Origin of the sequence: Alteraurantiacibacter aestuarii (assembly GCF_039523595.1) — a bacterium.
Taxonomy (GTDB): domain Bacteria; phylum Pseudomonadota; class Alphaproteobacteria; order Sphingomonadales; family Sphingomonadaceae; genus Alteraurantiacibacter; species Alteraurantiacibacter aestuarii.
In genome coordinates this window covers 1807682-1919605 of record NZ_BAAAFP010000002.1, presented here as the reverse complement: position 1 = coordinate 1919605, position 111924 = coordinate 1807682, and the positions used below count along the sequence as shown (strand labels likewise).

The window sequence follows — 111924 nt, the reverse complement described above, 5'->3', positions numbered from 1 at the left end:
CGAACTCCACCGCGCGGCGATATTCTTCCTGCGCTGCGGCCAGACCGCGCTGCCATTCACCCTCGGCTGCCTGCACCACCAGATTGGTGGTGCGCCCGGTGTGGAACAGCTCCTGCGTCACCACCCCGGCAGCACGGAAGGGCGGATTATCCACGCGGCCAAGGCGCTGGAGGCGGCGATTGATGATGCCATAGCCGATCTCCCGCAGCACCCGGTCCTGCCGCGATGCAACCGTATCGGGCCGGTCGATCCATTCCCCATGGCGGGCGACGGTGATCGCTTCGGACAGGGCGGGATCGATGAAAATTTCCGTTTCGCCCTGGCGGCTGGTGTCAAACGGGCCGGCGCTTGCGGGCGGATCGCTGGGCGGCGCTTCCCAGCTGGCAAAATATTGCTCCACCAGCTGCCGGGCGCGGTCGGGATCGAAGTCACCCACGATGATCAGCGCGACATTGTCGGGCCGGTAATGCGCCTCGTAATAATCGCGCAGGCGCTGTGCGGTGGCGGCGTCAATCGTTTCATCGGTGCCGCCCACCCAGCGATCGGCCAGCCGTGATCCGGGGAAGTTGAAGGCGATATCGGCCAGCTGGTTGCGCAGCTGATACGTGTCACGCACGCGCCTCTCTGCCTGGATAACGCCAATCTCGCGCGCCACGGCGGCGGGGTCGAAAGTCAGCTCGCTGGCGGTTTCGCGCATCAGCATGATCGCCGTATCGAGCAGGTCTTCGTCATTGCGCGGCAGGTTGAGCATATAGACCGTGCGGTCAAAACTGGTGGAGGCGTTGGTGTCCGCGCCAAAGGCCAGGCCCTCGCGTTCCAGCAGGCGCAGCATCTCCCCCTCGGGCACGTTGGCCGAACCGTTGAAGGCCATGTGCTCGACAAAATGGGCATAGCCGAGCTGGTCGTCATCTTCGCCCAGAGAGCCGGCGTTGACCCACAGATAGACCATGCCTTGCGCGGCGGGGGTGGCATTGGGGCGGATGACATAGCGCATGCCATTTTCCAGCACGCCAAAGCGGTATTCGGGATCAACCGGCAGGTCGCTGGCGGCAAATGGCCACACGTCGTCAGCCGGGGCCTGAACCGCGGCCGGAGCCTCCACCAGATGCACGCGGCTTTCCAGGTCCTGATATTCAGGAGCCTGAGCCAGTGCGGAAAAGGGCAGGGCGACGGCCGCCAGCAGGGCGGCAAAATTGCGTAGGATCATCCAGACTATCTGGCGCAAGTTTCATTAACGGGCAATTGATTATGCCCGTGAGTACGCCCGCCCTTGCCGCAGAGGCCTTACTTCTTGGGCTTGGGCGGGCTGGTGCGCAGGCGTGATCGGTGGGCGCTCATGTCCAGCACTTCGCCGGGGCCGCCATCGTCATTCTGCAGCAGGCCAAGGCGGCGCGCCACTTCCTGATAGGCTTCTTCCTCACCGCCCATGTCACGGCGGAAGCGGTCCTTGTCCAGCTTTTCGCCGCTGGTCATGTCCCACAGGCGGCAATTGTCCGGGCTGATCTCGTCCGCCAGAATCACGCGGCTGTAGTCGCCATCGAAAATGCGCCCGAATTCCAGCTTGAAATCCACCAGGCGGATATCGATGGCCGAGAACAGGCCACACATGAAATCATTGATGCGGATAGCCATGGCGGAAATGTCCTGCATTTCCTCATGATTGGCCCAGCCGAAACAGGCGATGTGCTCTTCGGCCACCATCGGATCGTTCAGCTCATCCGACTTCAGGTAATATTCGATCAGCGTGTGCGGCAGCGGCTCACCCTCATCGATGCCCAGCTTCTTGGAGATGGAGCCGGCTGCGACATTGCGCACCACCACTTCCAGCGGAATGATCTCCACCTGACGCACCAGCTGCTCACGCATGTTCAGGCGGCGGATGAAATGGGTGGGGATGCCGATGTGCGAAAGGCGCGTGAACACATGCTCGCTGATGCGGTTGTTGATCACGCCCTTGCCGTTGATCGTGCCCTTCTTGGCCGCGTTGAAGGCGGTGGCGTCATCCTTGAAATACTGGATGATCGTGCCGGGTTCAGGACCCTCATAGAGGATCTTGGCCTTGCCTTCGTAGATCTGGCGGCGGCGGGACATGGGCGAAACCTTCACTCTGGGCACCGGACCGGCACGGAACCGGACAAGCGCGAAAAACGAGAGCGCCCCGGCTTACGAAGCATGCTGCTTCGCAGGTGCCGGGGCGCGTGCAATTGTGCCTATACACCTGCCGTGCGCTGCTGGCAATTGCGCGGGAGCAGGCAGATTGTCAGCCTTCCATTGTATCGAGCGCGAAGAGGTAGCCCTGTTTGAAGAACACGCACATCAGGGTCAGATCTTCCAGATCGCCCGGCTCGTTCCAGCCGTTCGCCCGCAGCTGGGAGATCAGAAATTGCTCTTCCTCCTGATCGCTGGCGCCGTCCAGGATGAGGTTGGCCGCCCCGCGACAGATACTGATCTGCTGTTGGAACGCCTCGGTCGTGCGGGGCAGGGCCATCGCCGCCGTGGGAACGGTGATCAGGGCAAGGGCGGACAGGACTGCGGGTAGTCGGATCATGCGTGCCTCCGTGTTGATGGGCGAGGATGCACCACATTATCTGCAAGGTAAATCCGGAGTTGCCGTTTGAGTTGCCATTTGACCTGTTCCGGTCTCTCCGACTACGGGCGATCAAAATCGGGGATCACCATGTACCGCTACGCTTCCGCTTCTTTGATAGCTCTTGCTTTCGCATCGCCGGCCCTCGCTCAGGAGGCGCCAGGCGAATCGGACACGATCGTCGTCACCGGCACGCTGATCCGCGGCAGCGCAGAAGATGCGCCCGCCCCGGTGGCGGTGATCACGGCACAGGATCTGGCGCGGCAGGGCAATCCATCGATCATGGACCTGACCCGCCGCCTGCCCGTTTCCAACGGCGTGATCGGCGATGCCAGCCAGTTTGATCCGCGCAGCCAGTTCAACCAGGGATCGGCCAGCGTGAACCTGCGCGGCCTTGGTCCGCAGCGCACGCTGGTGCTGCTCAACGGCAATCGCATGGTCGCCACCGGTGCAGGCCAGTTGCCGCTGGTGGATGTGAACCTGTTTCCGGTCGATGCCATTGGCCGGATCGAGATCTTGAAGGATGGCGCGGCAGCCACTTATGGATCGGACGCCATTGGCGGGGTGGTCAACTTCATCACCCGCACCGATCAGGACGGTTTCCTGGTCGGCGGCGATTACCGCTATATCGACGGGTCAAGCGGCGACTGGACCGCCTCTGCCAGCTATGGCCGCGATTATGGCGCGGTGCGGGTGTTCCTGTCCGCCGGATATCAGGAGCGTAATGAGCTGCGCGTGACTGATCGCGCGGCTACCTGGCGTCCCTTTGCGGAAAACCCCCAGGGCGGGTTCTCGGGCGGCGGCAATCCGGGCAATTTCGACTTCAACGCCTCTGTCGGCGGTATCAGCTTTGACGCAGATGAGGGGTGTGAGGCGCTGGGCGGTTTCCGCTCGCTTCCCGGTTCCAGTTCGGACCTGTGCAGCGCGTCCTATCTCGGCTTCACCAATCTGGTGGAGCCGGAGGAGCGCTACCAGCTGTTCGCCGATATCGAGGCGGACCTTGGCGATGATATGACCCTGCGCGTGACGGGCCTGTATGGCCGCACGGTCACAGTGCTCAACACCTCGCCCAGCTTTCTGCCCACCATCGCCCCATCGGCGAATGCGGCCTTTGGCGGCACCGGCCTGTTCACCATTCCCGCCTATGCTCCGGCGCTGGCCGATTACTGCGCGCGCTTTGGCGATGATGCGGGCTGCGCTGTCGATGGCAATGGCGTTCCGCAAGCGCCCGCGCTGGCCTATCCGGTGCGCTTCCGCCCCTTGCTGGCGGGCGGCAATCCGCTGTTCGACAACGATCGCGGCACCGCGGCGCTCGACCGCAACAGCGATGCCTATCAGTTCTCAGGCGAGTTCAATGCCGGGCTGGGCAGCGGCCTCGACCTGACTCTGGGCGCGACCTATTCCGAATATGACCGCTTTTTCGAAGTTGGCGACAGCTTCGTCGATTACCTGCAAAATGCGCTGGCCGGTTTTGGCGGAGAGAATTGCGCCTATGCCTCCCCCGCATCGCGCGCGGGGCTGACCACTGACCAGCTGGCCGCCATCGCGGGCACCAGCGGGTGCAGCTACTTCAACCCCTTTTCAACGGGCGTTGAGGGCAATTCGGTGACCGGCGTGGCCAACCCCAATTTCGCCGGTAATGGCAGCCCGCTTGGCCTCAGCACCGCGCCCGGCGCGGGCCTTGTGAACGATGTCGCCACCATCGGCCATTTCTACAACGTGTGGGACCGCACGGCCAACACGCGCCAGTTCGTGGTCGATGCGGTGCTGGCGGGGGAGAGCGGCATCTCGCTCCCTGGCGGCGAGGTGGAATTCGCGCTTGGCGCGCAGTTCCGCCGTGACCGTTATGCGCGCACCTTTGGCGGCGGCGGCAATCTGGACCAGTTCCCTTGCCCCGGATCGGTGCTCAACCCGGAAGAAACCTGCAACCCTGAACCCGGCGCGCTGGGCTTTATCGGCGCGGGCAGCGATTTCGCCGTGTCGAGCGAGATCTGGGCCTTGTTCGGCGAATTGCAGCTGCCGCTGACCGATCGCCTGACCGCCCAGCTTTCCGCCCGCTATGAAGATTATGCCGCAACGGCCGCCTCCAGCTTCGATCCACAATTGCGGCTGCGCTATGAGGCGGCGGACTGGCTGACCCTGCGCGGCGGGGTGGGCACCACATTCCGCGGGCCGCCGCCCAACCAGACCAATGCCGATCTGGTGATCCTGACCTTTATCGGCGGCGCTTTTCGCGCGGTGGACCTGCTGGCCAATCCGCAGCTGAAATCCGAAAGCGCCACCACGTGGAATGCAGGCGCGATTGTCGATAGCGGCGGCTTCCGTGCCAGCGTCGATTATTTCCGCTATGACTTCAAAGGCGCGATAGAGAATGAGCCGGTGGGCGGCATGGTTGCGGCGCTGTTCGGTGCCAGCGGCAGTGCCAATTGCGGCGATCCGGCTTTTGCCGGGCTGGAGGCGCGCTTCACCTTCAGCGGCGGCGTGTGCAAATCCGCCAATGTGCAGCGCCTCGCCAGCTATGCCTCCAACTCATCGGACGTGACCACCAGCGGGATCGACGCGCAGGCCAGCTATGACTGGGATACGGGCGCTGCCATCCTGCAGGCGGGCGCAGGCGGCACCTATGTGTTCGAATATCAGGTGAGCGACGTGGTGGTGGAAGGCGTGCTGGTGCAGCCTGCCTTCGATGCCGTGGGCAAGCTCAACTACCAGACCACCGCCTATCCCATTCCGCGCTGGAAGGGGCAGGCCTGGGTCCAGGCCGAGCTGGGCAACCATATGCTGCGCCTGCAGGTGAACAACGTGGCCGGCTATACCGACCAGCGCGGTGCAGCCATCTTCGGCCCCAACAACGGCTCCCTGGCCGGAGCTTCGGTGACCGGCGGTGAGAATATCGGCGCCTTCACCACAGTGGATGCGGTGTGGAACTGGACGCTGGATACCGGCACCACAGTATCGCTGGTGCTCGACAACATATTCGACGAGGACCCGCCCTTCGCGCGGCTGGACCAGAACTTCGATCCCTTCACCGCCAACGCACTGGGCTTCACCGCCAAGATCGGGGTACGGCAGGCGTTCTGAGTGCTGGTCCTGGCTGGAGCCCTAATCCGCGCGCAGATACACCAGCCAATAGACCAGCCCTACCAGAACGCCGCCGCCGACCACATTGCCTGCGGTTACCACGGCGAGGTTTTGCAGCGCCGGACCCATGTCGATCACGCCTGCGTGCAACATGGCGACGGGGATCATGTACATATTGGCGACCGAGTGTTCGAAGCCCAGCGCCACGAAGGCGGTGATGGGGAACAGGATCACCAGCACCTTGCCTGAAACGCTGTGCGCGGCGAAGCACATCCACACCGCCAGACACACCAGCACGTTGCACAATATGGCTCTGGCGAAGGCTTGCAGCGGATCGAGCGCCAGCTTGGCATCGGATATGGCCACCGCGGTAACGCCCACAGCGCCGCCGCTCATATCGAGAATGCCGGACAGGTGGACCAGTATCGCCGTGGCCACGCCGCCGATCAGATTGCCCAGATAGACGATCCCCCAGTTTCGCAGCAATTGCGCCAGCGACACGCGACCGTCTGCAAGGCCGAGCACGATCAGGCTGTTGCCGGTGAACAGCTCTGCCCCGCCGATGATCACCAGCACCAGCCCGAGCGAGAAGGCCATGCCGCCCAGCAGCCTCGTGGGGCCAAAGCCCAGCTCGCTGCCGGTGATGACAAGGGTGAAGAACATCGCCCCAAAGGCAATGAAGGCCCCGGCCAGAACGCCCAGTGTCAGCGTCTGCACGAAGGGCAGCTGAACCTTGCGCAGCGCCACGTCCTCCACCAGCCGGGCAATTTGCGCCGGTGCCACCACGTCGAGCGGATGGGGTTCGCTGCTCATGTCATTGCAAGCTTTCCGGCGCGCCGTCGCCGTGCGGAACCTTGCCGCGTTCAATCAGCCTGCCCAGCGTGGAGCGTTGCACCAGCACGCTGAACAGCACGGCGGCGAAGGTGGCGGCCAGCAGCAGTTCACGGGTCGGGCCGGGGGGCAGGGACAGCGCCAGCGCGATGGAGATTCCGCCGCGAAGTCCGCCCCACCACAGCACGCCCCATGCGCCCTCCGCCTTGGGCCGTGCGGCAGGCACCACGCGGGTGGAGACTGTGACCGCGATTGCGCGCGCTGCCAGCGTGATGACAATGGCGGCCAGCGCCAGTTCCAGATGCGGCAGGCCGGGAACCAGCACGATCATTTCCAGCCCGATCAGCAGGAACAGCACCGAATTGAGCAGTTCATCCACCACTTCCCAGAACTTGATCACATAATCGCGGGTGATGTCGCTCATCGCATAGGTCACGCCGTGATTGCCGATCAGCAGCCCGGCCACCGCCATCGCCAGCGGGCCGGACACATGCAGGAAGCTGCACAGGGCATATCCGCCCATCACTACGGCCAGCGTGATCGTCACCTCCAGCGCATATTCGTCCATCGATCGCATGGCGCGATAGCCCATGTAGCCCGCGATCAGGCCGATCAGTATGCCGCCGCCCGCTTCCATCACGAACAGCCGCGCGCCCTCTGCCAGGCTGAAGTCTTCACCCGTCAGCGCCGCACCCAGCAGGATCACGAAGATCACGATGCCCACGCCGTCATTGAACAGGCTTTCACCCGCAACGGTGGCCTGCAGGCTCTCCTCGACGTTCTCCTCCTTCAGCACGCCCAGGACCGACACCGGATCGGTGGGGGCGATCAGCGCGCCGAACACGAAATACCAGATCGGCACGATCGGCAGGCTCATCAGCGTGCCTACGCCCCACATCGCCAGACCCACCAGCACGGTGGAGACGATCACGCCCACGGTGGAGAGCAGCAGCACCGGCACCCAGTCCGCCCGCAGCCGGTCCAGATCGACATGCAGCGCGCCGGCAAACAGCAGGAAGCTGAGCATCCCGTCGAGCAGCGTCTGGGTGAAGTTCATCTCCTCCAGCAGCCGCGCCACGCTGTTGTCCAGCGTCACGCCGGGGATGAATTCATTGGCCATCAGCAGGCCGATCGCGGCCACCGCGCCCATCACCGTCAGGCCGATGACATGCGGCAGCTTGAAGAAATGGTGGTTTATCGTGCCCAGCAGCGCAGATGCCACGATAAGCATGGCCGCAAGATCGAATGGGGAAAGACCGCCTGTTGTTTCGTGCATGGTTGAGGGGATAGCGGCTGGCTGGGTATCGGCCTAGCCCTTTGCTGCCTGAAGCCCCGCATCGAATTTTCTGCGGGCACTTTCAATGCGGGTCATGTTCGCTTCCGCCCATAGCCAGACGCCGCAAAAGGCTGCTCCCAGGCTCTTGCCCAGATCGGTCAGTTCATAATCAACATGCGGCGGCACGACAGGGTGGACGGTGCGGGTGAGCAAGCCCTCGCGTTCCATCCGGCGCAACGTCTGGGTCAGCATCTTCTGACTGATTTCGGGAATGTGCCGGGCGATCTGGGTGAAACGCTGGCAGCCATTGTCCTCCAGCACCTCCAGCACCAGCATGGTCCACTTGTCCGCGACATGGCCGATCAGTTCGGTGACCAGTTGCTCCAGCCCGGGATCGACTGCGTCTTTGGGTGGCGAGGTTGTTTCATTGGCGATGGGGTTCGCCTCTTTAACCTCGTGCAAATCAAAAGGTAACTGTTCCATCTATCTGAAAACCCTACGCTCTCTTTTTGGTAAGTATAATTCTTTGAAGTGCCTTCTATCATAAAGAGAGCGAAATTGCGATCTTGTGTCCACAGGCAAGGGAGACTCCCGTGAGACTTACTGAAAACACTATTCTGGTCACTGGCGGCGGCTCGGGCATCGGGCAGGCATTGGCCCGGCAATTCGCCGATCGCGGCAACATTGTGATTGTCGCAGGCCGCACGCAGGAGAGCCTGAGCCAGACCATCGCAGGGCGCAGCAAAATGCATGCAATTATGCTGGATGTGGCGGACAATGGATCGGTTGAAGCCTGCGCGGCAAAGCTCTCTGCCGATTTTCCAGCGCTCAACATGCTGATCCATTCGGCGGGCATCATGCTGCGTCAGGAGCTGGGCAGCGGCGGATCAATCGAAACGGCGGAGCGGATCGTGAATATCAACCTGCTCGGCACGATGCGCGTGGTCGAGGCGCTGATCCCGCAGCTCTCGGGCCAGAACCACGCGGCAATCTGCACTGTTTCCAGCGGGCTGGCTTTCGTCCCTCTGCCCGGTGCGCCAGCCTATAGCGCCAGCAAGGCGGGGGTGCATTCCTACACGACGGAACTTCGCCACCGGTTGCAGGGCATGATCGAGGTGATCGAAATTGCCCCGCCTGCGGTGCAGACGGGGCTTACGCCAGGGCAGGAAACGCGCGCCGGTTATCTGCCGCTGGACGATTACATCGCCCAGACAATGGCCAATTTCGAGCTTGAACCCACGCCAGAGGAGAATCTGGTGAAGATGGTCCTGCCACTGCGCAATGCAGAGAAAGACGGCAGGGTGAAGCCCATGCTCGAAATGCTTGCTCAGCTATAAGCGCGGGGACGGCGGCGGAGCTTAGGCAGCCAGTTTGGCTGCCGTTTCTGCCACGCGCTTGCCCAGGTAACGTGCGCCGTCCAGATCGGCTTCGCTGGGCTGTCGGCTGCCGTCGCTGTCGGCCAGGGTGGTGGCGCCATAGGGTGCGCCGCCCTTGACCACGTCCACGCCCATCTGGCCCTGGAAGCCATAGTCCAGCCCCACGATGGTGCAGCCCATGTGCAGCATGTTGGTGATGAGGCTGAACAGCGTCGTCTCCTGCCCGCCGTGCTGGCTGGCGGTGGAGGTGAACACGGCGGCGACCTTGCCGTTCAGCGCGCCGCGCATCCACAATCCGCCGGTGGTATCCCAGAAGGCCGCCATCTGGCTGCACATGCGGCCATAGCGGGTGGGCGAGCCGACAATGATGCCGTCATAGGCTTCCAGCGCATCGGGCCCTTCGATCTGGCTGTGATCCTCACGCTGCGAGAAGCCTGCCGCCTTGGCCACTTCGGGCGGGGCGGTTTCGGCCACATAGCGGATTTCGCATTCATGGCCGGCGCCGGTTACGCCTTCTGCAATGGCATCAGCCATCACTGCGGTGTGACCATAGGACGAATAATAGAGGACGAGAATGCGGGCCATGAAATTTCCTTACTTTGCAGCTTGTCGGACACCACGCCTTCGCTACACTCGCCGCAAAATACAAGGGGGAGGGATGGGAAGCGTGGCCGTCCGGGATGGTGCCTGTAACGTTGGCAGGCCATTCAGGTTCCGCGCAAGACCTTTGCTGACATCATGAGCGATACACCAATCGAAACGCCCGAAGACGGCGAAAGCGCAGCGGTCTCTGACAATGAGACTGCCGACAGCAGTGCCTACTGGACAGCCAATCTGAAGCTGCTGGGCATATTGATGGCGATCTGGTTCGCCGTGTCCTTTGGCGCAGGCATATTGTTCCGCGGCTGGCTCGATCAGTTCAGCATCGGCGGATATCCGCTGGGCTTCTGGTTCGCGCAGCAGGGCAGCATCTATGTCTTCATCGCGCTGATCTTCTACTACACCTTCGCCATGCGCCGGCTCGAGCGCAAATATCACCTCGAAGATTGAATGGGGAGGATTGAGCTCGGGCCATGGAAACGCAAACACTGATCTACCTGTTCGTTGCCGGATCATTCGCGCTGTATATCGGCATCGCCATATGGGCGCGCGCCGGCTCCACATCGGAATTCTATGTTGCTGGCGGCGGCGTGCATCCGGTCGTCAACGGCATGGCCACGGCGGCCGACTGGATGAGCGCGGCCAGCTTCATTTCCATGGCCGGAATCATCGCCTTTTCGGGATATGACGGCAGCGTATACCTGATGGGCTGGACCGGTGGATATGTGATGCTGGCGTTGCTGCTGGCGCCTTACCTGCGCAAGTTCGGTGAGTTCACCGTGCCCGATTTCATCGGCGCGCGATATTACTCCAAAGCCGCGCGCGTGGTGGCGGTGGTGTGCCTGATCTTCATCAGCTTTACCTATATCGCCGGGCAGATGCGCGGTGTGGGGATCGTGTTCAGCCGCTTCCTCGATGTGTCGGTGACGCTGGGCGTGATCATCGGCATGGCGATCGTCTTCGTTTATGCCGTGCTGGGCGGCATGAAGGGCGTTACCTATACGCAGGTGGCGCAATATTGCGTGCTGATCTTCGCCTATCTGGTGCCCGCGATCTACATCAGCTTCATGGTCACCGGCAATGTGGTGCCGCAGATCGGGCTGGGCAGCAGAGTGGAGGATGGATCGGGCCTGTTCGTGCTGCAAAAGCTCGACCTGGTGCTGCAGGATCTGGGCTTCGGGGCCTATACCGATGGATCCAAGTCGATGATCGACGTGTTCTGCATCACCGCCGCGCTGATGATCGGCACGGCGGGCCTGCCGCATGTGATCGTACGCTTCTTCACCGTTCCCAAGGCATCGGATGCGCGCATTTCTGCGGGCTGGGCGCTGATCTTTATCGCGCTGCTGTATACCACCGCGCCCGCTGTGGGGGCTTTCGCGCGGCTCAACTTCATCGATACGGTGAATGAGCAATCCTATGTCGATGCGCCCGAATGGTTCACCAACTGGGAAGACAATGACCTGATCGCCTTTCGGGATCGCAACTTCGATGGCGTGATGCAGTACCGCAGCGGCGATGCCTTCAACGGGGCGCCCGAATATACCGGCGCGCGCGGCTTATCGGGCGAACGGATCACCTCCAACCAGACGGTTGTGGGTGAGAACGAGATTTACGTCGACCGCGACATCATGGTGCTCGCCAATCCGGAAATCGCGCGCCTGCCCGGATGGGTGATCGCGCTGGTGGCGGCGGGTGGCCTTGCTGCGGCGCTATCGACTGCGGCGGGATTGCTGCTGGTCATATCCAGCTCTGTCAGCCACGATCTGCTGAAGAAGACCTTCCGGCCGAAAATCACGGAAAAGGGAGAGCTTCTGTCTGCCCGCATCGCTGCCACTGCGGCGATCGTGGTGGCGGGCTATCTGGGGGTCTATCCGCCCGGCTGGGTGGCGCAGGTGGTGGCTTTTGCGTTCGGGTTGGCGGCAGCATCGCTGTTCCCGGCGATCTTCCTGGGCATCTTCACCAAATGGATGAACCGCGAGGGCGCGATTGCGGGCATGGTCAGCGGGCTGGCCTTCACCTTCCTGTACATCGCATGGTTCAAGCTGTGGTCGCCAGAGAGCAATATCGAGGCCAACTGGCTGCTTGGCATCTCGCCGGAGGGGATTGGCGTTATCGGCATGGTCATCAACTTCGCCGTGGCGATCACCGTGGCCAAGCTGACCGCTCCGGTTCCGCAGGATGTCCGCCGACTGGTTGCCAGCATCCGCGTGCCCAAGGGTGCCGAAACCCCGCATATGCACTGATTGCAGACCCGTCCGAACGGGCTGCCGCCCGTCCCGCCTTGCGTCAGAATTTGATGCCGCCGGACACCAACGGGAGGGGGGTCGGGGTATCCGGCGGCATCGATCTACCCGGATTCAGCCAGGGACTGCTGAATGCCGGGATTCTGGCCGCTATTCGGGGAACTCGATGGTCGGTCCCAGATTGCTCATCACCTCGCGGGCAACGAAGGCCCTGATCTCGTCTGCGGGCGGCGTTCCGTGATGCATCACGATCTCCGCGTGGGCTTCAAAGCGTTCCACCGTGCGCACATTTACCCGCCGCGCCCAGAACGGATCGCCATATTCCGGGTGCCAGATCGTCCAGCCCATGACCGGATCGTAATAGCTCCAGTGCGGCCGCCAATAGGGATAGGCTGAACCGTACCAAGGCCGATAGAGCGGATCGGGTTGCACATATGTGCGCACGTCATGCTCTGTATCGCGGTCGATGATGATGAAATAATCATAGCCGTTCTGCACCGTCAGTTCGGCCGCGCGATAGAGCAGATATCCCTCCACACGGTCCCGTGACGTCAGGCTGTTGCCGGAGAAGGTGACGCGGAAGCGGTTTTCGGTAATCCGCTGCTCTGAATAGCCACCCGTTACCGCCTGTCCGCGCACATCTGGCTGGTAGGGGGTGGGCGTCATGCAGCCGGTGACCGTTGTCGCCAGCAGGAGGGCGGCCAGGCCCAGTTTTGCATGCTTCAAGGAAAGTCTCATCGTAATCGTCCTTGTCTGTCATGCGGCACACATGGCCGCCCTCGTCTGGATACCGGATCAGTCAATCTGGCGGTTGCCCATCACAGCTGTTCAACCGGCACTTCATATTCGTGGATGTATTCGATCACGGCGCGCGCATCTTCGGCAGCCTGGGCGAAGGCTTCCAGCGTGCCGCTGTTGCTGAAGTCGGTGCTGTTGAAGAGCACTTCGTAGACGTTGACCACTGTCGGCACCCAATTGTTGCCCTGCTGGACCAGCACCGTGACCGTCACATTCTCATATGTGTCCGAGCGGTCGTAAACGAACTCGGAGAAGTCCATGTCGGTCCACGTGACATTGCCTGCCGAGGTGGTGTTGATGCCGAGGAAGGCGTTGATATAGGCCACCTCATCCGTCGTCAGCTCACCAGCCTTGTCGCTTGCAGCGGCCAGGAAGGATGCGGCGGAAGCCAGATCCTCGACGGTGAATACGCCATCGATCAGATGGTCGAAATCCTCACCGGGAAGGTCAGCCACGTCGGGGATGGTGCCCTGCGTCATCAGAGCGACATAGATCGCCAGATTCTCCAGCGGGGAATCGATCGTCTTGGCGACGCCATCGATGGTAATCACCAGACGGCCTGCCGCATCGAGGCTCAAGGCGTCGGCATCGTTGAGCATGTCGATCACTTCCTGCGCCCGGTTATCGAGCACGGAATTGGGTGAACGGCCCACGTTGAGGCGGCCCAGTTCAACTTCCATCGCCAGCGAGGGATCGATCGGTGCGCCTTCCTCATCCAGCGGGATGGGGTTGCCGTCCGCATCGATCGGCTGAACGAAGCCTTCATCGGTCAGGATTGGCACGCCGTTGTCATCGCGCAGGATGACGTAGAGGTCGCCATAGAGATCACCGCGTGCGCTGCCTGCGGTGGAGGGCTTGCCGCCGCGATCGTTCGGGCCACCACCGCCGCCGGCCCATGCCGGGCGATCGGAATCCTCGTCTTCGTCGCTGGTGGAGATATCGCGCAGGATATCATCAAGCCCGCGCGGCGGCTGGCTCGCGCCGGAACCGGCGTTGCCGCTGCGACCGCTCTGGCCGGACTGACTGCCCTGGCCTGAAGAACCCTGCCCCTGCGAACCCTGTCCCGAAGAACCCTGTCCGGGCGAACTCTGGCCGCTGTCGCTGCCGGCCTGGTCCGATTGACTGCCACCAGCACCAGATCCGCCTTGACCCTGTGCGCCCTGACCCTGTGCGCCCTGACCCTGACCGCCCTGGCCACCCTGACCTTGGCTGCCCTGGCCACCCTGGCCCTGACCACCCTGTCCGCTGCCGCCCTGTCCTTGCTGCTGCTGCGCCGCAGAGGCACTGGCCTCGAATGCGGTGAGCGGCAGTCCGGCGCCCAGGACAAACAGCGCTGCAGCCGAAGTGGCGAGTTTCAGTGTGGCGATCTTCGAGAAATTCATGGGACTCTCCATTTTGTTTTTTTAACCCGATTCTGAATATCTAGGCGGTGACGGGACGGGACGAATTACGTAGATTCCCAAATGCGGGAATTCCCTTATTCGTCTGGGGATTTACGCGCCGCTTCCCGCTCAAAGATGCCACAGCAGGCCGATCCGGAATTGCGTTTCGGCATGGTCGAAACTGTCGGCCTGCAGGTCGTACTGGACATCGTAGCGCCGGTACTGCGTGGCCGAATAATCGAGGCGCAGGCGGGTGTTCGCGCCAAGGCCGGTTTCCACGCCAATGCCCAGCCGCAGGCCGGTTTGCGTGCGGGTTGACCGTACCGAGGCGGTTGCGGTGTTGAAGGGCAGGTCGAAACGGGTCCTGACCACACCGCCCTGCGCGAAGATCATGCTGGTCTTGCCCAGCAGCTGACCCACGCGTGCGCTCGCGCCAAAGGAATAATCGTGCTCGGCAGAATAGATCAGGCCTGCCTGATCGCGGTCCACATTCCAGTCGATATTGGACACATCGCCTGCCACCTCCAACCCGAGGTAGGTGCGGCCGAAGACCTCGCCAAAGCCCGCCATCAGGCCCAGCAACGGCCCGTGGCTGCTGCGCGGGACATCGATGGCTGTGCTGCCAAGGCGGATACCGGCATTGTCGCTGGTCAGCGCGCCGTGGCCGATCTGAACGCCGACATAGGGGCCGGAGAAGTCGACCTGGGCGATGTCCTTCGTATCCACCGACGCTCCGCCAAAACGCACGCCGCCGCCAAGCCGGAACTGGCTTTCCGATGAGGAGAAATTGTCGATATTGCCGCCGCCGGCCGGGACATCGTAATCGCCGTAAGACGACATGACATATTCGAACCGCACGAAGCCACGCTCGCCCGCGCTGGCATCCATGCCCAGGCCGAAGCCAAGCCCGGTCTTGCGGTCACTGTCCCGATAGCTGTCGGGCGCAAAGTCATAGCGGGTCCGTAAACTGGCCGCATTCATGCCTAGCCGGACATAGAGGAGGTCGCTTTCCCCAGTCACCAGGCCCAGCCTGGCAGCGATGCCGAAGCTGTCCTTCTTCTCCACCGCAAACATCCTGTCGGAGGCATGGACCCAGTCCGGCCCGCCGAGCATGGCTTCGCCTTCGAGACCGAAATAGACGATCCCGGTGGTGACGCCGTAGCCGATTGCCGCGCCATAACTTTCACCCGTGCCGCCGAAATCGGCGGTATTGCTGCCGATCAGCCGGGGACCGTCGATTGCGGTTGCCAGCGTTCCATGACCCAGCAGGACCGCCGCATAGGCGCCGCCCGGTGCGGCGCCGCCAAGGCGCAAGGGGCTGACGGCGGAGGAATAGCGCGGCTGCACCTGCCCGCCGATGCTGATCATGAAGCGGTTTTCGTCATAATCGAACCCGGCGGCATTCGATGAACGCTGCGCCAGATTATAGTCGAGGCCAAGATAGAGGTGGCTGTTCAGGTAATAGCGGGTCCACACATTGGCGCCGGTGACAAATTCGGACCGGGGCGCGCCGCGATAATCATAGTGCGATCCCCAGATCGTGAGGCCGGTATTCAGCCGGGGATGGGGAAGTGCGCGCAAGGCGAAGCTGCTGGTGGTGAGCACATAGGCAGAGGCACCGGGCAGGGTGGTCTCCTCCACGGTCCTGTCGGTGCGCAGCGAAGCGGAGAGTCCGGCGGGCCCGGACCAGTCGATCACTGCGCCAAAATCCACGGTCGAGATATTGGGCAGGCGCGGATCGTCATATCGCTGCTGGAGGTAGCCGACATGGGCCTCCGCGCTCAGGCGGCGGGAGAGCTGGTGCCTGACGCCGGCCCCGATAGAGAACCCTTCGGAGTTGCGCTGATAGCCAAAATCGTCGGCGGCAGTGTCATATTCGCGATAATCGAACGCGCCCTGCACGAAGATCTGCATGCCCGATGGCAGTTCGTGACCGACGCGCAGCCCCAGATCCACCATTGTCCGGTCACGGTCATCATTGTTGATGATCCCGCCCAGCGTGGCGACGTCATCATAGTTGTAGTCGGTCATCGTGCCGGCCACCCGCACGAAGATCGGATCACTGTTTATCAGCATGCCGAGGTAGGAATAGAGCCGGTCATATTCGGTCGGGGAAATGCCGTTTGTGGCTTCAGGCGAAGACCGCCCTTCATGCTCGCGCCGCAGATCACCGCCAGCAAGCAGTGTCGCCGCGCCAGAAAGACCCAGGCGGCCATCGATGCCGATCAGCCAGTCGTCATAGTTCTCGCTGTCGTTCTGGTCATAGCGGCCGAACTCGCCCTGCGCACGGACGGCAATGCTGTCTGCCCCGTCACGGTGGGCAATATTGAGGCGCGGGCGGGCCACCAGCAGCAGATCGTCAACCTCGCGCTGGCGGGTGGCGAAGATGTTGTCGCTGTAAACGGCCCCAAGATCGAGCGATGCATCAATGGTGGTGCGGCCCGAGGATGCCGGGGGCGTATCCTGCGCCGTGGCGGCCTGATCACCTGCGAATGCGGATGCAGACGGTTCCTCGGCATTCTGCGCAAATGCCGTGTGTGGAAAGATTGCTGCGGCCAGCAGCAGAGTGGTTCTGAACCTGCGCAATTTCGCCGACCCCTGTTCTTGAAACTGGTTGAACTGAAGGACCAGCGTCTAGAGATCAGGGATTTTCAGCCACTTCGTAAATGACCCTAAGTGGAAGTACGTAAAGCCGGATGGCGCGCCCGCAAGCGGCCCACAATCCGCCCCGAGGCAGGCGCAGGCGATAGGGCAAAGAACCCGCCCTCAGGTAGCCAAAGGCGATAGGGCAAAGAACCCGCCCTCAAGTAGCCGAAGGCGATAGGGCAACGAACCCGCCCTCAAGTAGCCGAAGGCGATAGGGCAACGAAAAGGAGTGGTGCCCAGGGGCGGAGTCGAACCACCGACACGACGATTTTCAGTCGTCTGCTCTACCACTGAGCTACCCGGGCATCGCCGCGGCGGCGATCCTTCAAACAAGGACCGGCGAGCGAATGGAAGCGGCGCTATGGCGAAGCCTTTCGCGCTTGGCAAGGGGGGTTTTCAATCCTCCCGCCCAATATCCTCGGCAAAATCTTCCGGGTTCACTGCCGGGCCGGGCACGGCATATCCATCGCCGAACCATTTTGCCAGATCGCGGTCCTTGCAACGTGCCGAGCAGAAGGGGCGGAAGTCTGCGTTGCGGGGCTTGCCGCAGATGGGGCATTTCTTCGAATTTGCAGTCATAATGGCACTGCCTGCGCGAAACCGCTTTGCGGTGCAAGTGCCGGGTCCGGCGCCATGCGCAGCTCGCGCCCGGTGCGCCGCGCCAGCTCCGCCAGCCACTCGGGCGTCAGGCGGGCGATCACGGCGGGATGGGCGGTGAGCAGGATCGCGCCGGGATCGGTCACTTCCTCTGCCTGACGCAGCAGCAGGCGCGCGGCGGAACCGGCGGGATCGTGCTGGATGCGGTGGAGAATGGACGGGCGCACCAGCCGGGCGACGATCTGCACGAAGCCAAAGCCGTTCATGGCCGTTCGCTCATGATCGAAATCGGCCAGAGCGCCAGCCAGATGGACATCCACGGCCTTGCGCTCATCCTTGGCCTGCAAGGTGGGGAAATCCACCCCGATCACGCCGCCAAGGCCAAAGCGGGCGATGGCGCGGGCCAGCGGATCGATCGCCTCCAGCGCCAGGTCGCGCGGAGGCAGCGTGCCGTCCACGTCGACCAGCGTCATCGCCGGCGTGGGCGAGAAATGCAGCGAACCGCGCGGGAATTCGCAAATGCCGGACTGCGCCTCGGTGCAAATCTCCTCCCAGCATCCGCGCGGGAAGCGGCGCACCACGCGCGCGCCCAGTTGCTCGGCCAGAGTGGGCGCGGGGCAGGGCGGGGCCTGCGTGGGCCGGGCATGGGCCAGCTTCACGCGGCTCCCCTCGCCAATGCGGGACCGGGTCACTTCCAGACGGATCGCAGACCCTTCGCTGGCATCCTTTGGCAGGCGGTCCACCAGCGCTTCCTCGCCGCTGGCAAAGCGCGCGCGGCCGCGTTTGGCGCCTTTTGCGCGCGAAACCAGTATGGCGTCTTCGATCTGGCCCACAGCCAGTTCGCCCGGCCAGGCGACATGCGCGGCAAGCGCCTCGCCATCTTCCACCAGAATGGCGCGTTCCTCGCCAATACCCTGTTCAACAAGCCAGTCAGCCAATGGGAAACCCCGCAGATTTGAGTACGCTGCGCGTTTCGAACAGCGGTAGGCCGACAACGCCCGAATGGCTGCCGGAAATCCATGCGATCAAGCCTTCGGCGGCGCCCTGAATGGCATAGCCGCCAGCCTTGCCGTGCCACTCGCCGCTGGCGATATAGGCGTCGATCTCCTGCGCGGTCAGGCGCTTGAAGCGCACCTTGGTCTCGCTCAGACGTTCCTGCATGCTGCCGTCGGGCGCACGCAGGGCAATGGCGGAAAGCACCACGTGGCGGCGGCCTGAAAGCAGTTCGAGGCAGGCGCGTGCAGTCGCTTCATCCTCGGCCTTGGGCAGGATGCGGCGACCCAGCGCCACGACCGTATCGCCCGCCAGCACATGCGCGGCATCCTCTGCCGCCGCTTCGGCCTTTTCGCGGGCCATGCGCGTGGCATAGTCGCGCGCGCGCTCCGCCTTGTGCGGCGTTTCGTCAATATCGGCAGGGTTGATGTGGTCAGGCGCTATGCCCAGCCGCGCGATCAATTCGCGCCGGCGCGGGCTGGCAGAGGCGAGGACGAGCTGGGGCGTGCTCACGCCCGGCCGGTCTATTGCGGCCCCGGACCGCTGCGTCCCGGCATGAAGCGATAGGTGATGCGGGCCTTGGTCAGATCATAGGGGGTGAGTTCGCACAGAACCTCGTCACCCACCAGCACACGGATACGGTTCTTGCGCATGCGGCCAGCGGTGTGGCCCAGCACTTCGTGGCCATTTTCAAGCTCTACCCGGAACATCGCGTTTGGCAGCAGCTCCACCACCTTGCCGCGCATTTCGAGGAGTTCTTCCTTAGCCATTTAAATCAGTTTTCCGTGTGCAAATTTCGCCATGGCGGCGCGCCATAGCGGCGAGCGGGCAAAAAGGGAAGTCTCCCCGTGATTTGCCGGTAAATTTGCCTCGGAAACCAGCCGGGAAATGATCGGCCAAGACAGCTTGGATACATTTGCGACATTTTATTACCCCATGCCGTATTGTGCGATTGTGCAGTGCCGCACATATGCCTCGCCGGGGCCTGGAATTGGATCATGTCCGGAGTAATAATTTGCGCCTGAAACACTCGGCCAGTCTGACTGCTATCGCCATAAGTCTGTCGCTTGCGCCATATTCGGCTGCACGGGCGCAGAGCGGCGCGCCTATCATCGGACAGGATGACGGGGACACCACAGAGGCCAGTCCCAATCCCCGCGCGGACTATGACGAGGATACGATCGTTGTCCTTGGCGCGCGTCTGCTGGGCCAGATCGAGGCGCCGCAGCCGCCGATCCTGGAGCTGACGCAGGAAGACATCGCCGCCTATGGTGCTGGCTCCATTGCCGAACTGATCCAGGCGCTGGGCCCGCAGGTGTCCAGTTCGCGCGGACGTGGCGGCGGCGGCTTTCCGGTCATTCTGGTCAATGGTGTGCGCATCGCCTCATTCCGCGAATTGCGCAGCTATCCGCCCGAAGCGATCGAGAAATTCGAGGTTTTCCCTGAGGAAGTTGCGCTGCAATATGGCTATGCGCCGGATCAGCGCGTGGTCAATGTCATCCTCAAGGACAATTTCTCCAGCCGCGAACTGGAGGGCCAATACGGTCAGCCATTCGACGGCGGCTACTCAACGCAGGAAGTTGAAGCGACCTATCTGCGGATTGACGGGCCTTCGCGGCTGAACGTCAATCTTGGGTGGGACAATTCCAGCCTGCTGACAGAGGCAGAACGCTCCATCGTGCAATCGGGCGGCGTGCCTGATCTGGCCACCGATCCCGATCCGGCTGACTATCGCAGCCTGGTGAGCGATTCTGCCGGGGTGGAAGCCACGGTGAACTGGAGCACCACTATCGGCGCAGGCAATTCGCTCAGCCTCAACGCCACGTTCGAGCGCGATGACAGCCAGCGCCTGCAGGGCCTGGACACGGTGTTGCTGACCGACGCGGGCGGCAACAGCCTGCTGCGCAGCTTCAACGAAACCGATCCGCTGGCAGTCGATCGTCGCAGTGACACCTATGCAGGCGGCGCCTCCATCAATCTGGGCGTGGGCGACTGGCAGGTCACCGGCACGCTGGATGGCAGCCATGCCAGCACCCGCAACCTGACGCAGCGCAGGCTCGATACCACCGCCCTGGTGGCTGCCGCCGCTGCGGGCACGCTGGCCATCGATGCCGATCTTGGCACTTTTCCCGATGCCGGATTTGAAGAGGCGCTGACCAAGACGGACACCGCCAGCGCCCTTGCCACCGCGCGCGGCACGCCGTTCTACCTGCCTGCCGGTGATGTGAACGTCACATTCAATGCCGGCTATGACTGGAACCGCATTGAAAGCCAGGACACGCGCAATCCCGGCCTGCTGACATCGCTCAAGCGCGGTGATCTGACGGCGGGTTTCAACATCGGCATCCCGCTGACCAGCCGCCGCGATGATGTGCTGGCCGCGCTGGGCGATATCAGTGTGAATGCCAGCGCCGGCATCGATCACCTCTCCGATTTCGGCACTTTGTATGATTGGAACCTGGGCCTGACCTGGGGTGTCACCGAAACGCTGACTTTCAACGTCAGCTATATCAACCGCGATACCGCGCCTTCGCTGGGCCAGCTGGGCAATCCTGAAATTGCCACGCCCAACGTGCCGATTTTTGATCTTTCCACTAATCAGACCGTGCTGGTCACGGTCATTACCGGCGGCAATCCCCTGCTGCCCGCACAGAGCCAGAAGGACTGGAAGCTGGGCGTGCAATGGGAACTGCCGTTCCTTGAAGGCGCCAATTTCTCGCTCGATTATGTCCGCAACGCCTCCACCGACGTGGCAGCCGGCTTCCCGGTCCTGACCCCGGCGATAGAGGCGGCCTTCCCGGATCGCTTCGTGCGTGATGGCGGCGGCACTCTGGTCCAGATTGACCAGCGACCGGTGACCTTTGCCAGGCAGGATGAAGAGCGCCTGCAATTCGGCATCAACCTGTCCGGCCAGATCGGCGGCGACGGAGCCAGTGGCGGCGGCGGCGGCGGTGGTGGTCGCGGCGGCTTCGGCGGTGGCGGTGGCCCTCCCGGCGGCTTTGGCGGTTTTGGCGGCGGTGGCCCTCCCGGTGGCGGCGCGCCTGCTGGCGGACCGCCTCCCGGTGGTTTTGGCGGTTTTGGCGGCGGCGGCGGGCAAGGTGGCCCTCCCGCAGGCTTCCAGGCCGATCCCGCCCGCTTTGCGCAGATGCGCGCGACATTCTGCGATGCCGATCCCGATGTGGTGCGCGGCCAGCTTAACGATGCGCTTGCCGCCTCGCGATCGGGCCAGGAAATGCCCGTCGGGGCAGATGGCCAGGCGATGGCTATCCCGCCGCAGATGCTGGAGCGGCTCGCGGGTGAGGACGGACAGATCGATCCGGAGCGCTTCAACGCCATTCGTACACGCATTTGCAGCACCGATGGCCCGCCGCAATTCGCCGGTGGCCAAGGTGCTCCCGGCGCACCCGGTGCGGCTGGCGGCCCGCCGCAGGCTGGTGCCGCGCAGGGCGGTCCGCCGTCAGCTGGCGGCGGCGGTGGCGCTGGTGGCCTGCCATTTGGCCCCGGACGCGGCGGCTCCGGCGGTCGCTGGTTCGTGAACCTGCAATATAATCTGGAACTTCAGAACAAGGTGCTGATCGCGCCGGGAATTCCGGTTCTGGACCTGCTCGATGGCGATGCGCTGGCGGGCGGCGGACAGGCGCGCCACTCGGCAAATCTGCGTGTGGGCACATTCTACAACGGTTTCGGCCTGATCTGGGATGGGCGCTATACCGGCTCCTCCACCATCAATGGCACCGGATTGCCGGGCAGCACGGATCTGGCATTCGGCGATTACTTCACCCTCAACGTGCGCGCCTTTGCCGATCTGGGCCAGCGGGCCAAGCTGGTGGAGGCGGTGCCACTGCTCGCCGGATCACGGGTTGGCATCGGAATCGACAATATCTTCGACGCCCGCCAGCGCGTGACGGATGATGCCGGACTGGTTCCGCTGCGTTACCAGCCGTTCCTGATTGATCCGATCGGGCGCAGCTTCGAGATCGAGTTCCGCAAGCTGTTCTGATCTATCAAAGGGCCTGTCTATCAGAGGGCCTGTCTATCAAAGGGCCTGGGCGGCGGCGAAGGCTGACGACCAGGCCCATTGGAAATTATAGCCGCCCAGCCAGCCGGTCACGTCCACTGCCTCGCCAATGGCGTACAGGCCGGGGACTTTGCTGGATTCCATCGTCTTGGATGAAAGCTCTGCGGTGGAAATGCCGCCCGTGGTGACTTCGGCCTTGGCGAAACCCTCGCTGCCATTGGGGTGGAATTCCCAGCGCGCCAGCCGCGCTTCGGCTGCATGCAGCGCCTTGTCGGTCTTGTTGCCCAGGTCGCCTTCCAGCCCGAGTTGATCGGCCAGCACATCGGCCAGCCTTGCCGGCAGATGTTCGCGCAGGATTGCGCGCAATGTGGCTGATGGCCGCTCTCGCTTGGCATCGACCAGCCAGCCCGCAGTTGCATCGGGCAGGAAGTTGATCGCCAGCGGATCGCCCGGCTTCCAGTAGCTGGAGATTTGCAGGATCACCGGACCGGACAGGCCCTTGTGAGTGAACAGGGCGGCTTCACGAAAGCTGGTCTTGCCCGCCTTCGCCTCCACCGGGGCGGCGACGCCTGACAATTCGCGGAACAGCACTTCATCGCCGCCCAATGTGAGCGGGACGAGGGCCGGGCGCGGTTCGACCACTTTCAGGCCGAATTGCCGCGCCAGATCATAGGCAAAGCCGGTCGCGCCCATTGCCGGAATAGACGGCCCGCCCGTGGCGATCACCAGTGCCGGCGCGGTGAAGCTGCCATATTGGGTCCGCACGGTGAACTGGTCGCCTGCATGGGTGACATCGGAGATTTCCTCATTGCAGCGGATCGTCACCTCACCGGGGCCTGCCGCGCATTCGGCCAGCAGCATGTCGACAATCTGCCGCGCGCTGCCATCGCAAAACAGCTGGCCCAGCGTCTTTTCGTGCCAGGCGATGCCGTGCCGATCGACCAGATCAATGAAGTCGCGCGGCCTGTACCGGCTGAGCGCAGACTTGCAGAAGTGCGGATTGGCGGAGATGTAATTGGCCGCGCTGGCATTCACATTGGTGAAATTGCACCGCCCGCCGCCGGAGATGAGGATCTTCTTGCCCACCTTCTCGCTGCGTTCCAGCACCAGCACATTGCGCCCGCGCTGGCCGGCCATGGCGGCGCACAGCAGGCCCGCAGCTCCGCCGCCAAGGATGATGACATCATATGTGGACATGGCAGCGCGCTTAGCCCTCCAGAAGGACAAGTGCCAAGTGATAAGGGATAATTGAAGCCCGCGCTTTGCCAATTGGCGGCGGCGATCCTATCTCCATGCCCATGTCGCGCACACCCGCCGGAACTCCAGACACGCCGACCGGCTCCGACCGCTTCAATGAGGGGCGGGCGACCTATGTGATGAAGGGCGGGTCTTCCAAGCCCGACATTGAGGCCGGGGTGCAGGCCATTCGCAATGTGGTGAAGACGCTCAAGCCCAAGCCCGGCGTCTACCGCATGCTCGATGCCCGGGGCGACGTTCTGTATGTCGGCAAGGCGCGTGCGCTGAAGAACCGCGTGGCCAACTATACGCAGGTGGCCAACCTCACCAACCGTCTGCAGCGGATGGTCAGCCAGACGCGCAGCATGGAAATCGTCACCACCAATTCAGAGGCCGAGGCGCTGCTGCTGGAAGCGCAGTTCATCAAGAAATTCCGCCCACCTTACAATGTGTTATTGCGTGACGATAAGAGTTTTCCTTTTATCTTGCTGCGCGAGGGCCATGACTTCCCCCGGATCATGAAGCACCGCGGCGCGCGCAAGGCCAAGGGTGCCTATTACGGCCCCTTCGCCAGCGCCGGTTCGGTCAACACCACAATTAACGCGCTTCAGAAGCTGTTCCTTATAAGGTCCTGTACAGACAGCTTTTTCTCTCGCCGGGATCGGCCGTGCCTGCTCTATCAGATAAAGCGCTGCTCGGCCCCGTGCGTGGGGCGGATCGACAAGGTGGGCTATGATGAATTGCTGCATCAGGCCAAGCAGTTCCTCGGCGGCAAATCGGGCGCCGTGCAGGCCAAGATCGAAGCGCAGATGCAGGAGGCGGCAGAGGCGCTCGATTTCGAAAGCGCGGCCATTCTGCGTGATCGTCTGCGTGCGGCCACCTTCATCCAGGGCTCGCAGGCGGTGAACGCAGAAGGCGTGGGCGATGCCGATGTGTTTGCGCTGGCGGCCAAGGGCGGACAGATCGGAATTCAGGCCTTCTTCGTGCGCGGCGGGCAGAACTGGGGCCACCGGGCCTTCTTCCCCACCCACACGCAGGATGTGGAGAAGGAGGAGGTGCTGGCCCGCGTGCTGGGGCAATTCTATGAAGAAGTGCCGCCGCCGCGTACCATATTGGTCGATCGCGAACTGCCCGAGCAGGGCTTGCTGGAGGAAGCTTTCAGCGCATTGGTCGGGCGCAAGGTGGAGATTTCCATTCCCCAGCGCGGAGACCGGCGCAAGCTGATGGAGCAGGCCAGCCGCAACGCCACAGAAGCGCTCGACCGCCGCCTTGCCGAAAGCGGCACACAGGCAAAAACCATGCGCGAGATGGCCGAATTCCTTGAACTGGCGGACGTTCCTGCGCGTATCGAGATCTACGACAACAGTCATATCCAGGGCACTAATGCCGTGGGCGCGATGGTGGTGGCTGGGCCGGAGGGTTTCCTCAATAACCAGTATCGCAAGTTCAACATCAAGAGCGCGCAGACCAATGATGATTTCGGCATGATGCGCGAAGTCATGCATCGCCGTTTCAGCCGTGCGATGAAGGAAGACCCGGACCGGGCCAGAACTGGGGAGGGCGGAATGTGGCCCGATCTGGTGCTGATCGATGGCGGCAAGGGCCAGATGTCCAGCGTGCGCGATACGCTGGAGGAGCTGGGGATTGAAGACGTGCCGCTGATCGCGATTGCCAAAGGCCCGCATCACGGGCGCGAGGGGCGCGAAGTGTTCCACTTCCCCGATGGCCGCGAGAAGACCCTGCCGACCAATTCACCGGTCTTGTTCTATCTCCAGCGCCTGCGCGATGAGGTGCACCGCTTTGCCATTGGCGCCCACCGCGCCAAGCGCAGCCGGGCGATCACGGCCAGCCCGCTGGACGAGATTCCCGGTATCGGTCCTGCCCGCAAACGCGCGCTGCTCCTCCATTTCGGCACGGCGGGCAAGATCCGCGCGGCCTCTCTGGAAGACCTCCAGCGCGCTCCGGGTGTGAGCGAAAGCGTGGCGCAGATGATTTACGACTTTTACCATTCGCGGGGGTGAGAAGCATTTGACCGCGAGGCTTATGCGCTACAAGCCCGCGTAATTGGGGCGAGGGAGAGGGCAGGTCTTGAATTATTTCCGCATTTTGACGGGCGCGGCGCTGGCTGTGGCCTGCGGGTTTGCGCAGATCGCATCGGCGCAAACCTCCGGTTCGGCTGAAATCTGGGCAACGCAGGGCGAAGGCTGTTCTGCCCGGGCGGACGAGTCCGAGCCGTGGACCAACACCTCCTACACGCCTGAATGCCGGGCGTCTTTCGTGCTCGACCGGTTCACCACGCTGGATGAAAAACTGCTGTTCCTGGGCCGCGTGCCGGTGGGGATCAGCCCCGATGGCAAAGCGGCCGTGCGCGATGTGGTGGCCGAGCTGGGATTGCCGCAAATCGGCGCATCCGATGGGCCCGCAGGCCTAACCGCTGCGGGCAGCGGAGCCACCGCGCTGCCGTCTCCCATCACCGTAGCGGCCAGTTTCGACCGCGCCATCGCCGCGCGATATGGCGCCTTGCTGGCAGACGAATTCCGCGCTTCGGGCCGCGGCGTGATTCTCGGCCCGGCCTATGACATTGCCCGTAACTGGCGCTTTGGCCGCCTGTCGGAAAGCATGGGAGAGGACCCGTTCCTGACTGCGGAAGTGGCCGCATCTCAGGTGGGTGCGCTGACCGAAGGCGGCGTCCTGGCGATGATGAAGCATTATGCCGTCTATGCGCAGGATGCCGGGCGCGTGGGGGACCAGCCTTCCGGTTCCGGCGCGGCGGGCAATAATATCGTCAGCGAACGGGCCATGCGGGAGATTTACCTGCCCGGTTTCCGCGCCGGTGTGCAGCGCGGCGGAGCGGGCGCGGTGATGTGTTCCTTCCCGCGCATCAACGGCGTCTATGCCTGCGAGAACGCCCATCTGTTCGACATATTGAAGCGCGAATGGGGCTTTGATGGCTATGCCGCGCCCGATTTCCCTTCGGCACAGCGCAGCATCACCCGTGCGGTGCTGGCGGGTCTGGACGCGGGATCGATCGGCCCCAGTCCAGTCAATGCCGCGCTGGCAGAGGAAAAGCCCCTGCGGCAGGCGGTGCCGGACGGCGAAGTGCCGATGGCGCGGATTGATGACATGATCCTGCGCCGACTGGTCCCGGCCTTCCGCATCGGCCTGATGGACAATCCGCCAGAGCGCACGCGTGACGTGATCTCCACGCCGCAAAACCGCGCTGCTGCCGCCGATATTCTGGCTTCGGGCAGTGTGCTGCTGCGCAATCAGGGCGGCATATTGCCGTTTGGACCCGATGTTACGTCGATTGCCGTGATCGGCCTGCAGGCAAGCGATCTGGCCGTGGTGGTGGAGCAAGGTTCTCCCTTCGTTGCGCCGGCGCATTTCCAGCCGGCATTTCCTGCCATTGCGGAGCGCGCGGGGGAGGACATTGCCGTTACCTACTCCGCTGGGACGCTGGGCCTTCGCGCCCTGCCTGCGCCCGATCCGGAGCAATTTGCTACGCCCGATGGTGAGCCGGGTTTCCTGGCGCAATATTATTCGAGCGCTGACCTGGAGTTCCCGCAGTCCGCGCGGGCGGAGGAAGTGGTGGAAGACCCGTCGCTTGCCGCAGCGCCTGCCATTCCGGGCCTGCCGCGCAACAATCGCTGGTCGGTGCGCTATGACAGCGTGTTTACGCCCGACCAGAGCGGGCTGCACCGCTTCAGCCTGCACGGATCGGGCAGCGCGCGGCTGTGGATCGGCGGAGAGCTGATGGGTGAGTTCGCCCACGCCGATTTCGGCAATGCTCTATTCGCCAATGTGGAACTGCCGTCGCTGGAACCGGTGGCGATCCGCATCGAATATACGCCGCGCAGCGCGCTTCGGGCAGAGCGGATGGAAATGTTCGGCATGGAGATGGGGCTGACGCTGCGCTTTGGCCATGCAGGACCGGACAATCTGATCCGCGATGCCGCTGCCGCCGCACGGGAGGCCGATGTGGCCGTGGTGTTCGTGGGAGAGCTGGTGGGTGAGGGGATGGACCGCACCTCGCTGGAATTGCAGGCGGATCAGGACCGGCTGATCGACGCCGTGGCGCGCGCCAATCCCAATACGGTGGTCATCCTCAACACCGGTGGTCCGGTGGCGATGCCGTGGCTGGACGATGTGGCGGCGGTGATGGAAATGTGGCTTCCCGGCGATGCATTCGGTCCCGCTGTCGCCGCACTGCTGTTCGGCGATAGCGAACCGCGCGGGCGATTGCCGGTAACTTTTCCTGCCGATGCATCGCAGGGTGCGGCCACGCTGGCGCACCAGATGCCCGGCCTGATCGATCCGCCAACAGGATCGCTGGGCGATGCCCATTTCGATGAGGGGGTCTTCGTTGGCTATCGCTATTTCGACCGCTTCGGACAGCAGCCGCTGTTCCCCTTCGGCCACGGGCTTTCCTATGGCGCGATGGAGATGGAATTGCTCGACGCTGAAATGCGCGAGGACGGCTCGCTGCTGGCGCAGGTAATCGTGCGCAATTCCGGAGACCGTGTGGGAACGGCAGTGCCGCAGCTCTATCTGGCATTTCCGCCCGAAACCGGCTCCGCGCCCTGGCAGCTCAAGGGCTTTGCCAGTGTCACCGTGGCAGCGGGCGAGGAGGAAATGGTGGAGATTGCCGTGCCTGCCGACGCTTTCCAGTATTGGGATTCGGCGCGGGCGGACTGGCAGATTGCCGGGGGAACCTATGCGCTGCGGCTTGGTGCATCATCGCGCGATGTGATCAGCGAAATGGCCTTCGAGATCAGTCCCTAGGCCGGATCAGTCTTTGGGGGTGACGGCGCGCAGCATGCCTTCCTGCGCCACGCTGGCCACCAAACGGCCATCGCGGGTGAATATCTGGCCACGGCCAAATCCGCGCGCCATGCCCGACCAGGGGCTGTCTGTTACGTAGAGCATCCAGTCATCGGCGCGGAAATCGCCGTGGAACCAGATCGCATGATCCAGGCTGGCAGCCTTGACCTCACCCTTCTGGAAGCTGAGCCCGTGCGGTTGCAGCGCGGTGGAAAGCAGCTGGAAATCGCTGGTATAGGCCAGCACGGCGCGGTGGATGGGGCGGTAATCGGGCAGGTTGGCGACGGTGCGGAACCAGCAATGGGCGCGTGGTTCGCGTTTTTCCGGGTTCAGCCAGTCACGCGGTTCGACAGAGCGAAAATCGATCGGGCGCGGACGCAACATCAGCTGCTTCATCAGTCCATCGGGCAATTGCTCGGCCACTTCGCGGCGAACTTCCGAATCGGGCCGTAGTTCTTCGGGCGGGGGAACATCGGGCATCTGCGCCAGCTGGTGGTGCATGCCTTCTTCCACCTTCTGGAAGCTGACGATCAGGTTCAGGATCGGCTCGCCATTCTGGCTGGCGACAACCCGGCGATTGGAAAAGCTGCGCCCGTCCAGATCGCGCTTCACGCGAAATTCGATAGGGAACTTGTCATCGCCGCCGCGCAGGAAATAGGCATGCAGTGAATGTGTGTGGCGATCATCGGGTACGGTGCGCCGCGCCGCGCCCAGCGCCTGGGCAATGGCTTGCCCGCCAAAAACGCGGCCCATGCCTTCGGGATGGCGCGGTCCGATGAAACGATCACCGCCACGCGGCTCCAGATCGAGCAGCAGCATAAGCTCTGCCACGAGCTGCTCCGGGGTGGGGTGGTTCTGAATCAACGAGGCCATCGCTTACGGCAATGGGCGGCCAGAACGCGTCAGTCAATCTATGCCGGGAATACGCCGTGCCGCGCGCCACGCCAGCGCCTTGATATTGTTGGAGCCGGGCCAGCGCCTCGGCGGTTTGGGATTGAGCCCGAAATTGCGCAGAATGGAGTTGAATGCCCGTGCATCCGCCTCGGCAAAGCTCCATTCGCTGCGCCAGGTAATCGACAGGGAAACAGACACTTCATTGCCATTCTTGACAAAATGTGGAGCCATGACCGGGATGAACAATGCGTCACCCGGTTGCAGGGAAACGCGCGTCCCATGCGTGGCCATTTCATCGTTCCAGGGCAATTCGGCCCCGCCGCCGCGGTGATAGGCTTCATGCTTTTCGTGGGGCGCAAAACGTTCATCGCCAGCCGGAAAGACCGTCAGCACCTTGGAGCCGCGCAGCTGCATCAGGATATTGTGCTCAGGGTCGAAGTGAAACGGTGTGACCCCGCCGGCGGAAGTGATGAAGATGAAGCACTGCAGGTTCATCATCGCACCGGTGCGCGGTTCCACCTGCGGTCGCAGTTCGTCCAGAAGATCGCTCAGCAATTGCCGATAGGCGGGATGCTGTTCCGCCCGCTTGAGCATTACCCAGCTGTGGGCGCTCTCGATCGCGCGGATGGTCTCCCCGCCAGACAGGCCGGTCTCCTGCGGCTTGCCGTCAACCCCGATGGGGAGGTCCGCCGGATTGCATTCCACCGAATCGTCAGGGAGGAAATCCGCCAGCGCGGCGAGCGATTCCAGGCTCATCAGCCTGTGCGTTCCCAGCGCGTGCACAAGCTTGCACGGCGCTTCGGGATAATGCGCGGCGAACTCCTGGTGTGAATTTGGGGGAAACACAGTCATGACCGGGCCGCCTCTCCTTGCCTCGCCATTTCGAGCGAGAGAATCTGTTCGAAAGCTGTCCTGCGCAACCTTCCGCCAATGCCGATGGAAATGCGGCCGATCGGGCGCCGTGCTGCCCACAGATCGGACATCACCGGATGGTCCGGGGCGGCACAGCTGTCACACCAGGCAATATCCTTGCGATCGAGGGTGGCGAGATATTCGCGTTCCAGCAGCACGCCGGGTGAGAAGGCTGAGAACTCTTCGTCAAAGGCGGTCTTGAAGCCGAATGAACCGGGCCGGTCGATGAGATTGGCCAGCATGGCAATCGGCCTGCCACGGTGCATCAGGCTGAGGCGGACAAGCTTGCCCTTCCTGGCCGCACCCAGCATGGACTGGCGGAAGAACTGCGAGGTATCCGGGGTGCTGGCGAGAGCGGATCCGGATTTTCCTTTCCAGCCGGATGCTTCCAGCAGCAGGAAATCCTCGCACCAGCGAACGATATCGTCCTCATCCCATTGCCACGCGAATTCAGTCGGGCCAGCTTCGCACAGGCGGTTGAACTGCCTGCGCATTTCCTTGCGGCGCTTTTTGGAGGTCACGGTTTCGAGATAGTCTTCGGCTGAATGCGGCGATGCCAGCATCGGGCGTTCCTGGCGCATGACGATGCCCGACAGGCGCGATTGATCGGCCAGCACATCCTCCAGCGCTTCATGCAGGGGACCGGACAGCGGAAGGTGGATCAGATGCATGAACATGGATGCTTGCGCATGGCTATCGGCCCAGCGCAGCATTTCCTGCCAGAACACCCGCTCACAGCCCAGGGCCACCAGCGGTGTTCCCAGGAAGCAGTTGGAATGTGCCCAATTGGCCAGATGCGGAAAGGGATAGCGATAATAACGCGGGCTGCGCGTGATCGGCATCAGCCCGGCCAACTGACCTTCCACGCTAAGGCAGAGGAATTTGACATGGCGGGATGCATCGAGCGCGCGCAGGGCGGGAAGCAGGAACCAGCTTTCGAAGAAGGGATTGGGCTCGCTGGCCCATTGCGCCAGCGCGTCCCAATGGCCGATCCTGTCTGCCCGGTCGAATTCCGACCACGGGCAGGAGCGCATGACGATTTTTGGAGAGGCAAAGGGCGCACGTACAGGATCATCGCTCTGACAAGATGCGCGCAAATCCGGAAATGGCACATTCCTGGCCACGTGCTTGGTTAACCTCCTTGCAGGGTTCCCCAAGAAGCCTGCGCCTTTTGCCTAGCAGCGCAGGGCGAAGGAAGGTTTAACCTTCAGGGTAAAGAAAACCCTGCCAACCGGTCCCCCGCATCAAGCGGGAAACTGGCGGGCAGGGTCCTTTCGTTGCCTGATTCCAAGCAAGGAGCTGTTGTTATGCGACCAGGGCCGCGAGCAGTAACAGGGCAACGATATTGGTGATCTTGATCATCGGGTTGACGGCAGGGCCAGCAGTATCCTTGTAGGGATCGCCAACCGTGTCGCCCGTCACCGCGGCCTTGTGGGCTTCTGAACCCTTGCCGCCGTGATTGCCGTCTTCGATGTACTTCTTGGCATTGTCCCACGCACCGCCACCGGCAGTCATGGAAAGGGCCACGAAGATGCCCGAAACGATCACACCCAGCAGCAATGCGCCAAGAGCGGCAAAGCCATTGTCCTGACCTGCAATCGCGGTGATCACGAAATAGACCACGATGGGAGCAAGCACCGGCAGCAGCGAGGGAATGATCATTTCCCGGATCGCCGCCTTGGTCACCAGATCGACCGTGCGGGCATAGTTGGGACGGCTGGTGCCGGCCATGATGCCCGGATCATTGGCGAACTGTTCACGCACGTCCTTGACCACGTCACCCGCAGCGCGGCCAACGGCGGTCATGCCCATCGCACCAAACAGGTACGGAAGCAGCGCGCCGAGCAGCAGGCCAACGATCACATAGGGGTTTTCAAGGCTGAAGCTGACCTCGCCATTGGCAAGATTTCCGTCCGAAAATGCCGGGAAGAATTCTTTCAGGTCAGCGGTGTAGGCCGAGAACAGCACCAGTGCGGCAAGTCCGGCGGAACCGATGGCATAGCCCTTGGTCACAGCCTTGGTGGTGTTGCCCACCGCGTCCAGTGCATCGGTCTTTTCCCGAACGCTTTCGTCCAGCTCGGCCATTTCGGCGATGCCGCCGGCGTTGTCCGTGACAGGACCGTATGCATCCAGAGCCACCACCATGCCAGCCAGCGCCAGCATAGAGGTTGCGGCAAAGGCAATGCCCATCAGGCCGGCCAGCTGGTAGGTCACGATGATACCGATCACGATCACCAGCGTGGGCAATGCAGTCGATTCAAGGCTGATCGCCAGACCCTGGATGACATTGGTGCCGTGGCCGGTTTCAGACGATTTCGCGATCGAACGGACCGGACGATATTGCGTGCCGGTGTAATATTCGGTGATCCAGATGATCAGGCCGGTAACAGCCAGACCCACCATCATCGACCAGAACAGCGACATGCCGGTGAAGGTGAGTTCACCCACGGTGTAGCTCTGGCCCATGCCGATGGCATATTCGGTGGCCCACCAGATCGCCGGGATAGACAGCACCGCAGTGGTGATGAAGCCCTTGTACAGCGCGCCCATGATGTTGTTCGATTTGCCCAGGCGGACCATGTAGGTTCCGATGATCGAAGTGACGATGCAGACACCGCCAACCAGCAGCGGCAGGCTCATCAGCGCCTTCAGCTCTTCACTGGCGAGGCCAGTGAACAGCAGTGCGGTCAGCACCATGGTGGCGCCAACGGTCACGACATAGGTTTCGAAAAGGTCGGCGGCCATGCCGGCGCAATCGCCCACATTGTCACCCACATTGTCGGCAATGGTGGCCGGGTTGCGGGGGTCATCTTCCGGGATGCCAGCTTCAACCTTGCCCACCAGATCGGCGCCAACGTCTGCGGCCTTGGTAAAGATACCGCCGCCCAGACGCGCAAAGATCGAAATCAGCGAAGCGCCGAAGGCCAGGCCAACCAGCGCGTCGATAATCTCGCGCTTTTCACCCAGAACGGTGAGGTCGAGCGCCATCGGCCCGGTCAGCACATAGAAGAACACGGCAATGGCCAGCAGGGCCAGGCCCGCCACCAGCATGCCGGTGACAGCGCCAGCGCGGAACGCCACGGTCAGGCCTTGCTGAAGGCCGGTCTGCGCAGCTGCCGCGGTACGCACGTTGGCGCGCACGGAAATGTTCATGCCGATGAAGCCGGCAAGGCCCGAAAGCAGTGCGCCGACAACGAAGCCGACGGCGCTGATCTTGCCAAGGAAAGCGAACACCAGCACGGCTACGACAATGCCGACCATGCCAATGGTGCGATACTGACGGCCCAGATAGGCTTGTGCGCCTTCCTGAATCGCTCCGGCGATTTCCTGCATTTTTGCGTTGCCGGCGTCTGCGCCGAGCACCTGGCGGCTGGTGACGATGCCGTAAACGACAGCCAGCAGGCCCAGTATGATTGATATGACGACTAGGTCCATGACCCGTTATTCCCCCTCACCAAAATTAAAACGGCCCGGTTTTCCCGGGTCCGACAGAGGGCAATATGGCTAGATGCAGAGGGGCCATCAGGCAAGCGCAAAGGGCCATTTTCCCCCGTGAAGGCCCTAATTATGGCTGTATCCAAGCCCGTCCGCATTGATCAGCGCTTCGCCATCGAGGAATAGCGGGGCAAATCCGCGAATCTCCGCCATGCCGATCCGGGTGGCGGGGACAGGCGGCGCGGTTCCACCGGGCAGGGTGAACAGCAGTTCGTAATCATCGCCCCAGACCAGCGCATCGCTGCGCCTTTCCTGCGGGGCATCTATCGGAACCAGCCGGCTCTCTATCGAAAGCGAGACATGGCTTGCCTCGGCCATGCGGAACGCATCGAGCAGCAGGCCGTCGGAGATGTCCATCATGGCGGTTACCTCGCCTGCCAGCAGCTGACCTTCCGCCAGCCGCGCCATCGGGCGCAGATAGGCGGAGGCATCCGCGCCAGAACCTGCCCGCAAGGCCTCAAACCCCATCATCGCCGCCCCCAGCGCGCCGGTGACATACAGCGCATCGCCGGGCCGCGCGCCCGATCTGGAGGGGACAGGCACATGGGTGGCGCGGCCAATGGCTGTCAGCCCGTGAGAGCGCGGGCCCGATCCCGAAACGCTGTCTCCGCCCAGCAGCGGGACGTTGTAATGCGCCAGCACGTCTTTCAGGCCGGAGATGAAATCGGCATCGTCATCGCCCAGCATATGGCCGATCAGCACACCCAGCGGTTCCGCGCCCTTGGCGGCAAGGTCGGACAGGTTGCAGGCCACCAGCTTCCACGCCACATCGGCCATGTCCGCGCCGCGCAGGTAATGCGTGCCTTCCACCATCATGTCATGCGTCAGCACCAGCGTTTCGCCGCCCACTTCCAGCACCGCGCAATCATCCAGCAGGCCGCGCGCGGCGGGGTGGGTCGCGATGGCGCGCAGGGCTTTGATGAATTCCAGCTCGCTTGTCATGGCAGTTTCATGTGCCGGGGACAGGAGGTTGCCATGGAAAGAATTGCCAAAATCGCCGTCCTTGTCGTTGCCGTCCATGTCTTCGCCGTTTCGCTCGCGGCTCCGGCCGCTGCATGGGGGCCGACAGGTCACCGGGTAAGCGCCGATATCGCACAGCGCAACATCAGCGGCCATACCCGCGCGCACGTGACCATGATCCTGGGGCATGAAGGACTGCCCGAAGCATCGACGGCGCCCGATGAGGAACGATCCAACCCTGCGCCGTTCTGGCAGGAAACGGCATCGCCTTTTCACTATGTCACCCTGCCATCGGGGCGGACAATCGATATGCTGGAACATCCGCCCGAAGGCGATGCCGTCACCGCGCTGGAGATGTTCACCGCCACCCTGCGCGATCCCTCTGCCAGCCGGGATGACAAGGCGCTGGCGCTGCACTTCGTGGTCCATCTGGTGGCGGACCTGCACATGCCGCTGCATGTGGGCAATGGCACGGACCGGGGCGGGAATGACTTCTTCGTGCGCTGGTTTGATATTGCCGAGCCGACCAATCTGCACTGGGTGTGGGATGAAGGAATGATCCAGCGCCAGCAGCTGACCTATTCGGAATATGCAGACCGGCTGGTCGCGCGCACTGATCCGGCTGACGTGATCAGCTGGTGGCAGGCCGATCCCGCCGTGTGGATGCAGGAAAGCGCCGATCTGCGTGACCGCATCTATCCCGCAACCGGAGGCGAGGTAGGCGAAAGCACGCGGGAAAGCCCGGTGCGCCTGTCATGGGATTATGACTACCGGTGGCGGCCGCAGATGGAACTGCGCCTTCAGCAATCGGGCTATCGCCTTGCGGCCTATCTCGACTGGGTTTTTGCCGAGGTGGAAACGCCGCAATAACGCCGCAATAAGGCTTAGCCGCGCACTTGTTTTGACACGGCATCGAGCACGCCATTGACGAATTTCGCCTCGCGCTCATCGAAAAAGGCGTGGGCGACATCGACATATTCGCTGATCGCGGTGGCCTTGGGCACATCTGCGCGGGCGAGCAGTTCATAGGCGCCGCAGCGCAGGATCTGCAGCATGGTCTTGTCCAGCCGCGCCAGAGTCCAGCCTTCGGCCAGCTTGGCGGTAATCAGCGCGTCCACTTCCTCTGCACGGGCGATATAGCCGCGCACCACGTCATCGAAGAATTCAACCTCGGCATCGACATATTGATCGTCTTCGATTTCCTTACCCAGCCGGTGCTGGTGGAATTCGTCGAGCAGACGCGCGAGCGCGGTCTTCTCCATATGCCATTGATAAAGGGCCTGTACGGCGGCGAGGCGCGCGGCGGAGCGCGCGGTTGATCTGGCTGGCTTGTTCATTTGAGGCGCACTTGCACCGATTTGGCGTGCGCGGGAAGCCCTTCCACATTGGCAAGCGCCACTGCGGCAGGTCCAATCGCCTGCATGGAGGCCTGATCCATCGCGATAAAGCTGGTGCGTTTCATGAAGTCGAGCACCGACAGGCCGCTGGCAAAACGCGCGCGGCGGCCGGTGGGCAGCACGTGATTTGGGCCGGCGACATAATCGCCCACAGCCTCTGGCGTATGGCGGCCCAGGAACACGCTGCCGGCATGGCGGATCTGCGCAAACAGCGCTTCGGGATCGTCCACTGCCAGTTCGACGTGTTCGGCGGCAAGGCGATTGGCCAGCGCCGGGGCCTGCGCCATGTCTTCCACCACGATCAGCACGCCGTAATCGTCCCAGCTGGCGCGGGCGACCTTGTGCGTGGAAAGCTGGGCGCACAGCACGTCCACCGCATCTTCCACCTGTTCGGCGAAGATCGCATCATCGGTGATCAGGATCGATTGCGAGGTCGGATCATGCTCGGCCTGGCTCAGCAGGTCGGCGGCGATCCAGTCCGGGTCAGACTTGTTGTCCGAAATCACCAGAATCTCGCTCGGCCCGGCCACCATGTCTATGCCGACCACGCCGAACAGCTGGCGCTTGGCTTCTGCCACAAAGGCATTGCCGGGGCCGGTGATCACATCGACGCGGTCTATCGTGTCTGTGCCAAACGCCAGCGCGGCAATTGCCTGCGCGCCGCCGATCCGCCAGATTTCGTCCACGCCGGCCAGATGCGCGGCGGCCAGCACCAGATGGTTCACTTCGCCGCCGGGCGTGGGCGTGGCCACCACCAGCCGCTCAACCCCTGCCACGCGGGCGGGAATGGCGTTCATCAGCAGGCTGGAGGGATAGGCGGCGCGGCCACCGGGCACATACAGCCCCGCTGCGTCCACCGCATTCCAGCGCGCACCAAGGCGCACTCCGGCATCGTCTGTATAATCGCGGTCCTGCGGCAATTGCGCTTCGTGATAGGCGCGGATGCGTGCTGCGGCGAGTTCCAGCGCGCCGCGCAAGTCACCGTCCAGCGCATCGAAAGCGGCCTTGCAGGCATCAGGCCCGATCTTCCAGCCGCCTTCCGCATTGAGGTTATGCTTGTCGTAGCGCATCGTCAGTTCGAGCAGCGCATTGTCGCCTTCCTGGCGCACCTTGAGCAATATATCGCGCACCACGCGGCTGACATCGTCGTCGCTTTCACGCCGATCATCCACCAGCCGGGCGAAGCGCCGCTCAAAATCGGCATCCTTGGTGTTGAGCCGCTGCATCAGGCTGCGTCCGCGCCGGATGCGGCGCTGGCGCCTGCGCGAAAACGCTCAACCAGCGCGGCTACGCGCGGATCGGTTTTCAGCGCGACACGGTTGACGATCAGACGCGCGCTGATCTGCATGATCACGTCTTTCTCAACCAGTCCGTTCTGCTTCAGCGTGGCACCGGTGGAGACAAGGTCCACGATCCGCCCGGACAGGCCCAGCGAAGGCGCCAGTTCCATCGCGCCGTTCAGCTTGACGCACTCGGCCTGCACGCCCTTCTTCTCGAACCAGCGGCTGGTGATGTTGGGATATTTGGTGGCGATGCGCAGGTGGCTGGCGGTGCCGGGCGTGTAATCGGCGCTGCTGGCAGGCTCTGCCACCGACAGGCGGCAGTGGCCGATGGCCAGGTCAACGGGGGCATACAGCTCCGAATAGTTGAACTCCTCGATCACATCCGATCCCACGATCCCCGCCTGCGCCGCGCCAAAGGCGACGAAGGTGGCGACATCGAAGGCGCGCACGCGGATGATCCGCGCGTCTCCGTCCTGCGTGGCAAAGCTGAGCGAGCGGTCGGCCTTGTCGTGAAAGGCCATTTCCGGCACGAGTCCCGCACGCGCCATCACGGGCAGCGCTTCATCGAGAATGCGCCCCTTGGGAACGGCGAAGGTCAAAGGCCGGGTTGATGCTTGGGTCATGGGCGCGCGATGTAGGGTGAGAGAGACAAAAGGGCAATGTCATTGGCGGCGAAAGATAGCGATCAGGGCAATCGCAAAGTCATGGAAATCGCCGATGTGGGCGAGGCGATCGAATGGCAGGCACAGCATAGCGAACGGGCAGGCGCGCCGATCACCGCGCGGATCATTCGCGGCGAACTGGCGATACTGGACACAGACACCGCCACCGGACGGCGCATGTCCACATGGGCCGGGCTGAGCCTGGAGGATGCCATGCCACTGCGCGTGGCCGGCGCTTTGCACCACCTCTATCTGTCAGGGGCGGATGACCGGCTCGCCCCTGTCTATCAGGGCCTGATAACTGACCAGAGCAGCGTGGACCGGCTGGTTCGCGAATGTGCCGAAACTTTTGACCACCTCCTGCTGCCGTGGCTCGACAGTCCGCCGCAGACCAATGAGGCGGGCCGCTCTGCCAGCGTGATGGCCGGGCTGCTGTGGCTTTCCGGCAGGCTAGGGCCGAAGTTCGAGCTGATCGAAATTGGCGCGAGCGCGGGTATCAACACCATGATGGCCCGCTATTTCTATGATCTGGGAGGCACCACCGCCGGGCCGCGCATGTCCAGCATGGTGATCAGGCCGGAGTGGAAAGGCGCAGCGCCGCCGCAAAACCCGGTGGAGATTGTCGATGTGCACGGCTGCGACATCGCGCCGGTCGACCTGACCGATCCGGTGCAGGCGCTGCGGCTCAAGGCCTATATCTGGGCCGATGCGAAAGACCGCATGACGCGCATGGACGCCGCCATCGCGCTGGCAAGCAAAATGCCGCCCAACCTGGTAAAGATGGATGCAGCCGACTTCGTGGCCCAGCGGCTGGCCGCTCCGCACGAAGCAGGCGTCACCCGCGTATTGTTCCACACCGTCATGTGGCAATATCTGCCGGTCCACACGCGTGAGGCGATCACCGACATGATGGAGGAGGCAGGACGGGCCGCAACATCGGAAAGGCCGCTCGCCTGGATTCGCGTGGAAACCAACCGTGCCACCTTCCGCCACGAACTGACGGTCAAATACTGGCCCAGTGACGGGATGGGCGGCGAAGATGTGGTGCACCTCGCCGAAGCGCACCCGCACGGCGCTTGGGTGGAGTGGCTGGACGGATAGCCGGATATTCTGCAGGTGTCCCCGCCGCAAAAATGCAGTATTCTGATTATCGGACCACAATTTTGGGGAATCGCGCCATGTCATTTGCTTCACGCTTTACTCTCGCCGCATCCACGCTTGCGCTTGCCGCCTGTTCCACGGCTCCGGCAGAGGAAGCGCCGCTGGCGGGCGACTGGGCGCTTTCACCGCAGGAATCGCATCTGTCCTTCGTGACGGTGAAGGCGGGCGAGATTGCGGAGGCGCATTCCTTCACCGGCCTTTCGGGCGCGGTCTCGGCTGCGGGCGCGGCAAACCTGTCGATCGATCTGACCAGCGTCGAGACGAACGTGGACGTTCGCAATGAACGTATGCGCGATTTCCTGTTCAACGTGGCCGAGTTTCCCTCTGCCACCGCCACCGTCCAGCTAGACCCGGCCGCCTTCGCTACATTGGGCACTGGCGATACGCTGACACAGGACGTGACCGGCCAGCTGGACCTGCACGGCGTCACAGCCGACATTGCCAGCCAGCTTTCGGTCACGCGCATTGCGCCGGACAAGGTGCGTGTCGAGACAGTCAGCCCGATCATCGTCAGCGCGGCCAGCTTCGGCCTTGATGGCGGCGTGGAAGAACTGCGCAATCTGGCAAATCTGGATGCGATAACCGGTCAGGTGCCGGTGACCTTCTCGCTGACATTCCAGCAGCAATAGGCCAACCGGCAACAGACCCCGGAATCAATTTAGCAGGATAGACCTGATCAGGTTCCCGGCGGGACCATCACGTCCATCAGCTCGATGGTGAAAAACAGCGTCGCGCCGCCGGGAATGGGGCCTGCACCGCGCGGGCCATAACCCATCTCTGCCGGGACGGCGATTTCTGCCGTGTCACCCACGCCCATGTAAGGGATGGCCACCTGCCATGCGGGAACCAGCCGGTTGAGCGGGAAAGTCGCCGGATCGCGGCCCTCGGTGGAATCGAACACCGTGCCATCGGTCAGGCTGCCGGAGTAATGAACCGACACGATATCGCGCACTGTCGGCGCCGGGCCGGTGCCATCGCCAGCTGTGCGGCGAAATTTCACGCCGCCTTCCAGCGTGGCCCAGCCATCATCTTCGCTGAGTTCGTGGAGTGCGGATTGTTGCTGGTTGAACCAGGCGGAGCTTTGCATGCGGGATTCCTGTGCGAATGCGGGAATGGTGAGTGCGGCGGCGGTGGCGGCCAGTGCCGCTGCGATGGCGAGTTTGTTCATGGTGCGCCGTGTCTAATCTGCGCTGCGGGCCGCGTCACCCCTGTTGCAGGGCGAATTTCCCCAGCCGCGTTCATCGGGCAGGCAGGGTCTTGCCCAATTGTCTCAGATGTAACGGAATTTGCAGGTGCGGTTCGAGCAATATCGTGCGTTATCAACGCCCTGATGACTACAGGCGCGGCCGCCACGCGTGCAACTTCGTACAATTCGCGCCATCCGGGACAAATGGGTGCGACAAAGGAGGGTTAGAGAAAGCTCATCCCCTGAAAAGGGTGGAACCAAAGGAACAGTCCCATGAAGAGCTTTGTCACAGACGTCATCATCATCACTTCGCTGATCGCAATCATCCTGGCACCGGCAATCGCCTGATCTGCAAGCAGTAGCCTCAGGGGTAGCTCACCGTCTTGGGCTTGTCCGGCAGGGGGATGAATTCCTCCGCATCGCCCGGAACCTTGGGGAAGCGGCCCATCTTCCAGTCGTCCTTCGCCTGGTTGATGCGTTCGCGATCAGAGCTGACGAAATTCCACCACACGTGGCGGTGGGTGGTGAAGGCTTCTCCGCCCAGCAGCATGACCTTGCCGCCATGTTCGGAGCCGAGCATCATCACATCGCCCGGCGCCAGCACCATCAGCGTGTACAGCAGCAGCTTGTCACCGCCCAGTGTGGCGTCTCCGCCCACCAGCATCACCGCGCGCTCATCGGCGCTGGCTTCGACCGGGATCATGCCGCCGGGCTCCAGGTTGATCTCGGCATAGATGGTGTGCGCATAGGTGGTGGTGCGGGCCTTTTCGCCCCACAGCTCACCCATGATGACGCGGGCACTGGCCCCGGCATCCTGCACCAGCGGCAGATCGCTCACCGCCTCGAATGCCGGATCGATTTCCTCCTTGCCATCGGGCAGGGCGAGCCAGGTCTGCATGCCATACATGGCCGGCCCCGCATCGCGCTCCGACCGGGGCGAGCGTTCAGAATGGACGATGCCCTTTCCGGCAGTCATCAGATTGACCGTACCGGGACGGATGGTGCTGAAAGTGCCGATAGAATCGCGGTGATCGATCGCGCCTTCGAACAGCCATGTCACCGTGGCCAGGTTGATGTGCGGATGAGGGCGCACATCCATGCCTTCGCCCTGTTCCAGACGCGCGGGGCCGAACTGATCGACGAACACGAATGGCCCGACCATGCGGCATTCCGGGCTGGGCACCGCGCGGCGCACCTGAAACCCGCCAAGGTCATGGGTGACCGGCGTCACCGTCTTGATGATGCTCACAGCTGGTCCAGCTCCTCATAATGGCGGAAAATGCCATCCTGATTGAATTCGATCCGCCGCTCCGATGCCAGATAGGCGGCCACGCCTTCGATATCGGGAACGGTCGCCTGCAACGCCTCCAGATTGGGGAAGGTGCCCTGCAAATGCGCCATCAGCCGGGGGAAGGCATAGTCGAGCCCTTCCATCACCTGGAACAGCGACGTGTCGACATGGCTCCACTGGTCGCCCAGCATGAACGGGCCGCCATTGCCTGCCAGAGCATTATCGAAGTGAATCAGATATTTGGGCAGGCGATTTTCACGGAAATCATGCGCCTTCTCAAAGGCTGCATCCATCTGGTCGGCATAATATAGGCCGGGCGCGATGGGGTGGTGGGTGGCGTGGATTTCCTCCACCAGGTCGGAAATATCCATCTGCATCTGGATCAGCTGAAGGTCGCTTTCCAGATCGCCCGAGCCCAGCCCCTCCTTGTCCTGCAGATAGGTCAGGATCAGCGCGGTCTGGCCGATGCACACCCCATCGTCGATCAGATAGGGCGGGGCGAACGGGCGCATGCCCTGCCGCGCGTGCAGATCCTCCACCAGCGCATCGGCGCCCTGTTCGCGCGCCACGTCCTCGTAATCCAGCTCTGCCGCTTCAAGGTAAAGCCGCACGAATTCGCCGCGACCGGGAATGTCGGGCCAGTACCACAGCTGGTAACTCACTTGTGATCGTCCGGAGCGAGCGCCTGGATCGACATGGCGTGAACGCGCTGGCCGGGAATATCGCCCAGCGCGGCATTGACCATGCGCTGGCGTTGCAGCCTGCTCTTGCCGGAAAAGGCGCCGCTTTCGATCACGATGGTGAAATGCGATTCGCCGCTACCGTCATCGCCCGAATGGCCATGATGCTGCGCGCTGTCATTGATCACATTGAGCAGGATGGGCTTGAACGCCGCCTCCAGCAGCTCGGTGATTTCCTTTTCGATCGGTCCGGGCAATTTTTGACTCCTTTGGGGTTTTCAATTGGGCCGCCGTGCCCCATTTTCAAGCGAATGCGCTCCCAGAGAATTCCCAAGAACCTTCACGGCAGGTATGACAGCAACGGACGCAATTGCGAAGCGCCCGGTTGCGAAGAGGAGGGCGAATTTCGCGCCCCCGGCTCGCGCGGTCCCGGTTTTGACGGGCCGGGAGACTGGCGGTATTTCTGTCTCGATCATGTGCGTGAATTCAACGCGGGCTATGATTTCTTCGAGAACATGAGCGCGGAGGAAATCCTGGCGGCGCAGTCTCCCGTCTCCGGCTGGCAGACCGAAACGCGCGCATTCCGGGCGGACGCGGGGGCGGACGGCCTGCCGCGCTGGGCCGATTTCACCGATCCCCTTGATGCCATTGGCGGCCATATCCGTCGCCGTGCAGGTACGCGGCAGGGAGCAAGGCAGGAAACCAGTCGCTTCACCCTAAAGGAGCATGAGGCGCTGAGCGTGATGGGGTTGTCGCCAGGCTCGGACCGGACCAGGCTGCGGCAGCGCTATTCGGAACTGGTGCGGCGTTACCACCCTGATCGCAATGGCGGGGACCGCAGCCATGAACGGCGCTTGCAGCGGGTGGTGGAAGCCTATCAACTGCTGCGCCGGGCAGACGCTTTTTCCTGATTACTTGGTGTTTTCCTGACTATTTCGGGCGAAAGGCCCAGCGCAACGTGCCGCCCAGCGCACTGGTGGTCAGCCGCGCCGGAATCATCGCCAGCCCCGGATGCTCCAGCGCCAGCATGGTGCGCGCAAATGGCGGCAGCAGGTCCACCGCAGCCGCAGCCAGCGCCGGCTGGATCGCCCGTGCCGCGCCGGTGGTACGCCCATCGGTGATCAGCCGCGCCACCTCGCGCGCTTCGGTGCTGGCGTGGAGCTGGCTGCGCATGGTGCGAAACATCGCCAGCGCCTGCGCCTTGCTTTCCGGCACCGGATCACAGCCCAGCTTGCGGGCAATGATCGCGAACTGGCGGAAATATTCGTCCTGCTCGGCCAGCGGCATTTCGGGCCGCACATATCTGCAATAGGCATCGAGGAAACACACCGCTTCGGTCAGGTGCACCCAGGCCAGCGTGGCCGGATCGCGCGCCGAATATGGCGTGCCGTCGGGCAATGTGCCTTTCACTTGCGCGTGAATGGCGTTGACGCGCTCTATGGCCGCTTCTGCATCGTTTCTGTCACCATAGGTCGTCACCGCGATAAAGCGCGCGGTGCGGCGCAGTCGGCCATGCATGTCCTCGCGGAAATTGGAGAATTCCAGCACCCCGCGCAGCGCATGCGGGTGGAGCATCTGCAACAGCAGCGCCGCCATTCCGCCCACCATCATGCTCACCACATCGGCATGAACCATGCGGATCGGCGTATCGCGAATGAACAGGGCGTTGTCCGATGGCAGGACCGATTGCTCGCCGCTCTCCACGTCGTTGAACACGGCGCGAACCTGCCTGACCAGACGCTGGCGGACATAATCGGCGGCAGCGGCAAGGGGCGGGGAGCCTGCCATTGCGCCGTTCAGCCGCTCCTGTGCGCGCCGGAGATTCGTGCGCCTTCGATCATGTCACGCTCCAGCTCGGCCACAGCGCGCCATGCCGGGCGTGCCTCCATGCGGCCCAGCCATGCGGCGGTCCTGGGACGCGCCTTGACGTCCAGCCCATAGGACAGGGTCTTGAGGCATGACGCCACGGCGATATCGGCCAGCGAATATTCGCCCACCAGCCAGCCATCTTCGGGCATCTGGTCTTCCAGATAATCGAGCGCGGGATGGGCGGTGGCCTCTGCGGCGGCGGCTGCCTCTTCATTCTCTGGCAGGCCCAGCAGGGCCGGGCCGATATACCGGTTGAAGGCCACGCCGCGCGCGGAACTGGACAGGATCGTATCGGCAAATTCATCCAGCCACATAACCCGCCCGCGCGCTTGCGGATCGGCGGGCAGCAGTGGCGGCTGCGGATATTTGGCATCGAGATAGAAGGCGATGGCGGTCGAATCGGGCAGGGTAAAATCGCCGTCCTGCATGGCGGGCATCATCCGAAACGGGCTGGCCGCAAGGAATTCCGGCGTGGGCTTGTGCGGTGTGGCTTCGACCAGCTCTGCATCAGCGCCCTTTTCCGCCGCGATGACCATGGCCTTCCTGACATAGGGACTGGTTGGAAATCCGAATATCTGCATGACCTGCCTCTCTTGCTACCTGCTTTGGTCACATGCTTGTTGCAGCCAAACAAAGGCGCGTCTAGGCAACCTTCGCAATGAACGAAATGACGAGCAAAAGCGACGATAGCACGGTCATGGCCGTGCCTGACCTTGAACTGGATGTGCGAGAGACCTTTGGTGTCGATATCGACATGAAGGTTCCTGCCTTTTCCAAGGCGGATGAACGCGTGCCCGATGTGGATCCGGACTATGTCTTCGATCCCGATACCACGCTGGCGATTCTGGCGGGCTTTGCCTTCAATCGCCGGGTGATGGTGCAGGGTTATCACGGCACGGGCAAATCCACGCATATCGAACAGGTGGCCGCGCGCCTGAAATGGCCGTGTATCCGCATCAACCTGGATGCGCATATCAGCCGTATCGACCTGATCGGCCGCGATGCCATCGTGCTGCGCGACGGTTTGCAGGTAACCGAATTTCGCGAAGGCCTGCTACCGTGGGCGCTCCAGCATCCCGTGGCGCTGGTGTTTGACGAATATGACGCTGGCCGCCCTGACGTGATGTTCGTGATCCAGCGCGTGCTGGAACAGGCGGGCAAGCTGACGCTGCTGGACCAGAACCGGGTGATCCGCCCGAATCCGTGGTTCCGTCTGTTCGCCACAGCCAACACCATCGGCCTGGGTGACACTTCCGGCCTCTATCACGGCGCGCAGGCGATCAACCAGGCGCAGATGGACCGCTGGAACATCGTCGCCACTCTCAACTACCTGCCCGAAGAGGTCGAGCGCGAGATCGTGCAGACCAAGACCAAGCTTGATCCCAAGCTGGTGGCGGACATGGTTCGCGTTGCCGATCTGACGCGGCAGGGCTTCATCAATGGCGATATCTCCACGGTGATGAGCCCGCGCACGGTGATCAGCTGGTCCGAGAACACGGAGATTTTCGGCGATCCCGGCTTTGCCTTCCGCCTGACCTTCCTCAACAAATGCGATGAGGCGGAGCGGATGCTGGTGGCGGAATATTACCAGCGCGTTTTTGGCACCGAGTTGCCTGAAAGTGTCGTTGGCAAGGCCTGATTGACTGCTCGTCTATTGAAGGCTTGCAACCGCATCCGGTTTCGCTAGCAACGAATTGTCGTTCCTAGCGGAGTCCCTGCATGCATTCCCTGCTTCGTGCCAGCATCGGTCTGGCACTTGTCTTCACGTCTGGTGCACCAGCACTTGCCCATAATGCCACCGTCGATGCCGAGTCGCTGGAGCGCGACGTGCGCGTTCTGGCGGATGACAGCATGGAAGGTCGTGAGGCCGGCACGCGCGGCCATGCCATGGCAGCGGGCTATGTGGCCGGGCGCTTCGCCGCGCTGGGGCTGGAACCGGGCGGGGACAATCAGACCTATTTCCAGAATGTCCCGCTGCGCAGCTATTCGCTTGCGGAGCACGGCAATGCAGTTGTCCTGAGCGACGCCGAAGGCGCCAGGCCGCTGACCATGTGGCAGGATTTTTACATGAGCGGATCGGCCATGAAGGAAAGCGGTTCGGTCGAGGGCGAACTGGTCTTTATCGGATATGGCCTTGATCTGCCCGGCCGCGACGATTTCGAAGGCGTGGACCTGCGCGGCAAGATTGCGGTGCGGCTTTCCGGCGGCCCGTCCGATCTGAACTCCGAGGAGCTCGCGCATTACCGCTCCACCCAGCGCGCCCGCCTGTCTGAACGCGGAGCGGTGGGCGTGGTGCTGTTGTGGACTCCCAGTCTGGAGGAAGCATACGGCTGGGAATCGACGATTGAAGAATCCAGGCACGACACTTCGATGACCTGGGTCGGCACCGATGGAACAGCCTATTCGAGTGCTCCCAACATACTCGCTTCCGCCGTCCTCTCGCCTGAAATGTCGCGGCAGCTGCTGGAAGGGCAGGACTTCGATTTTGACGATGTGATCGCCGCTGAAGCGAGTTACGATGGCGTGATGCCAAGCTTTGCTCTGGGCAAGACCATGGCAATTCAGTTTGCCAGCGAGTTCGCCGAGACATCATCGCCCAACGTCATCGGCATGCTGCCCGGCAGCGATCCCGAACTGGCGGACGAATATGTGGTGCTGACCGCCCATCTCGACCATCTCGGCATTCAGCCGACCGAAGAGGAAGGCGATGACGAGATTTTCAATGGCGCAATGGACAATGCCACCGGCATTGCCAGCATGATCGAAGTGGCCCGCCTGCTGGCCGATCACCCGCCGCGCCGCCCGGTGCTGTTCGTGGCGCTGACGGCAGAGGAAAAGGGGCTGATCGGATCATCCTACAACGCTGCCAATCCCACCGTTCCGGCGGATCAGGTGGCGGTGAACATCAATCTCGACATGCCGATCGTCACCTATGAATTTTCCGATCTGGTGGCGTTCGGGGCCGAACGGAACACGGCCTTTCCCAATGTGCAGGCCGCAGTTGAGGAATATGGGGTTGCGCTCAGCCCCGATCCGCAGCCGGAACAGGGCTTCTTCACCCGTTCAGACCAGTATTCCTATGTCGAGAATGGCGTCCCCGCGATCTATCTGGATATCGGCTATGGCAATGGCGGGGAGGAGAAGCAGGACGAATTTCTCTCCAACCATTACCACAAGGCATCGGACGAAGCGGACCTGGTGGACTTTCAAGTGCTCGCGCGCTTTGCAGCGATCAATTACGAAGTCGCCCGGCGTGTCGCCAATATGGATGAGCGCCCGCTGTGGAAAGCGGGTGATTTCTTCGGTGAGACCTTCGGCGGCCTGATGGCTGCCGAGTAACAGGTCACCGAGTAACAGGTCGCCGAGTAACTGGCCGACAAGGCTATCGCGGCTGCGCTCAGCGCATGCCGCGTGGCTCAGCGCATTCCGCGTGCCAGGGTCGGAACGCGGTAGATGGTCATCGCCACATTGCGCACGCCATCGGGCGTGGCCCACAATTTGCCGTCCGGCCCCACCGCGCCCATCGTGCCGATATACAGCATGTCGCGCTCCGGCCCGGCAAAGGCCAGCGTGATGGACCGGCGCGGAGTGGGCATGATGCCCAGTTCACGGCCATCGGCAGCGAATACATAGACCCCGGCATCGCCAGTGACATACAGGCGGCCCTGCGCATCGACCGTCATCCCGTCACCGCCAAAACCGGCAGTATCGCTGGAAAGCGTGGCAAAGGTCCGGCGGTTGGAGGTGGCGCCATTGGCACCAACATCAAAGGCCAGGATTTCGGTGCGGTTGGTGACATACAGCGTCTTGCCATCGGGGCTGAGCGTCACGCCATTGGTAAAGGCATCGACCTGCGCCACCGTGGTCACCGTGCCATCAGCCGTGGTGTGATACAGCGCGCCTTGCGTGAACCATGCACCGCCATGTCCGTCTGCCTGAAGATCGTTGAGCCGCCCCAGCGATGTTCCATCGGCAAAGGCATTGGCGATCAGGCGGCGCGTGGGTGCAATCTGCACCACGCGGGTGAGCTCGGGGCAGCTGGGGAAATTGAGACCGGGATCGGTGCAGGTCCGCTCCACCGCATAGACATTGCCTTCGCCATCAACGGAGACCGCGCCGGCACCGGCAATATCGCCAAGATAGATATGCTGCGTTCCGTCAGGCAGGATCTTCTTCACCGTATTGCTCTGTTCCTGGGCGAACAGCAGGCCGCCATCGGGCAGGGTGGCCATGCCATCGGCGATCAGGAAATCGGCAATCACCAGTTCCCATTCCGCATCGCCCGAAACGACACCGGCGATGGCGGGGATATCGGTCGCGCTCTCACCCGCCAGAAGGTCATGGGCGGCAAGCGGGGCGGCAAGCGCCAGGCTGGCAGCGAGAAAGGCACCGAATCGAAGCATCATCAATTCTCCACAGTCGTCGGCTCAATAGTGTTGAATTCACCGTCATTGCCGGTCCGGTCATTATCCCAGTCGATAGAGATCATGCGGTCCCAGCCGGATTCGCGAATCCAGCTGACCGATACGTTCCATGGCTCCGTCAGTGTGACGGGGTCTTCGATCGTCATGTCCGAAATCAGCCGGTCACCATCCATGTGGATGCGCTCAATATAGCGGGCCTCTTCGGAAAAGGGCGGTGCGCCGTGGAAGTAATTGGACGGCGAATCGACCATCACCGTTTCCACCACCAGTGTATCGCCCTCCCAGTGGCCGATCGATGTGCCCCAGGTCGTGGGCCACATGTCCAGCTCATCGGGCATGGGACGGCCATCGGTGTAGATGTAGCGCGCCTCATTATAGGCGTTGATGATCAGCACGTGTTCGGGAGTGATGAGGAACAGCAGCGGCGTGGCTGAATTCATCATCATCGGATAGCCCCAGCCGGTGGCTTTCCTGCCGCCGGAGATTTCCCGCACATGCTGCAGGCGGCGGCGGCCTTCGTCATTCCACGGGGCCTGATCGCCGCGCAGCGACATGATATTGGCAAATGTGGTTCCGGCGCCCTCAGGATTGGTGAATGCGGGGGCAAGGCCGGTAATCGTGGTTCCGGCCTGATATTCAGATACCCAATAGCCGGGCCAGTATGGCAGCTGGGCAAAGGTTTCCACCCGGGCCTGCTGCTCTTCATGGTGATCGGCAAGGGCGGGGGTGGCAAAGCCGGTCAGCGCAAGCGATGCCGCCAGTGCGGCCAGCGCGATTTTCACAGGCTTGCCGCTCACTGAATGGCCCCTCACTGATTGGTTCCGATCGAATTGCCCCGTGCGTCGCTGACTTCCAGCACGACGCCGCCATTGTCACCATTGCGCAGGGGATTGAGTTTTACGCTCACCTGCGATCCGGGGCGTAGCGTGCGCGGACGCCAGCCGCGCGCATACAGATACATGGGAGAGCCCATTTCCAGGCTCCATTCCACGTCATTGCCGCGTGCATCCTTGGCCACCAGCTGGATATAGGCATGCGGATTGGACCATTGGAATTCCCGCACGGTGCCGCTCACCGTGACTTCCCGCGTACGGTCAAACATCGCGAAAGAATGGTGGGCCATCGTTGGCGGTGCTACCATCGCCAGGCCAAGCACGCCCGCAAGGGCAATCAGTTTCTTCATAGTCCTCTCCAAGCCTTTAGGCCCTGTTCATGTGGATCATGGCAGCTAACGCGCCGCTCGTCATCACCCCAATTTGATAATATCCAAAAGCGATGAACACAGCCGAAACCGGAAAGCCTCTCGCCATAACTGTGTTAAACGGTTAATACAGCAATGATGAACTGGCTACGCAGCAAGAAGCAGAGCAAGGATGGCCACTGGCGTCCGGGTGAGGTTACCTCTGTGCTCGAATCCGCGCCGTGGTCTGCCCTGTATGGCGGGGCGGACGATGACGACGACGATTTTGGCGATGATAATTATGATCGCGATGATTTCGGAACAAAGCCGGCTGATTCCGATGTGAATGCGAAATCACCAACCGGCGCCGATCTCACGCCGCCGGGTGGAGACACTCCGAAGAAGCGCACGCGCTGGTGGTGGGTCAGCCGGGGCATAGCTGCGGTCCTGTTCGTATTCATCCTGATGGTGGCGTGGCTGGCGGTTACCGCGCCGCTGTCCAAGTCGCTTGAGCCGATCGCCGCGCCGCAGGTTACCTTGCTGGCCGCAGATGGCACACCGATCGCGCGCAATGGCGCCGTGGTGGATGAACCGGTTGCCGTTGCCGATCTGCCCGAACATGTGATCCAGCCCTTCCTGGCGATTGAGGACCGGCGCTTTTACGATCACTGGGGCGTCGATCCGCGCGGGGTTGCGCGGGCGGCATGGGCCAATGTCAGCGGCGGCATGGCGCAGGGCGGTTCCACCATCACCCAGCAGCTGGCCAAATTCACCTTCCTGACGGCCGAGCGCAGCATGACGCGCAAGGCGCGCGAGGCGCTGATCGCTTTCTGGCTGGAGGCATGGCTGACCAAGGACGAAATCCTCGAGCGCTATCTCTCCAACGCCTATTTCGGCGACAATATGTACGGCCTGCGCGCCGCCAGCCTGCACTATTTCTATCGCCAGCCAGAGAAATTGCGACCTGAACAGGCAGCCATGCTGGCAGGATTGTTGCAGGCGCCTAGCCGCCTTGCCCCCACGCGCAACCCCGATCTTGCGGCGCAGCGCATGGCACTGGTCAAGAACGCGATGGTCGCGGCGGGATATATCACGCAGGCTCAGGCCGATGCCATGCGCGTACCCACGCTGGACGTGCGCGAGACGAATGACCTGCCCACAGGCACCTATTTCGCCGATTGGGCGCTGCCCGAGGCGCGGCGGATGACGGGGCCGGGATATGCCCGGCAAACGCTCACCACCACGCTCGATTCACGGTTGCAAAACATCGCCCGGCAGGCGGTGCAGCGCGCGCCATTGGGCAATGCGCAGGTGGCGCTGGTGGCCATGCGCCCGTCAGGTGAAGTGGTGGCGATGATCGGTGGGCGCGACTACGCCGCATCCCCCTTCAACCGGGCCACGCAGGCCCGGCGGCAGGTGGGTTCGACCTTCAAGCTGTTCGTCTATCTGGCCGCGCTCAGGTCCGGCTGGGACCCCGACGACACGATTCCCAATACCGAGATTACGCAGGGCTCGTACCAGCCGCGCAATGCCAATGGCCGCTATTCCGAATTTCTCACCCTGGCCGATGCCTTCGCGCAAAGCTCCAATGTCGCGGCCGTGCGGTTGCAGGCAGAGGTGGGCGATGCCGCGGTGATTGCCGCCGCGCGCGATCTGGGCATCACCTCACCGCTGGATGAGGGCGATCCCAGCCTGGCGCTGGGCACCTCTACCATGACGTTGATGGAACTGACATCGGCCTATGCCGGGATCGCCGGCAATGAATTTCCGGTTCAGGCGCATGCCTTCGCCCAGCCGGAGCAGAGCTGGTGGGACTGGCTGTGGAACGGGCCGCAAAGCCTTTCCTCCAGCGTGCACGAGGATATGGAGAGCCTGCTGCGGCAGGCGGTCAATCGCGGTACTGGCCGCGGGGCCATGCTGCGCAGTGCCAATTTCGGCAAGACCGGCACCACTCAGGACAACCGCGATGCGCTGTTCGTCGGCTATGCCGGAGAGGGTGCGGACAGGCTGGTTGTGGGCGTGTGGATCGGCAATGACGACAACTCGCCGCTCAACGGCGTTGCCGGCGGCGGCCTGCCTGCGCGCATCTGGCGTGATTTCATGCAGGCCGCGCTGGGCGAGACACGCGCACCTGCGCCGCGACCCGACGCTTCGCCCGATCCCGGCGGACCGGTGCAGCCGCTCGACGTGGAAGGGCTGGAGAATATCCCGCTGGGCGACGGCACATCCACGCTGAGCATAGAGGAAAACGGCGCACGCGTGCGGACCGAGATTGAAGGCGTGCCGATCGATATAAGGGTCGATGAGCAGGGGCTGAGCGTGGAGCCGGCACAAGCGCCAGCGCCAGCGCCAAATTAGGCCGGTCGTTCAAGCCAAGCCAGTTCAGGCGGGATAGATCGCTTCCACGAAATACAGCCCCTCCGGCGGGGCGTTGAGGCCCAGCGCGGCCCGGTCTTTCGCGGCCAGGGCCTGCGCCACCTGCACCGGCTTCCACTGGCCGTGCCCCACCAGGGACAGCGTGCCGACCATGGAGCGCACCTGGTGATGCAGGAAGCTGCGCGCCTCTGCCCGCACGATCACGTGATCCCCCTCGCGGCTGACATCGAGCCGGTCGAGCGTCTTGACCGGATCATTGGCCTGGCAATGGGCAGACCGGAACGTGGTGAAATTGTGCAGCCCCACAAGGTGCTGTGCGGCTTCGTGCATCGCCTCTGCATCCAGCGCCCGGGTCACATGCCACGCGCGCCCGCGTTCCAGAGTCAGCGGCGCGCGGCGGTTGACGATGCGATATTCATAGCGCCGCCCGGTGCAGGAAAAGCGCGCGTGCCAGTCATCGGGTTTGATGGAGCAGGCGACGACGGCAATAGGATCGGGCCGCAATTTGGCGTTGATCGCCTGTGACAGGCGGAACGGATCGATGTCTTTCTCGATATCGACGTGGCTGACCATGCCCAGCGCATGCACGCCGCTGTCCGTGCGGCCCGCGCTGTGCATCCGCACATCTTCACCCGTTACCGCAAAGACAGCCTCCTCCACTGCCTGTTGCACGGTGGGGCCGTGGTCCTGGCGTTGCAGGCCCATGAAAGGGCCACCATCGAATTCCAGCGTGAGGGCAAAGCGGGTCACTTCAGCACTGCGCCCACCGGAGCGGGCTTGCCGCGCAGATAATCCTGCGCGCTCATCACCGGCTTGCCCGCGCGCTGGAGCTCCACCGGGCGGATGGCGGCATTGCCGCAGGCTATCGTCAGGTGCTCGTCCAGAACCGTGCCGGCCGCGCCGTTCACCCCCACCATGCGCGCGCGCAGCAGCTTGATCCGCTCTCCATCCATCTCGAACCATGCGCCGGGGAAGGGGGAGAAGGCGCGGACCTGCCGCTCGATATGCAGCGCGGGCCGGGTCCAGTCGATCGCCGCCTCGGCCTTGTCGATCTTGGCGGCATAGGTGGCATCGCGGCTGTCCTGTATTTCCGGTCGCAGCGTGTCCAGCCTGTCCAGCGCTTCCACCATCAGCCGCGCGCCCATGTGCATCAGTTCGTCATGCAGGTCGCCGGCGGTCTTCTCTTCCGTTTCGGTTTTGCCCTTCAGCAGCATGGGGCCGGTATCCAGGCCCGTTTCCATGCGCATGATGGTGATGCCGGTCAGGCTGTCGCCCGCCAGTATGGCGCGCTGGATCGGGGCGGCACCGCGCCAGCGCGGCAACAGGCTGGCATGGACGTTGAAGCAGCCCCTTGGCGGGCCGTTGATGATCGAAAGCGGCAGGATCTGCCCATAGGCGACCACCACCGCTGCCTCTGCCTCCAGCGCGTGGAAACCGGCCTGCGCTTCCAGGTCCTTCATGGTGCCGGGATGGCGCACTTCCAGCCCCAGCTCCTGAGCGGTGCGATGGACGGGTGATGGGCGCAATTGCTTGCCGCGACCGGAGCGGGCGGGCGGCTGGGTATAGACGGCGGCAATATCGTGCCCCGCTTCGTGCAATGCGCGAAGGGTCGGCACGGCAAAGTCCGGCGTTCCCATGAAGATCAGTCGCATGACGAAGAGGCCCTTTCACTCTTAGGCCAGTGGCCCTATCTCCCAGCCCATGGCATCGCAAGAGATCGAGACGCTGGCATCGGCGCTGGCCAAGCTTCCGGGCCTTGGCCCGCGCTCGGCAAGGCGCGCCGTGCTGTGGCTGGTGAAGCGCCGGGAGACTGCGCTGGTGCAGGTGGTGGAAGCGCTGGCCGCCGTGCAGGACAGGCTGGTGGAGTGCGACACCTGCGGCAATGTCGATACGCAGAACCCATGCGCGATCTGCGCCGATCACCGCCGCGATGCCAAGCAGATCTGCGTGGTCGAGGATGTGGCGGACCTGTGGGCGCTCGACCGGGCAAAGCTGTTTTCAGGCACGTACCACGTGCTGGGCGGCCGCCTGTCTGCAATGGACGGTGTACGGCCGGAGGACCTGACCATCGATGTGTTGATCGGCCGCGTGGCGCAGGGCGGGGTGGACGAGGTTGTGCTGGCCATGAATGCTACGCTGGAAGGCCAGACCACCGCGCATTACATTGCCGAAAAGCTGGAATCCTATCCCGTCCGCATCACCCAGCTGGCGCATGGCCTGCCCGTGGGCGGGGAGCTGGATTATCTGGACGAAGGCACGCTGGCGCAGGCGCTGCGGGCCAGAAGGCCGCTGAGCTAGCGCGTGGTCACTTGTCGTTCAGCGACCCAATGCTTATAATTGCGCCATGGCTATACGCGAAATTATCGAAGCGCCGGATCCCCGGCTGAAAACCGTGTCTGTTCCGGTCGAAACGTTCGACGCGGAGCTGAAGGCGCTTGTCGATGACATGTTCGAGACGATGTATGCCGCCAATGGTATCGGCCTGGCGGCGATCCAGATCGGCATCCCTCAGCGGGTTCTGGTGATCGATCTGCAGCCCGATGATCCCGACGCAGAGCCTGAACCGTGTGACCATGACGGTCACCACCACACGCATCAGCCCACCAAGCGGGAGCCGCGCGTGTTCATCAATCCGGAAATCCTCGATCCTTCGGTTGAGACCAAGGCCTATCAGGAAGGCTGCCTGTCAGTCCCCGATATCTATGCCGATGTCGATCGCCCCTCCACCTGCCGCGTGCGCTGGCAGGACCTTGAAGGCAACGCCCATGAAGAGGCGATGGATGACATGATGGCCGTGTGCATCCAGCATGAGATGGATCACCTCAACGGCATCCTCTTCATCGACCATCTCAGCCGTCTGAAGCGCAACATGGCGCTGAAGAAGCTGGACAAGATGCGCAAGGCTGCGTGATTTCTACGCAATTGCAGAAATAAGCCTATCCTCTCTCCCGGAGTGATTCGGGGGAGGAATACATGACTATCAGGATATATGTGGCCGCGCTGGCAATGGTCCCGGCGATGGCTCTTGCCGCTTGCGCTGATACGTCGGTGCTGGAGCAGCGGGTGCAATTGCTGGAGGACCAGCAGGCCATCCAGCGGGTGATCACCAATTATTCCGCCTTCCTCGATGCGCGCGATTACGATGGCTATGTCGGCCTCTTCACAGAAGACGGCGTGTGGCAGAACGGATCGACCAGGCGCGAAGGCCGCGCGGAAATCCGCGAAATGCTGACCGGCCTATTTGGGGAACCGGACCCCGATTTCGTCAACCTGTCCAGCTTCCACCAGATCTCCAATTTCGAGATCGACGTGGATGGCGATACGGCCCGCGCCAAGTCCCGCTTCGTGTTCGTGATGCGCGGCGACGGCGGAGCACCCACGCCGGAGCTTTCGGGCCAGTATCATGATGAGCTGGTGCGCGTGGATGGCGAGTGGAAGATCGCCCAGCGCGTTGATCACACGGTCATGCCCACGTCAGAGGAATGGGTGGCCGAGATCGAAGCGCGCGGGCTGGGGACGATGGATAATTGAAACAAAAAGGGCCGCCTCCTTGATGGGAAGCGGCCCTTTTCAATTCCGTTTGACCGGTAAGGCTTAGAACAGGCCTTCGATCTGGCCGTTCTCGTCCAGATAGATGTTCTCTGCCGAAGGAACCTTGGGCAGGCCCGGCATGGTCATGATGTCACCGGCGATGGCGACAACGAAGCCGGCACCGGCTGACAGGCGCACTTCGCGGATGGCGATCTCATGATCGACCGGAGCGCCCAGCTTGGTGGGATCGGTGGAGAAGCTGTACTGTGTCTTGGCCATGCAGACCGGATAGTGGCCATAGCCCATGTCTTCCCACGCCTTGAGCTGGTTGCGCACCGAAGTCGGGATCGCAACATTGCCTGCACGGTAGATTTCGGTGGCGACGGTGGTGATCTTGTCGGCCAGCTTCATTTCCGAAGGATACAGCTGGTTGAAGTCCGGCGCGCCCTTGTCGGCCTTGGCGGATACGATATGCGCCAGTTCCTCTGCGCCCGCACCGCCATCGGCCCAATGCTTGCAGATCACGGCTTCAGCGCCGTATTCGGCAGCCATTTCCTGGATCACCGCAATTTCCTCGTCAGTGTCGAGGTAGAAGTGGTTGATCGCGATGGTCGGGGTAATGCCGAACTTCTTGATGTTCTCGATATGGCGGCGAAGGTTGACGGAACCAGCGCGCACCGCATCGGGGTTGGCGCCTTCGGTCAGGTCCTTCTTGGCCACGCCGCCATTCATCTTGAGCGCGCGAACCGTGGCCACCAGCACGATGGCATCGGGCTTCAGGCCGGCCAGGCGGCACTTGATGTCCATGAACTTCTCGGCACCAAGGTCGGCGCCAAAGCCGGCTTCGGTCACCACGTAATCGGCCATGCGCAGGGCAGTCTTGGTGGCGATCACCGAGTTGCAGCCATGGGCGATGTTGGCGAACGGGCCGCCGTGCAGGAAGGCAGGGCGATTTTCCAGCGTCTGCACCAGGTTGGGCAGGATGGCATCCTTGAGCAGAACGGTCATGGCGGGGTCCGCCTTCACGTCGCGGCAGAATACCGGGGTCTTGTCACGGCGATAGCCGATGATGATGTCGCCTAGGCGCTTCTGCAGGTCTTCCAGATCGGCAGCCAGGCACAGTATGGCCATGATTTCGGAGGCAACGGTGATGTCGAAGCCGGTTTCACGCGGGAAGCCGTTGGACACGCCGCCCAGCGGGCCGACGATTTCGCGCAGGGCGCGGTCGTTCATGTCCAGAACGCGGCGCCAGGTGACGCGGCGAAGATCGATTTCCAGGCTGTTGCCCCAGTAGATGTGGTTGTCGATCATGGCAGACAGCAGGTTGTGCGCGCTGGTGATGGCGTGGAAGTCACCCGTAAAATGCAGGTTGATCTCGTCCATCGGCATGACCTGGCTCTTGCCGCCGCCAGCGCCGCCGCCCTTGACGCCAAAGCACGGGCCCAGCGAAGGTTCGCGCAGGCACAGCATGGTCTTCTTGCCGATGCGGTGCAGCGCGTCAGACAGGCCAACAGAGGTGGTGGTCTTGCCTTCGCCGGCAGGGGTGGGGTTGATCGCGGTGACCAGGATCAGCTTGCCGCTTTCACGCGGGGGCAAGGCAGAAGTGTCGACCTTGGCCTTGTACTTGCCATAAGGGATCAGCGCATCGTCAGGGATGCCGGCATTCTTCGCCACCTGAGTGATGGGGATCAGCGTAGCTTGGCGGGCAATCTCGATATCGGTGGGCATAAAGGCATCCTCTTCCCTGTGATCGGAACTGGTTATTTCACCAGCGCGAATTTTTCGCGAATCTGAATTAGTAAGCACCCCATACAATTTTGTTAGGGCGAATCTCAAGCAGGTTTTGCAAAACGACTCGCTGGAATGGCGGTGGATGATTGCTCTGTGGTGCTTGTGTGCGCGTCTCTGGCAATGTAGGTTCGCGTTTCGTTCCTCTCTACTGCATCTGGAAACTCATGGACCTTGTCATTATCGCTCTGGTTGTTGGCGCATTGCTGCTGGGCGGGGGACTGGGCTGGTTCCTCGGCAGCCGACCACTGGCGGAGTGGCAGGCGCGCCATGCCGAGCGTGATGCGGCAGCCCGGGACTTGTCCGAAAAGCTCTCCCGCATGGCGCCAGAGCTTGCCACCATGAGCGACCGGGCAGCCCGCGCAGACGGTCTGGCGGAGCTGCTGGACAAGGCCCGTGAGGAATTGACCACGCTCAAGACGCAGGCCGCCGGTTTCGAGGAGCAGAAACGCCTGCTGATGGATAGCAGGGAGGCTTTGCTCAAGGAATTCCAGAACACCGGCAGCAAGGTTCTGGGCGAAGCGCAGGAAGCTTTCCTCAAGCGCGCGGCAGAGCGGCTGGGCCATTCGGAAAAGGCTAGCGAGGAAAAACTGAAAGCCCTTCTCGATCCGGTCGACCGGCGCCTGAAGAGTTATGAGGAACAGGTGGGCGCGCTGGAAAAGCAGCGCGTCGATGCGTTCGGCCAGCTGACGGGCCTGATAGAGAGCATGCGCACCGGGCAGGAAGAAGTCCGCCGGGAAGCGCAGCGGCTGGGCAATTCGCTCACCAATGCGCCCAAGGCGCGGGGTCGCTGGGGCGAGCGGGCGTTGCAGAACGTGCTCGAACAATGCGGCCTGTCGCAGCATACCGATTTTATGCTGGAGCAATCGCTCGACACTGCTGAGGGACGGCTGCGGCCCGATGCCATCGTCCACGTGCCCGGGCAGAAGAAGCTGGTGATCGATGCCAAGGTCTCGCTCAACGCCTATCAGGCAGCATTCGAGGAGGAGGACCCGGGTGAGCGCAAGCGCCATCTGGACCTGCACGCCAAATCCATGCGCAACCATGTGCAGCAGCTGGGGGCCAAGGCCTATCAAAGCCAGTTCGAGGAAGCTCCCGATTATGTGGTGATGTTCGTCCCGGGCGAACATTTCGTGGCCGCCGCGCTCGAACATGATCCGGAGCTGTGGGACTTTGCCTTCAAGAATGGCGTGCTGCTGGCATCGCCCACCAATCTGGTGGCGATTGCGCGCACGGTGGCGCAGGTCTGGCGGCAGGACCGCATGGCATCGGAAGCCAAGGAAATCGGCCGCATGGGCGCGGAGCTTTACGATCGCCTGAAGGTCGCTGCGGACCATCTGAAGCGCGTGGGCGGCGGGCTGGAGACGGCCGTCACCAATTACAACAAATTTGTCGGCAGTTTTGAACGCAACGTACTGACATCGGGCCGCCGCATGGCCGAAAAGGGACTCGAAATCAGCAAGGAAATAGACGAAGTCCCGCTGGTCGAGGGCGCGCCGCGCTATACCGCCAAAGATGTTCAGGAACCGGCAAGCCCTCTTCTGGTTGAGACAGGCGAGGGAGAGGACACATCCGCATCATGAAACACGCCATTTACGTCTTGCCGCTGCTGGCACTTGTGCCTGCCTGCAGCCAATCCGATTCGCCTTCCACGGAGATGGAGGCAGCGGCGGAGCAATTGGTGGATGCGGTGATCGAATCGCCCGATCCCAATGCGCTGGGAACTTATGAGCCGCGCAATGAATGCAGCGATCAGGAAGGCGCGGATGCCTTCCTTTCCGCGCTCAATGCCGCGGTTGAATTGCGCGATACCGATCTGCTGGTCGCCCTGTCTGCGGACGATGTGAAGCTGGGCTTCGGCGGCGAGGATGGCGCGGCCAATCTGCGCGCAAACCTAGATTCCGATGCGCCCAACTTGTGGAGTGATCTGGAGGAGGTTCTCAAGCTGGGCTGTGCCGGTAACTCGCAAGGCGGCATCACCATGCCTTATTACTTCGCGCAGGACACCAAGGGCGATCCGTTTGAAGCGCTGATCGTCACCGGCAAGGACGTGCCCATGCATGCCCAGCCGAATGAGACATCATCGCGGCTGACGACCATTTCCTGGGATGAGGTTGAACTGATCCCCGGCGAGGGGCCTCAGGCGATCAAATCCGGCGCAGGTGACGATGGCAGCTGGAAGCATGTTCGCACCATCGGGAGCGACAAGTTCGAAGGCTATATCCGCAGCAGCGAATTGCGCAGCGTGATCGATTATCGCCTGATCGCTTCGAACAGGAATGGTCGCTGGCGGATTACCGCTTTCCTTGCCGGAGATTAATGCTCAGCCTTCCAGAGAGGCGAGCACTTCGTAGGCCAGCACAGCCGCTGCAACGGCGGCATTGAGGCTGTCTGCCCGGCCGCGCATGGGCATGGTCACGCGCAGATCGCAGGCGGTCTCATACTCCTGTGGCAGGCCGCGCGATTCGTTGCCCACGAGGATGAAACACGGCGCAGCATAGGGCGCACTGCGATAGGGCACTGCATCGCGCAATGATGCGGCCACCAGCTGGCCCGGTCCGCCGCGCAGCCAGGGCAGGAATTCCTCCCAGCTCGCCTGTCCGATGGCCTGGGTGAAAACCGCCCCCATGCTGGCGCGCACGGCCTCCACGCTGAAGGGATCGGCGCAATCGTCGATCAGGATCAGCCCGCCTGCCCCCACGGCATCGCCAGTGCGCAGCATCGTTCCCAGATTGCCGGGATCACGCAGCGCCTGCGCCACCAGCCAGATCGGCGCTGCTGTGCGATCCAGCGCGGCCAGCGAGGTATCGAATTCGGCATAGACGCCCGCCACGCTTTGCGGATTGTCCTTGCCGGTGATCTTGGAGAGGATGTCGGGCGTGGTCTCGATCACCTCCCCGCCAGCGGCAACAACCGCGCGTTCCAGATCATCCAGCAGGGGGTGGGCATCGCGCTTGGTGGCCATCACCAGCACTTCGGGCAGGCGACCGCTTTCGCGCGCATCGGTCAGCAGGCGCAGGCCCTCGGCAAGAAACTTGCCTTCACGCTTGCGGTGCTTCTTGTCGCGCAGGCTGCGCAGATATTTGACGGTGGGATTGGAAAAGCCGGTGATTTCTCGGCGCATGGGATCAGGACTTGTCTTCGCCAAAGCCGTTTTCGACCATTGCGACCAGTTCCGCCAGGCGCGCCTGACAGTCGGCGCCGGTAACGCGGATATGGACACTGTCGCCCTTGGCGGCGCCCAGCATCATCAGCCCCAGAATGGAACCGCCAGCCGCTTCATGGCCATCCTTTGACACAACTACCTTGCAGCCTTCCATCTGTGCCACGGCACCAACAAATTTGGCGCTGGCCCGCGCATGCAGCCCACGCTTGTTGACGATGAGCACTTCGCTATTTGCCTCGGACAGTGTTCCCTCCCCAAATTGCCTGCCCCCGACAGTTGGCCGGGTGGCAATTTCAGCCTCTTTTGAGGCTCTTATGCAACCTGGCCAAGAAATTCGGAAGCCAGGGTGATGTAATTGCGCCCGGCATCGCGCGCAGCGGATGCTGCACCGGGCAGGTCCAGTTCCTTGCGCGCGCCCGCCAGGCGGATGAGCATGGGCAGATTTATCCCGGCGATCACTTCCGTGCGCCCGGTCTGCAACAGAGATATCGCCAGGTTCGATGGAGTGCCGCCGAACAGGTCTGTCAGGATGATGGCGCCGTCACCGCTATCGACCTCGTCAATCGCGGTGGCGATCTCCTCACGCCTTTGTTCCATATCGTCGTTGGGACCGATGCAAATGGTAGCGACGGCATCCTGCGCGCCGACCACATGCTCCATCGCATTGACGAATTCCTCGGCCAGACGGCCGTGCGTTACCAGAATCATACCGATCATGCGTGCGTGCAACTCGCGATTGGGGGCAGGGTTCTTTCGAAAGGCTTATTGGCAATCATGGGTGCTGCGATCCTTCCACCAGTTCAGCGGCGCGCGAACCCAGATTGCGATGCAGGACAGTGGGCGAAAAGCCGGCGTCGCGCAAGGCCTGCGCCATGCGTTCGGCAGTATAGACCGAGCGGTGTCTCCCCCCGGTACAGCCAAACGCGATATTGACGTAGCTTTTGCCCTGCGCGGCATATTGCGGGAGCAGTTCAATCAGCAGATCGCGAATGCGCACGAAGGTCGATTCGAATATCGGATTGGCAGAAATATGGTCCGCCACCGGCCGGTCCAGCCCGGTCAGGTCCTTCAGGCCCGGCTGCCAGTGCGGGTTATCCAGATAACGCATGTCAAACACCAGATCGGTGGCGGGCGGCATCCCGCGCGAAAAGCCGAAGCTGGACACGGTCACCGTCATTTCACGCGGTGCGGTTTGTGAAAACTGCTCGCGGATGGTCTGCTTCAGATCATTGGTGGTGAAATCGGTGGTGTCGATCAGCACATCGGCCCAGCGCCTGAGCGGGCTAAGCAATTCGCGTTCCGCCTTGATCCCCGCAGGCACCGGCATGTCCTGCGCCAGATAGTGCCGGCGGCGCGTTTCGTCGAACCGGCGGGTCAGTTCGTGGCCCGCACAATCCAGAAACAGCGTGGTCACTTCCAGATCATCGCGATCGGATAATTCCTTGACCTGCTCGATAATGTCGGCGGGCACGAAGCCGCGCGTGCGGCAATCAAAGCCAATGGCGAGCGGGTGGTTGGTGGTATCATTGCCCAGAAGGCGGTCGAGCAGGCGGATGGGAAAATTGTCGATCGATTCCCAGCCCAGGTCCTCAAGCTCGCGCAGGGCCGTGGATTTGCCTGCGCCAAGCATACCCGTAACAAGCAGGATGCGTTGTCGGCTCTGGACGGATTGGCTGGCCATTCGCGGCCATGTGCGCCTGTCCCGCGCAAAAGTGAATACCCTATGGCCGGATGGCGTATTTTTGGACAGCCCAATGCGCCCGTAAATGCAGGGCAGGCGTATCGGGGAACAGCGCCAGGGTCGGCAGATCGACACCGCCAATGGAAATTGTTCCGGCCTGTTCGATATAGCGCGGCGCATCGCGATCGAGCCGCAGCACCAGGCTTGCAGGGCCTTCGCCCGTTGGCAATTCTACCAGCCCCAGATTGCGGATTTCCAGCAGGCCGGCGGTATGCGGGGGAGGGCTGGCCCACAATTTTCCGGCGCGCGGGGTCAGGCACACCCCGTCATCGCCCACCAATATTGCGCCGCGATCAATCAGCGCCAGCGCCAGCGACGATTTGCCCGATCCGGGCGGTCCTTCGATCAGTATGGCGCGATTTTCGATCAGCACGCAGCTGGCCTGTCGCAGCAGCGATGCGGCGTTCCCACTCACGCGGCGGGCAGTTCCAGCACCAGGCAGGCACCGCTTTCGCCATCGGGCCGGTCACAAACACGGAGCGTTCCGTCATGCGCCTCGGCAATCGTGCGGGCGATGGCCAGGCCAAGGCCTGAATGATTGCCAAAGCCTTCATCCGCAGGCCGGTCTGAATGGAAACGGCGGAAGATCTTCTCGCGCTCGCTCTGGGCAATTCCGGGTCCCTGGTCGCTGACGGTGATGGCCACGCGGCCATCCGCGCCCGATATGGCCACGCGCACCACGCCGTTTTCGGGCGAGAAGGATATGGCATTGTCCAGCAGGTTTTCGGCAATGCGTTCCAGCCGCAGGGCCACGCCCATCACCACGCTCGGCCCGCCGCCCTGCTCAAGCGCAATCGTGCAGCTGCCGTTCTCGCCGCGATCCTGCCGGGCCTTGATGATGTTGGAAAATAGGCGAACCATGTCGACGGCTTCAAACCTCGTGCGGCTGATCTCGGCATCGATGCGGCTGGCTTCGGAGATTTCGGAAACCAGACGGTCGATCCGGCGGACATCATGCGCGGCGACATCCACCAATTGGGCGCGCAGACTCTCGTCCTTCACGCTGGCGAGCGAATCGGTGGCACTGCGCAGCGATGCCAGCGGGTTCTTGATCTCATGCGCGACATCGGCGGCAAAGCTTTCCACCGCATCGATCCGGTGGCGCAGGCCTGCGGTCATGTCGGAAACGGCGCGCGCCAGCAGGCCGATTTCATCCGCGCGCTCACTCATGCGCGGCACTTCCACTTCACGCTCACGCCCCGTGCGCACCAGCACTGCGGCCCGCACCAGCCGCCGCAAGGGCTGGATGATGGTGTTAGCGAGATAGAGCGAAAGCACGATGGAAACGATCAGCGACAGCGAGATGATGGTCATCAGGCTGGAGCGTGCATCGCGCACTGCCTGGGTGATATCGGTGGCATTGCGCGTGGTCAGCAGGCTGGCGCCATTGATGCCAACGGGTGCTGCGGCATTGATTACCGGCGTTCCATCGGGCGCGGTGCGCAGTTCAATCTGGGTCAGGCCCTGTTCCTTCGCCCGCACCAGTTCGGGCCAGGCGGAAGCATCCTGCGCGCCCGGTTCAATATAGTCTGGCGGTGTCGGCGCGCGCACCGCGAAATTCAGCGCCGCGTCGGTCCAGCGGGCAACATCCTCCCAGAACGGCTCTGCCACCGGATCGTCGAAGGTGAAGCTGGGAACATCCAGATCGAAGGAATCGGCCCAGATGCGGCCCTCGGCATCATACATGCGCAGCCGCATGCGCTGTTCCTTGCCGATCTGGATCAGCAGCGCTTCCTGTCGCTCACGCGTGGCACCGGCCAGCGCCTCGGCAGTGATCTGCGCTTCGATCCGCGCCAGCTTGAACCGCTCGTCCAGCAATTGCCGGCGATAGGAATCGAGGAAGAACAGACTGCCCGCCAGCACCAGCAGCGGGATCAGGTTCACCGCCAGAATGCGGGCCGTGAGCGAGGAGCCAAGCGGGAAAGCGAGTCGCTCCAGCCGCCCGGCGTTTTCAACGTCCTCAGCCATCAGAGAAGCTGTAGCCCGCGCCATACAGCGTCTCGATCGCGCTGAATTCATTGTCCTTGGCGCGGAACTTGCGACGCAGGCGCTTGATGTGGCTGTCGACCGTGCGATCATCGACGAACACATCATCGGGATAGGCGGCGTCCATCAGCTGGTTGCGGCTCTTGATCACACCGGGCCGCAGTGCCAGCGCTTCAAGAATCAGGAACTCCGTCACGGTGAGCGAGACCGGCTTGCCATCCCACGTCACCTGATGGCGGGCCGGGTCCATCCGCAGACGCCCGCGTTCCAGCATGGCGCCATCACCGGGCAGGGAGCTGGCCAGATCGGGCTGTGTCTCATGCGCCGGACCGGCGCGGCGCAGGATTGCCCGGATGCGCGCCATCAGCAGCCGCTGGCTGAAGGGCTTGGCGATATAATCGTCCGCGCCCATTGCCAGCCCGGCCTCTTCATCCTGCTCCTCATCCTTGCTGGTCAGGAAGATCACCGGCAGGTCCGAAGTTTCCCGCAATTTCTGCAGCAATTCCATGCCGTTCATGCGCGGCATCTTGATATCGAACACGGCCAGATCGGGCGGGTTGGAGCGCAGCGCAGCCAGTGCGGCCTCGCCATCGGAATAGACTCGCGTGGCGAAGCCTTCGGCCTGCAGGGCGATGGAAAGCGTGGTCAGGATATTGCGATCATCATCGACCAGCGCGATCGAACGCTGCGCCTCTGCCGGGCCTGAATTTGCACCCGGATCGGTATGCTGGTCACCGGTCATGGGACGGCTGTAAAAATTGCACTGGTCATGCACCAATCTCCTATCGATAGACAAAGCGAGAAACAACTGGCCAGACATCGACCTGGTCTGACAGAGTCATGCCAAACCATTCAAAGAGTCGATTTATCTGTGCGAAAAAATGCTATGCTGCCCTTCGCGGCTGCAAATTGACGTAGCGGGAATGCCGATCTATGCGCTCTCTCCAAGCCGCGGGGCTCAGGAGCTGCCTCGTACAAAGCATTCCCCAACTGGGAGACTTAGTCAGTGTCTACGACGCTATCCGTTTCACTTGCCGATCAGGGCATTGCCACCAGTGCCACCATTCACGCCAATCTGGGCACCGCTGCTCTGGTTGAGCACGCCCTGAAAAAGGGCGAGGGGCATCTGGCCAAGGACGGACCGCTGCTGGTCAAGACCGGCCGGTTCACGGGGCGCAGCGTCAAGGACAAGTACATCGTTCGCGATGCCGGCACTGAAGACTCAATCTTCTGGGGTCCGATCAATCAGCCGATGAGCGAGGAGCACTTCGCCGTACTCAAGGCTGATTTCCTCGATCATCTTTCCAACCGTGACGAGCTGTATGTGGCCGACCTGTTCGGTGGATCGCAGCCGGAATACCGCGTGAACGTGCGTGTGGTGACAGAGCTGGCATGGCACAGCCTGTTCGTGCGCACCTTGCTGGTCCGTCCGACAGAAGATGAGCTTGAAGGGTTCGGGCCGGAATACACCATCCTCAACCTGCCCAGCTTCGTGGCCGATCCGGAACGTCACGGCTGCCGCAGCGGCACGGTGATCGCGGTCAATTTCACCGAGAAGCTGATCCTTATCGGCGGCACCGGATATTCGGGTGAGATGAAGAAGGGCGTTTTCGGCCTGCTCAATTACCTGCTTCCGCCGCAGGGCGTGATGCCGATGCATTGTTCGGCCAATGTCGGTGCCGACGGCAAGAGCGCGATCTTCTTTGGTCTGTCGGGTACCGGCAAAACCACTCTTTCAGCCGACGCCAGCCGCACGCTGATCGGCGATGACGAGCATGGCTGGTCGGACACCGCCGTGTTCAACTTCGAAGGCGGCTGCTACGCCAAGATGATCAACCTTTCGGCTGAGGGTGAGCCGGAAATCTACGCCACCACCAAGATGTTCGGCACGATCCTTGAAAACGTGGTGATGGACCCGCAAACGCGGGAGCTGGACTTCAACGATGCCAGCCTGGCTGAGAACAGCCGCGGTGCCTATCCGATCGATTTCATTCCGAACTCGAGCGAAAAGAACCTGGGTCCGGCGCCATCCAACGTGATCATGCTGACCGCCGATGCCTTCGGCGTGCTGCCCCCGATCGCGCGGCTGACTGCGGATCAGGCAATGTACTACTTCCTCTCGGGCTACACCGCCAAGGTTGCGGGAACCGAGATTGGCGTGACCGAGCCCGAAGCCACCTTCTCGACCTGCTTTGGTGCCGCCTTCATGCCGCGCCATCCCAGCGTCTATGGCAATCTGCTCAAGAAGCGCATTGCCGAGGGCAATGCCCAGTGCTGGCTGGTCAACACAGGCTGGACTGGCGGCAAGTACGGCACCGGCAAGCGCATGCCGATCAAGGCCACGCGCGCATTGCTGAACGCCGCGCTCGACGGATCGCTGAACGATGTCGAGTTCCGCAAGGACGAGAACTTCGGCTTTGACGTTCCGGTAGCTGTTCCCGGCGTCGATACGGCCATCCTCGATCCCCGCACCACCTGGGCGGATCCGGCCGAATACGATGCCACCGCGCAGAAGCTGGTGCAGCTGTTCGTCGACAATTTTGAGCAGTTTTCTGCCCATGTCGATGAAGGTGTGCGTCAGGCTGCCCCGCAGGCAGCCTGATCGCCCGCGATCCCGCTTCACATTGCCTTTAAGCAGGCCTAGCCTCTCTGCCTGAGGATCTTCAGCAAAGAGGAGTCGGCTCATGAGCCTTCTGGACGGAATTCTTAAGCAAATCGGCGGCGCACCCGATGACGTGGCCAATCTCGCTGAAAAGGTCGGGATTGATCCGGCGATGGCGGAAAAGGCGATTGCGGCTCTGGGCCATTCGCACCAGATGCAGGGTGATACGGTGGAGCTGGCGTCGGCGCAGACCGGCCTCGATACCTCTACGCTTTCCAGCATTGTCGATCATATCGGCGGCGAAGGATCGCTGACGCAATTTGCCAGCATGCTGAATGAGCATCCGCAGGCCAAGAACCTGCTGAAGATGCTGGACCGCGATGGCGATGGCAATCCGCTGGATGATATCGCCGGCATGGCCAAGGGCCTGTTCGGCAAGAGCTAGAACTTCGCCAGGAGAGTTTGCATGAGTTTAGGCCAGGCATTGCGTGAAAGCGGCGCAATTGATTCCATTGCCCGCGAGCTGGGGGTTGACCCCCAGATGGCGCAAACCGGCGCGGCAATTTTGTTGCCGGCGATCATGGCCGGAATGGGCCGATCGAGCGCCGGGTCTGGCGGCTCAGCTTCTGGTGGACTGGGCGACCTGATCGGTGCCTTCATCGGCGGATTTGCCTGCCGATAAGGGGCTGCGACGATGTTTGACCTGGTACTTGCGATCACCATGCTGAGCGCTGCGGCCTTGCTGGCAGGCGCTGTCTATCTGTGGCGCAAGAAGGGCAATGTGCGGCAGGCCACGCTGATGGCTGTGCTGGCGTTCGTGATGCTGGCCAATGTGGTGATCTGGACCTTGCCCGTTGCATCGGGCGAAGGCGATGCCGGCACCAGCCTTGCGGGCAGTGCCGACACCGATGCAAATCCCTGACGTCAATCCTCCGGAATGATCCAGGTCACCGTTCCGCGATAGCTGCCGGCGATCTGGGCGCCATTGCTGTCAATCGCCGGGTCAAACCGCGCGCGCCGTGACACCCAGCGACAGGTGGCATCATCCAGCACACGCTCGCCGGTGCTGGAAAGGATGCGGCAGTTGTCGACACGTCCGTCTGCTCCCACGTCCAGCGCATATTGCACCGTCCCTTCCATTCCGCGCTGCAAGGCGCGCAACGGATAGTCATTGGTGGTTACCCATCCCGCCGGACCATTGGCAGGCGCCGGTCCGCGCGGTGTAAAGGCCGGGGTGGGCGGTCCAGCCGGAATTGGCGGGAGGGGCGGCACCGGAATCCGCACGACTTCCCTGTTGCGTGGGATGATGGTGGTGAAATCGATCGGCGGCTTGGTGCCGAGGTCGACATTGGGGATCGGCGCCACTGGCGGTGTATAAAAATCGTCTGTTGGCTCCAGATCGTCTGACGGGGGGGTATCGTCTGGCGGAATGGGAACAGGCGAGGGTATGTCAAAAATCTCCAGCCTCGGACCCTCCGGTTCCTTGAAGGCGTTCACCGTCAAGCCGGCGGCCAGACCAATGGCCAGCGCGATATGGATCAGCGCCACTCCGGTGACTCCCGCCAGCCTTTTGTGGACATGCTGCGTATCGAGATAGGGCATGGTAATTCTCCTCTCTCCTGCCCGATGCTTCAGTGCATCGAGTCTATGTTATACTATAACATTACATGACGAGAGGCGCAGGTGCAAGTCCACCCGTCCGCAAGGCTGCGGACCGGGTGAACTCAGGCGATGGGAATGCGTTGTGCGATCAGGTGATCGGGCAGGAGGGATCCAGCCGGAAGTCCAGATATTTGTCGACCGATTGCATCAGTTCCACGGTCTCATTCTCGAAGAAATGGTTGGCGCGGGGGATCTCGTCGTGATGGATGGTGATGTGCTTTTGCGTGCGCAGCTTGTCCACCAGCTTTTGCACCGCAATCGGCTGCACCACGGTATCGGCCGTTCCCTGGATGAAAATGCCCGATGCGGGGCAGGGCGCCAGGAAGCTGAAATCATACATGTTTGCTGGCGGAGCAACCGAGATGAAGCCGCGGATTTCCGGACGGCGCATCAGCAATTGCATGCCGATCAGCGCACCAAAGCTGACGCCTGCAACCCAGGTGGTCTGCGCTTCGGGATGGATCGACTGCACCCAGTCGAGCGCGGCAGCGGCATCGGATAGCTCGCCAATACCATTGTCGAAGCTGCCCTGGCTGCGGCCCACGCCGCGAAAGTTGAAGCGCAATGTGGCAAATCCGCGATCGACATATGTCTTGTAGAGCATCTGCACGATGCGATCATTCATGGTACCGCCGCCCTGCGAATGCGGGTGCAGGATCATGGCAACGGGCGCACGCGGGCGCGGTCCGGGAGAGAAGCGACCTTCGAGACGGCCTTCGGGACCGGGAAAAATGACGTGTGGCATGAGTTTTGATGGCTCTGATCTGAAAAAGCGAAAAACCGCGCGGGTAGCGCAGCGCAAGTAGGTGGCTATATAGGAACAAAGTTGGATTTCGCAATTATTCCATGAGCTCCCGTATCTATCTCGATCACGCGGCCACATCGCCGCTGCGCCCCGAGGCCGCTGAGGCCATGCGGGAGGGGCTTGGCATATGGGCCAACCCCAGCAGTCCGCATGGCGAGGGCCGCAGGGCCAAGGTCGCGCTGGAAGATGCCCGCGCCAGGGTGAAGGCGGCGCTGGGCTGGACTGGAGAGCTGATCTTCACCAGCGGCGCGAGCGAGGCAGCAGCTCTGGCGCTCACCCATGCCCATGCCGGCGCACGGCTGGTAAGCGCGGTGGAGCATGACGCGCTGCTCGGCTGCGTGCCCGATGCCGAACGCCTGCCGGTCAGGCCCGATGGCGCGCTTGATATGGAAATTCTGGCCGAGGCCGTTCAGCGAGAGCGCCCGCTGGTGGCTGTCCAGCATATCAATTCCGAAACCGGCAACCGGCAGGATCTTGCGGCGATAAATGCAATTGTGCGGCAGGCAGGCGGATTGCTGCTGGCCGATTGTGCGCAGAGCGCGGGCAAGTTCGCTTTGCCGCCGTGCGATATGGCGATCATTTCCGCCCACAAGTTCGGCGGTCCGATCGGCGTGGGGGCGCTGCTGGTGCGCGATTATGCGCAGCTGAGGCCAGTGGGCGGGCACGAACGCGGCTATCGCCGGGGGACTGAGAACTTGCCAGGCATCATGGGCATGGCCGCCGCACTGGAGGTCTGCCGCGATCCCTACCTGCCCGCCGATGTCACCAATGCGCTGGAGCAATTGGCGCAGCATTGCCGGGAGGCTGGCGGCATGTGGCTGTCCGATATCCTGTCCGATCCCACGCCCTATATCCGCGCCATCGCCATGCCATCGATGTCTGCCAGCGCGCAATTGATGCGTTTTGACATGGCCGGGTTCGCCATCAGCCAGGGCAGTGCGTGCTCCTCGGGCACGATGAAAACCAGCCATGTGCTGCAGGCGATGGCACTGGATGAGGCGGTGGCCGCCCGCACGATTCGTGTCAGTCTGGGCTGGAACACGACGCGCGAGGAGGTCGAAGCCTTTGCTCAGGCGTGGAGGCAGCTGGCATGATCTATCTCGATTATCAGGCCACCACCCCGCTGGCTCCCGAAGCACGCGACGCGATGCTGCGCTGGCTGGACGGACCAGAGGGCACCGGCTTCGGCAATCCGCATTCGGCTCACCGCATGGGCCGACAGGCAGCCGCAGCGGTGGAACTGGCGCGGGACCGGGTGGCGGCCTTGTGCCCCGCTGGCGGGCAGGTGATCTTCACCGGCAGTGCGACAGAGGCGATCAACCTGGCCATGCGCGGATCGGGTTCAGGGCGCGGATCGGGTTCGGGGCGCGGATCGGGTTCGGGCGGGAGTATCGCCGTCTCCGCCATCGAACATGCCGCTGTACTCGATACCGCGCAGGCATTGGGCAATGCGCATATCATTCCGGTTGACGAGGACGGGCTGACCGATCCTGCCGCCGCGCTGCCGCCGGACACAAGGCTGATCGCGGTGATGCAGGTCAACAATGAGATCGGCACGATCCAGCCCACGCTTGAATGGTACCGCCGCGCTCGGGAAATGGGTGCGTTGTTCCTGGGTGACGGCGTGCAGGCGGCGGGCAAGATGGAGCTTGCCGCGGCAGACATGATCGCAATCTCCGCCCACAAGCTGCACGGGCCCAAGGGCATTGGGGCCCTGTGGGTTCGCGACGGGGTGGAGCTTCATCCGCAAATCACCGGCGGCGGGCAGGAAGCGAACCTGCGTTCCGGCACGCTCAGCCCGGCGCTATGTGCCGGATTTGGCGCTGCGGCCCAGCTGGCGCAGGAGCGGATGGAGCAGGACGCAGCGCATGTAGAAGCGCTGTGGAACCGGGCGCAGGAGTTGTTCGCAGGCTGGACCGTGAATGGCAGCACGCTGGCGCGCTGGCGTGGCAATCTCAACATCCGACGGCCCGGCCTTGATGTGGCGCGGCTGATGAGCGATCTGCGCGACATCGCCTTTTCTGCCGGATCGGCTTGCGCCAGCGGATCGGGCCGCCCCAGCCATGTGCTGCGCGCAATAGGCCTCGATGATGCAGATGCGAAAAGCTCCATCAGGCTGGGTTTTGGCCGCTATACGGATATTGATAATCTTGAATCCGCGGCGGAATCGATTAAGCGTGCTGCAGCGCAGCAAGGATAAATCCCATCAAGATCACTTTCATCAAGCAGGATGGCAGCCGCAACGAAGCCGATGCCAATGTGGGTGATCGGCTGCTCGAAGTGGGCCAGGCTGCGGGAATGCCGCTGGAAGGAACCTGCGAAGGGCAGATGGCCTGCTCCACCTGCCACGTGATCGTGGGCAAGGACTGGTTCGGCAAATTGCCCGCTGCCAGCGAAGATGAGGAAGACATGCTCGACCTTGCCGCCGATGTGCATGCCACCAGCCGATTGTCCTGCCAGATATTGCTGAGCGAAGATCTCGACGGCATGGAAGTCTACATCCCGCGCGAAAGCCATAATATGCAGGATGATTAGGCACGTCTTTTGCGTTAGACAGGCCTTTGGGGAGAGGCCGCGTGAAAGAAGATTTCCGGTTCTACGATAATCGTCAGAAATATCTGATGTTCGTCAACACCTGCTCTGAAAAATGGGTTGTCGCGCAAAGGCTTGCACAAGAGCTCGATGCAATCAGGCCAAAGCCACCCGCACTGCGGTTCTTTGATGCCGGGGTTGGCGATGGCACTGTGCTCTCGCGTTTCCTCAGGGTGATGCATCGTAAATTTGAGCGGATTCCCTTCTACATTGCGGCCAAGGAAATCAGCCTTGAGGACATCCGGCTGACGCTGGACAAGATGCCGGACCGGTTTTTCGAACATCCCGAAATGGTGCTGGCGGTGACCAATCTTCCCTATGCCAATGCTCCCTGGCTGGCACCTGGGGGTGATGGCCAGGTGGTGTGGAAGGAGGTTGCGCTGGAAGGGTCCACCGCAGCTGAATTCGAAAGACAGATCCTCGATCTACAACCCTTCATGGCGGAAAACTGGCGGACCCGCGTGAGCGAGAAGAGCGGCGTGCTGTTGCCTGAGACGCCCACCGTTATCGTGCTGTATCGCAAGGATTGCAGCTTTGTCCTTGATCCGGTGATTCCTCGTCAGGACGCTGCCGTCGCCGATTTTGACCTGATTCTGGCCAGCCAGCCTTTTCGACTGCGGGCAGATGTGAAGTTCAAGGCCGGACGTGTGCTGGCACCGCTGGCGCGGGCTTTGCGGGTGGGTGGGCGTCTGCTCGGCATCCATTCAGCCGGCGGCGATCCGGGCCTCGAGATTGTTCGTCAGGTCTGGCCGGATGAGGACCCCTTCACCACTTCGCGGCGCGAACTGCTCAACGCCACGCAGGACGCGCTGGGCGCGGATGCGGACAACTACACCTTCGATTGCCTGCCCGATGGGGAGGCGCTGTTTCGTTACGACATGCATACCCTGCCCGATGAGATCGACAGTCAGGAGACTCTGATCGGCACTTCTACGCTGCTCGCTGCGTGGAATGCTGCGACCTATGTTGCGCAGATCGAGGATGAGCGACTGGCCGGGGCCATGACAAGTTCCGCCTACCTTGATGCCACGCGCGCCGTGCTGGGCAAGCACGGCGCGCTGTGGTTCAATGATGAAAGCTATATCGTCACGCGCAACCGCTGATCATCCTTCGACCAATTCTGCGCCTGGGCGCAGGCGTTTATAACCATGGCGCGCGGCCCACACTGCAAGACCAAGCGGGGTGAGGATCGACAGCAATACGATCAGCGCGGCCAGAACATTGCCGATAATTCCGCCAATTGAGGCAAAGGCAGTGTTGATCGGACCAAGAAAGCTGCTCGCCACAGGGGAGGCTGATTGATAGCTCAGCTGTACCCGGCTGAAAGCCACGCGACCGCGCATTTCCTCCATCCAGCTGCGCGCCTGATCGATTTCCTCATTGATGCGGGCAACGCTGCGTTCTGCTTCCACCAGCTCTGCAACATCGCCGCGCCTGGTACGCAGGACATCCATCAACCGGTCGCGCAATTCGATCCGGCTGCGCAGGCGCGCCTCGGTATCGATCATGCTCTTGGAAAGGTCCTCCCCGGTGATATTGGCGCGCACCTGCTCTCCGCCAGCGCCTTCCAGCGTGGCGTTGATCTCCGCCACAAAGGCGCGGGCGCGGTCTGCTGCAACGGCCAGTTCCAGCCTGCCGCTGGCAAAATCGTCTTCGCCGCCGGAATGGGTCATGGCCACGATCTGGCAGCTATAGGGACCCATCGCCTCGCACATGTCGGCATGGCGCAATTGCAGGCCGGCAATCCGGGCGCCGGGCATGCTGAAGCCATAGTCGAACACATAGGCCATGCGCGGCATTGTTACAGGAATGTCCGGTCGGCCGGAGAGCGATGCCAGTTCGCCCGAAGCATTTTCCTCCGTGACAGCATAATCGGCGCTGTCGCCCGGGGATTCCTCCATCGCGCTTTCTGTCTGGGAGTACTCGTCGCCCTCCTGGCTGCACGCGGAAAGGGCCAGTGCCCCCCAATCACGACTGCGAATATTGAAATGTGCCTCATTATCGCCTCCTTTTCGCCATAATTTAGCCACAATTGCGCCATGATCGCCACATTGGCAAGAGTGAACACGAAAAAGGCCCCGCCACATGGGTGACGGAGCCTTTTCCAAAATGGGCTTCCAGTTGGCCCTAAGTTACTGACATCACGCGGCCCTGGATACATCCACCTGCTTCTCCAGTGCTTCGATAATTGCCTTGGAGAAGGCAGGGATGTCGCCCGGCTTGCGGCTGGTGATCAGATTGTTGTCCACCACCACTTCCTGGTCCAGCACAGTGGCACCGGCGTTGATGAGATCGGTGTGGACAGACGGCCATGCGGTCATGTTCTTGCCGTTCGCCAATCCGGCTTCCACCAGGAGCCACGGCGCATGGCAGATTGCCGCCACCGGCTTTCCGGCCTCGCAGAAATCGCGCACCATCTGCACAGCCTTGTCATTCATGCGCAGGATATCGGGGTTCATCTGACCGCCCGGCAGGACCAGCGCATCGAAATCGGCTGCGTCGGCATCGTCCAGTGCCATGTCCACCTTGACGGATTGACCCCAGTCCTTCTCATCCCAGCCCTTGATAGCACCGGCCTCCGGACTGACGACGACAGTTTCATATCCCGCTTCATCCAGATTCTTCCTGGGTTCCATAAGTTCCGATTGTTCAAACCCGTTGGTGGCGAGGATCATGATACGTTGAGCCATGTGAAATCTCCTTTGATTTGCATTTGACCCCTTAACGCTTGGGGAAAGTGCGCCGTTCCGCGCTGTCCCACGAGCCGTGCCGGTGATAGGGCGAACGGCATGGCAACAATTGAAGATGAGAAGGAACCGGTCGACTCCATCGTCGATGCGCCTTTCGACAGCGCACTGTCGCAGCGGTATCTGGTCTATGCACTGTCCACGATCACCGCGCGCTCGCTGCCCGATCTGCGCGACGGGCTGAAGCCGGTCCACCGGCGCTTGCTGTGGGCGATGCGGCAGTTGAAGCTGACGCCAGACAGCGTGTTCAAGAAATCGGCCCGCGTCGTGGGCGATGTGATCGGCAAGTATCACCCGCATGGCGACGTGGCCGTCTATGATGCGATGGTCCGCCTGGCGCAGCCGTTTACGCTGCGATATCCGCTGGTCGAAGGGCAGGGCAACTTCGGCAATGTCGATGGCGATAACGCCGCCGCCTATCGCTACACCGAATGCCGCCTGACCAAGACCGCCATGACCCTGATGGAGGGTCTGGACGAAGGCACGGTCGACTTCATCCCGACCTATAATAATGAGGATGAGGAGCCGGAGATTTTCCCCGGCATCTTCCCCAACCTGCTGGCCAACGGGTCCAGCGGCATTGCCGTGGGCATGGCCACATCCATCCCCAGCCACAATGTGGCCGAGATTATCGATGCCACGCTGGAGCTGATCGACAATCCCCATGTCGAACATGCGCGGCTGATGGAACTGATGCAGGGACCGGATTTTGCCACTGGCGGGCTGATCGTGGATTCGCCGCAGAGCATCCACAACGCCTATGAAACCGGACGCGGCAGTTTCCGCGTGCGGGGCCGCTTTCATGCTGGCGAGGCCGAGAATGAGGACGATCGCAACGCCGGGATAGAGCGCCAGAAGGGCGGGGGCTACCAGCTGGTGATTTCCGAAATCCCCTATCAGGTGCCCAAGGGCAAATTGATCGAACAGATCGCGGCAGCGATTGGTGACAAGAAGCTGCCGATCCTGGAGGACGTTCGCGACGAGAGCGACGAGCAGATCCGCATCGTGCTGATCCCCAAGAGCCGCAATGTCGATCCTGAACTGCTCAAGGAATCGCTCTACAAGCTGACCGATCTGGAAACGCGCTTCGGCCTCAACCTGAATGTGCTCGATGCGCAGCCGGGGCTTGGCCGCACGCCCATGGTGATGGGGCTGAAGGAACTGCTGGAACACTGGGTCCGCGCGCAGATTGATATTCTCCAGCGCCGCACCCAGCACCGGCTGGACAAGATCGCCGCGCGGCTGGAGCTGGTCGAGGGCTATATCATCGCCTTCCTCAACCTTGACCGGGTGATCCAGATCATCCGCACGGAGGATGAGCCTAAGCCGATCATGATGGCCGAATTCGGCCTGACCGACAGGCAGGCGGAGGCTATCCTCAACATGCGGCTGCGGTCCCTGCGCAAGCTGGAGGAAATGCAGCTGCGGCAGGAAAAGGACGAATTGCTGAAGGAGCAGGAGGATCTGGAGAAGTTGCTGGCATCGCCCGCACGCCAGCGCACCCGCCTGAAACGCGACCTCACCAATCTGCGCAAGGATTATGCCGAGGATACCGCAATCGGCGCGCGCCGCACCACCATTGCCGAAGCTGCACCGGCGGTGGAATTCAGCATGGACGCGATGATCGAGAAGGAGCCGGTGACGGTGATCCTCTCGCAGAAAGGCTGGATACGCGCGGCCAAGGGCCACTTGCCGCTCGATTCAGACTTCAAATACAAGGAAGGTGACGAGGCTGGTTTCGTCATCCACGCCCAGACCACGGACAAGTTGCTGCTGGCGGGCGATGATGGGCGCTTCTTCACCGTCGGGGCGGACAAACTGCCCGGCGCGCGCGGCTTTGGCGAGCCGGTGCGCAACACGCTGGATATCGATGCCGAGGTGCAGATCACCGCGCTGGTGGTGCATGAAAAGGGCAAGCAGCTGCTGCTCGCCTCCAGCATCGGCAAGGGCTTTGCGGCAATGACCGATGAACTGCTGGCGGAAACCCGCAAGGGTCGTCAGGTGGTGAACCTGAAGGGCGATGCCAAGCTGGCCGTGGTGCGTGAAATCGCGCCCGAGCACGATCACATCGCCGTGGTGGGTGACAACCGCAAGCTGGTGATCTTCGCACTGGACGAACTGCCGATGATGACGCGCGGGCAGGGCGTGACCTTGCAGCGTTACCGCGATGGCGGCCTGTCCGATGCCACCACGCTCAAGCTGGAAGACGGGCTGAGCTGGACCATGGGCGGAGAAACAGGCCGCACCCGGACCGAGCCGGAGATTCACATGTGGAAGGTTGCGCGCGGCGCCGCCGGACGCATGCCGCCCACGGGCTTTCCCAAGGATAACCGGTTCTAGGCAATAAAAAGGGGCCGCAGGATTGCTCCTGCGGCCCCTTTGTTATTCGGTGAAGCCGGGGATCAGCCGCCGGCCTGCGCTTCGAGAGCGGCCTGGATATCGGCCAGATTGGCCAGCGCCATGATCTGGCCATTGGCATCCAGCGCCAGCATGTCGAGCGGCAGGGTGACGAGCTGCTCGTCCGCTGCCTTCACGATCACATTGCTGCCGTCGATCTCGTCAATCATGCCCAGTTCTTGCGCATCATAGGTGATTACCGGTGCGCCAACGGTCAGCGCAGCTTCCAGTGCGGCGCTGGCTTCTGCCAGCTGGGCGGAGACCATTTCGTCCAGCGCAGTCTTGGTGATGTTGATCGTCGGTCCGGTTTCACCCTGACCGAAAGAGTCCGCACCCAGGGGAACCTGGTGCATGCCGGTATCGATGACCACGGTGGTGCCGTCATTGGAAATGATCGAACCAACGGCATTGCCGTCATTGCCGATTACCGTTGCGCCAACGCTCAGATCAACTTCGGCAGCCTGTGCGTGGACGACAACCGGTGCGGCAGCCAGTGCCGCGGCGGCGATGAAAAGCTTTGCAAATTTCATGAAACCCATTCCCTTGTAACTTCGTGTGTAAGTTCGTGCTCGATGGTGATGTCTTCCCGGCCCTGCAAAGCAGGCACGGAGCCGACAAAATTGGAAAAGCAGGGCACTGCCCTCAGGCTCTTGGGTATCGGCCGATCCGACCGGACGCAACCCAAAGGCGGGACGAAATATGCACGAAACGGCCTGAATCGAGCCTTTTTGGCCCGAAAACGGGAGTTCGGCCTGATCCCGAAGGGCAACTGGTGGGATGTTTCGGTCAGCGATTGGGCGGCATCGGACCGGACACAAAATGGCCGGATGATTGCTCACCCGGCCATTTTGCTTTGATTTTATGAAGGCTTCAGCGCGGAGCTTGTGCGCTTCGGCCGCCTTGCGAGCGGCGGTTGCCACCACCGCTTCGGCCTTGACCGCCGCGATTGCCACCTTCACCGCGCGGCTTGACTGACGCATCGGGATTGCGGCGCGGACGGTTGTTGCCGCGCTGACGGCGATTGCCGCCGCCGCCGCCTTCACGCCGCTCTTCGGAATACTCGGCACCCGTTGCCTTGCGCGCAGGCTTGGGCAGGCGGGCGGCCTGGTCCACGAAATCGGCAGGCAGCGGCGCGGTGCCGAACTGGATGCCGGTCAGCTTCTGGATGTCACGCAGGTAAGGCTTCTCGTCCGGTGCGACATAGCTGATCGCCAGACCCGAGCGGCCGGCACGCGCGGTGCGGCCGATGCGGTGGACATATTGTTCAGCCACATTGGGGATTTCGAAGTTGAACACCGCGGAAACGCCGGGAACGTCAATGCCGCGTGCAGCGATATCGGTTGCCACCAGAACGGCGATGCGGCCTGAACGGAAGCCGTCCAGTGCGCGCGTGCGCTGTGCCTGGCTCTTGTTGCCGTGGATGGCGGCAGCTTCGATGCCTGCTGCAACCAGATGGCGCACAACCTTGTCCGCGCCATGCTTGGTGCGGGTGAATACCAGGCAGCTTTCAATCTCGCCGGTTTCCAGACCCTTGCGCAGGGTAAGGGTCAGCAGCGCCTGCTTTTCGCCCTGCTCGATAAAGGTCACATACTGATCGACCTTCTCGGCAGTGGTGGCCTGCGGATCGACTTCCACCTTCACCGGATTGGTGATGAAGCGGGCGCCCAGCTTGGCAATTTCATTGGGCATGGTGGCCGAGAAGAACAGGCTCTGGCGCTTCTTGGGCAGCATGTCGGCAATGCGGGTGAGCGGCTTGATGAAGCCAAGGTCCATCATCTGGTCGGCCTCGTCGAGGACGAAGATTTCCACATGATCGAGCTTGAGACAGCGCTGTTCGATCAGGTCGAGCAGACGACCCGGCGTCGCCACCAGCACATCGGTGCCGCGGGCGAGGCCGGAAATCTGCTTGTTGATCGGCACGCCGCCGAACACGCACTGCACCGACAGGTCGAGGAAGCGCGCATAGCTGCGCATGTTGTCGGCAATCTGGGCGGCCAGTTCGCGCGTGGGTGAAAGCACCAGCATGCGGCACGAGCGCTTGGGGCACTCGCCGCCATTGGCAGCCAGACGGTGAAGCGAAGGCAGCGCGAAGGCGGCCGTCTTGCCGGTGCCGGTCTGGGCAATGCCCAGCAGGTCGCGGCCTTCCAGAAGGGCGGGAATGGCCTGACGCTGGATCGGCGTGGGGTCACTATACCCCTTCGCTTCGAGTGCGCGCAGGATAGGCTCGGCAAGGCCGAGCTCTGAAAAATAGGACATAAAAAACTTTCATCGTGACACGTCCGGAATCGGATTCCGGGCGCATATTGGGCGCTCAAGGCGACCCAAGCGTGACACGGGAAGCTTATCGGCAAATGGGACCGTTAATCGGTGCTGGACCTCACCCCGTTGGAAATGGGCAGGCTCACGCTCGCAACCGACCCACGCGACTTATTCGCGCCGGTCGAGGGGGGCATATAATCCTGTTTCGTTAACAAGCAAGGATATTACGTCTGGCTATTGATCCTGCGGGAGTTCCTCGGCCAGTAATTCCTCCACGCGCGCACGGTCTGGAAAACCTTCCCTGACCCAGCGTTTTTCAACCGCCTGCAGGATGCGCGAGACTTCGGGTCCGGCGGAAACGCCGCGCTGGACGATCTCGCCGCCCTTCATCGGCAGGCGGGGAATTTCCCAATCGAGCACGGGCGCAGGATCGCACGATTGCAGCAACAGGCGGTCACGCGCGCAATCGCGGCCCACGTCATAGGCCAGTGCGTGCGGGTCCTCGCAATCGCTCTGGCTGCGCCGGGCAACGCATTTGAGATAGGTGCGCTGATCGCGCGAAAGTTTGAGCCGCGATGCAACCGATCCGGCCACCTCGGGATCGGCTGGCAGCAGTGCGGCCATGCGGCGCAGGGCGAAAGGCGCGATGTCTGCCACGGCGCAGTCCTCGTTTTCCAGCAATGTTTCCAGCATCATGATCTGCGCATCGCCAGCTTCTGGAAGGACCACCTTGAGCACGCCCAGATGGCACATGCGGGTGATCGCGTGGACCGGATCGGGCAGGGCCAGCAGGTTGAGCAATTCCGTCGCCACGCGTTCGCGGCTCAGGCCCTTGAGGGTTTCGGCCAGCTCCTGGCAGGCTTCCTCCGCCTCATTATCCACCTTGCAGCCGAAGCGTGCCTGAAAGCGGAAATAGCGCAGGATGCGCAGATGATCCTCGCGAATGCGCTCGCGGGCATCGCCGATGAAGGTGATGCGCCGTTCCTCCAGATGCAGCAGGCCGCCGAAATAATCGAAAATCTCCAGCGTGACCGGATCGGCATAGAGCGCATTGATGGTGAAATCGCGCCGCGCCGCATCGTCCTTCCAGTCCTGCGCATAGGAGACGGTGGCGCGGCGGCCATCGGTGGAAACATCATGGCGCAGAGTGGTGATTTCCACATTGCCGCCGGGCAGAATGGCGGTGACGGTGCCGTGATCGATGCCGGTAGGCACGGTGCGAATGCCCGCTTGCTCGCACAGGGCGATGACTTCCTCTGGCCGGTGCGTGGTTGCGGCATCGACATCGGCAACCGGGTGGCTGAGCAATGTATCGCGCACTGCGCCGCCAACCCAGCGGATGGTGTCCTCTCCAAGGGCTTTGACCAGCTGCGCGAGATCCTCTCGCTGCGTCCATTCTGCTTTTGGCAGTGCTGTCATCGGGCAATCATCGAGAAAATCCCATCGTTTCCAGCCTGCGCGACAGATTGGCGATGATCGCCGCCGTCACGCCCCAGATCCGATGTTCCTGCCACATGATTTCAATGTAGTCCCTCTCCCGCCCGTCGAACAGGGTCGACTTGTGCGCATGATTGGCGGGATCGAGGATAAAACCGAGCGGTGCCTCGAACCAGTGCGACACTTCGCGCGGGTTGGGCCGCAGGTCGAGGTCCGGCGGGACCAGTCCGATTACCGGGGTGATGTCATAGCCGGTGCCGGTGACGAAGCGGTCGCTCTGCCCGATGACGCGGACATGGGCAGAGGGTAGGGCCAGTTCCTCATCCGCCTCACGTAAGGCGGCGGTAATGGCGTCTTCGCCCGGATCGAGTTTGCCGCCGGGAAAGGCGACTTGCCCCGGATGCTGGCGCATGTCCTGCGGCCTGTGGGTCAGGATCACGCCGGGCTCGCTGCGTTCCGTGATCGCCACCAGTACGGCAGCTTCCCGCAAGGTTGCAGGGGCGAAGAGGGAGTGATCGTGCAGATCGTCCAGTTCTTGCTGGTGACCGCGCGCGAAATGATCGGCGATGTGATCGAACAGCTCGCTCATTGCGGAACCAGCGGGCGCGGAACCAGCGGGCGCGGAACCAGCGGGTGCGGAACCAGCGGGAAGGTGACGCCCTGGCTGGTAACGCATGGCACGCCGTCCACATCATGTGCCAGCGCGACCAGTTGCAGCCAGGTTGACCGGTTGATGCGCGCCTCGCAGCCGTGGCGCACCGCCAGATAGATCGCGGGCAAATCCACATCGCCCTCGGCGCGAAGGCGGTTCTGTGGTCCGGCTATCACCAGCTCATCCGTATTGAGGCGGAAGGCCAGCGCGCCATCCGTCTCCTGCAAGTCCACCGCAAGGAATGCCGCGTCTTCCACGATGATGCGCTGGCGGCATTGCGGGGTCAGCAGGAAATGCTCTGCGCCGGCATCGCGTGTCAGCAGGGAGGCAAAGGCGCGGACCATCGCCGGGCGCGTGATCGGCCTGCCATCGTGCCACCAGCTTCCATCGGCGGAAATGCGCATGTGGCTGTCGATGGTTTCTGCCGGGTCCCATCGATCCAGCGGAGGCAATTTGCGCGCTGCTACTGCCGCCGCAATCTCGGCAAGCGACATTTCGGCAAGCTGGGACGGCGCATCATAGGGCATGCACCATCAGATGGCAGCAAAGGTCAGCCTTTCCAAGGGCCGAGCATGCCTTCACGCGGCAATATCGCCGGGTTTTGCGATCGGGCGAGCAGGCGCTCAGGCTCCCACGGGCCGGGCATTTTCCAGCCTGCCGTGTGATCGGCGCTGAATCCGAACCTGGCGTAATAGTCCGCATCGCCAATCAGCATTTGCGGCAGGGGTGACGCCGGGTCCAGCGCGCCGGCCTGCGCCGCCATCAGCGCGCGGCCAAAGCCTTCGCCCTGCCGTTCCGGCAAGACGGCGACCGGGCCGATCATCAGCATGGGATGCGGGCGACCGGCGGGATCGGTCAGCGCCACAGGGAAGGCCTGAATGGTGCCCACCAGCATGTCATCCTGATCCAGCGCGGCAAAGCTGAGCGCGGGCAGGCACTGGGTTCCCTCACGCACCTTGTAAGCGGTGCGCTTGTGGCGATCAGGACCGAAGGCGCGGTCGAGCAATTGCTCGACCAGCGCGGGATCGACACCGGACAGGGGGATCAGGCTGGCAGTTGCAAGTGACATGGAGGCGCGCCGATAGAGAGGCGCGCGCATCCATGCAATTGTTTCAGCCGATACCTTCTTTATGGGCGCCTACTGTGCGGCGGTGAGGTGCAACAGCTTGCCGCGCGGGCCATCCTCCAGCACCCACAGCGATCCGTCGGCGGCCTGGGCAATATCGCGCAGGCGGCTGGGGAAGGTGTAGCGTGCCTCCTCCGTGGCGGTGCCGGTGCCCGCGGCATTGGTGGCAACGCGCACCAGAGAGGTGGTGGCAAGCGCGACGATCAGCGCCTGGCCGCGCCACTGCGGGAACATGTCCCCGTCATAGAAGATGAAGTCCCCCGGCGCGATCACCGGTGTCCAGTAGATTGCCGGCTTGGTGAAACCATCGTCCGCCGAGTGATCGGGAATGGGATCGCCGTTGTAATTGATGCCGTTGGAACGCGTGGGCCAGCCATAATTGCTGCCCGGCGTGACCTTGTTGATCTCATCCCCGCCGCGCGGTCCGTGTTCAAGGTCCCAAAGCTGGCCATTGGTATCGAATTGCAGGCCCAGCATGTTGCGGTGGCCGTAGGACCAGATCTGGTTGGTCGGGCTGCCCTGTCCGGCAAACGGATTGCCCGCAGCGGGCGATCCATCAAGATTCAGCCGCACCACCGTGCCCAATGTGTTGGAAATGTCCTGCGCGGGTTCCCCCTGCATGCGCTCACCGCTGGAAATGAACAGGTGCTGCCCATCGGGAGAGAAGGCCAGCTTGTGGCTGAAGTGGCCGGGGCTGTCGATCGCCGGTTCCTGCTGCCAGATCTGCGTCAGGCCGGTTACGGCGCACGCCTGAGCGTCGCAGGAGAACTGGCCCCGGGCCGCCACGGCGCGCCGTGCATCGCCCTCTGCCGCCTTGGCCCAGGTCAGGTAAACCGTGCCGCTGGTGGCGTAATCTGGCGCGAAAGCCACGTCGCCCAGGCCGCCCTGACCGCCGTAAGCCACTTCGGGCATGCCGGAGATGTCCAGAGTTGTGCCGCTGACAGGGTTGTAGAACTTTGCCGTGCCGCCCTTCTCGGTGATGAAGAGATTGCCCGTGCCCGGCTCAACCGCCAGCGCCCAGCCTTCGTTGAATGTACCGTGGCTGGTGGCATTGAACGGCATGTCGCCTTCAAGCGCGAAGGGTTCACCGCCCACGATACCGTTGGCAGGGGTGGAGACAACGCTATCCCCCGGCGATGCGGCGCTGCAGCTTGCGAGCGCCAGAGTGGCAGGGAATAAGGCGTAAGACAGGATCGATTTGTTCATGCTCTCGGGAACTCCCACTCGCGATTTTTGCGCCCTTCTGGCCCCGGATACCCTCGTGGCCGGAGTGGACGAGGCGGGACGCGGGCCATTGGCTGGGCCAGTAGTGGCGGCTGCCGTGCTGCTATGCAAGCCGGGACCAAAGGGCATAGGCGATTCCAAGAAACTCACCGCGAACACTCGCGCCCGGCTGGAAGCGGAAATCCGCGCCAGCTGCGCCTTTGGCATCGGCATGGTGGAACCGGCGGAGATTGACCGGATCAACATCTTTGCCGCCACCATGCTGGCCATGACGCGGGCGATGGAGCGCCTGTGCGATGCGCTGGGGCAAGAGCTGGAACTGGCGCTGATCGACGGCAATCTCACGCCGCAGGGGCGGCATGCGGACTGGCGCTGGCCCGCCCGCGCCATTGTGGGCGGTGATGGCAAGGAAGCATCGATTGGTGCCGCCTCGATCCTGGCCAAGGAGTACCGTGACCGCCTGATGTGCCAGGCGGCCGAAACCTGGCCCCATTATGGCTGGGAGCGCAACAAGGGCTATGGCACGAAGGACCATCTGGACGCTTTGCGAGCATACGGCCCAACCCCGCTCCACCGCCGCAGCTTTGCTCCGGTAGCCCAGCTTGAGATGCTCCTGTGACCGGTTTCACCTCCGCTGAGGTTCCCGATCAGGCAGGGCGGCGATTCCTGATAACAGGTGCCAACAGCGGGATTGGTTTCCATGCCGCGCGCATGCTGGCGGGCAAGGGTGCCCATGTGTTGCTCGGCTGCCGCGATACCGGGCGCGGGGAGGCGGCGGGCAAGGCTATCCTTGCTGATCATCCGGCGGCGCAGATTGGAGTGGTGCAGGTCGATCTGGCGGACCTTTCGTCCATTCGCAAGGCGGCGTCTGCGATCGATGCTGTCGACGTGCTGATCAACAATGCCGGGATCATGATGCCGCCGCTGGGCCGCACGGTGGATGGTTTTGAACGGCAACTGGGCATCAACCACCTCGGTCATTTCGCGCTGACCGGCCTGTTGCTGCCCAGGCTGGCGCAGGGACGCGATCCGCGCGTGGTGAGCGTGGCCAGCATTGCCCACCGGCGCGGCAGGATCGATTTTGACAATCTGGACGGCGCGCGCGGCTATTCCTCAATGCGGTTCTACGCGCAGAGCAAGCTGGCGAACCTGCTGTTCATGGCTGAGCTTGATCGGCGGCTGAGAGGTGCCCGCTCACCGCTTGCCGCAATTGCCTGCCATCCGGGTATTTCCGGCACTGGTCTGGGCCGCGATTCTGCGATGCTGGGCCTGCTGTTCCGCATGGCATCGATGATGTTCAACACGGCGGAGCAGGGGGCTTTCCCGACCTTGCAGGCCGCCTGCGATCCTGCGGCGCAGTCCGGCGATTACTTTGGCCCGCAGGGATTCAGGGAAATGCGCGGAAACTCAGGCCGCGCGGCCATTTCCGCCAATGCGAAGGATCAGCACGCCGCCAGGCGCCTGTGGGATGTGTCGGTCGAACTGACCGGGGTTGACCCGGAATTGCTGCCAGTCCCGGCACCCTAGGCCGCGAAGGCCTTGATCTTCAGCTCGTCAATATAGGCGCGGGCGAATGTCTCCATCGTCTCCGGGTCTGGCGGAAGGCCGCCCTGTTCATCCGCTGCCTCGCCCAGTTCGTCCCGGCTGTTGACGCGCGGGAAGGGTGCATCGGGCACTGCTACGCCTAGGAAATCGCACAGCGGCTCCCACCCCTGTTTGGGATGGAACACCAGCAGGCGCTCTGGCGGCAGCATGTCGATCACCTCCTGATTGCGGCGTTCGAACCAGTCGGTCATGAAAGCGCGGTTGGCAATTTTGTCACCGAACGGGGCATAGACGGCACCCTGCATCATCTTTTCCTGCGGCGTGCCGCGCAGCGATCCCTGCATCCGTTCGGAAAAGATCGTCTCACTGACGGAATCAAACCAGCTGTTGGCATCGCGCGTGGTCAGCACCACCTTGGCATCGGGATAATAGTCCGCCAGTTCGCGCCAATAGGTGCAGGCTGGATAATCGGTGGTGGACTGAAAGCCATCGAACACAGTCTCCCAATCCGGCTTGCCCGCGGCCACATCCAGCCACAGCGGGACATTGCGGCGCGCAGCGGCGAACACTTCGGACATGTGGAAGCACGGCCCCAGGCCAATGTGTTCCAGCGCGAATTTGAGTGAGAAGGTCGCCGTGCGGCCAAGGCCCGCGCCGATCACTTTCAGTGCCATGTGTTATCCCCCCAGCAACAGCAGCAAGCTGCCGTGAGCGCAAGAATGCGGTATAGTCGGGGCGACAACAAGGCCTTTGTTCCGGGGCGAGTCCTTGGGGTCACACCCCATCATGTCGAGTCTGCAAAGGGCGTGGAGACTCAACATCTTGTGCCGGACTCTTTTCGTTCTCCCTCAAGATCGCGGCGGGCGCACGCCGGGTTTGCAAATCGCTGCTTGACCTGAGGACTCCAAGGACTCACCCTGTGGATAAGTCAGGGGGCAGAGTGTTCATGGGTGAGTTGACCAAGGTTCGGGCCGCCGCGCCTGTTAAAGTGAAGACGGTGAAAAAGGCGGTCGATAAGGCCGACCTTCCGCTTGGCCGCATTCTTTCGGGAGACTGCGTGGAGGCCATGCGCGGGCTGCCGACGGACAGTGTCGACCTGATCTTTGCCGATCCGCCCTATAACCTCCAGCTTGGCGGCGATCTCAACCGCCCCGATGGCAGCCATGTCGATGCCGTGACCGATCACTGGGACCAGTTCGACAGCTTCGCCATCTATGACAAGTTCACGCGTGACTGGCTGACTGAAGCGCGCCGGGTGCTCAAGCCCGATGGCGCGCTGTGGGTGATCGGCAGCTATCACAACATCTACCGCGTCGGCACGATCCTGCAGGACCTGGGTTTCTGGATCCTCAACGATATCGTCTGGCGCAAGACCAACCCCATGCCCAATTTCCGCGGCACGCGCTTCACCAATGCGCATGAGACATTGCTGTGGTGTTCGCAGGGGGAGAAGGCGAAATACCACTTCAACTACCGCGCCATGAAGACTCTGAATGACGAATTGCAGATGCGCTCCGACTGGGTGCTGCCGATCTGCGCGGGCGGGGAACGGTTGAAGGATGACGCCGGCCACAAGGCGCATCCCACGCAAAAGCCCGAAGCCCTGCTCTACCGCGTTCTGCTGGCCACTACCGAGGCGGGCGACGTGGTGCTCGATCCGTTCTTCGGCACCGGCACTACGGGCGCGGTGGCCAAGCGCCTTGGCCGCGACTGGATCGGCTGCGAGCGCGAGGAAACCTATCGCAAGGTCGCCACCAGCCGCATCGAGAAGGAATTGCCGCTGGACGAAAGCGCACTGGTGACGATGCAGAGCCGCAAGGCCCAGCCGCGCGTTGCCTTTGGCGCCATTGTCGAGGCCGGTCTGCTGCCACCGGGCACAAAGCTGTTCGACAAGCAGCGCCGCTGGACTGCCAGCGTCTGCGCCGATGGATCGATTTCCTGCGGCGATATCAGCGGTTCCATCCACCATGTCGGCAAGACCTTGCAGGATGCGCCCAGCTGCAATGGCTGGACCTTCTGGCATATGGAGAAGGCCGGCAAGATTGAGCCGGTTGACGCCATGCGCCAGCTTTACCTGCTCGCCGTAGAGGACTGATGGGCCGCATCTACATCCAGCCGATCACGCTGGCCGGTTCGCCGCAAAGCGTTGATGGCGATGCCGTGCGGCTGGGCGGATCGATGGTCTATGCCCGCGAATTCGCGGTGACCCTGCGCCGCGATGGCGAGGTGGCACAGCGTCATCTTGTCACCAAGGCGGGCATGGCGGATGTCCTCTCGGGCCTACCGGCGGACCTCGCCGAAGAAGCCGCCGCACAATGGACCAACCTTTCCATGACGCACGCCCCGCTGCAATGCGGGGAGCGCACGATCCGCCTCGACCAGCCGCAGGTGATGGGCATTCTCAACGTCACGCCGGACAGTTTTTCCGATGGCGGCAAGTTCATGGATGATGATGGCGCGATGCAGGATCAGGCATCGTCCATGCACGAGGCTGGCGCGGCAATCATCGATATTGGCGGCGAAAGCACGCGGCCCGGCGCGGCGGTGGTGTGGGAAGGCGACGAGATCAAGCGCGTGATCCCGGCCATCGATTATTGCGCGGCCATGGGCGCGGCGGTCAGCGTGGATACGCGGCGGCCCGGCGTGATGGAGGCGGCGCTGGAAGCGGGCGCGCACATCATCAACGATGTCTCTGCGCTGCGCCACGATCCGCGCAGCCTTGAATTTGCCGCCTCGACCGGCAGGCCAGTGATACTGATGCATGCGCCGGGTGAGGGCGAGAACCTGCACGAGAGCGCGGGCTACTCAGCCGTTGCGTTCGATGTGTTTGACTGGCTGCGCGATGCGCGCGACCGGGCCATCGCGGGCGGAATAGACCGTGCCAATATCGTGCTCGATCCGGGCATTGGCTTTGGCAAGTCGCTGGCGGATAATCTCACGCTGCTGAATGCGCTGCCGCTGTTCCACGCCCTGGGCCAGCCGCTGCTGCTGGGGGCCAGCCGCAAGCGCATGATCGGCGCATTGTCGAACGAAGCGGGCGCGCATGAACGTCTGGGCGGGTCAATCGCGCTGGCGCTGCTGGGGATGAACGCGGGCTATCACCTGCTGCGCGTGCATGACGTGTTTGAAACCGTGCAGGCGCGCAATGTCTGGCGCGGCCTGCGCGATGCCGCCCTGACCGATTTCAGCGGTTTGGGCGACTAGGTCAAACGAACCCTTTGGGGTTCGCAAGCGCAAACGCGCGTCGGCCGTCAGGCCGCCCCATCGGAGGCCTTTGGCCGCGAGATCAAATCACGCCGCGTTGTCGATTCCCAGGTCGCTGAGTTTGCGATAAAGCGTGGAGCGGCCAATCCCAAGCCGCCGGGCCACTTCGGTCATGCGGCCACGGTAGTGACCAATGGCGAGGCGGATCACGTCGGCCTCGATATCTTCCAGCGGGCGCAGATTGCCGTCGTCGGAATACAGCTGCACGCCTGCCGCTTCGGACACCGATTGGGTGGCGCCGGTCATATCGCCCAGGATCTGGCTCAACTGCGGGAAATCCTGCGCCGTCAGCGCATCGCCGTCGCAAAAAACGGCGGCGCGGAACAGCACGGCCTGCAACTGCCGGACATTGCCCGGCCAGTCGAATGCGGCGAGCAGGTTGAGCGCCCCGTCGGTAATGCCCATTTGCCGCAGGCCCGGCTGTTCGGCGATGCGGGCCAGAAAATGGCGGGTCAGCGCGGTGATATCGCCATTGCGATCCCGCAGCGGAGGCAAGGTGATGGTGGTGCGCGAGATGGTTTCGAACAGCTCGGCGCGGAAATGGCCTGTCGCCACAAGGTCTGCCAAGGGCAGGTTGCTGGCAGAGATCACGCGCACATCGACCTTGAACGAATGCCTTGCCCCGATGGGACGGACCTGACCGGTTTGCAGCGCTTCGGCCAGGCGGTCCTGCAGATCGATTGACAGGCGGTCCACCTCGTCCAGCACCAGAGTGCCGCCGTCGCAATTCTGCAACGCGCCAACCTGGCGATCGAAGGCACCGGCAAAGGCGCCCTTCTCGTGGCCGAACATCAGCGATTCGAGCGAGCTGGCGGGAATTCCGCCAATATTGATCATGCGGAACGGAGCCTTGGCGCGCGGCGATGCGGCCTGCATGGCGCGCACCAGCATTTCCTTGCCGGTGCCGCTTTCGCCCTCGATCAGCAAAGGCCCGTGACCGCGCGCAGCCTTGGCCGCCTTGGCCAGAGCATCGCGGAAAGGCGGCGCGGTTCCCACCATCGCATCGAAATCGAGCGTGGCGGGCATTTTCTCGGTCAGCGGGGTCAGCTCATCACGCGGGGATTCGCGGGTGGTGGCATTGCGCAGCGCCTGCATCAGGCGTTCGGGCGCAACCGGCTTGACCAGATAATCGGTGGCACCGGCGCGCATGGCTTCCACGGCCAGCAGCGGAGATGTGCTGGCGGTCAGCATCAGCACCGGCATGGCCGGGCGGCGCTCCTTCAGCTCTGCAATCAACTCGCATGCCCTGTCGCCCGGGACCCATTGGTCCAGGATAATGGCGGATAATTGCATGCCCTGCCGCGTACCCAGCGTGGCGATGGCCTTCTCGGCTTCGTCCACGACAAGCACGCGCCAGCCTTCACGCGCGGCGAGCGCTGTGATCAGCCGGCTTTGTGCCGGTTCATCGTCGATCAGCATCAACAGGCGCTGTTCGGGTTCGGCCATCTTTCCCCACTTCATTATGGGCACCACTTCAATGGTGCGAAGGCGGGTATAACAGCGGCGGGTAAAGAGCCGATTAAGGAGGGCACTTGAGTGCTTTGCTGCAGGGAGATAGAGCAGGCATCAACAGATTCACCGATCCACAAGGGACAAGACAAGACAATGGCCGATTCCCAAGACCTCAAAGCAGCTGAAAAAACCTATGGTGGCTTCATTTCCCTGCTCAAATGGACGATCCCGCTGATCGCCATTCTGGTATTCTTCGTCCTCCTGATCATTTCCTGAGCCAGACGGGATGGGGGGTCTACGCATTGCGGTTCTGAAAGAGCGTGCCGCCGGGGAAACACGTGTTGCCGCAACGCCTGAAACGGTGAAGAAATTCATCGCTCTGGGCGCAAGTTTCGCAGTGGAATCCGGTGCCGGGGAAGGCGCGAGCATTTCCGATCAGGACTACCGCGACGCTGGCGCGCAGGTTCTGAGCGCCGATGAAGCAGTTGCCGGTGCCGAGATCATCCTGGGCGTGCAGGCGCCCGATGTTGCGGCACTTTCTGGCGCGAAATCAGGTGCATGGGTGGCGGCAACCTTCGATCCCTTCGGGCATAAGGACCGCGTCGACGCCTATGCCAGGGCCGGTCTGGAAGCGCTGTCGATGGAATTCATGCCGCGCATCACCCGTGCGCAGAGCATGGATGTGCTCTCCAGCCAGTCCAACCTGTCAGGTTACAAGGCCGTGCTGGCCGCAGCGGATCAATATGGCCGCGCTTTCCCGATGATGATGACGGCGGCGGGCACGGTTTCTGCTGCCAGAGCCTTCATCATGGGCGTGGGCGTTGCCGGGCTGCAGGCGATTGCCACCGCGCGCCGTCTGGGCGCGCAGGTTTCCGCCACCGATGTGCGCTCTGCCACCAAGGAGCAGATCATGTCGCTGGGTGCCAAGCCGATCTTCGTCGAGACTGTCGAGGGGATCGAGGGTGAAGGCGCAGGCGGCTATGCCACTGAAATGTCGGAAGAATACCAAAAGGCGCAGGCCGATCTGGTCTCCGCCCATATTGCCAGGCAGGATATCGTCATCACAACGGCGCTGATCCCGGGCAGAGCGGCACCAAGGCTGATCACGGACGCGCAGATCGCCACCATGCGGCCGGGCAGTGTGATCTTCGATCTGGCCGTGGCGCAAGGTGGCAATGTCGAAGGCAGCAAGCCCGATGAAATCGTGGTCCGCCACGGCGTCACTATCATGGGCTATTCCAACACGCCCGCACATATGGCGGCGGATACCTCTGCCCTGTTCAGCCGCAACCTGTTCAACTTCCTTTCCGCGTTCTGGGACAAGGAAGCGGGCAGGCCGGTGCTGGATGAAGAAATCGGCGATGCCGTGCGGCTGACGCGCGGCGGCGAAATTGTGAATGAAAGGCTTAAAGCATGAACAAGGCAGTTTTCGCAATTGCGCTGGCAGGCGCGCTGAGCGTCGCAACCGGCGCGCAGGCTCAGGCCCCTGAATACGCCGCCGCCGAGCCCAAAATTGAACTCAACCATTTCATGATGGCTCTCTCTGTCGCGGACATGGAGGCGGTGACCGCCTTCTATGTCGACGTGCTCGATTTCGAGGTGGTGAAGGACGCGCCGCTAGGCGATGCGATGCATTTCCGCTGGCTGAAGAATGGCACGCAGGGCATCGAACTGGTCCGCATGGCCAATTCGCAACCCGGCCCGGAACGCGGCGCCCCTCCGGCCCATCTTGAGGTGCGCGGCCCCGGCCAGCTGATGATGGAAGTTGCCGATATCGAGGCGACCAAGGCCCAGCTTCTGGCCAAGGGCGTAACGCCCGATGTCGATATTACCGACCTTACCGCCGCGCTCGGCATCAAGGTCATGTTCGTGATCGATCCGGAGGGTAATCTGATCGAGCTCGTTCAGGTGATGGACGAGTAGGCCGCATGGACTTCATTTCAATCCTCTCGATCTTCGTGATGGCCTGCTTTGTGGGCTATTACGTCGTCTGGTCGGTCACCCCGGCGCTGCACACGCCGTTGATGGCGGTGACCAACGCCATTTCCTCGGTGATTATCGTGGGTGCGCTGATTGCTTCGGCTGAAGCTGGCAGTGCCGTGGCCAAATGGCTGGGCCTTGCGGGCGTGGTGCTGGCGAGCGTCAACATCTTCGGCGGCTTTGCAGTCACAGAACGGATGCTGGCGATGTACAAGAAGAAGGAGAAGAAATGATGCTCTCCTTCCTCGCATCAGGCACCGCACATGGCGCCGTAAATCCCTTCGCCGCGCTGGCCTATCTGGTTTCGGGCGTGTTGTTCATCCTGGCTCTACGTGGTCTTTCGCACCCGACCACCAGCCGCGCGGGCAACCGCTATGGCATGGCCGGCATGCTGATCGCCATGGTGACCACGTTGGTCACGCATGACATCGCCAATATCGGCGAGATCGGCACCGCGATCCTGCTGGGCGGTATTGTCGGCTTCACCATCGCCCGACGCATAGCGATGACGGACATGCCGCAGCTGGTGGCAGCGTTTCACTCGCTGGTAGGCCTGGCCGCAGTGCTGGTGGCTGCTGCTGCTTTCCTCAATCCCGATGCCTTTGGTATTCTTGATGCTGCCGGACAGATATTGACTGTCAGCCGGGTGGAGCTGTCGCTGGGTGCGGCGATCGGTGCGATCACCTTCTCCGGCTCGGTCATCGCCTTTGCCAAGCTGAACGGCAATATGTCCGGCGCACCGATCATGCTGCCGGCTCGCCATGTGATCAATCTGGGCACGCTGGTGGCGATCCTGGGCATGACCGCGCTTTACGCCGTGTCGCCCGAAGGCGCAGCGGGTGAGGGATGGCTGTTCTGGGCCATTCTGGCCGCCGCCTTCATCATCGGCTTCCTGCTGATCATCCCCATTGGCGGGGCGGACATGCCGGTGGTCGTCTCGATGCTCAACAGCTACTCCGGCTGGGCGGCGGCGGCGATGGGCTTCACGCTGGGCAATACGGCGATGATCATCACCGGCGCTCTGGTCGGCTCCTCCGGCGCGATCCTGTCCTACATCATGTGCAAGGCGATGAACCGCAGCTTCATCAGCGTGATCGCGGGCGGCTTTGGCGCGGCGGCTGATACTGGCGGCGGCGAAGCGCGCGAACAGCGGCCCTACAAGCAGGGCAGCGCGGATGATGCCGCCTTCATGCTCAAGCAGGCAGAAAACGTCATCATCATTCCGGGCTATGGCATGGCGGTGGCGCAGGCACAGCATGCCTTGCGTGAAATGGGCGATCTGCTGAAGAAGGAAGGCGTCAACGTCAAATACGCCATCCACCCGGTGGCTGGCCGCATGCCCGGGCACATGAACGTGCTGCTGGCCGAAGCCAATGTGCCTTATGATGAAGTGTTCGAGCTGGAGGATATCAATTCCGAATTCGCCCAGTGCGACGTGGCCTTCATCATCGGCGCCAATGACGTGGTCAATCCTGCCGCCAAGACCGACAAGACCAGCCCGATCTACGGCATGCCGGTGTTCGATGTGGACAAGGCCAAGCAGGTATTCTTCATCAAGCGCAGCATGGGCGGCGTGGGCTATGCCGGGGTGGACAATGACGTGTTCTACATGGATCAGACCATGATGCTGCTGGCCGATGCCAAGAAAATGGTCGAGGAAATCAACAAGGCGCTCGACCACTAGGCGAGCGCGAATTCATGCTTTCCAGCGTGGGAACCGGATGAGCTAACCGCCCGTTCATCCGCAAGGTGCTGTATGCTCTGCATCAGGCCGGGGTAAAATCGGCGGAAAATGGGCCGAAAATTGACGAACAGAGGGCATTATCTTGCGTAAACTGGGGATGATCGGGGGGATGAGCTGGGTCTCTACCCGAAGCTATTACGAACAGATCAACCGCCATGTGCAAAAGCACAAGGGGTCGCAGGCCAGCGCGCCCATGCTCATTGAAAGTCTTGATTTCTCGCAGCTTTACCGGCTCGATACCGATCAGGACTGGGAAGCGGCTGCGGCCATTCTGATCGCATCTGCCAAGAGGCTGGAACAGGCTGGCGCGGGCATGCTCATGATCGGCGCCAATTCGATGCACCGCGTCTATCGCGAGATCGAGGCGGAGATTTCCATCCCCATGCTCCACATTGCCGAATGCGTCGGGGAGCGCATGGCGGCGGACGGGGTGAAGAAGGCGGCGCTGATCGGCACGCGCAATGTCATGACCGGCGGTTTCTATCGCCGCCGGCTGGTCAGCCACGGCGTGGACCTGCTGCCGCCCGACATGGACAGTATGGAGGCGATTGACCGGATCATCTATGATGACCTGATCGTCGGGCGCGCCACCCGCAATGCCGAACGCGTGTTCAAGACCATCATTACCGAACAGGCACAGGAAGGGGCGCAGGCCATCGTGCTTGCCGCAACCGAGCTGGAGCAGGTGGTGGACGTGGATGCCAATGTACTGCCAATCTATGACAGCACGCGCATCCATGCCCAGCGCGGCGCCGAATGGATCCTGGGCGAGGATTAGGCCCGCCTCAAATCGCTGTTCGTCAAGTGTTCCCGTTGTCACAAGGCCGCGCGCACCCTAGCTGACAGCGCCATGACGCGCAGTCCTCCCGACATAGCCCAATACGCTTGCGATCCTGCACAATCGCGCGGACGCGAATTTGCGCAGGGCGGCGGCGGCACGCGCGGGCCGCGCAGTGCCTTCCAGCGGGACCGGGACCGGATCATCCATTCGATCGCCTTTCGCCGCCTGGCGGGCAAGGCGCAGGTGTTTGTGGCGCCCGATGGCGATCACTATCGTGTCCGGCTGACGCACAGCCTTGAAGTGGCGCAGATCGGCCGGGTCATCGCCCGCTCGCTGCGGCTGGATGAGGACCTGACTGAAGCTCTTTGCCTGGCGCATGACATTGGCCATCCTCCCTTCGGTCATTCGGGGGAAGAGGCGCTGAAGCAGGCGCTGCATGCCCATGGCGGCTGGGATCACAATGAACACAGCCTGCGCACGCTGATGCGGCTCGACAGTCCCTATTGCGACATTCCCGGCCTCAATCTCAGCTGGGAAGTGCTGGAGGGGCTGGCCAAGCATAATGGCCCGGTCACTTCTCCCGGCTGGGCACTGGCCGAGCTGGATGCGGACTTTCCGCTGCAACTGGCGCAGTGGCCATCCGTGGAGGCGCAGGTGGCCGCGCTGGCGGACGATATCGCCTATGACAATCACGATATCGATGACGGGCTGCGTGCAGGTTTTCTGGAGCTGGATGATCTGCTGACGCTCGATTTCCTCGCCGCGCAATGGGATGATGTGCGCGCGCGCTACCCCGATGCGCCGCAGTCCTCGCAATTGCGGGAGCTGGTGCGCGATCAGATCGGGGTGATGGTCAACGACCTGATCGAAACCACCACCGCCCGCCTGCAAGGCGTCGACAGCGCCGATGCCGTCCGCGCAGCCGCAGGGCCTGTTGCCGCATTTTCCGAGCAATGGAGCGCGCGCGAACGGCGGCTCAAGGCGTTCCTGTATGAGCGGCTCTATTACCACCCCGAACAGCAGAATACGGCCAGAATGGCGCAAAAGGTCACCGCCCGGCTTTATGCCGCCTATGATCAGGAACCGTCGCTGATGACCGACAGGTGGCACCATGCGCTGCCGCAGGATGCTGCGGGCAGGGCGCGGCATATCGCTGATTTCATTGCCGGAATGACCGATCGCTATGCGATAGACAGCTATGCCCGGATATTCGGGGAAGTGCCCGAGGGGCTCTCCAATGTCTGACCTGCCACGGATATTGCTGGTCGGCGCCACCGGGCTGGTCGCGGGTCATGTGCTGGATCACGCAGTGGGCCGGGCGGACATGCACATGCTCGCCCTGGCGCGCGGCGAAGTGCCTCTGCCACACGGCGCGCGCATGGAAGTGTTGGTGGCTCCTGTGGAGGGATGGGAGGATGCCATTGCCGCGATTGCGCCTGACCGGGTGATCTGCGCGCTGGGCACTACCATCGCCCGCACTGGCGGGGACAAGGACGCCTTTGCTGCGGTGGATCGCGATCTGGTGTTGCAGCTGGCCCGCTATTCCAAAGCCGCAGGGGCAAGCAGTTTTGCGGTGATTTCCTCCGTCGGTGCGGCAAAGGAAGCCCGTAACTTCTACCTGCGCACCAAGGGCGAGATGGAAGCGGGGCTGGCGAAAATCGGCTTTGCCCGGCTCGATATCCTCCAGCCCGGCCTGCTGCGCGGTGCACGCACCGGCGCTATCCGGCCAATGGAGCGCATCGCCATGGTGCTTGCTCCTTTGATGGATATTTTCCTGCAGGGAGAGCGGCGCAAATATCGCTCCATCAAGGCGGAGACGGTTGCCGCCGCGGCCTTGCAGTGCGCCCATGAGAAAGCCCGGGGCACTTTCGTCCATCAGCATGACGGAATATTGCGACTGGCCAGCCGCTTTTCTCGCAGCTGATCGCTTGGCAGTTCCTGCGCTGGCCTATAGTCAGGCAAGGGGACAGCGCCGGGCAAACGGCCGGAGGGGGATATGGCCACATGACGCGATTGATCGGCAAGGCGACCAGCCTGTTTGCCATCTGGACGGTGCTGGGCGTGGCCTGGGCGTGGCTGGTTCCGGCGCATTTCGTGTGGATCAACCAGACGCAGATTGCCGGGCAGGGCCTGATCAGCGTGATGCTGGGCGTCATCATGCTGGGCATGGGCCTGACGCTGAGCCTGGACGATTTCCGCCGCGTGCTGGCCATGCCGCGCTGCGTGGGCGCAGGGGTGGCGCTGCAATTCACCGTCATGCCGCTGGCAGGGATCAGCTTCGCGCTGCTGTTCGGTCTGGAACAGGGGCTGGCCGTGGGCCTGATACTGGTATCCTGCTGCCCGGGCGGAACCGCCTCTAACGTGGTCACCTATCTGGCGCGCGCCAATGTCGCCCTGTCTGTCACCATGACCATGTGCTCCACGCTGGTAGCCATCGTGCTCACCCCGATGCTGACCGGGTGGCTGGGCGGCGTCTATATCGAGATTGACCGCTGGAGCCTGTTCCAGAGCATGGTCACCATCGTGCTGATCCCGGTGGTGGCGGGCGTGGCGCTGAACGCGCTGCTGCCCGATATCACGCGGCGTATCGCCGTGGTTTCGCCGTTGATTTCGGTGATTGCCATCGTGCTGATCGTGGGTGCCATCGTCGGCAATTCAAAGGATCTGATAGAGGCGTATTTCGGCGTGCTGCTGCTGGCGATATTCCTGCTGCATGCCACCGGTTTTGCGCTGGGTTACCTGCTGCCCCGGTTGATGGGCTTTGGCGTGGATGAATGCCGCACCATGAGCATAGAGGTGGGGATGCAGAACAGCGGCCTTGGCGCCAGCCTTGCGTCCGCCCCCAGCTTTGCCGCACAGTTCGCCAATCCCATGCAGGCGGCGCTGGCTCCGGTGCCTAGCGCCATATCTTCGGTATATCACGTGGTGATCGGTTCTATACTGGCTGGTATCTGGGGCCGCACGAAGGGAAATGATGAATGAACTGGAATGTCGCCTTCACCTTCGTCAGCTGGCTGGCCATGCTGGCGTGGCTGGCGCTGATCGTTCTGCCGCGCGGGGAGATCGTCAAGACGCTGATCTTCTATTGCGGCATCGGCCTGCTGTGTTTCGTCTATTCGCTGCTGTTCCTGCTGGTCATCTCCAACACGCTTGATCCCCACGCGGTGCAAGGAGCAGGCGCTGCCGGTTTCACCAGCGTGGAGGGTGTGCGCAATATCTTCATGTCGGATGGCGGTGCGGTGATCGGCTGGACGCATTACCTCGCCTTCGATCTGTTCGTGGGCCTGTGGATTGCGCGCGATGCCGATGCGAAGGGCTTTTCGCGGCTGTTGCAGGCACCTGTGCTGCTGGTCACGTTCCTGGCTGGCCCGCTCGGCCTGCTGATCTGGCTGTTTGTTCGAGAGCCCGCCGCGCGGCGCAATGCCAAGGCGGCCAAGGCTGCCAGAAAGCAGGCCAAGAATCAGGCCGCAAATCAGGGCAAAAATCCGTGAAGCGGGAAGCGCCCGCCGCCTCTCGCAATCGCGATCCGATTGCCGATGTGCTGGCGCAGGAATTACCCTCTAGCGGCAATGTTCTGGAAATCGCCAGCGGCACGGGCGAGCATGTCATCCACTTTGCCTCGCGTTTCAAAAACCTCAACTGGCAGCCCAGCGATCCCGATGCGGAGGCGAGGGCGTCGATCGCGGCATGGAGCGCGGAGGCTGGCCTGGCCAACATTGCAGAACCGGCAGCGCTCGATGCCTCTGCTTCTCAATGGCCAGTCGATCATGCCGATGCGATCGTGTGCATCAACATGATCCATATCAGCCCGGTGGAATCCACCTATGGGCTGCTGGCCGGAGCTCAGGCTCTGCTGGCAGAGGACGCGCCGCTGATCCTGTACGGGCCTTACCGGGAAGAGGGGGTGGAGACGGCGCCATCAAACCTGGCGTTCGATCAAAGCCTGAAAAGCCGCAATCCGCTGTGGGGACTGCGGCTGCTGCAATGGCTGGACCAGCTGGCATCCGCGCGGGATTTCAGGCGCACCAGGCGGGTGGAAATGCCCGCCAACAACCTGATGCTGGTCTATCGCAGGAACTGAAATTCTTGCGCACGGCAAGCGAAAGCGCCCGCCGGAAATACCGACGGGCACCCTGCGACCCTGAGTTGGTTCTCAGCTGTCAGATTGCTTCGTCGACATCATTGGCGACCGATTCCAGATCCTGCCCAGCGCCGCGCACTGTGTTGCAGGCTGTGGCGGTCAGCGCCAAAACGCTGACGGTCAGTGCCAATATGATCTTGCGAGCCATCGTCTGTTCCTTCGTGGCGCTCTTCAGGAGAGCTACAGGGTTAGGAACCACCGAATGCCAATCAGGTTCCTGTCGCCTGCCGCATATCGGCAAAGCGGCGCTTGGACACAACCCGTTCGCGCCAGGTGATGATCAGTCCAGCAATCACAACCAGCGGCGCGCCCAACCAGGTGCTGGTGGGCGGCAGCGTGTCAAAGATCAGCCAGCCCAGCAGCGTGGCCCAGACGATGGAGGAGTAATCCATCACGATCACGCTGGAGACCTTGCCATAGCGCAGCGCCATGGTGATCAGCAGCTGCCCCCAGGTTCCGGTCAGCCCAACGCCCAGCAGCAACAGCCATTCGGTGGAGTTATGGGATGTCATCACGAACGGCATGACCGGGAGGAAGCAGACAACGCTGCTGACGGCGAACCAGAACACGATGACCATCGGCTTGTCGGTCTTGCTCAGGTCACGGATCTGGATCGAGATCAGCGCGATCATGAAGGCGCCGCCCATGGCCACAAGCGCACCTTCCAGCGGGATATGCCCGCCGCCGGGCTGGGCGATGATCAATATGCCGGCAAAGCCGGAGATGACCGCGGACCAGCGCCAGATCCCCACGCGCTCCTTCAACAGGATGATAGAGAGGATGACGGCCCATATGGGAGCGGAGAAATTGATCGTCGTCGCCTCTGCCAGTGGCAGCAGGATCACCGCGCCGAAATTGAGGACCATGCCGATCATGCCGTAGACCCCGCGCACCGCATGCGCCTTTGGCCGCGTGGTGGCCAGCAGGCCGATCCCGCCGGTCATCATCGCCCAGCCAAGAAGGATCGGCAGGGTGATGAACTGCCGCCAGAAAATGATCTCTGCCAGGTGGATGCCATGGCTGGATGACAGCTTGATCAGCGCGCCCATGGCGGCGAATCCGGCAATGCCCAGCAGGCGAATCAGCAGCGCCAGCAAGGGGCGGTCATGTTCGCTTTCGCTCATTTCTCCGCCATAGATGCGATTGGCCTTTGTTCAAGCATTGCGGTGGCGAATGCCTCTCTCCATATCGCTCGCCATGCACCTGCCTGAATTCATCCTGTTCGCCAGCGATGCGACGATTGTCGGCCTGTGGGGCGGCCTTTTCCTGCTGATCGCAGTGCTGGCGCTGGCGGGCGACTGGCTGCGCGCGCGGCGCAAGGATGTAGACCGCGTGGGCTGCATGCCGTGGACGCCGATCTTTCTGGCTTGCGCCATGATCGGCGTTGGCCTGATGGTGGTGGCGGTAAAGGGCTGGATCGCCGGCTAGGCGACTATAGGCACGCTTCCAGATAGGCCTGATCGAAGCCGAACTGGCGCGCTTTTTCCAGCGTGTAGGGGCGCAGGCCGCTGGAGCGGAATTCGCCCAGGATCTTGCCGTCCTCGCTCTCGTCCAGATATTCGAATGCGAACAATTCCTGCGTCACGATCACGTCACCTTCCATGCCGATCACCTCAGTGATGTTGGTGGTGCGGCGTGAGCCATCGCGCAGGCGCTTTACCTGCACGATCAGGTCAACCGATTCAGCGATCTGGCGGCTGATGGCTTCCTTGGGAATCTTGATGTCGCCCATCAGGATCATGTTTTCCATACGGCCCAGGCATTCGCGCGGGCTGTTGGCGTGAAGCGTACACATGGAACCATCGTGGCCGGTGTTCATGGCGGCGAGCAGGTCGAAGCACTCGGCCCCGCGGATTTCGCCCAGGATGATGCGATCAGGACGCATACGCAGGGCGTTCTTCACCAGATCGCCGATGGTGATGGCGCCCTGGCCTTCAAGGTTTGGCGGGCGCGTTTCCAGCGGCAGCCAGTGCGGCTGTTGCAGGCGGAGTTCGGCCGCGTCCTCGATCGTCAGCACGCGCTCGCCCGGATCGATCATTTTCGACAGGGCGTTGAGCATGGTCGTTTTACCCGAACCCGTACCCCCGGAAATGACGATGTTCATGCGGCAGGCACCGGCGATCTTGAGCGCGGTGCACATCTTCCTGCTCATCGAGCCAAAGCCTTCGAGCATGTCCAGCGTGATCGGCTTTTCGGAGAACTTACGAATGGAGATCGCGGTGCCGCGCAGTGACAGCGGCGGCACGATCACGTTCACGCGGCTGCCGTCCTTGAGACGGGCGTCGGCCAGCGGGGTGGTCTGGTCAACGCGGCGGCCAACCTGGTTCACGATGCGCTGGGCAATCTGAAACAGATGGCTCTCGTCGCGGAACTTGATGCCCGCCAGCGTGAGCTTGCCCTTCTTTTCGATGTAGGTCTGGTCCGGGCCATTGACCATGATGTCCGAGACATCGGGATCGCTGAGCAATTCTTCCAGCGGACCGAAGCCAAGCAGCTCATCAATCAGCACTTTTTCCAGCGCGAACTGCTCGCGCCGGTTGAGGGTGATCTTCAGCTCGGCCAGCACTTCCATGATGATCGGGCGGAATTCTTCGGACAGCTCGTCCTTGGTCAGCGTGGCGGCCGCTTCGGGATCGACGCGTTCCAGCAGGCGCGGCAGCACCTGTTCCTTGATCTTGTGCACGCTGGCTTCGAAGCCGGTGGCTTCATTGGCAGGCTCGTTGATGGAATTGGCGCGGTCGGCCAGCCGGCTCATCGCGTCGTCGCGATTCTGCGATCCTGACTGGGACGATGCGGCGGGCGCCTGGGATCCTTCACCGGGAATGGGCGGGAATTGCTCGCCGCCAATGGCCTTGCTGGCCTCGCCTGGGACTGCAGGGTTGCCCTTGCCGCCCTGCATCGGCTTGGCGACACCGAAGGAGGGGCGGGCACCTGATGCCATGCCGCCAGCTCCGTTCTTGCGTCCAAAAGCGCTCATCCTGACAATCCCTCGTACGAATGCTTCGCCACCAGCAGATTGATTGGTGGTTTTGTATGGTGCTGCTTCTTGCGAATTTAGGTGAAGAACTGGTTAAGCCTGGCCAGGAACCGCACTGAAATATGCGGTGCAATGGTTTCGCAGCACTTGCGCCGGGCGCCGCATCGGTTGCCTGCAAAACGTGCAAAGATGGCCGCGGCTTTATTGCCGCCTGCGGGCCAAAGGCCTAAGTGGATGGCATCAACCGGGGGAAATCACGCCAGATGCAGCAATCGGACCGGGCAGGCCTGCTATTCGCCTTGGCAGGATTTGCCACGCTTTCCATCGGCGATGCCATTATCAAAGGCATGCCCGGCGCCTGGCCTGCCCCCGCCATGGCCGCCACGCGCTACATCGTGGGCACGATTGTGCTGGGGATCATGCTGGCCCGCAGCGAAGGCGTGGCCGCGCTGGCCCTGCCACGGGACAAGCTCCAGTGGCTGCGCGGTATCGCCATTTCCATGTCGGCCATGGGCATGTTCCTGGCGGTCTGGATCATGCCATTGTCAGAAGCGACGACGATCGCTTTCACCCAGCCGATGATCACCGCGATCCTCGCTTTCCTGTTCCTGCACGAACGCGCGCGGGCCTCCACATGGATTGCCACCATCGCGGCATTCGTGGGCGTTTTCATAGTCTTGCGCCCCAATTTTGAAGTTGTGGGGTGGGGCGCTCTGCTGCCCCTGCTGGGCGCAACCGGCATGGCCGTGACCATCATCGCCAACCGCAAGGTCAGCGGGCGGGCGAGCATTCTGGCCATGCAATATTACATGTCGGTCACGGCCATGATCTTCCTGATAGGAGCGACTGCTGCCGGTCATTTCAGCGGGGTGGAAGGCTTCACCATGCACTGGCCGCACTGGAGCGTGGTTGCTCGCTGTGCCTTCATCGGCCTGTCCGCCACCGCTGCCCAGTGGCTGATCTTCATGGGGACAGAGCGCGCCGGGGCAGGAACGATTGCGCCGATGACCTATGGCCAGTTGCTGATGGCAGTCACGCTGGGGTGGATATTCTTTGGCGACAAGCCCGATGCCGTGGCGCTGCTGGGCGCAGCGATCATCATCGGCGCCGGGCTGTATCTGTGGGATGCGGGCAGGCGCAGGGACAAGGCCAAGCGCCTTCAGGGCTGATCCGTGCGGCGCACCCAGGCTGTCAGCTTGCGGCCATGCATGGTGACGGTGGCTTCCTCGCGGTAGCCCAGCGCCAGCGCGCTTTCGACCAGACCTGTTGCCACCGGGTTCTGGTGAGTCATGGGCCGGTCCGCCGTCACGATGGCGCCGGGCACTGTGGCAAGGACGCGCGCCACCTCGATATCCTGGCCCACGCCCAATGCGTTGCTCTCCAGCGCATTGTTGAGGTGATCGGGATAGGCAAAGCGGGTGGGAACGCATGATCCGGTCATGCGATAGAGCGCAGTCGGTCCATCGAAAATGAACAGGCAATTGTCAGTCGCCCCCACGTGCGGGGCAATCGCGGTGGCCAGCTGCGTGGCGGCGGCGCTGTCTGCGCGGCTTTGCGCCCAGCGATCGGGCAATTGCAGAATATAGAAGGCAGCCCCCAGCAGCACCAGCGCGGGAATATGGCGATAACCGATCAGCGGCGTGGCAACCAGCACGGCAGCGGGCACAAGCGCCGCGTAATAATACAGGTAAACCGTTCCTGGCAGCAGCACGGTGGCAAGGCTGGCCAGCGCCCACATCACATAGAAAATGTACCGCGCCCGGTCCTTGGGCGGGTCCATGCGCATGCTGGCATAAAGCCCGCCGATCACCAGTATCGCAATCGGTGCAACGCCGATCCAGTGGCTTTGCGCCCAGCGGCCCTGGCTGGCGGCCTCGCGGTCGAAGAAGGACAGGAAGTTGGCAAAGACGAAGGCGTTCCACTGCCCGATTGCGGCGTAGAACAGGCCGACAAGCATGGTGGGCAGCAGGCCCATCACGGCAAAAGAGAGGGCGATCCCGGCCAGCTGCGGCAGGCTCTTGCCGGCGCGGGCATGGTGCCACAATGCCCAGCCGCCAAGGAACAGGCACTGCGGCAGGACCGAATATTTGATCTGCAGCGCCAGCCCGCCAAGGAGCATGGCCCACAGCGCGCGCCGGGCGAAATCGGGATGGGCAGGATCGCGCAGCAGCCAGACCATGCCCAGCATCAGGGGCAGGAAGAACACCTCTGTCTGGCCGGAAAAGCTGGCATAGGCCGCTATCAGCAGCAGATAGAGCGCCCCGGCAATTGCACCGGCGAACAGGTCTGTCATCTCCTGCACAAGGCGCAGCACCAGCACCGCGCCGCCCAGCGCAAAGGCCGCTGCCAGCAATTGATAGGCGACCGGGCCGGGACCCATCAACGCATGGGCGAAGGCGAAAATGGCGAACAGTCCAAAGGGTTTGCGGTCCCACCAGTCGACGAAGGGCAGCTCTCCATGCGTCATGCGCCAGCCGATGAAGCTGTAGAGCTGCTCGTCAAAATCGGCCACCGGATTGCCCAGCCATATGCCTCTGGTGAGGATCGTCACCACAACAAGCATCAGGCCCGCCAGCCACACGGCGCGCGCGGAGATTACGGGGCCCGGCAGCCCCTGGGTGCTGGTCAATTCCTGCGTCAAATGCTGATCGCCCCTGTCAATCGCCTGTGTAACCGGTGTCATCTGCGTCCAGCCTGCATTTGCGGCGCTCATGGTTAAGAAGTGCTTATCACCCGCGGCCATCGGGGCGGGGCAATGGGTGATTGCAGCACGCGGTCATCCCGGACACCGGCAGATTAACCAGCCTTCAACCATGATCTGCGATTGGCCGATGGATGACACAAGAGCGATTCATAACCCGGCCAATGTCGATCCTGCTGGATCTGGTTCGCGGGCTGGCGGCACTGGTTGTGCTGATGGGCCACATCATCGACATGGATATGTATACCGGGCCGTTCCCGTTCCATAAGCTGATGGCCCATAATGCGGTGGTGGTGTTCTTCGTCCTTTCGGGACTGGTGATCGCCCATTCGGTGCACAGCCGCCCCACGCAATTACGTGACTTCGTGATCGCCCGCATGGCGCGGATTCTGCCGGTCTCGCTGTTCGCCGTGGCTTTCTCGCTCGCGCTGTTCACCTATGCGCTGGTCAATGGCCTCGATCTGGGGATGGCCCCGCCGTATGACAGCGCCAATATCAAGACGGTGCTGCTGCCGATTGTCTTCCTGAGCGAAAGTGCCATTGGCGATGGGCTGGTGTGGAATCCGCCTTACTGGTCGCTCGCCTATGAAGTGTGGTTCTACGTGCTGTTCGCCGTCGCGGTCTATCTCAAGGGCCGCCAGCGCGTGCTCTGGCTGATGCTGACGGCCATGATCGCCGGCTGGAAGATCCTGCTGATGTTGCCGATCTGGCTGATGGGCGTGGCCATCATCCGCTGGTCTGACAGGCTGTGCCTGACGCTGCGCCAGGCGCCATTGGTGATTATCCCGGGCGTGGCGTTGTGCTATTTTTCAGACCTCTATGCCGTGCCGGTCGTGCTGGCGGCCGGCGAGTTTCTGGGCGTTTCGCACAATATCTTCGGCTTTTCCAAAATGGTGCTGACAGACACGCCGATGGGGCTGGGGATTTCCCTGATCTTCATCGGCCTGCGTCCGGTGGCGCAGCGGATTGCGCCCTTGCTGGAAATCGCCGCCCCGCCGATCAGGTGGCTGGCGGGCTGCTCCTTCACGCTTTACGTGCTGCACAATCCGATCCTTCTGCTGGTCCGCGGACATGGCATTGGCATGGGTGACAGCGTGTTCGGTTTCGTTGTCCTGATGGCCGTTGTCGTGGCGCTGTGTGCCGCGATTGCGCCGCTGATCGAACATCGCGGCCCGCAGGTGCGGCTGATGCTCAAGTCCCGCTTCGGGCCGCGCGTGGCTGCAGCCTGAAGCTGCCAGCCTGCTAGTGTGCGCAATTGGTGTGAACGGTAACACTGTACGGCCCGTGTCGATCGGTCAGTTCATGATCGAACTGGCTGCGGCAATTCTGTGAAACATAGGCGCTGAGCGCGGCCACAGTGTCAGGATTATACAGCGCAACCTCGCCGCGATCTCGCATCACGATGGTGGTCGCGCGCGCGCCGATCATCCTGCTCACCTCCTGCGCCGTGACCAGATGGCTGACGTCACGCTCCGGCAGGTAATTGATGTGGAGCGGAAAGATCAGCGGGCTGGGTGGATGCGATCCCAGCAGCGGGTAGAGATAGACCGGCCCATCGAAAACCAGCACGCGCGGCCGGGGGTCGGCGGCTTCGATCCGCTGTGCCAACGCATACATGCGCTGCGCCGAATGCATGCCGCGGGTGATATCGGTGACGGGGGTGCCCCACATGAAAGATGCGGTTGCGATCAGCCCCGCCACCATCCCGATCAGTCCCCGGCCAAGAACCGGCGCGGCGATTACCGTAATCGGCACCAGCAGGGGCAGGGCATAGTGATCGATCAGATTGGGAATGATCAGGAAACCAGCCAGTGCTGCCGCCATCCATCCCGCCATGAAGGCCATGTGCGGCTCCCGGTCCTTCACCATCATGCCCATGCCGATGACCGCCAGTGCCAGCAACGGTGCAAGAATGATCCCGAACTGCCCCAGCCGCACCAGCCACTCACCGCCGGGGTCATAATCCTTGGCGAGATTGGCCCCGGCCATGGCGTGCCAGAACTCGGCAAAATGCCCGCTGGCGGCAAAAAAGCCTGCCCAGGCCAGCATGGGCGCAGCACCGATCAGCGCGAAGGTCGCTCCTCTGGCGATCAGGCCCGCGCGTGGGGTGTCTGCGCGTGCCAGGCTCCACAAAACAAACACGCCAAGGAACGCCGCTTCGAAGATGGCGGTCTGTTTGAAGCTGATGGCAAGCCCCGCCAGCGCCATCGCAGCGTAGACCTGCCATGATACACGCCCGGCGCGCAAGGCAGGGCGGACGGACACGACCAGCAGCACGGCGAGCGCCATCGCCAGGTTGAAGAATACCGCTGCCTGTCCTCCCCCACCGCCAAACGGCAGCAGCGCGGCCAGATAGATCGTTCCCGCCAGAACGGCACCGGCCGGTGGCGCAAAAGCCGATGCAATGCGGGCGATCACGAATGCCGTTGCCGCTGCACACAGCGTTGCTGCCAGCTGGAAGATCAGAACCGAGCGGGAGATTCCGGCGAGCACCGCATAAAGCAGGAACAGGCTGGGCGGTTTTCGATCCCACACATCCACATAGGGCAGCAGTCCGTCCTGCATGCGCTGGCCGATGTAGAAGAACAGCATCTCGTCTTCGGCATAGGAGAGATCGCCAAATACCCATGCCCGCGTGGCCAGTGCGGCAATCAGGAACCAGACTGCCTGCAAGGCAAGCTGATGGCTTGGCACAAGCGCAGCGGACCGGCGGGCGCTGCCTTGCGATTCAGTCCTGATTGCCCCCTCACTCATGGAAAATTGAGTATCGGCAGTGCCCGCAATCGCAAAGCGGATTTCCTGAAAGGTGCACGGATTGATTGGTCCGCACATGAAAAAGGGCGCCGCAAAGGGCGCCCTTTTGTTTCATGCGATGGACCTGCGATCAGCCTTCGACGTGCTCGGCCAGAACCGTCAGGCCATTGTCGCCCACTTCGGCAAAGCCGCCGCGCACTTCAATGCTTTCGGGCGCGCTACCGGCAGTCTTGTAGACCTGCACCGCACCATCACGAATGGTAGACATGAAGGGCGCATGGCCCTCCAGCACGCCGAATTCGCCTTCGATCCCGGGGACGACCACCATGTGGACATCCTCGGAACGGACCAGCTTGGCCGGGGTGACGAGTTCGAAGTGAAGTGCCATCTGGATCAGGCTTCCTCGGCCATCTTCTTGGCCTTTTCGACCGCTTCGTCGATGCCGCCAACCATGTAGAAGGCTGCTTCGGGAAGGTGATCGTATTCGCCGTCAACCACAGCCTTGAACGATGCAACCGTGTCTTCCAGCTGCACGAACTTGCCGGGGATGTTGGTGAACACCTCGGCCACGTGGAACGGCTGCGACAGGAAGCGCTGGATCTTGCGCGCGCGGGCCACGGTCAGCTTGTCCTCCTCAGACAGCTCATCCATGCCCAGGATGGCGATGATGTCCTGCAGGCTCTTGTACTTCTGCAGCGTTTCCTGAACGCGGCGGGCGGTGTCATAATGTTCCTGACCCACAACCCGCGGTTCCAGAACGCGGCTGGTGGAATCGAGCGGGTCAACAGCCGGGTAGATGCCCAGCTCCGAAATCGCGCGGTTCAGCGTGGTGGTGGCGTCAAGGTGGGCAAATGACGTTGCCGGAGCCGGATCGGTGAGATCGTCCGCGGGAACGTAAATGGCCTGCACCGAGGTGATCGACCCCTTGTTGGTGGAGGTGATGCGTTCCTGCAGGTTGCCCATGTCGGTCGACAGGGTCGGCTGATAGCCCACAGCCGAAGGAATACGGCCGAGCAGGGCGGACACTTCCGAACCGGCCTGGGTAAAGCGGAAGATGTTGTCCACGAAGAACAGCACGTCCTGGCCTTCCTCGTCGCGGAAATACTCGGCCATGGTCAGGCCGGACAGCGCCACACGGGCACGCGCGCCGGGAGGCTCGTTCATCTGGCCGAACACCAGCGCCACCTTGGAACCTTCGGACGTGGCATTGCCGTCCGCATCCTTGGCGATAACGCCGGCGTCGAGGAATTCGTGATAAAGGTCGTTACCTTCGCGGGTGCGTTCACCCACGCCGGCGAACACGGACACGCCGCCGTGGCCCTTGGCGATGTTGTTGATCAGTTCCTGGATCAGCACGGTCTTGCCCACGCCGGCGCCGCCGAACAGGCCGATCTTGCCGCCGCGCGCATAAGGGGCGAGCAGATCGATAACCTTGATGCCGGTCACGAGGATGGCCGCTTCGGTTGACTGGTCGATGAACAGCGGAGCCTCGGCATGGATCGGGGCGAACATGTCGGAACCGATCGGGCCGCGCTCGTCAATCGGCTCACCGATCACGTTCATGATGCGACCCAGCGTCTTGGGGCCGACCGGAACGGTGATCTGCCTGCCGGTGCTGGTCACCGACTGGCCGCGTGTAAGGCCCTCGGTCGCGTCCATGGCGATGGTGCGAACGGTGTTTTCACCCAGGTGCTGAGCAACTTCGAGCACCAGCTTGTTACCGTTGTTGTCGGTTTCAAGCGCGCTCAGGATCGCAGGCAGTTCGCCGGGAAAGGTCACGTCGACGACGGCGCCGATGATCTGGGAGATCGAGCCGTCGGTAATCTGGTTGAGTACGGGGGCGGTGGCCATGGTATCTTCCTTGGTATGAACTTTTGCAGCGCTTGCGCGCCAGTGATTTGCGTTTTTGCTACAGCGCTTCCGCGCCAGCAATGATTTCGATGAGTTCGGTGGTGATCGCGGCCTGGCGGCTGCGGTTGTACTGGATGGTCAGCTTGTCGATCAGCTCACCTGCATTGCGCGTGGCATTATCCATTGCGGTCATCGATGCGCCCTGTTCGGATGCGGCGATTTCCAGCAGCGCGCCGAACAATTGGGTGCGCACATAACGCGGCAGCAATTCTTCCAGGATCGCTTCTTCGTCCGGCTCATATTCCACGACCGCATCGGACGATACGGCAGTGGTGGGCGCGGGAACCGGGATCAGCTGCACCGTTACCGGGTTCTGCACCAGCGCGGACTGGAACTTGGGGTACACCAGATGGGCAACGTCGAACTTGCCCGCTTCAAACAACTCCACCAGTTGCCCGGCGATGGCCGCAGCTTCCTCGAAACCGGGGTTGCGCACTTCGCTGGTATCGAACTGCTGGCTGATCTGGTTGCCGAAATCGCGCTTGAGCGGCGCACGGCCCTTCTTGCCGATCAGGAAGAAGGTCACGTCCTTGCCCTCTGCCATCAGCTTGCGCGCCTGCAGGCGGGCTTCCTTGACGAGATTGGCGTTAAGACCGCCGCACAGGCCCTTGTCCGTATTCACCACCACCATCAGGTGGCGCTGATCCGATCCCGTGCCGGCCAGCAGTTTTGGCGCGCTGTCACCGCTCACCTTGCCGGCAAGCGATGCCATCACGGCAGACAGGCGCGTCGCATAGGGGCGCCCGGCTTCGGCAGCAGCCTGCGCCTTGCGCAGCTTTGCCGCCGCAACCATCTGCTTGGCCTTGGTGATCTTCTGGGTCGACTTGACCGAGTTGATCCGGCCCTTGAGTTCTTTCAGCGAGGCCATTTCGGCTCCCTAGCTAGTCTCTTGAGGCTCAGGCGAACTGCTTGGCAAAAGCGTCGAGCGCGGATTTGGCCTTGGCGGCCACTTCGCCTTCGAACTTCTGCGAACTGCGGATTTCAGACAGCACGTCTGCATGCTCATTGCGCATATAGCTGAGCATGGCGGCTTCATATTCGTTCACCCGGTTGACCGGGATCGTGTCCAGATAGCCATTGGTGCCGGCGTAGATCGACAGCGTCTGCTCTTCAAATGGCATGGGCGAGAACTGCGGCTGCTTGAGCAGCTCTGTCAGTCGCGCGCCGCGGTTGAGCAGCTTCTGCGTGGAGGCATCGAGGTCCGAACCGAACTGCGCAAACGCCGCCATTTCGCGGTACTGCGCCAGCTCCAGCTTGATTGAGCCGGATACCTTCTTCATCGCCTTGGTCTGGGCTGCACCGCCCACGCGCGAAACCGAAAGGCCCACGTTGATGGCCGGGCGGATGCCCTGGAAGAACAGGTTGGTTTCGAGGAAGATCTGCCCATCGGTGATCGAAATCACGTTGGTCGGGATGTAGGCGGACACGTCGCCGGCCTGCGTTTCGATGATCGGCAGGGCCGTCAGCGAACCGCCGCCATTTTCGTCATTCATCTTCGCCGCACGTTCCAGCAGGCGCGAGTGGAGATAGAACACGTCACCCGGATAGGCTTCACGGCCCGGAGGACGACGCAGCAGCAGCGACATCTGGCGGTAGGCCACGGCCTGCTTGGACAGATCGTCATAAACGATCACGGCGTGCATGCCGTTGTCGCGGAAAAACTCGCCCATGGCGCAGCCGGTGTAAGGTGCCAGATACTGCAGCGGAGCAGGCTCCGACGCGGTGGCGGCCACGACGATGGAATATTCCATGGCGCCGTTTTCTTCCAGCTGGCGGACGATCTGCGCCACGGTGGAGCGCTTCTGGCCCACGGCGACATAGATACAATAGAGCTTCTTGCCCTCATCATCGCCGGCGTTCACGCCCTTCTGGTTGATGAAGGTATCGATGGCGACGGCGGTCTTGCCGGTCTGGCGGTCACCGATGATCAGCTCACGCTGGCCACGGCCAATCGGAACCAGCGCGTCGATGGCCTTGAGGCCGGTCTGCACAGGCTCGTTCACGCTCTTGCGCGGGATGATGCCCGGTGCCTTCACTTCAACGCGCTCACGCTTGACGTCGACCAGCGGGCCCTTGCCGTCGATCGGGTTGCCCAGCGCGTCAACAACGCGGCCCAGCAGGCCCTTGCCCACGGGAACGTCCACGATGGTGCCGGTGCGCTTGACGCTGTCACCTTCCTTGATGGCGGCGTCGGAGCCGAAGATCACCACGCCGACATTGTCGGCTTCCAGGTTCAGGGCCATGCCCTGCACACCGTTGGAGAATTCAACCATTTCACCGGCCTGGACATTGTCGAGGCCGTGAATGCGGGCGATACCATCACCAACTGACAGCACGGAGCCTACTTCGCTGACTTCGGCTTCACTGCCGAAATTAGCGATCTGGTCCTTGATGACCTTGGAGATTTCTGCGGCGCGGATTTCCATTAAACAGCCTTTCAGTTACGCCTTCAGGCGCTCTTCATTGCTTGGGCAAGATTGTTGAGACGGGTCCGGATCGAGGTGTCGATACGCTTCGAACCGATGGTTACGACGAGGCCGCCCAGAAGGCTGGCATCGACGCGTGATTTCAATTTGACGGTGCGGCCTTCGCGGGCGCGCAGCTTCTGTTCCAGCTCGGCAAGCTGGGCAGCGGACAATTCATGCGCGCTGGCAACTTCAGCGTTCACTTCCCCGCGCTGCGCAGCAGCGATGGCGGAAAA

Annotated in this window: 112 protein-coding genes and 1 tRNA gene (2 of these 113 only partly in view); 47 read left to right on the top strand and 66 right to left on the bottom strand. The window is 62.4% G+C overall.

Annotated elements, in window-relative coordinates:
- From ABDZ98_RS12805 to ABDZ98_RS12795, 3 genes are all read right to left on the bottom strand, one after another.
- A protein-coding gene (locus ABDZ98_RS12805) for a M16 family metallopeptidase (protein ID WP_343808658.1) crosses the window boundary here: on the bottom strand, positions 1 to 1207 show its 5' portion. It extends 1685 nt beyond the left edge of the window; the window shows 1207 of its 2892 coding nt (coding positions 1-1207); it begins with the start codon at positions 1205 to 1207; the stop codon falls past the left edge of the window.
- Positions 1208 to 1284: 77 nt separating this feature from the next.
- Entirely contained in the window at positions 1285 to 2091 is an 807-nt protein-coding gene (gene purC, locus ABDZ98_RS12800; RefSeq protein ID WP_343808655.1) for a phosphoribosylaminoimidazolesuccinocarboxamide synthase, read from the bottom strand.
- Between the two features lie 169 nt (positions 2092 to 2260).
- Positions 2261 to 2548: a hypothetical protein gene (locus ABDZ98_RS12795; RefSeq protein WP_343808653.1), complete on the bottom strand. Its 288-nt coding sequence runs from the start codon at positions 2546 to 2548 to the stop codon at positions 2261 to 2263.
- A 129-nt stretch (positions 2549 to 2677) separates the two neighbouring features.
- Between ABDZ98_RS12795 and ABDZ98_RS12790 the strand changes: the two genes are divergently transcribed.
- A complete protein-coding gene (locus ABDZ98_RS12790; protein ID WP_343808650.1) occupies positions 2678 to 5668 on the top strand; it encodes a TonB-dependent receptor plug domain-containing protein in 2991 nt (996 codons plus the stop codon).
- 21 nt (positions 5669 to 5689) lie between these two features.
- Here ABDZ98_RS12790 and ABDZ98_RS12785 read toward each other — a convergent pair whose 3' ends face one another.
- Genes ABDZ98_RS12785 through ABDZ98_RS12775 form a run of 3 tightly spaced genes read right to left on the bottom strand, consistent with a single transcriptional unit; the run spans position 5690 to position 8258 of the window.
- On the bottom strand, positions 5690 to 6481 hold the full coding sequence (locus ABDZ98_RS12785) for a formate/nitrite transporter family protein (RefSeq protein ID WP_343808648.1): 792 nt from the start codon (positions 6479 to 6481) through the stop codon (positions 5690 to 5692).
- Position 6482: 1 nt separating this feature from the next.
- On the bottom strand, positions 6483 to 7775 hold the full coding sequence (locus ABDZ98_RS12780; protein WP_343808646.1) for a cation:proton antiporter: 1293 nt from the start codon (positions 7773 to 7775) through the stop codon (positions 6483 to 6485).
- Positions 7776 to 7808: 33 nt separating this feature from the next.
- Positions 7809 to 8258: a winged helix-turn-helix transcriptional regulator gene (locus ABDZ98_RS12775; RefSeq protein WP_343808643.1), complete on the bottom strand. Its 450-nt coding sequence runs from the start codon at positions 8256 to 8258 to the stop codon at positions 7809 to 7811.
- 110 nt (positions 8259 to 8368) lie between these two features.
- On the opposite strand from ABDZ98_RS12775, the gene ABDZ98_RS12770 reads away from it, so the two are divergent.
- Positions 8369 to 9112 (top strand): SDR family oxidoreductase, encoded by a 744-nt coding sequence (locus ABDZ98_RS12770; protein WP_343808640.1) that lies wholly within the window; start codon positions 8369 to 8371, stop codon positions 9110 to 9112.
- 21 nt (positions 9113 to 9133) lie between these two features.
- On the opposite strand, the gene wrbA is transcribed toward ABDZ98_RS12770, so the two are convergent.
- Positions 9134 to 9736, bottom strand: a complete 603-nt coding sequence (gene wrbA / locus ABDZ98_RS12765) for an NAD(P)H:quinone oxidoreductase (RefSeq protein WP_343808637.1) — start codon at positions 9734 to 9736, stop codon at positions 9134 to 9136.
- 153 nt (positions 9737 to 9889) lie between these two features.
- Between wrbA and ABDZ98_RS12760 the strand changes: the two genes are divergently transcribed.
- Positions 9890 to 10201, top strand: coding sequence for a DUF4212 domain-containing protein (locus ABDZ98_RS12760; protein ID WP_343808634.1), 312 nt, complete (start codon positions 9890 to 9892; stop codon positions 10199 to 10201).
- 23 nt (positions 10202 to 10224) lie between these two features.
- Positions 10225 to 11997 (top strand): sodium:solute symporter family protein, encoded by a 1773-nt coding sequence (locus ABDZ98_RS12755; RefSeq protein ID WP_343808631.1) that lies wholly within the window; start codon positions 10225 to 10227, stop codon positions 11995 to 11997.
- 150 nt (positions 11998 to 12147) lie between these two features.
- Here ABDZ98_RS12755 and ABDZ98_RS12750 read toward each other — a convergent pair whose 3' ends face one another.
- The 8 genes from ABDZ98_RS12750 to infA all read right to left on the bottom strand — a co-directional run bounded on the left by ABDZ98_RS12750 (position 12148) and on the right by infA (position 19183).
- Positions 12148 to 12735, bottom strand: a complete 588-nt coding sequence (locus tag ABDZ98_RS12750; protein WP_343808628.1) for a CC0125/CC1285 family lipoprotein — start codon at positions 12733 to 12735, stop codon at positions 12148 to 12150.
- Between the two features lie 80 nt (positions 12736 to 12815).
- Positions 12816 to 14177 carry a hypothetical protein gene (locus ABDZ98_RS12745; RefSeq protein WP_343808625.1) on the bottom strand — a complete coding sequence of 454 codons (1362 nt, stop codon included), beginning with the start codon at positions 14175 to 14177 and terminating at the stop codon, positions 12816 to 12818.
- A gap of 129 nt (positions 14178 to 14306) precedes the next feature.
- Positions 14307 to 16763: an outer membrane beta-barrel protein gene (locus ABDZ98_RS12740; RefSeq protein ID WP_343808622.1), complete on the bottom strand. Its 2457-nt coding sequence runs from the start codon at positions 16761 to 16763 to the stop codon at positions 14307 to 14309.
- Between the two features lie 290 nt (positions 16764 to 17053).
- Positions 17054 to 17128: transfer RNA gene (locus tag ABDZ98_RS12735), tRNA-Phe, on the bottom strand.
- A gap of 91 nt (positions 17129 to 17219) precedes the next feature.
- Positions 17220 to 17402 carry a DNA gyrase inhibitor YacG gene (locus ABDZ98_RS12730; protein ID WP_343808619.1) on the bottom strand — a complete coding sequence of 61 codons (183 nt, stop codon included), beginning with the start codon at positions 17400 to 17402 and terminating at the stop codon, positions 17220 to 17222.
- Positions 17399 to 18358: a ribonuclease E/G family protein gene (locus tag ABDZ98_RS12725; RefSeq protein WP_343808616.1), complete on the bottom strand. Its 960-nt coding sequence runs from the start codon at positions 18356 to 18358 to the stop codon at positions 17399 to 17401. The genes ABDZ98_RS12730 and ABDZ98_RS12725 overlap by 4 nt, the downstream gene beginning before the upstream one ends.
- Positions 18351 to 18926 carry a Maf family protein gene (locus tag ABDZ98_RS12720; protein ID WP_343808613.1) on the bottom strand — a complete coding sequence of 192 codons (576 nt, stop codon included), beginning with the start codon at positions 18924 to 18926 and terminating at the stop codon, positions 18351 to 18353. Before ABDZ98_RS12720 ends, ABDZ98_RS12725 begins: the two co-directional genes overlap by 8 nt.
- 11 nt (positions 18927 to 18937) lie before the next feature.
- Entirely contained in the window at positions 18938 to 19183 is a 246-nt protein-coding gene (gene infA / locus ABDZ98_RS12715) for a translation initiation factor IF-1 (RefSeq protein WP_343808610.1), read from the bottom strand.
- Positions 19184 to 19428: 245 nt separating this feature from the next.
- On the opposite strand from infA, the gene ABDZ98_RS12710 reads away from it, so the two are divergent.
- Entirely contained in the window at positions 19429 to 22413 is a 2985-nt protein-coding gene (locus ABDZ98_RS12710; protein WP_343808605.1) for a porin family protein, read from the top strand.
- 36 nt (positions 22414 to 22449) lie between these two features.
- Here ABDZ98_RS12710 and ABDZ98_RS12705 read toward each other — a convergent pair whose 3' ends face one another.
- Positions 22450 to 23628 (bottom strand): BaiN/RdsA family NAD(P)/FAD-dependent oxidoreductase, encoded by a 1179-nt coding sequence (locus ABDZ98_RS12705; RefSeq protein WP_343808602.1) that lies wholly within the window; start codon positions 23626 to 23628, stop codon positions 22450 to 22452.
- A 101-nt stretch (positions 23629 to 23729) separates the two neighbouring features.
- Here ABDZ98_RS12705 and uvrC point away from each other — a divergent pair, with 101 nt between their 5' ends.
- Positions 23730 to 25688, top strand: coding sequence for an excinuclease ABC subunit UvrC (gene uvrC / locus ABDZ98_RS12700; protein WP_343808600.1), 1959 nt, complete (start codon positions 23730 to 23732; stop codon positions 25686 to 25688).
- Between the two features lie 67 nt (positions 25689 to 25755).
- Positions 25756 to 28449 carry a beta-glucosidase gene (locus ABDZ98_RS12695; RefSeq protein ID WP_343808597.1) on the top strand — a complete coding sequence of 898 codons (2694 nt, stop codon included), beginning with the start codon at positions 25756 to 25758 and terminating at the stop codon, positions 28447 to 28449.
- Between the two features lie 6 nt (positions 28450 to 28455).
- On the opposite strand, the gene ABDZ98_RS12690 is transcribed toward ABDZ98_RS12695, so the two are convergent.
- The 5 genes from ABDZ98_RS12690 to thiL all read right to left on the bottom strand — a co-directional run bounded on the left by ABDZ98_RS12690 (position 28456) and on the right by thiL (position 34731).
- Positions 28456 to 29361 (bottom strand): acyl-CoA thioesterase, encoded by a 906-nt coding sequence (locus tag ABDZ98_RS12690; RefSeq protein ID WP_343808594.1) that lies wholly within the window; start codon positions 29359 to 29361, stop codon positions 28456 to 28458.
- Between the two features lie 33 nt (positions 29362 to 29394).
- Positions 29395 to 30234 (bottom strand): cupin-like domain-containing protein, encoded by an 840-nt coding sequence (locus ABDZ98_RS12685; protein WP_343808591.1) that lies wholly within the window; start codon positions 30232 to 30234, stop codon positions 29395 to 29397.
- Positions 30231 to 31328, bottom strand: a complete 1098-nt coding sequence (locus ABDZ98_RS12680) for a GNAT family N-acetyltransferase (RefSeq protein ID WP_343808588.1) — start codon at positions 31326 to 31328, stop codon at positions 30231 to 30233. Before ABDZ98_RS12680 ends, ABDZ98_RS12685 begins: the two co-directional genes overlap by 4 nt.
- A 271-nt stretch (positions 31329 to 31599) precedes the next feature.
- Positions 31600 to 33729 (bottom strand): sodium-translocating pyrophosphatase, encoded by a 2130-nt coding sequence (locus ABDZ98_RS12675; RefSeq protein WP_343808585.1) that lies wholly within the window; start codon positions 33727 to 33729, stop codon positions 31600 to 31602.
- Between the two features lie 126 nt (positions 33730 to 33855).
- Positions 33856 to 34731 (bottom strand): thiamine-phosphate kinase, encoded by an 876-nt coding sequence (gene thiL / locus ABDZ98_RS12670; RefSeq protein WP_343808582.1) that lies wholly within the window; start codon positions 34729 to 34731, stop codon positions 33856 to 33858.
- A gap of 33 nt (positions 34732 to 34764) precedes the next feature.
- On the opposite strand from thiL, the gene ABDZ98_RS12665 reads away from it, so the two are divergent.
- A complete protein-coding gene (locus ABDZ98_RS12665) occupies positions 34765 to 35619 on the top strand; it encodes a S1/P1 nuclease (protein WP_343808579.1) in 855 nt (284 codons plus the stop codon).
- Between the two features lie 14 nt (positions 35620 to 35633).
- On the opposite strand, the gene nusB is transcribed toward ABDZ98_RS12665, so the two are convergent.
- From nusB to hisG, 3 genes are read right to left on the bottom strand one after another with little or no spacing between them, the layout of a single operon-like run.
- A complete protein-coding gene (gene nusB / locus ABDZ98_RS12660) occupies positions 35634 to 36086 on the bottom strand; it encodes a transcription antitermination factor NusB (RefSeq protein WP_343808577.1) in 453 nt (150 codons plus the stop codon).
- Positions 36083 to 37372, bottom strand: a complete 1290-nt coding sequence (hisD, locus tag ABDZ98_RS12655) for a histidinol dehydrogenase (protein ID WP_343808574.1) — start codon at positions 37370 to 37372, stop codon at positions 36083 to 36085. The genes nusB and hisD overlap by 4 nt, the downstream gene beginning before the upstream one ends.
- Positions 37372 to 38052 (bottom strand): ATP phosphoribosyltransferase, encoded by a 681-nt coding sequence (gene hisG / locus ABDZ98_RS12650; protein WP_343808571.1) that lies wholly within the window; start codon positions 38050 to 38052, stop codon positions 37372 to 37374. Before hisG ends, hisD begins: the two co-directional genes overlap by 1 nt.
- An 81-nt stretch (positions 38053 to 38133) precedes the next feature.
- Here hisG and ABDZ98_RS12645 point away from each other — a divergent pair, with 81 nt between their 5' ends.
- Positions 38134 to 39192 carry a DUF2332 domain-containing protein gene (locus ABDZ98_RS12645; protein ID WP_343808568.1) on the top strand — a complete coding sequence of 353 codons (1059 nt, stop codon included), beginning with the start codon at positions 38134 to 38136 and terminating at the stop codon, positions 39190 to 39192.
- A 77-nt stretch (positions 39193 to 39269) separates the two neighbouring features.
- The gene (locus ABDZ98_RS12640) at positions 39270 to 39881 is read left to right on the top strand and encodes a YceI family protein (RefSeq protein ID WP_343808565.1); all 612 of its coding nucleotides are present in this window, start codon (positions 39270 to 39272) and stop codon (positions 39879 to 39881) included.
- A 47-nt stretch (positions 39882 to 39928) separates the two neighbouring features.
- Here ABDZ98_RS12640 and ABDZ98_RS12635 read toward each other — a convergent pair whose 3' ends face one another.
- The 4 genes from ABDZ98_RS12635 to ABDZ98_RS12620 all read right to left on the bottom strand — a co-directional run bounded on the left by ABDZ98_RS12635 (position 39929) and on the right by ABDZ98_RS12620 (position 42666).
- Positions 39929 to 40420 carry an FKBP-type peptidyl-prolyl cis-trans isomerase gene (locus tag ABDZ98_RS12635; RefSeq protein WP_343808562.1) on the bottom strand — a complete coding sequence of 164 codons (492 nt, stop codon included), beginning with the start codon at positions 40418 to 40420 and terminating at the stop codon, positions 39929 to 39931.
- 382 nt (positions 40421 to 40802) lie between these two features.
- The gene (locus ABDZ98_RS12630) at positions 40803 to 41681 is read right to left on the bottom strand and encodes a pirin family protein (protein ID WP_343808969.1); all 879 of its coding nucleotides are present in this window, start codon (positions 41679 to 41681) and stop codon (positions 40803 to 40805) included.
- 2 nt (positions 41682 to 41683) lie between these two features.
- Complete coding sequence (locus tag ABDZ98_RS12625) at positions 41684 to 42391, bottom strand: glutathione S-transferase (protein WP_343808559.1); 708 nt, start codon at positions 42389 to 42391, stop codon at positions 41684 to 41686.
- Positions 42388 to 42666 carry a BolA family protein gene (locus ABDZ98_RS12620; protein ID WP_343808556.1) on the bottom strand — a complete coding sequence of 93 codons (279 nt, stop codon included), beginning with the start codon at positions 42664 to 42666 and terminating at the stop codon, positions 42388 to 42390. Before ABDZ98_RS12620 ends, ABDZ98_RS12625 begins: the two co-directional genes overlap by 4 nt.
- Before the next feature lie 54 nt (positions 42667 to 42720).
- Between ABDZ98_RS12620 and ABDZ98_RS12615 the strand changes: the two genes are divergently transcribed.
- The gene (locus ABDZ98_RS12615) at positions 42721 to 43320 is read left to right on the top strand and encodes a J domain-containing protein (RefSeq protein ID WP_343808554.1); all 600 of its coding nucleotides are present in this window, start codon (positions 42721 to 42723) and stop codon (positions 43318 to 43320) included.
- Positions 43321 to 43339: 19 nt separating this feature from the next.
- Here the strand turns inward: ABDZ98_RS12615 and ABDZ98_RS12610 are convergent, their stop codons facing one another.
- Positions 43340 to 44197 (bottom strand): oxygenase MpaB family protein, encoded by an 858-nt coding sequence (locus ABDZ98_RS12610; protein ID WP_343808551.1) that lies wholly within the window; start codon positions 44195 to 44197, stop codon positions 43340 to 43342.
- An 8-nt stretch (positions 44198 to 44205) separates the two neighbouring features.
- The gene (locus ABDZ98_RS12605) at positions 44206 to 44859 is read right to left on the bottom strand and encodes a glutathione S-transferase family protein (RefSeq protein ID WP_343808549.1); all 654 of its coding nucleotides are present in this window, start codon (positions 44857 to 44859) and stop codon (positions 44206 to 44208) included.
- Between the two features lie 86 nt (positions 44860 to 44945).
- Here ABDZ98_RS12605 and cobS point away from each other — a divergent pair, with 86 nt between their 5' ends.
- The gene (gene cobS, locus ABDZ98_RS12600; RefSeq protein ID WP_425543045.1) at positions 44946 to 45917 is read left to right on the top strand and encodes a cobaltochelatase subunit CobS; all 972 of its coding nucleotides are present in this window, start codon (positions 44946 to 44948) and stop codon (positions 45915 to 45917) included.
- 80 nt (positions 45918 to 45997) lie between these two features.
- Positions 45998 to 47617: a M28 family metallopeptidase gene (locus ABDZ98_RS12595; protein ID WP_343808543.1), complete on the top strand. Its 1620-nt coding sequence runs from the start codon at positions 45998 to 46000 to the stop codon at positions 47615 to 47617.
- Positions 47618 to 47694: 77 nt separating this feature from the next.
- Here ABDZ98_RS12595 and ABDZ98_RS12590 read toward each other — a convergent pair whose 3' ends face one another.
- Genes ABDZ98_RS12590 through ABDZ98_RS12580 form a run of 3 tightly spaced genes read right to left on the bottom strand, consistent with a single transcriptional unit; the run spans position 47695 to position 49885 of the window.
- Entirely contained in the window at positions 47695 to 48684 is a 990-nt protein-coding gene (locus ABDZ98_RS12590) for an SMP-30/gluconolactonase/LRE family protein (protein WP_343808540.1), read from the bottom strand.
- Positions 48684 to 49499 (bottom strand): hypothetical protein, encoded by an 816-nt coding sequence (locus ABDZ98_RS12585; protein WP_343808536.1) that lies wholly within the window; start codon positions 49497 to 49499, stop codon positions 48684 to 48686. Before ABDZ98_RS12585 ends, ABDZ98_RS12590 begins: the two co-directional genes overlap by 1 nt.
- Before the next feature lie 11 nt (positions 49500 to 49510).
- Positions 49511 to 49885 carry a DUF6152 family protein gene (locus tag ABDZ98_RS12580; RefSeq protein ID WP_343808533.1) on the bottom strand — a complete coding sequence of 125 codons (375 nt, stop codon included), beginning with the start codon at positions 49883 to 49885 and terminating at the stop codon, positions 49511 to 49513.
- Positions 49886 to 50041: 156 nt separating this feature from the next.
- On the opposite strand from ABDZ98_RS12580, the gene ABDZ98_RS12575 reads away from it, so the two are divergent.
- Positions 50042 to 52240, top strand: coding sequence for a transglycosylase domain-containing protein (locus ABDZ98_RS12575; RefSeq protein ID WP_343808530.1), 2199 nt, complete (start codon positions 50042 to 50044; stop codon positions 52238 to 52240).
- A gap of 24 nt (positions 52241 to 52264) precedes the next feature.
- Here the strand turns inward: ABDZ98_RS12575 and truA are convergent, their stop codons facing one another.
- Together truA and fmt are read right to left on the bottom strand one after the other, a co-directional pair.
- Positions 52265 to 53008 (bottom strand): tRNA pseudouridine(38-40) synthase TruA, encoded by a 744-nt coding sequence (gene truA, locus ABDZ98_RS12570; RefSeq protein ID WP_343808527.1) that lies wholly within the window; start codon positions 53006 to 53008, stop codon positions 52265 to 52267.
- Entirely contained in the window at positions 53005 to 53910 is a 906-nt protein-coding gene (gene fmt / locus ABDZ98_RS12565; protein ID WP_343808524.1) for a methionyl-tRNA formyltransferase, read from the bottom strand. The genes truA and fmt overlap by 4 nt, the downstream gene beginning before the upstream one ends.
- 49 nt (positions 53911 to 53959) lie before the next feature.
- On the opposite strand from fmt, the gene recR reads away from it, so the two are divergent.
- The 3 genes from recR (at position 53960) to ABDZ98_RS12550 (ending at position 55789) form a co-directional block, all read left to right on the top strand.
- Positions 53960 to 54556, top strand: coding sequence for a recombination mediator RecR (gene recR, locus ABDZ98_RS12560; protein ID WP_343808521.1), 597 nt, complete (start codon positions 53960 to 53962; stop codon positions 54554 to 54556).
- Between the two features lie 46 nt (positions 54557 to 54602).
- Positions 54603 to 55169: a peptide deformylase gene (gene def / locus ABDZ98_RS12555; protein WP_343808518.1), complete on the top strand. Its 567-nt coding sequence runs from the start codon at positions 54603 to 54605 to the stop codon at positions 55167 to 55169.
- Positions 55170 to 55231: 62 nt separating this feature from the next.
- On the top strand, positions 55232 to 55789 hold the full coding sequence (locus ABDZ98_RS12550; protein ID WP_343808515.1) for a nuclear transport factor 2 family protein: 558 nt from the start codon (positions 55232 to 55234) through the stop codon (positions 55787 to 55789).
- 63 nt (positions 55790 to 55852) lie between these two features.
- Here the strand turns inward: ABDZ98_RS12550 and ABDZ98_RS12545 are convergent, their stop codons facing one another.
- The gene (locus tag ABDZ98_RS12545) at positions 55853 to 57517 is read right to left on the bottom strand and encodes a formate--tetrahydrofolate ligase (protein WP_343808512.1); all 1665 of its coding nucleotides are present in this window, start codon (positions 57515 to 57517) and stop codon (positions 55853 to 55855) included.
- Positions 57518 to 57744: 227 nt separating this feature from the next.
- Between ABDZ98_RS12545 and ABDZ98_RS12540 the strand changes: the two genes are divergently transcribed.
- Both ABDZ98_RS12540 and ABDZ98_RS12535 read left to right on the top strand, forming a co-directional pair.
- Positions 57745 to 59160 (top strand): DNA recombination protein RmuC, encoded by a 1416-nt coding sequence (locus ABDZ98_RS12540; protein ID WP_343808509.1) that lies wholly within the window; start codon positions 57745 to 57747, stop codon positions 59158 to 59160.
- A complete protein-coding gene (locus tag ABDZ98_RS12535) occupies positions 59157 to 59897 on the top strand; it encodes a hypothetical protein (protein WP_343808506.1) in 741 nt (246 codons plus the stop codon). The genes ABDZ98_RS12540 and ABDZ98_RS12535 overlap by 4 nt, the downstream gene beginning before the upstream one ends.
- A gap of 3 nt (positions 59898 to 59900) precedes the next feature.
- Here the strand turns inward: ABDZ98_RS12535 and ABDZ98_RS12530 are convergent, their stop codons facing one another.
- The 7 genes from ABDZ98_RS12530 to ABDZ98_RS12500 form a co-directional block, all read right to left on the bottom strand.
- Complete coding sequence (locus ABDZ98_RS12530; protein WP_343808503.1) at positions 59901 to 60701, bottom strand: TrmH family RNA methyltransferase; 801 nt, start codon at positions 60699 to 60701, stop codon at positions 59901 to 59903.
- 4 nt (positions 60702 to 60705) lie between these two features.
- Positions 60706 to 60987 (bottom strand): HPr family phosphocarrier protein, encoded by a 282-nt coding sequence (locus tag ABDZ98_RS12525; RefSeq protein WP_425543047.1) that lies wholly within the window; start codon positions 60985 to 60987, stop codon positions 60706 to 60708.
- Positions 60988 to 61055: 68 nt separating this feature from the next.
- Entirely contained in the window at positions 61056 to 61460 is a 405-nt protein-coding gene (locus ABDZ98_RS12520) for a PTS sugar transporter subunit IIA (RefSeq protein ID WP_343808496.1), read from the bottom strand.
- Between the two features lie 55 nt (positions 61461 to 61515).
- Positions 61516 to 62424, bottom strand: a complete 909-nt coding sequence (gene rapZ, locus ABDZ98_RS12515) for an RNase adapter RapZ (RefSeq protein WP_343808494.1) — start codon at positions 62422 to 62424, stop codon at positions 61516 to 61518.
- Positions 62425 to 62464: 40 nt separating this feature from the next.
- Positions 62465 to 62899 carry an HPr kinase/phosphorylase gene (locus tag ABDZ98_RS12510; protein WP_343808493.1) on the bottom strand — a complete coding sequence of 145 codons (435 nt, stop codon included), beginning with the start codon at positions 62897 to 62899 and terminating at the stop codon, positions 62465 to 62467.
- Complete coding sequence (locus ABDZ98_RS12505) at positions 62896 to 64452, bottom strand: ATP-binding protein (RefSeq protein WP_343808491.1); 1557 nt, start codon at positions 64450 to 64452, stop codon at positions 62896 to 62898. Before ABDZ98_RS12505 ends, ABDZ98_RS12510 begins: the two co-directional genes overlap by 4 nt.
- Positions 64445 to 65212, bottom strand: a complete 768-nt coding sequence (locus ABDZ98_RS12500) for a response regulator transcription factor (protein WP_343808488.1) — start codon at positions 65210 to 65212, stop codon at positions 64445 to 64447. The genes ABDZ98_RS12505 and ABDZ98_RS12500 overlap by 8 nt, the downstream gene beginning before the upstream one ends.
- 264 nt (positions 65213 to 65476) lie before the next feature.
- Here ABDZ98_RS12500 and ABDZ98_RS12495 point away from each other — a divergent pair, with 264 nt between their 5' ends.
- From ABDZ98_RS12495 to ABDZ98_RS12480, 4 genes are all read left to right on the top strand, one after another.
- Entirely contained in the window at positions 65477 to 67072 is a 1596-nt protein-coding gene (locus ABDZ98_RS12495; protein ID WP_343808485.1) for a phosphoenolpyruvate carboxykinase, read from the top strand.
- A gap of 82 nt (positions 67073 to 67154) precedes the next feature.
- The gene (locus ABDZ98_RS12490) at positions 67155 to 67517 is read left to right on the top strand and encodes a hypothetical protein (RefSeq protein WP_343808482.1); all 363 of its coding nucleotides are present in this window, start codon (positions 67155 to 67157) and stop codon (positions 67515 to 67517) included.
- A gap of 21 nt (positions 67518 to 67538) precedes the next feature.
- Positions 67539 to 67754 carry a hypothetical protein gene (locus tag ABDZ98_RS12485; RefSeq protein ID WP_343808480.1) on the top strand — a complete coding sequence of 72 codons (216 nt, stop codon included), beginning with the start codon at positions 67539 to 67541 and terminating at the stop codon, positions 67752 to 67754.
- Positions 67755 to 67766: 12 nt separating this feature from the next.
- Positions 67767 to 67994, top strand: a complete 228-nt coding sequence (locus ABDZ98_RS12480) for a hypothetical protein (protein WP_343808477.1) — start codon at positions 67767 to 67769, stop codon at positions 67992 to 67994.
- Positions 67995 to 67996: 2 nt separating this feature from the next.
- Here ABDZ98_RS12480 and ABDZ98_RS12475 read toward each other — a convergent pair whose 3' ends face one another.
- Complete coding sequence (locus tag ABDZ98_RS12475; RefSeq protein WP_343808474.1) at positions 67997 to 68674, bottom strand: energy transducer TonB; 678 nt, start codon at positions 68672 to 68674, stop codon at positions 67997 to 67999.
- A 148-nt stretch (positions 68675 to 68822) separates the two neighbouring features.
- A complete protein-coding gene (locus tag ABDZ98_RS12470) occupies positions 68823 to 69479 on the bottom strand; it encodes an alpha/beta hydrolase (protein ID WP_343808471.1) in 657 nt (218 codons plus the stop codon).
- Positions 69480 to 69580: 101 nt separating this feature from the next.
- Here ABDZ98_RS12470 and ABDZ98_RS12465 point away from each other — a divergent pair, with 101 nt between their 5' ends.
- Genes ABDZ98_RS12465 through ABDZ98_RS12450 form a run of 4 tightly spaced genes read left to right on the top strand, consistent with a single transcriptional unit; the run spans position 69581 to position 73234 of the window.
- Positions 69581 to 70633, top strand: coding sequence for a cysteine desulfurase family protein (locus ABDZ98_RS12465; RefSeq protein ID WP_343808468.1), 1053 nt, complete (start codon positions 69581 to 69583; stop codon positions 70631 to 70633).
- A complete protein-coding gene (locus ABDZ98_RS12460) occupies positions 70630 to 71739 on the top strand; it encodes a cysteine desulfurase family protein (RefSeq protein WP_343808465.1) in 1110 nt (369 codons plus the stop codon). Before ABDZ98_RS12465 ends, ABDZ98_RS12460 begins: the two co-directional genes overlap by 4 nt.
- Before the next feature lie 5 nt (positions 71740 to 71744).
- The gene (locus tag ABDZ98_RS12455) at positions 71745 to 72074 is read left to right on the top strand and encodes a 2Fe-2S iron-sulfur cluster-binding protein (RefSeq protein ID WP_343808967.1); all 330 of its coding nucleotides are present in this window, start codon (positions 71745 to 71747) and stop codon (positions 72072 to 72074) included.
- Between the two features lie 41 nt (positions 72075 to 72115).
- Positions 72116 to 73234: a hypothetical protein gene (locus tag ABDZ98_RS12450; RefSeq protein ID WP_343808462.1), complete on the top strand. Its 1119-nt coding sequence runs from the start codon at positions 72116 to 72118 to the stop codon at positions 73232 to 73234.
- Here ABDZ98_RS12450 and ABDZ98_RS12445 read toward each other — a convergent pair whose 3' ends face one another.
- Together ABDZ98_RS12445 and ABDZ98_RS12440 are read right to left on the bottom strand one after the other, a co-directional pair.
- Positions 73235 to 74032, bottom strand: coding sequence for a DUF4349 domain-containing protein (locus ABDZ98_RS12445; RefSeq protein ID WP_343808459.1), 798 nt, complete (start codon positions 74030 to 74032; stop codon positions 73235 to 73237).
- A gap of 240 nt (positions 74033 to 74272) precedes the next feature.
- Complete coding sequence (locus ABDZ98_RS12440; RefSeq protein WP_343808456.1) at positions 74273 to 74821, bottom strand: type 1 glutamine amidotransferase domain-containing protein; 549 nt, start codon at positions 74819 to 74821, stop codon at positions 74273 to 74275.
- A 99-nt stretch (positions 74822 to 74920) separates the two neighbouring features.
- Between ABDZ98_RS12440 and parC the strand changes: the two genes are divergently transcribed.
- Complete coding sequence (gene parC / locus ABDZ98_RS12435; protein ID WP_343808453.1) at positions 74921 to 77218, top strand: DNA topoisomerase IV subunit A; 2298 nt, start codon at positions 74921 to 74923, stop codon at positions 77216 to 77218.
- 62 nt (positions 77219 to 77280) lie between these two features.
- Here parC and ABDZ98_RS12430 read toward each other — a convergent pair whose 3' ends face one another.
- Positions 77281 to 77805, bottom strand: a complete 525-nt coding sequence (locus ABDZ98_RS12430) for a hypothetical protein (protein ID WP_343808450.1) — start codon at positions 77803 to 77805, stop codon at positions 77281 to 77283.
- A 42-nt stretch (positions 77806 to 77847) separates the two neighbouring features.
- On the opposite strand from ABDZ98_RS12430, the gene ABDZ98_RS12425 reads away from it, so the two are divergent.
- Positions 77848 to 78132: a hypothetical protein gene (locus ABDZ98_RS12425; protein WP_343808447.1), complete on the top strand. Its 285-nt coding sequence runs from the start codon at positions 77848 to 77850 to the stop codon at positions 78130 to 78132.
- A 13-nt stretch (positions 78133 to 78145) separates the two neighbouring features.
- Here ABDZ98_RS12425 and ABDZ98_RS12420 read toward each other — a convergent pair whose 3' ends face one another.
- The 6 genes from ABDZ98_RS12420 to ABDZ98_RS12395 all read right to left on the bottom strand — a co-directional run bounded on the left by ABDZ98_RS12420 (position 78146) and on the right by ABDZ98_RS12395 (position 83955).
- A complete protein-coding gene (locus ABDZ98_RS12420) occupies positions 78146 to 79531 on the bottom strand; it encodes a DEAD/DEAH box helicase (protein ID WP_343808444.1) in 1386 nt (461 codons plus the stop codon).
- A gap of 237 nt (positions 79532 to 79768) precedes the next feature.
- Positions 79769 to 80953, bottom strand: coding sequence for a CCA tRNA nucleotidyltransferase (locus tag ABDZ98_RS12415; RefSeq protein WP_343808441.1), 1185 nt, complete (start codon positions 80951 to 80953; stop codon positions 79769 to 79771).
- 7 nt (positions 80954 to 80960) lie between these two features.
- Positions 80961 to 81560, bottom strand: coding sequence for a CoA pyrophosphatase (locus ABDZ98_RS12410; protein WP_343808438.1), 600 nt, complete (start codon positions 81558 to 81560; stop codon positions 80961 to 80963).
- Positions 81557 to 82150, bottom strand: coding sequence for a DUF1285 domain-containing protein (locus ABDZ98_RS12405; protein ID WP_343808435.1), 594 nt, complete (start codon positions 82148 to 82150; stop codon positions 81557 to 81559). Before ABDZ98_RS12405 ends, ABDZ98_RS12410 begins: the two co-directional genes overlap by 4 nt.
- A gap of 23 nt (positions 82151 to 82173) precedes the next feature.
- Entirely contained in the window at positions 82174 to 82692 is a 519-nt protein-coding gene (locus ABDZ98_RS12400) for a GNAT family N-acetyltransferase (RefSeq protein WP_343808432.1), read from the bottom strand.
- Positions 82693 to 82761: 69 nt separating this feature from the next.
- Positions 82762 to 83955 (bottom strand): PQQ-dependent sugar dehydrogenase, encoded by a 1194-nt coding sequence (locus tag ABDZ98_RS12395; protein WP_343808429.1) that lies wholly within the window; start codon positions 83953 to 83955, stop codon positions 82762 to 82764.
- Between ABDZ98_RS12395 and ABDZ98_RS12390 the strand changes: the two genes are divergently transcribed.
- Entirely contained in the window at positions 83954 to 84592 is a 639-nt protein-coding gene (locus tag ABDZ98_RS12390; protein ID WP_343808426.1) for a ribonuclease HII, read from the top strand. The two genes, ABDZ98_RS12395 and ABDZ98_RS12390, sit on opposite strands and share 2 nt — an antisense overlap.
- Positions 84589 to 85500: an oxidoreductase gene (locus ABDZ98_RS12385; RefSeq protein WP_343808423.1), complete on the top strand. Its 912-nt coding sequence runs from the start codon at positions 84589 to 84591 to the stop codon at positions 85498 to 85500. Before ABDZ98_RS12390 ends, ABDZ98_RS12385 begins: the two co-directional genes overlap by 4 nt.
- Here the strand turns inward: ABDZ98_RS12385 and ABDZ98_RS12380 are convergent.
- A complete protein-coding gene (locus tag ABDZ98_RS12380) occupies positions 85497 to 86192 on the bottom strand; it encodes a sulfotransferase family protein (protein WP_343808420.1) in 696 nt (231 codons plus the stop codon). The two genes, ABDZ98_RS12385 and ABDZ98_RS12380, sit on opposite strands and share 4 nt — an antisense overlap.
- 272 nt (positions 86193 to 86464) lie before the next feature.
- On the opposite strand from ABDZ98_RS12380, the gene ABDZ98_RS12375 reads away from it, so the two are divergent.
- Complete coding sequence (locus ABDZ98_RS12375) at positions 86465 to 87613, top strand: site-specific DNA-methyltransferase (RefSeq protein ID WP_343808417.1); 1149 nt, start codon at positions 86465 to 86467, stop codon at positions 87611 to 87613.
- Complete coding sequence (gene folP, locus ABDZ98_RS12370; RefSeq protein ID WP_343808965.1) at positions 87610 to 88722, top strand: dihydropteroate synthase; 1113 nt, start codon at positions 87610 to 87612, stop codon at positions 88720 to 88722. Before ABDZ98_RS12375 ends, folP begins: the two co-directional genes overlap by 4 nt.
- 87 nt (positions 88723 to 88809) lie before the next feature.
- Here folP and ABDZ98_RS12365 read toward each other — a convergent pair whose 3' ends face one another.
- On the bottom strand, positions 88810 to 90228 hold the full coding sequence (locus tag ABDZ98_RS12365; RefSeq protein ID WP_343808963.1) for a sigma-54-dependent transcriptional regulator: 1419 nt from the start codon (positions 90226 to 90228) through the stop codon (positions 88810 to 88812).
- 159 nt (positions 90229 to 90387) lie between these two features.
- Between ABDZ98_RS12365 and ABDZ98_RS12360 the strand changes: the two genes are divergently transcribed.
- The 11 genes from ABDZ98_RS12360 (at position 90388) to ABDZ98_RS12310 (ending at position 98820) form a co-directional block, all read left to right on the top strand.
- A complete protein-coding gene (locus tag ABDZ98_RS12360; protein ID WP_343808414.1) occupies positions 90388 to 90510 on the top strand; it encodes an aa3-type cytochrome c oxidase subunit IV in 123 nt (40 codons plus the stop codon).
- A 10-nt stretch (positions 90511 to 90520) separates the two neighbouring features.
- On the top strand, positions 90521 to 91651 hold the full coding sequence (locus ABDZ98_RS12355; protein WP_343808411.1) for an NAD(P) transhydrogenase subunit alpha: 1131 nt from the start codon (positions 90521 to 90523) through the stop codon (positions 91649 to 91651).
- Complete coding sequence (locus ABDZ98_RS12350) at positions 91648 to 92157, top strand: VOC family protein (RefSeq protein ID WP_343808409.1); 510 nt, start codon at positions 91648 to 91650, stop codon at positions 92155 to 92157. The genes ABDZ98_RS12355 and ABDZ98_RS12350 overlap by 4 nt, the downstream gene beginning before the upstream one ends.
- Positions 92158 to 92162: 5 nt before the next feature.
- Entirely contained in the window at positions 92163 to 92447 is a 285-nt protein-coding gene (locus tag ABDZ98_RS12345; protein WP_343808406.1) for an NAD(P) transhydrogenase subunit alpha part 2, read from the top strand.
- Complete coding sequence (locus ABDZ98_RS12340) at positions 92444 to 93898, top strand: NAD(P)(+) transhydrogenase (Re/Si-specific) subunit beta (RefSeq protein ID WP_425543043.1); 1455 nt, start codon at positions 92444 to 92446, stop codon at positions 93896 to 93898. Before ABDZ98_RS12345 ends, ABDZ98_RS12340 begins: the two co-directional genes overlap by 4 nt.
- A gap of 142 nt (positions 93899 to 94040) precedes the next feature.
- The gene (locus ABDZ98_RS12335) at positions 94041 to 94736 is read left to right on the top strand and encodes an aspartate/glutamate racemase family protein (RefSeq protein WP_343808404.1); all 696 of its coding nucleotides are present in this window, start codon (positions 94041 to 94043) and stop codon (positions 94734 to 94736) included.
- Positions 94737 to 94808: 72 nt separating this feature from the next.
- Entirely contained in the window at positions 94809 to 95984 is a 1176-nt protein-coding gene (locus tag ABDZ98_RS12330) for a deoxyguanosinetriphosphate triphosphohydrolase (RefSeq protein WP_343808402.1), read from the top strand.
- A complete protein-coding gene (locus ABDZ98_RS12325; protein WP_343808399.1) occupies positions 95977 to 96663 on the top strand; it encodes an NAD(P)H-binding protein in 687 nt (228 codons plus the stop codon). The genes ABDZ98_RS12330 and ABDZ98_RS12325 overlap by 8 nt, the downstream gene beginning before the upstream one ends.
- A gap of 80 nt (positions 96664 to 96743) precedes the next feature.
- Positions 96744 to 97721: a bile acid:sodium symporter family protein gene (locus tag ABDZ98_RS12320; protein WP_343808396.1), complete on the top strand. Its 978-nt coding sequence runs from the start codon at positions 96744 to 96746 to the stop codon at positions 97719 to 97721.
- Positions 97718 to 98230, top strand: a complete 513-nt coding sequence (locus ABDZ98_RS12315; RefSeq protein WP_343808393.1) for an ABA4-like family protein — start codon at positions 97718 to 97720, stop codon at positions 98228 to 98230. The genes ABDZ98_RS12320 and ABDZ98_RS12315 overlap by 4 nt, the downstream gene beginning before the upstream one ends.
- On the top strand, positions 98227 to 98820 hold the full coding sequence (locus ABDZ98_RS12310) for a DUF938 domain-containing protein (RefSeq protein WP_343808390.1): 594 nt from the start codon (positions 98227 to 98229) through the stop codon (positions 98818 to 98820). The genes ABDZ98_RS12315 and ABDZ98_RS12310 overlap by 4 nt, the downstream gene beginning before the upstream one ends.
- 79 nt (positions 98821 to 98899) lie before the next feature.
- Here ABDZ98_RS12310 and ABDZ98_RS12305 read toward each other — a convergent pair whose 3' ends face one another.
- Both ABDZ98_RS12305 and ABDZ98_RS12300 read right to left on the bottom strand, forming a co-directional pair.
- On the bottom strand, positions 98900 to 99028 hold the full coding sequence (locus ABDZ98_RS12305) for a hypothetical protein (RefSeq protein WP_343808387.1): 129 nt from the start codon (positions 99026 to 99028) through the stop codon (positions 98900 to 98902).
- Between the two features lie 61 nt (positions 99029 to 99089).
- Positions 99090 to 100004 (bottom strand): DMT family transporter, encoded by a 915-nt coding sequence (locus tag ABDZ98_RS12300; RefSeq protein ID WP_343808384.1) that lies wholly within the window; start codon positions 100002 to 100004, stop codon positions 99090 to 99092.
- Positions 100005 to 100053: 49 nt separating this feature from the next.
- On the opposite strand from ABDZ98_RS12300, the gene ABDZ98_RS12295 reads away from it, so the two are divergent.
- Positions 100054 to 100308, top strand: coding sequence for a hypothetical protein (locus ABDZ98_RS12295; protein ID WP_343808381.1), 255 nt, complete (start codon positions 100054 to 100056; stop codon positions 100306 to 100308).
- A gap of 4 nt (positions 100309 to 100312) precedes the next feature.
- Here the strand turns inward: ABDZ98_RS12295 and ABDZ98_RS12290 are convergent, their stop codons facing one another.
- Positions 100313 to 101857: a TadA family conjugal transfer-associated ATPase gene (locus ABDZ98_RS12290; RefSeq protein ID WP_343808378.1), complete on the bottom strand. Its 1545-nt coding sequence runs from the start codon at positions 101855 to 101857 to the stop codon at positions 100313 to 100315.
- A gap of 263 nt (positions 101858 to 102120) precedes the next feature.
- On the opposite strand from ABDZ98_RS12290, the gene ABDZ98_RS12285 reads away from it, so the two are divergent.
- Positions 102121 to 103026 carry a DMT family transporter gene (locus tag ABDZ98_RS12285; protein ID WP_343808375.1) on the top strand — a complete coding sequence of 302 codons (906 nt, stop codon included), beginning with the start codon at positions 102121 to 102123 and terminating at the stop codon, positions 103024 to 103026.
- On the opposite strand, the gene ABDZ98_RS12280 is transcribed toward ABDZ98_RS12285, so the two are convergent.
- Positions 103017 to 104570 carry a glycosyltransferase family 39 protein gene (locus ABDZ98_RS12280; RefSeq protein ID WP_343808372.1) on the bottom strand — a complete coding sequence of 518 codons (1554 nt, stop codon included), beginning with the start codon at positions 104568 to 104570 and terminating at the stop codon, positions 103017 to 103019. The two genes, ABDZ98_RS12285 and ABDZ98_RS12280, sit on opposite strands and share 10 nt — an antisense overlap.
- Before the next feature lie 152 nt (positions 104571 to 104722).
- Here ABDZ98_RS12280 and ABDZ98_RS12275 point away from each other — a divergent pair, with 152 nt between their 5' ends.
- Positions 104723 to 105787, top strand: a complete 1065-nt coding sequence (locus ABDZ98_RS12275; protein ID WP_343808369.1) for an acyltransferase family protein — start codon at positions 104723 to 104725, stop codon at positions 105785 to 105787.
- A 13-nt stretch (positions 105788 to 105800) separates the two neighbouring features.
- Here the strand turns inward: ABDZ98_RS12275 and ABDZ98_RS12270 are convergent, their stop codons facing one another.
- The 6 genes from ABDZ98_RS12270 to ABDZ98_RS12245 all read right to left on the bottom strand — a co-directional run.
- Entirely contained in the window at positions 105801 to 107312 is a 1512-nt protein-coding gene (locus ABDZ98_RS12270) for a hypothetical protein (protein WP_343808366.1), read from the bottom strand.
- Between the two features lie 130 nt (positions 107313 to 107442).
- Positions 107443 to 107700, bottom strand: coding sequence for an ATP synthase F1 subunit epsilon (locus ABDZ98_RS12265; protein ID WP_343808363.1), 258 nt, complete (start codon positions 107698 to 107700; stop codon positions 107443 to 107445).
- A gap of 5 nt (positions 107701 to 107705) precedes the next feature.
- Positions 107706 to 109163, bottom strand: coding sequence for a F0F1 ATP synthase subunit beta (gene atpD, locus ABDZ98_RS12260; RefSeq protein ID WP_343808360.1), 1458 nt, complete (start codon positions 109161 to 109163; stop codon positions 107706 to 107708).
- 58 nt (positions 109164 to 109221) lie between these two features.
- Positions 109222 to 110091: a F0F1 ATP synthase subunit gamma gene (locus ABDZ98_RS12255; protein WP_343808357.1), complete on the bottom strand. Its 870-nt coding sequence runs from the start codon at positions 110089 to 110091 to the stop codon at positions 109222 to 109224.
- A gap of 28 nt (positions 110092 to 110119) precedes the next feature.
- Entirely contained in the window at positions 110120 to 111649 is a 1530-nt protein-coding gene (atpA, locus tag ABDZ98_RS12250; protein WP_343808354.1) for a F0F1 ATP synthase subunit alpha, read from the bottom strand.
- Positions 111650 to 111672: 23 nt separating this feature from the next.
- Positions 111673 to 111924: the end of a F0F1 ATP synthase subunit delta gene (locus ABDZ98_RS12245; protein ID WP_343808351.1), read on the bottom strand. Its footprint extends 318 nt past the window's final position; only the last 252 of its 570 coding nucleotides appear in the window; the start codon falls outside the window, past its right edge — the gene reads right to left on this strand; it ends in the stop codon at positions 111673 to 111675.

What these genes read in the sequence shown, in the direction of transcription:
- ABDZ98_RS12780 (WP_343808646.1), bottom strand. Translation starts at nt 7,775, where the DNA reads ATGCACGAAACAACAGGCGGTCTTTCCCCATTCGATCTTGCGGCCATG.
- thiL (WP_343808582.1), bottom strand. Translation starts at nt 34,731, where the DNA reads ATGACAAGCGAGCTGGAATTCATCAAAGCCCTGCGCGCCATCGCGACC.
- ABDZ98_RS12395 (WP_343808429.1), bottom strand. Translation starts at nt 83,955, where the DNA reads ATGAACAAATCGATCCTGTCTTACGCCTTATTCCCTGCCACTCTGGCG.
- ABDZ98_RS12590 (WP_343808540.1), bottom strand. Translation starts at nt 48,684, where the DNA reads ATGATGCTTCGATTCGGTGCCTTTCTCGCTGCCAGCCTGGCGCTTGCC.
- ABDZ98_RS12255 (WP_343808357.1), bottom strand. Translation starts at nt 110,091, where the DNA reads ATGGCCTCGCTGAAAGAACTCAAGGGCCGGATCAACTCGGTCAAGTCG.
- ABDZ98_RS12795 (WP_343808653.1), bottom strand. Translation starts at nt 2,548, where the DNA reads ATGATCCGACTACCCGCAGTCCTGTCCGCCCTTGCCCTGATCACCGTT.
- ABDZ98_RS12330 (WP_343808402.1), top strand. Translation starts at nt 94,809, where the DNA reads ATGACGCGCAGTCCTCCCGACATAGCCCAATACGCTTGCGATCCTGCA.
- wrbA (WP_343808637.1), bottom strand. Translation starts at nt 9,736, where the DNA reads ATGGCCCGCATTCTCGTCCTCTATTATTCGTCCTATGGTCACACCGCA.
- ABDZ98_RS12440 (WP_343808456.1), bottom strand. Translation starts at nt 74,821, where the DNA reads ATGGCTCAACGTATCATGATCCTCGCCACCAACGGGTTTGAACAATCG.
- ABDZ98_RS12410 (WP_343808438.1), bottom strand. Translation starts at nt 81,560, where the DNA reads ATGAGCGAGCTGTTCGATCACATCGCCGATCATTTCGCGCGCGGTCAC.
- ABDZ98_RS12595 (WP_343808543.1), top strand. Translation starts at nt 45,998, where the DNA reads ATGCATTCCCTGCTTCGTGCCAGCATCGGTCTGGCACTTGTCTTCACG.
- nusB (WP_343808577.1), bottom strand. Translation starts at nt 36,086, where the DNA reads ATGAACAAGCCAGCCAGATCAACCGCGCGCTCCGCCGCGCGCCTCGCC.
- ABDZ98_RS12550 (WP_343808515.1), top strand. Translation starts at nt 55,232, where the DNA reads ATGACTATCAGGATATATGTGGCCGCGCTGGCAATGGTCCCGGCGATG.
- ABDZ98_RS12745 (WP_343808625.1), bottom strand. Translation starts at nt 14,177, where the DNA reads ATGAATTTCTCGAAGATCGCCACACTGAAACTCGCCACTTCGGCTGCA.
- ABDZ98_RS12750 (WP_343808628.1), bottom strand. Translation starts at nt 12,735, where the DNA reads ATGAGACTTTCCTTGAAGCATGCAAAACTGGGCCTGGCCGCCCTCCTG.
- ABDZ98_RS12665 (WP_343808579.1), top strand. Translation starts at nt 34,765, where the DNA reads ATGGAAAGAATTGCCAAAATCGCCGTCCTTGTCGTTGCCGTCCATGTC.
- ABDZ98_RS12705 (WP_343808602.1), bottom strand. Translation starts at nt 23,628, where the DNA reads ATGTCCACATATGATGTCATCATCCTTGGCGGCGGAGCTGCGGGCCTG.
- ABDZ98_RS12265 (WP_343808363.1), bottom strand. Translation starts at nt 107,700, where the DNA reads ATGGCACTTCACTTCGAACTCGTCACCCCGGCCAAGCTGGTCCGTTCC.
- parC (WP_343808453.1), top strand. Translation starts at nt 74,921, where the DNA reads ATGGCAACAATTGAAGATGAGAAGGAACCGGTCGACTCCATCGTCGAT.
- ABDZ98_RS12285 (WP_343808375.1), top strand. Translation starts at nt 102,121, where the DNA reads ATGCAGCAATCGGACCGGGCAGGCCTGCTATTCGCCTTGGCAGGATTT.
- ABDZ98_RS12295 (WP_343808381.1), top strand. Translation starts at nt 100,054, where the DNA reads ATGCCTCTCTCCATATCGCTCGCCATGCACCTGCCTGAATTCATCCTG.
- ABDZ98_RS12575 (WP_343808530.1), top strand. Translation starts at nt 50,042, where the DNA reads ATGAACTGGCTACGCAGCAAGAAGCAGAGCAAGGATGGCCACTGGCGT.
- ABDZ98_RS12645 (WP_343808568.1), top strand. Translation starts at nt 38,134, where the DNA reads ATGGAAATCGCCGATGTGGGCGAGGCGATCGAATGGCAGGCACAGCAT.
- ABDZ98_RS12350 (WP_343808409.1), top strand. Translation starts at nt 91,648, where the DNA reads ATGAACAAGGCAGTTTTCGCAATTGCGCTGGCAGGCGCGCTGAGCGTC.
- ABDZ98_RS12325 (WP_343808399.1), top strand. Translation starts at nt 95,977, where the DNA reads ATGTCTGACCTGCCACGGATATTGCTGGTCGGCGCCACCGGGCTGGTC.
- ABDZ98_RS12775 (WP_343808643.1), bottom strand. Translation starts at nt 8,258, where the DNA reads ATGGAACAGTTACCTTTTGATTTGCACGAGGTTAAAGAGGCGAACCCC.
- ABDZ98_RS12355 (WP_343808411.1), top strand. Translation starts at nt 90,521, where the DNA reads ATGGGGGGTCTACGCATTGCGGTTCTGAAAGAGCGTGCCGCCGGGGAA.
- hisG (WP_343808571.1), bottom strand. Translation starts at nt 38,052, where the DNA reads ATGACCCAAGCATCAACCCGGCCTTTGACCTTCGCCGTTCCCAAGGGG.
- ABDZ98_RS12535 (WP_343808506.1), top strand. Translation starts at nt 59,157, where the DNA reads ATGAAACACGCCATTTACGTCTTGCCGCTGCTGGCACTTGTGCCTGCC.
- ABDZ98_RS12635 (WP_343808562.1), bottom strand. Translation starts at nt 40,420, where the DNA reads ATGAACAAACTCGCCATCGCAGCGGCACTGGCCGCCACCGCCGCCGCA.
- ABDZ98_RS12275 (WP_343808369.1), top strand. Translation starts at nt 104,723, where the DNA reads ATGTCGATCCTGCTGGATCTGGTTCGCGGGCTGGCGGCACTGGTTGTG.
- ABDZ98_RS12465 (WP_343808468.1), top strand. Translation starts at nt 69,581, where the DNA reads ATGAGCTCCCGTATCTATCTCGATCACGCGGCCACATCGCCGCTGCGC.
- ABDZ98_RS12545 (WP_343808512.1), bottom strand. Translation starts at nt 57,517, where the DNA reads ATGCCCACCGATATCGAGATTGCCCGCCAAGCTACGCTGATCCCCATC.
- ABDZ98_RS12420 (WP_343808444.1), bottom strand. Translation starts at nt 79,531, where the DNA reads ATGTCCTATTTTTCAGAGCTCGGCCTTGCCGAGCCTATCCTGCGCGCA.
- ABDZ98_RS12305 (WP_343808387.1), bottom strand. Translation starts at nt 99,028, where the DNA reads ATGGCTCGCAAGATCATATTGGCACTGACCGTCAGCGTTTTGGCGCTG.
- def (WP_343808518.1), top strand. Translation starts at nt 54,603, where the DNA reads ATGGCTATACGCGAAATTATCGAAGCGCCGGATCCCCGGCTGAAAACC.
- ABDZ98_RS12755 (WP_343808631.1), top strand. Translation starts at nt 10,225, where the DNA reads ATGGAAACGCAAACACTGATCTACCTGTTCGTTGCCGGATCATTCGCG.
- ABDZ98_RS12640 (WP_343808565.1), top strand. Translation starts at nt 39,270, where the DNA reads ATGTCATTTGCTTCACGCTTTACTCTCGCCGCATCCACGCTTGCGCTT.
- ABDZ98_RS12380 (WP_343808420.1), bottom strand. Translation starts at nt 86,192, where the DNA reads ATGGCACTGAAAGTGATCGGCGCGGGCCTTGGCCGCACGGCGACCTTC.
- ABDZ98_RS12340 (WP_425543043.1), top strand. Translation starts at nt 92,444, where the DNA reads ATGATGCTCTCCTTCCTCGCATCAGGCACCGCACATGGCGCCGTAAAT.
- atpA (WP_343808354.1), bottom strand. Translation starts at nt 111,649, where the DNA reads ATGGAAATCCGCGCCGCAGAAATCTCCAAGGTCATCAAGGACCAGATC.
- ABDZ98_RS12580 (WP_343808533.1), bottom strand. Translation starts at nt 49,885, where the DNA reads ATGAAGAAACTGATTGCCCTTGCGGGCGTGCTTGGCCTGGCGATGGTA.
- ABDZ98_RS12500 (WP_343808488.1), bottom strand. Translation starts at nt 65,212, where the DNA reads ATGACCGGTGACCAGCATACCGATCCGGGTGCAAATTCAGGCCCGGCA.
- ABDZ98_RS12315 (WP_343808393.1), top strand. Translation starts at nt 97,718, where the DNA reads ATGAACTGGAATGTCGCCTTCACCTTCGTCAGCTGGCTGGCCATGCTG.
- ABDZ98_RS12520 (WP_343808496.1), bottom strand. Translation starts at nt 61,460, where the DNA reads ATGATCGGTATGATTCTGGTAACGCACGGCCGTCTGGCCGAGGAATTC.
- ABDZ98_RS12730 (WP_343808619.1), bottom strand. Translation starts at nt 17,402, where the DNA reads ATGACTGCAAATTCGAAGAAATGCCCCATCTGCGGCAAGCCCCGCAAC.
- ABDZ98_RS12345 (WP_343808406.1), top strand. Translation starts at nt 92,163, where the DNA reads ATGGACTTCATTTCAATCCTCTCGATCTTCGTGATGGCCTGCTTTGTG.
- ABDZ98_RS12290 (WP_343808378.1), bottom strand. Translation starts at nt 101,857, where the DNA reads ATGAGCGCTTTTGGACGCAAGAACGGAGCTGGCGGCATGGCATCAGGT.
- hisD (WP_343808574.1), bottom strand. Translation starts at nt 37,372, where the DNA reads ATGCAGCGGCTCAACACCAAGGATGCCGATTTTGAGCGGCGCTTCGCC.
- ABDZ98_RS12425 (WP_343808447.1), top strand. Translation starts at nt 77,848, where the DNA reads ATGGTGATGTCTTCCCGGCCCTGCAAAGCAGGCACGGAGCCGACAAAA.
- purC (WP_343808655.1), bottom strand. Translation starts at nt 2,091, where the DNA reads ATGTCCCGCCGCCGCCAGATCTACGAAGGCAAGGCCAAGATCCTCTAT.
- ABDZ98_RS12480 (WP_343808477.1), top strand. Translation starts at nt 67,767, where the DNA reads ATGTTTGACCTGGTACTTGCGATCACCATGCTGAGCGCTGCGGCCTTG.
- atpD (WP_343808360.1), bottom strand. Translation starts at nt 109,163, where the DNA reads ATGGCCACCGCCCCCGTACTCAACCAGATTACCGACGGCTCGATCTCC.
- ABDZ98_RS12460 (WP_343808465.1), top strand. Translation starts at nt 70,630, where the DNA reads ATGATCTATCTCGATTATCAGGCCACCACCCCGCTGGCTCCCGAAGCA.
- ABDZ98_RS12605 (WP_343808549.1), bottom strand. Translation starts at nt 44,859, where the DNA reads ATGCAGATATTCGGATTTCCAACCAGTCCCTATGTCAGGAAGGCCATG.
- ABDZ98_RS12405 (WP_343808435.1), bottom strand. Translation starts at nt 82,150, where the DNA reads ATGCCCTATGATGCGCCGTCCCAGCTTGCCGAAATGTCGCTTGCCGAG.
- ABDZ98_RS12680 (WP_343808588.1), bottom strand. Translation starts at nt 31,328, where the DNA reads ATGCGCTCCTGCCCGTGGTCGGAATTCGACCGGGCAGACAGGATCGGC.
- ABDZ98_RS12445 (WP_343808459.1), bottom strand. Translation starts at nt 74,032, where the DNA reads ATGGAGGAATCCCCGGGCGACAGCGCCGATTATGCTGTCACGGAGGAA.
- ABDZ98_RS12610 (WP_343808551.1), bottom strand. Translation starts at nt 44,197, where the DNA reads ATGGCAGGCTCCCCGCCCCTTGCCGCTGCCGCCGATTATGTCCGCCAG.
- infA (WP_343808610.1), bottom strand. Translation starts at nt 19,183, where the DNA reads ATGGCTAAGGAAGAACTCCTCGAAATGCGCGGCAAGGTGGTGGAGCTG.
- ABDZ98_RS12270 (WP_343808366.1), bottom strand. Translation starts at nt 107,312, where the DNA reads ATGAGTGAGGGGGCAATCAGGACTGAATCGCAAGGCAGCGCCCGCCGG.
- ABDZ98_RS12280 (WP_343808372.1), bottom strand. Translation starts at nt 104,570, where the DNA reads ATGAGCGCCGCAAATGCAGGCTGGACGCAGATGACACCGGTTACACAG.
- ABDZ98_RS12365 (WP_343808963.1), bottom strand. Translation starts at nt 90,228, where the DNA reads ATGGCCGAACCCGAACAGCGCCTGTTGATGCTGATCGACGATGAACCG.
- ABDZ98_RS12790 (WP_343808650.1), top strand. Translation starts at nt 2,678, where the DNA reads ATGTACCGCTACGCTTCCGCTTCTTTGATAGCTCTTGCTTTCGCATCG.
- ABDZ98_RS12485 (WP_343808480.1), top strand. Translation starts at nt 67,539, where the DNA reads ATGAGTTTAGGCCAGGCATTGCGTGAAAGCGGCGCAATTGATTCCATT.
- ABDZ98_RS12360 (WP_343808414.1), top strand. Translation starts at nt 90,388, where the DNA reads ATGGCCGATTCCCAAGACCTCAAAGCAGCTGAAAAAACCTATGGTGGC.
- fmt (WP_343808524.1), bottom strand. Translation starts at nt 53,910, where the DNA reads ATGCGACTGATCTTCATGGGAACGCCGGACTTTGCCGTGCCGACCCTT.
- ABDZ98_RS12685 (WP_343808591.1), bottom strand. Translation starts at nt 30,234, where the DNA reads ATGACTGTGTTTCCCCCAAATTCACACCAGGAGTTCGCCGCGCATTAT.
- ABDZ98_RS12615 (WP_343808554.1), top strand. Translation starts at nt 42,721, where the DNA reads ATGCGCTCCCAGAGAATTCCCAAGAACCTTCACGGCAGGTATGACAGC.
- ABDZ98_RS12430 (WP_343808450.1), bottom strand. Translation starts at nt 77,805, where the DNA reads ATGAAATTTGCAAAGCTTTTCATCGCCGCCGCGGCACTGGCTGCCGCA.
- ABDZ98_RS12785 (WP_343808648.1), bottom strand. Translation starts at nt 6,481, where the DNA reads ATGAGCAGCGAACCCCATCCGCTCGACGTGGTGGCACCGGCGCAAATT.
- ABDZ98_RS12530 (WP_343808503.1), bottom strand. Translation starts at nt 60,701, where the DNA reads ATGCGCCGAGAAATCACCGGCTTTTCCAATCCCACCGTCAAATATCTG.
- ABDZ98_RS12390 (WP_343808426.1), top strand. Translation starts at nt 83,954, where the DNA reads ATGCTCTCGGGAACTCCCACTCGCGATTTTTGCGCCCTTCTGGCCCCG.
- ABDZ98_RS12375 (WP_343808417.1), top strand. Translation starts at nt 86,465, where the DNA reads ATGGGTGAGTTGACCAAGGTTCGGGCCGCCGCGCCTGTTAAAGTGAAG.
- ABDZ98_RS12475 (WP_343808474.1), bottom strand. Translation starts at nt 68,674, where the DNA reads ATGCCCTATCTCGATACGCAGCATGTCCACAAAAGGCTGGCGGGAGTC.
- uvrC (WP_343808600.1), top strand. Translation starts at nt 23,730, where the DNA reads ATGTCGCGCACACCCGCCGGAACTCCAGACACGCCGACCGGCTCCGAC.
- ABDZ98_RS12675 (WP_343808585.1), bottom strand. Translation starts at nt 33,729, where the DNA reads ATGGACCTAGTCGTCATATCAATCATACTGGGCCTGCTGGCTGTCGTT.
- cobS (WP_425543045.1), top strand. Translation starts at nt 44,946, where the DNA reads ATGACGAGCAAAAGCGACGATAGCACGGTCATGGCCGTGCCTGACCTT.
- ABDZ98_RS12490 (WP_343808482.1), top strand. Translation starts at nt 67,155, where the DNA reads ATGAGCCTTCTGGACGGAATTCTTAAGCAAATCGGCGGCGCACCCGAT.
- ABDZ98_RS12320 (WP_343808396.1), top strand. Translation starts at nt 96,744, where the DNA reads ATGACGCGATTGATCGGCAAGGCGACCAGCCTGTTTGCCATCTGGACG.
- ABDZ98_RS12415 (WP_343808441.1), bottom strand. Translation starts at nt 80,953, where the DNA reads ATGACAGCACTGCCAAAAGCAGAATGGACGCAGCGAGAGGATCTCGCG.
- rapZ (WP_343808494.1), bottom strand. Translation starts at nt 62,424, where the DNA reads ATGGCCAGCCAATCCGTCCAGAGCCGACAACGCATCCTGCTTGTTACG.
- recR (WP_343808521.1), top strand. Translation starts at nt 53,960, where the DNA reads ATGGCATCGCAAGAGATCGAGACGCTGGCATCGGCGCTGGCCAAGCTT.
- ABDZ98_RS12540 (WP_343808509.1), top strand. Translation starts at nt 57,745, where the DNA reads ATGGACCTTGTCATTATCGCTCTGGTTGTTGGCGCATTGCTGCTGGGC.
- ABDZ98_RS12470 (WP_343808471.1), bottom strand. Translation starts at nt 69,479, where the DNA reads ATGCCACACGTCATTTTTCCCGGTCCCGAAGGCCGTCTCGAAGGTCGC.
- ABDZ98_RS12400 (WP_343808432.1), bottom strand. Translation starts at nt 82,692, where the DNA reads ATGTCACTTGCAACTGCCAGCCTGATCCCCCTGTCCGGTGTCGATCCC.
- ABDZ98_RS12300 (WP_343808384.1), bottom strand. Translation starts at nt 100,004, where the DNA reads ATGAGCGAAAGCGAACATGACCGCCCCTTGCTGGCGCTGCTGATTCGC.
- ABDZ98_RS12690 (WP_343808594.1), bottom strand. Translation starts at nt 29,361, where the DNA reads ATGGCCTCGTTGATTCAGAACCACCCCACCCCGGAGCAGCTCGTGGCA.
- ABDZ98_RS12505 (WP_343808491.1), bottom strand. Translation starts at nt 64,452, where the DNA reads ATGGCTGAGGACGTTGAAAACGCCGGGCGGCTGGAGCGACTCGCTTTC.
- ABDZ98_RS12760 (WP_343808634.1), top strand. Translation starts at nt 9,890, where the DNA reads ATGAGCGATACACCAATCGAAACGCCCGAAGACGGCGAAAGCGCAGCG.